This is a genomic window from Chitinophaga pinensis (assembly GCF_007896845.1).
In the GTDB taxonomy this organism is placed as follows: domain Bacteria; phylum Bacteroidota; class Bacteroidia; order Chitinophagales; family Chitinophagaceae; genus Chitinophaga; species Chitinophaga pinensis_C.
The window spans coordinates 1-115,343 of the sequence record NZ_VOHS01000016.1 but is presented as its reverse complement, the minus strand read 5'-3'; the positions used below and the strand labels follow the sequence as shown (position 1 = coordinate 115,343).

The window sequence follows — 115,343 nt, the reverse complement described above, 5'->3', positions numbered from 1 at the left end:
ACTTTTGACGACGGGAAAGCAAGACGGGCATTTAACTGGCAGCCTTCCCGGGTTATTGACAAGTTATCGTCTGTATTATGATGTATCTGGCAGTTGCTATATTATTCTTTGTGTTATTACCGGTGTATTTCAAGATAGCGGACAGGTATAACATTATTGACAAGCCCAATGAGCGGAGTTCACACAGAAACGTGACGATCAGGGGCGGAGGTATTGTATTCATTATGGCGGCACTGGTGGTATTGTGTACGCATTTTACAGCGTTCTGGCTGCCGGTAACGGGTATTCTGGTCATTGGATTGATAAGTTTCCTTGATGATATTTATACGCTGCCTAATAAGGTGCGGCTGTTATTTCATATGGTAGCGGTCACCTTGTTATTTCTTTATCTGCAGGTGATGGCTTTACCAATACTGGTGATCGTTCCCTTGTATATACTGGTGATTGGTATTATCAATGCTTACAATTTTATGGATGGCATCAATGGTATTACGGGCTTGTATAGTCTGGTGATACTGGCGGGCCTGCAGTATGTGAATGTATATCAGATACCGTTTATAGCAGAGGATATGATATGGATACCAATGATCGCGTGTGTGGTCTTTCTGTTTTTAACTTCCGGGTGAAGGCTGTTTGCTTTGCAGGAGATGTGGGCAGTGTAACGATTGCTTTTTGGATTGTAGCATTGTTGCTGGATCTGATCCTCACAACAGGCAATTGGATGTATATATTATTCCTTGGCGTCTATGGTGTTGACTCTATTCTTACTATCATACACAGACTTATTTTGCAACAAAATATTTTTAAGGCACACCGGCTGCATTTCTATCAGATACTGGTGAATGAGCAAAAGGTACCCCATTTGTTGGTAGCTACTGTTTATGCGCTGGTACAAATTTTGATAATTGTGTTGCTGCTGAACACTCACTGGACCATTCATCAGGACTGGTTGAGAGGCACACTGATCTTACTGCCGCTGGTGCTCATTTATATCGGCTTTAAAGGAAAGCTGATGCAGCCACGTTTAAATGAAAACAATGAGCCCATGTCTTATTTATGGCAAAGGAGGTCATGCGTTGACAATAGAAGAACTGGCCCTCAAAATAATTATACAGTTGCGGCGTTCTTTGATGATAATGCGACATTAAACGAGCAATTCAGAGAGAAGACGGTATTGAAATATGATAGTGTATTTATGCGTGACTGTCCGCTTGTGATCGCTATCGGTAATAACCTTATCAGAAAGAAAATTGTATCCTTTGTAGAACATAATTTTTGTACACTTATCGACAACGCGGCTTTTATCACCCGTTATGTGCGTGTCGGAGAGGGTACTGTAGTAATGCCCGGCGCAATTGTACAGGCAGGCGTAGATATAGGACGGCATGTTATCCTCAACATTGGTTGTGCCGTAGATCATGAAGTTTCCATAGGCGATTTCGCACATATAGGTCCCAGAAGTTATATCGGTGGTGGAGCGATCATCGGAGAAGGTGCTACTATCGGCGCCGGCGCTGTTATTATGAGAAATGTCAGAATCGAAGACTGGACGAATATACCTCCGCTTAGTATTGTTACCTGATATAGCTATTTTTTCCCGTAACCAATATTATCAAATAACCATGCAACCATTATCCATTTTTAACAGAATTACTTCTAATGGGAAGTTTGTTCCAGAAGTAGACGGCTTGCGTTTATAGCCATATTTGCTGTTGTGATTGCACACATTGACGGCTTTTTGTTGACAAGGTAGAAGAGATTTTACACCAGCAGGATAAGTGGTTGTCACTTTGCGGTTATATGCTGCATGGCGGAGGTATTGGTGTGTCCTTGTTTTTTGTCATTAGTGGGTATATCCTTGGGTTGCCATTTGCCAACAGTATCTGGGGGATGGAAAGAAGGTAGTATTGCGGTCTTATTTTGTCAGAAGGCTGACACGTCTGGAGCCGCCATATATGTTATGCATGATTATACTTTCTTTGTAATGGTATATGTACTGCACAAATATACTTTCAGTGAATTGCTGCCGAGCCTCATGGCATCGTTAACATATACACACAATCTTATCTGGGACAGGTACACTTTACCATTAGTCAATGGTGTCGCGTGGAGTCTTGAAGTGGAGGTACAATTTTATATTATGGCACCACTGCTGGCGAGATTGTTTTTGCTGTCTGCTACAAAACGGAGAACCATATAGTGCTGATATGTGTGCTGATGATTTTTACAAGAAGTATTTATCAGTTGCCATACCGTACGATCATAGATTCCATTCAGTACTTCCTGACAGGGTTTCTACTCGCGGATCTGAAGGTGACCAATACCAGCCTGCCGCTTAAAAAGTCGTGGGTATGGGCGATAGGGATACCTGCCTTAATGCTCGTGTTTATATTAAAGATGATTCTACCCAATAATGATCCTGATCTGATATTGAATATGGGTCTGTTTGTGGTAATTGCTATTTTTAATTACCTGTGTTTGTTTCATGGGTTTATAAATGGGTTTTTGACGAACAGGGTTATTTTCACGATCGGGGGTATGTGTTATTCAATTTATCTGTGGCATACGGTCATTATTTCTGCGTTCGGAAATAAGTTTATCAGCGGCTTCTTTTTGACTCTATTTATCTTAATCTGGCTTTATTTAACGTGCTGCAGATCTTTCTGATTCTGACTATATCAGCTGTATATTTTGTGTTAATAGAACGTCCTTGTATGGACAAGTACTGGCCGCAGAAATTACTGGCATTTTTCAGAGGACGCTCTACAGTGTCATGGAAAGCTATCCCTTATTTACTCAAGCTGAGAAAATAAATTTACAAGCGGGGCAATTATAATTATAAAAAAATCGATTATAATGTGAAAAATAAATTATAATTAAAAAAAGCAATTATAATTAAAAAAATCGCTGTAATGAGTAAAGTAAAGGAAGTTCTGAGAATGTTAAAACGTGAATGGCAGATGCGTTCAGGTAAAGCACCGAAAACGCGCGTACAGATTAAAGTGCCACAGGAAAGGCATGGATCTGATTACGGAGGGTGGATGATAAAATCTGGCACTATCAATGCAGCGAGTATTGTGTATTCTGTAGGTATTGGTAACGATATTACGTTTGATCTTTCCATGATCAAAAAGTATGGCGTGAAGATACATGCATTTGATCCGACACCTGAAGTGAAGACCTGGCTGGACGCACAACCTTTACCAGCGGAGTTTTTGTACAAGGGTGTAGCACTGTCTGATAGTGATGGATCGATGAAGTTTTACAAACCAGAGAATCCCAACCATATTTCTCACTCCACTATGGAGATCAACAACAGGAATGCTTTTGTGGAAGTACCTGCAAAGCGTCTAACGACCCTGATGAAGGAGTTGGGACACGATCACATAGATATCCTGAAGATAGATATCGAGGGTGCTGAATACGCCGTATTAAAAGACATTTTAGAATCAGGGATTAAAATTGGTCAGATCCTTGTGGAGTATCATCACTTCTTTGACAACGTTTCCGTTGCTGATACTGAGGCTTCTGTAGCACTCCTGAACAACATCATTACCGTATTTTCCACATCTCAGCAGTTGGATACGAATATTCTTTATTGCGTACTGAACAATAAAACCATATTCTTATATGACAAGCTAACCGAGACACCAGTAGCCTTATCTTGTTGATTGTCATTGAAATAGTGCAGTCTTTCAGACTGCTATAGCGAAATATGCCGCTACAGATTAAATATTATTATAAATAATAATTATTTACATATCTTTATTCTGACCGGGTCTGGGTAAACGCTTGGATGGACCCGCGTATGATACTATTTGAATAACCTGACTATTTCGATCCTATGAACAAGCCGGAGTGTTTATGTCTGCGGGCTACCGCAGGCGTTATGCATGCCTGTGGCCTATTGCTGTGTTTAATCTTATTGTTTTCTGGCCTTAATCAGGTACATGCCCAGGATATCGAGCTGGGAAACCCGTCAATGGAGTCTCCTTTACTTGCATTACTGCCGCCAGCGCCGTGGAAGCGTTATGAACAATCCCCTGATGTACAACCGGGTGTGGTAGGCGTCAATACGCCACCGATGGACGGTAATACATATATCGGGATGATCGCTTCTGCGACCTGGTCTGAACGGGTGATGCAGGAACTGGTAACACCTTTGCGCGCCAACAGATCGTATACCATTTCGTTCGGATTAGCCTTTCCGGAACGGTATTTTTCAGCGCCCATGTGTTATGGAGGCATGGTTATTTATGGTGCAAATGCGCCGGGTGAAAAAGGAGATATTTTATGGAAATCAGGCACTTTTACGCACAAAGAATGGCGTATGTACAAGGCGACATTCACGCCGGAAAAAGATTATAAATATTTTGTATTCGGGCCCTACCGGGACAGTACCTGTAAACAATTATATTCAGCGGTGCTGGTCGATAATTTCTCCCCTTATATAGCCGAAGTACCGAAGATTTCAGTAACGGCGCATAACACCTGTAAAGGTCAGCAGACGGGTAGCGTAGCTGTGGAAGTGACTGCCGGGAAAGGGCCATATCAGTATAAATGGGAGCCCGGCGGATACAGTGATCCGGTGGTATCTCATCTTGATAAAGGGCTTTATCGCGTGACGGTTACGAGTGCGACCGGTGCGACAGCATCAGACGAAGTGCAGGTTGGTGAGTATGAAATGACAGCGGATATTCAGTCGGAAGAACTGCGTTGCTATGGGGATAAGGGGAAGATCACTATTGTAGCATCAGGAGGTGAAAACCCTTATGTGTTCAGTATGAACGGAGGGGCTACTTATCAGAAAAGCGCGGTGTTTGAAAATCTGCAACCGGGTGATTATAATCTGGCGGTGAAAGATGTATTCAGCTGTGTATGGCAGGTGAAGCAGTTCAACATACCGGCAGTAGAGCGGTTGGAAGTACAATCAATAAAAACCGGCGCGGCCAGTTGTAGTAATGTAAAAGACGGGAAACTGGAATTTGCGGTAACAGGTGGGACGCGGCCATATATGTATGAAGTCTCTGGTGTGCCGGCGGGACCGGATAGTATCATTGTGCCGCTGGAATCAGGAGAATATACTTACCGCATTACTGACAAGCATCAGTGTGAGGTAAGAGGTAGTACGAATGTGTCGAAGGAGAGTCGGGAATGTGCGGTGCTGATACCAAATGCGTTCAGTCCGAATGGAGATGGTATGAACGATATTTTCCGTGCGAAAGTGCATGATGCTGTGAGTGATTTCAGGATGGCGGTGTATGGCAGATGGGGGCAGCTGATTTTTGAAAGCCGCAATCCTGATATGGGCTGGGATGGTACGCAGAAAGGAGCTGGTATGCCGGCGGGCGGTTATCTGTGGGTAGTGACCTATACGGATAGCAGGCAACAGGCGATGCAACAGCAGGGCACATTGATGCTGGTAAGATAAAAAAAGATTGCCGCTTGACGGCGGCAATCTGAGAATATCACTTTGCTGAGTAAGGTAACGAGGTTAACTTATTTAACGTGCTGATTCATTTCTTTGGCCAGTTCGAACATAGAGATCTGGTCTTTGCCATTGAATACTTTCTTCAGTTTTTCATCTGCGTTAATCAGGCGTTTATTCTGAGCGTCCTGCAGATTGTGCTCTTTAATGTAATCCCAGATCTTTTTAGTGATCTCTGTTCTTGGCAGCGGATCACTACCGATTACTGCTGCCAGGTCTGCACTTGGAGTCAGTGGGGCTTTCAATCCTTTTCCACCGCCTTCTTTTGCAGGTGCTGCTTTTGTAGTGGTTTTTGCTGCTGGTTTTGCTGTCGTTTGTTTTGAAGTAGGCATTGTAAACCTTTTTTATGATTGTAATACCCACGCAACACCAAATACTATGCCCCGATTGACTTTTGTAAGGTTTTGAGAAAGAAAGTGATAGAATAATTGTGCTACTTTTGCTGCATTAATAAAAAGAAACATATATCCCTGTACAATGAGTTATATCTCCAATCGTCAGTTGATATTGAATGATGATACGCCAGTTTACCAGTTGGTAGCGATTATTTTGTTAGTAGGAACTCCAATCCTCATATTTGTGGGGATAGACTTGCCATGGAGTTTGTTTGCCATATTAGCCTGGGCTTTGCTGTCATTCGCCTATATAAAATTTACTCGCAGGTCTTATTCGGTGTACTTTGAGAATGGACAAGTGATCGTCTATAACCTATTCGATATGAAGGGAATACGTTTTCCCGTACAGGACTTTGATAACGTGACTTTCAGTCAGCAACGTTTACAGATACCGGGTATATATCGTTTTTTGATCAATTTTAAAGATGGCAGAAAATTTAATTTCGCTGTAGGCGACGGGACAATCAAATTGAATGGCCCTATGGGCACTTTTAATAGTGAGGCGGAGATCCTGACTCATGTCAATGGCCTGATCCGGGCCTTTATAGCTGGTAATCAGGATATTCCTGCGAGGCCATTCGCCGGCAGATACTGGCGTTAGCATTATTAAGATGGAAGTATTATTTTAGGGAGAATATATCTTTCATCACTATGAACCTGCGTTCTTTTCTCTCCATTCCCGTTATTGTAATCCTTTGTTCCTTATTGGCATTACAACCTGCTAAACCCCGTTTCCGCGTATTGGCTTTGGCGGAAAATGGTGGTCATCATCTGGCATATTCCAAAGCGGCGAAAGTCTGGTTGGATAAACTGGCGGCTGACAGCAACTTTACGATCGATTACATTGAAAACACAGACAGGATAGATAGCGCATATCTGTCTAAGTATCAGTTGTTCATTCAACTGGATTATCCCCCGTATGCCTGGAAGGAACCGGCGGTAAAGGCATTTGAGCAGTATGTGAATGAGGGCAGGGGAGGATGGATTGGATTTCATCATGCGACTTTGCTGGGTGAATTTGATGGTTATGGGTTGTGGAACTGGTTTTATCAGTTTATGGGGCAGATCCGTTTTAAAGATTATATCGCAAAGTTTGCGGCAGGCGATGTACATGTGGAAGATGCTGCCCATCCTGTATTTAAGGGCGTTCCCGGTGTTTTTAATATAAAAACAGAAGAGTGGTATATCTACGACCGGAATCCGCGTCCGAATGTGCATGTATTGGCAAATGTGGATGAGCAGTCGTATGTGCCGGCATCTTCGAAGACAATGGGAGATCATCCGGTTATCTGGACGAATCCGGTTTATAAGGCGAGGAATATTTACATTTTTATGGGTCATTCACCCGATCTTTTTGAAAATACTGCCTACAAGACCCTCTTTAAAAATGCGATTTTTTGGGCTGCGGAGAAGAAATAGGGCCATGTTTTCGTCATGGGACTGTCAGAATTTTATGTTTTAAGATAAATATATACGGAATAGCGACTTTTTTTCTGAGGGGAAAAATCATACTAAGAATGTATTGACTCTAGTTGTCACCAAACGGTTGCATATGTCGAAAAGTAGAAAATTCCCTGTAAATCTGGTAAAAAAATACAATGCATATTCGCGCAGACAAAATACCGTATGTTTATACATCCAACAAACGTGTCACCCTGTAACGCAAATATGAATCAACAATAAATTTTCGTTAACCAAGGATTAACAACTTTCTAATTAGCAAAGTCTTAATATTGCATTAACAATCCGTGTGAGGGTAGCCCCAGTTGCCAAATAGGATTCGACAACTGGGGTTAACAAACAATGGATGAAAGACCGGCTTTCCATTCATGGTTGGCCGTTTTTTTTTGTACAAATCTCCTCTGCATAAAAAAAGAGCGTTCTATATGAACGCTCTTTTCATTTCAGGTATGTTTCATTCACACCGCTACAGATAAGTGCTGGTGCAGTTTGCGGGATCTTGCATCGCGGCAGTCTGCTTCGCCGTAGGAGATCTGCCACGTTTTGAATCCGGGATATAACTCCGGACTAAACGCTTTACATGCAAACAAAACTTCCGGTCTTCCCGCAAGTCCTTCGAGTTGCATATACTGCATCCCCAAAGTTCTTCCCAACATCACGGCTTCGTGTAGCAGGACCCGTAAGGGAGCGTCAAAAAGGAAGTTTTCGTGGGTAGCTGCGAGGTGGAACTGCATCAGGTCATTACAGAAGGTGAGCAGTGCGCCGGCAGCAGTTTGAGTGCCTTGTCCGGCGAGCAGCAGACTGGTATCAAAACCAGCGGGGCGTAACATCTGTCTGAACCATGCTTTATCATAGTGATCCGCAGCGTTTTTATTGAGGGGAGACATATTTCTGCGGAAGATTTCCCCGAAGGAGTCTACATCCTGAATGGCCACTGCCTGACGAACAGTGTATCCTTTTCGTTTCAGGAGGGTCACTTCGTTTGAGAAATTGTCTCCATAATGCTCCTGACGCATGTCAGGGCCATCACTCACATTGATCAGCATACTTTCCGGATTTTTCCGGAGTACGCCGAGTCCGAGCGGTTTAAAATTTTTATGGATTAAAGGATGTAACTGTACAGATACACTTATGATCGTATGCTGTTCAAGAAAAACCTTCAACACACTTTCGAAGCGTTCCTGCATGCCGCTGTTAAGCAATGCAAAGTTGGTACTGCAGATGGGACCTGCATAACTGTAAAGGGCATACTGACGTTTACCGTCAGCTTCACCTTCATGTTTTCGGATAACGGGCAACGCAATGAATTCGGATTCTTCTTCATAGACAAGCAGCAGCGGCTCGCCATCGGCAGCCGTACTGTGATAGTGCCAGGTATGATTGAAGTCGGACATATTGGCGTTCTTGACAAAACGATCCCAACGTCGGTTATCATAAATGGTCACAACATTAAAGGACATCATCTAGCTAAAAATTGATTTTTCAATAAAGGATCTAAAAACGTACCGGCAAAATGTCCAGATGGTTTTTAAAATGGTATTCGGATGGTTAATCAGGTTTCTTCTTCTATTTATAATATGGTTTTTAATGATATAGTTAACCGGGGTTACCAAGGACTCCTAACTTTACATGAATATGGTATCCTTTTTGTTAGCTGCCCGTAGGTATTCATGACAATCTGTAAATGCTATGAAAAGCCAACAATAACGGAGTAATCTCCCTTTTTCCTGTCCCCCCCATAGTTAGCCTTTAAAGACTCAACCACTATGCCAGTAGGGTAATTATTTGTAAACCAACCATATGGAGCATTTTTCAAGGGAAATCATGCTCCAATATATTGGAGAACTCTAACCGCATACACAAAATACTGGAGTTGTTGCCCCGGAGACAGTGATGTCACCGGGAAATCTATTCATGTAATAGTTATGGAACTATGGATTTGTTAGCGTTGATAGAACTGTTATTACCGGAAGGGACATTACCGGAAATACAGTCTGAGAATGGGCGGATAGACTGGAGAGGAGCAATCGGATCGATCAGGAATGAAGATGATCTTTTTGCGTTTATTCATACGGTATTGCAGCCTTACCTGCATACGATCTCTGTATTGATCGGCATTGCTGACGGAAATGGGGCAATCAGTCGCTGGTGCCACAGGACAGAGGACTTAACATTGTTACCACTACCACAGAAGGTCAGTGAGCATTTTATGCAGGACAATATTTCAGGCGTGTTGGAGATGTATGCACCTGACAGAAGGTCAGCCCTGCAAACGACTCTGTTCAATAGTGGGGTACGGGAGATGCTGATACTGCCTTTGCGTAATCATACCAGTAGCTTTGGGTTTCTTTGTCTGCTGGCTAAACATCATAATACCTTCCCTAAATCTTTGCAGATTTCTGTGAAGCGTTATGCCGGATTGCTTTCTGCGGCCACCCTGAAGCTCATGTTACTCGATGCATTGCCGCAATGGTTGCAGGAGGAGGACATGGGAACTGATAGTGCCGAATTACGATTATACAATGACTTGTTGCCGGCGAAGCTGGTCAGCGGTATCGCGTTACGCCCCGTCATACAGCAGGTCAGGCAGGTGGCCCCTACGGATGCAACCGTTTTGCTGACCGGGGAAACCGGTACCGGGAAAGAGTTGTTTGCAGAAGCTATCCACCTTGCGTCCATGCGCAGGCACAAAGCCTTTGTCAAGATCAATTGTGCCGCCTTACCTCCACAGCTCATAGAGTCGGAATTGTTCGGTCATGAGAAAGGCGCATTTACAGGCGCTATTCACCGCCGTATTGGTAAGTTTGAAATGGCGGAAGGCGGTACCCTTTTCCTCGACGAAATCGGCGAATTACCCCTTGATATGCAGGCCAAACTGTTACGCGTCATTCAGGAGAAGGAGATTGAGCGCATAGGAGGTACTGATACCATTCCTGTCAATGTGCGCATCATTGCGGCCACCAACAGGACGTTGGAAGAGGAAGTGAAACAGGGACGTTTCCGTCAGGATCTGTATTATCGTTTATACGTGTTTCCGATACATCTGCCGGCCTTGCGGGAACGCAGGGAGGATATCCCATTATTGCTCCAGCATTTTGCCCGTAATGCAGCTATGAAGTATGGAAAACCCATACGACATATCGCATCCGGATCGGTGCTGGCACTGATGGATTATAGCTGGCCGGGAAATATCCGGGAAATGGAACACATGGTAGAACGGGCGGTTATCTCCAGTGATGAACCACAGATCACCATCGCTGTTCCCGGAAACGGTAAGGCACTGGAAACAGATGGTAATAGTCTGTCGCCATTGCTTACGCTGGCAGAAACAGAACGTCAGACCATCATCAGGGCACTCCGTTATTCCAATGGCAGGATAAGAGGTCCGCAGGGCGCTGCCGACCTGCTGGATATCAAACCTACCACGCTGGAGGCGCGGATGAAGAAGCTGGGTATCGTAAAGGAGCACATCGTGCGTTAAACATTGTTCATACAGCAAACCTTTAGTAATAAGCCGGCATCAGCTATACCCGGGACACAGATAAAACACACAGGATCTCAAAAAGAATACATCATGCGTTAACGAGCGTCTACGCAACGAACTTCTATTCCCATTTATACATCGGCCATACCGGAGACACAGATACAACAGCCGGGGCATGTAAAGGTATTGTGCTGACTATTGTCTGCTTAACACGCCTCCATAACCGATCGCAAATTTTACCAGTGCATTGGGTCCGGAAAGCTGGAGCTTTTTAGTGATGTTATGCCGGTGATTATCGACTGTACGTACACTAATGCATTTGTAAGATGCAATGTCCCTGCTGCTCATTCCTCTGGCAATCATATCCAGAATCTTGGCTTCCGTTTTACTCAGGCGCTCGTTAATAGGATTTTTACCTTCTACGTGTAGCTGACGGATCAGCGTTTCACGTGGCTGCACGGTCTCACGGATATGCTGGTATCTGTTGAGCCGTGATTGTATGCTCTTGATCAGCTCTTCGCCGGTGAAGGGAAAAACGAGGAAATCATCCGCACCAAGGTTCATACCTTTCCTGATATTAGACGCGACGTGCAGTCGGTTAAACAGAATAAAGGGCAGGTGTTTCATGGATGGATCGTCCCGCAAGGAGATCAGGAACTGGTAGCCGGAAGTATCGGCTACTAATACGTCACACAGGATCAGGTCAGGTAGCTGCCGGTTGGCAATGTCAATCGCTTCAGCCACTGTATTAGTCGCTACGACATCATACGTCGGCAAGAGTAACTGACGGAACTTCCGTAGAATAGCAGCGTCTCCTGTTACCAGCAGGATTTTTGAATGGGGGGCCTCCTGTAGGGCGGAGGCAGCCGGATAAGGTGTATTCATGGTACATGGTTTATCCCCTAAAATCAGCTGCACATAGCTGTTTTTCAGGAATCTTGGTTATTAGGTTAATACTTCGCCTTTTAATGGTTAATAAATTGGCGGGCTTTTAGGCCGAACATGACAAGGTTACAATAGAACAATAACAAGTAGTGAGGCTTTGGAAGAAAGATATGGGATTTTTTTCTCTGTATTGCAAAAGCAGCGTGTTGAAGTAAAGGTAAGAAAAATATTACAACTAATTGATTTTGTATATAAAAAAGAGGGTATCGTTTTGAGAGAAGGAGAGTTAATGGTTAGGAGTGCTGGTGGTCGGTTTTGACAGGATACATTTTTGAGTTAATTGCTGTTCTTTTTTTATGTCTGGGTGTTACGCTTCGGTTTCAGATGGGCCCTCTGGCAGACGCTCTTTGAAGTGCTATGGATGGAGCTTTGGTTGGTCGTGTCGGGCTTTGGAATATCTTTCAGATTTTATCAGGCGGATGGGCAAACTTCAAAGACCTAAGGCCAGGGGCTCCATCTGAAATCCTTCGCTGTGACCGGGCTGTCAACTATCAATAGCTTTTGGCGTTTAGCGGCTTTGCTGATTGGAGTTATTCCGTTTGTTATTGTAGCTGTTTGGCGTTTAAAATCCGATTTCTTGAGGGGCAATTGTGGCCTTTATTTTTCATGTCTGGGCGTTACGCTTCGGTTTCAGATGGGCCCTCTGGCTGACGCTCTTTGAAGTGACATGAATGGAGCTTTGGTAGGTCGTGTCGGGCTTTGGAATATCTATTGGATTTTATCAGGCGGATGGGCGTACTTCAAAGACCTAAGGCCAGGGGCTCCATCCGAAATCCTTCGCTGTGACTGGGCTGTCAACTATCAATATCTTTTAGTGTTTAGTGGCTTTGAGGATTGTAGTTATTCTGGTGAATGATGTTTGTTATTGTAGCTGTTTGTCGTTTAAAACCCGGTTTCATTGGGGGAAATTGTGGTCTTCTTTTTATGTCTGGGTGTTACGCTTCGGTTTCAGATGGGCCCTCTGGCTGACGCTCTTTGAAGTGACATGAATGGAGCTTTGGTAGGTCGTGTCGGGCTTTGGAATATCTATCAGATTTTGTCAGGCGGATGGGCGTACTTCAAAGACCTAAGGCCAGGGGCTCCATCTGAAATCCTTCGCTGTGACGAGGCTGTCAACTATCAATATCTTTTAGTGTTTAGTGGCTTTGAGGATTGTAGTTATTCTGGTGAATGATGTTTGTTATTGTAGCTGTTTGTCGTTTAAAACCCGGTTTCATTGGGGGAAATTGTGGTCTTCTTTTTATGTCTGGGTGTTACGCTTTGGTTTCAGATGGGCCCTCTGGCTGACGCTCTTTGAAGTGCTATGAATGGAGCTTTGGTTGGTCGTATTGGGCATTGGAATATCTATCAGATTTTGTCAGGCGGATGGACATACTTCAAAGACCTAAGGCCAGGGGCTCCATCTGAAATCCTTCGCTGTGGCCGGGCTGTCAACATGTAATAACGTTTCGGGAGATAATGCTTTTCATGTGCCGTAATCATTCGTGTTATAGATATGAATTAGCACAATGCTTACCAGCACAAAGACGATTACACAACAGCTTATTAGTATTCAAAGACTATTGCCGAAACGACAGACTGTATCAGCGGAGGGGTTGAGGTGGAGACAAAGGGCCTTAGCCCTTTGAGAGCCTGCCCCGCTTGATAGGGGTTCAATCAATCATCCCAACGCCCCACACGACCCACCCCCGCCCAATAGCACGCCTCTCAAAGGGCGTCAGCCCGGCGTCCCACCTCAACCCGCAGCAGACCGCCTGACATAAGACATAACATAGTCCGCTAATGCCTGCCCCGCTTGACAGTGATCCCAACGCCCAACACGACCCACCCCGCGTAATTTGAACGCCTCTCAAAGAGAATCAACCAGCGTCTGACCACAACCCGCAGTAGCCCCGCAAGTCCTTAAAACAAAAAAGCGCCTGCCATTGGACAAACGCTTTCTATATAATTTTTAACCGACTTACAGTCTTCCATCCACCAAGTCCCTGTCAATACAAGCCTTGGTGTCAAAAATAACCGCACTACTACTACCAAACTTCTTGAAATCGAAGGTCAGGAACTCCCGATGAGCAACAGCAATCACCATGGCGTCAAAGACTTCTGTTCCTTCCAGTTTGGTGACAGTAGGTACACCATATTCTTTTTTGACTTCTTCCGGATCCGCCCACGGATCATACACAGTAACATCCAGACCATACTGCTTCAATTCATGGTAAATGTCTACAACACGCGTATTACGTACGTCCGGACAATTTTCCTTGAAGGTGATACCCATAATCAAAGCATGGGCACCTTTGATCTTATGATCTTTTTCGATCATGAGTTTGACAACCTTGCTGGCCACGAAATAACCCATTTGGTCGTTCACACGCCGACCGGAGAGGATGACCTGCGGATGGTACCCTAATGACTCAGCTTTATGAGCCAGATAGTAAGGATCTACGCCGATACAGTGACCACCGACGAGACCGGGTTTATATTTTAAAAAGTTCCATTTAGTGGCGGCTGCTTCGATAACGTCGTTGGTGTCAATGCCTATACGGTCGAATATCAGGGCCAGTTCATTCACAAAGGAAATATTGACATCGCGTTGTGCGTTTTCGATGGCTTTGGAAGCTTCCGCTACTTTGATGCTGGGCGCTTTATGCGTGCCGGCAGTGATGATGGAAGCATAAAGGTCATCGATGCGGGTCGCTATTTCCGGAGTGGAGCCGCTGGTTACTTTTTTGATCTTTGTGAGGGTGTTGACTTTATCGCCGGGGTTAATCCTTTCGGGGGAGTAACCGACAAAAAAGTCCTGATTGTAACGTAAGCCGGAATGTTGTTCAAGAACAGGTACGCAATCATCTTCTGTACATCCCGGGTAGACGGTGGATTCATAAATTACGATATCACCTTTTTTCAGCACGGAGCCCAACATAGCGGAAGCGCCGAGCAGATAGGTGAGATCGGGTGATTTGAACTGGTCTATGGGCGTGGGAACGGTAACGATATATATCTGATAATTTTTCAGGTCGTTTTTATCGGAAGAGAGGTGTAATCCGGTGGGGGCGTCGGTGGCAGCTCCCAATTGCAATACTTCGCGGAGAGCTGCAATGTCGGCTTCACGGGTTTTATCCTGTTCGTTGCACAGTTCATGCACACGTGCTGCGTTGATATCAAAACCCAGCACTTTATACTTTCTGGCAAACTCAATTGCAAGGGGGAGGCCCACATAGCCTAAGCCGATAACTGCTATCATGTCGTATTGGTTACTTTATCACCTGTGTGGCGGTCGTCAGCGTCTTATTTTTAAAAGGATAGTTTTCGAGCAGTTTTACCAGCTTTTTGTCTTTCGCAATAGCTTTAATGGCCTGCAGATGTTTATCGTGATGCAGGTCGGTACCGATAAAATCGACCAGTTCCTCTTCGATCAGCCATTCGGCGGCTTTTTGTATATGCCTGCCGTAATAGCCTGCAAGGGAGAGGAGGTTGACCTGCAGATAACAACCACGTTGTTTAAAGGTCCTGTATTCTTCGGTTTCCTGATGATAGTAGTTGTAACGCTCGGGATGTGCCAGAATAGGGCGGTAGCCCTGAGCGGACAGTTCGAACAGCCACTGATGCAACTGTGGGGGCGCACACATGAAGGAGATCTCTACCAGTAACAGCTCTCCGTTGAGGGTGAGCAGACGGGAGGATTTCATCAGTTCTTCAAAGTATTCGTCCATGTAATATTCTGCAGCATGATGGAAGCTAACGGCAGACCCTTTCGCCAGCAATGCCTCTTTTACGGCCTGGAATGGTGCGCTGAGCGTTTCAGCGGAATTCGGATAGCGGTCAATGATAATGTGCGGACTGGTAATCACTTTCTGAATGCCTAGTTCGTGCAGTGTTTCAATGAAGCGGACAGAGGTTTCAACATCCTGTACACCATCGTCTACTCCCGGCACCAGATGAGAATGGATGTCGGTTTCTATTCCGGCGAGGAACGGAATGTTCGCATTAGTTGTATCGGACTTCTTGCGGAAAAAAAACATAATTGGTTTATGGGTCTGGTATAATGAAGTTATGCTCCAAAATCGAGGGACGCTACTATCTCTTCGAGGAACTGTTGGTCTGTTTCGTCGAAATGATTGAGTAGTTCGCTGTCAACATCTAATACACCAATAACCACGCCATTACGGATAACAGGGACTACTATTTCTGATTTTGACAGACTGCTGCAGGCGATATGCCCCGGGAAAGCTTCTACATCAGGGACAATGAGCGTTTTTGCTTCTGCCCAGCTGGTGCCGCAGACGCCACGTCCCTTTTTAATACGTGTGCAGGCTACAGGGCCCTGAAAAGGGGCCAGTACCAGTTCATCTCCTTTTACAAGATAAAATCCAACCCAGAACCAGTTGAACTGCTCTTTCAGTGCTCCTACGGTGTTGGCCAGGTTGGCTATCAGGTCAGGTTCACCAGTCACCAGTGCCTTTATCTGCGGAATAATAGATTGATATTCTGCTGTCTTATCTCCTTTAACAATACTCAGATCTTCTGCCATAACTGCAAATATATGAAACTTGGAGGGAGCTATGCAAAACCGCCGCAGGGAGAGATAAAATGAACAAACTGAAAAGATAAAATGAACAAATAATTGCGTAATTTGACGCTGTAAGTTTTAACCCACCGCTGCCGTCAGCAATATCCCTATTGAAAATCCATCAACCAGAATTTTTAAACGTTACATTAAAAGACACCTGTTATGATGACTAATCACTCTCCTCCGGGCGACGGTTCGTTGCTGCTATAAGGGTGCTTATACCTGCCGGAATTCGTTTACATAAATTATGAACCATATATTTGTCATTGTATGAAAGCACAGGTAATATTGGTGAATGAACGCGACGAGGAGACAGGATTGATGGAAAAAATGGAAGCACACGAGAAAGGCTTACTCCACAGGGCTTTTTCCGTGTTTATTATGAATGATCAGGGCGAAATGCTGCTACAGCAGCGGGCGCTCGATAAATATCATTCCGGCGGCTTATGGACGAATGCCTGCTGTAGTCACCCATTACCGGGTGAAACAGTGGAAGCAGCCACCCATCGCCGTCTTTCGGAAGAAATGGGATTTGACTGTCCCTTGCGTGAACTATTCCAGTTTACTTACCGCACAGAATTCGACAATGGTCTGATTGAGCATGAGTACGACCATGTATGGGTGGGTGTCTATAACGGAGCAATCAACCCGGACCCAGGGGAGGTGCATGCGTTTCATTATTTACCGGTAGAAGAAATTGACCGGCAGCTAACAGCAAACCCTCAGCAGTTCACCAGCTGGTTCAGGCTGGCCTTTTCCAGAGTTATAGACAAACTAAGGGAATAATCCCCCTTTAACCCAAACCCTCTTAACCCACTTTACTATGCCAACGATCACCTTGCCTCGGATAATTTATCCGTTCCCCTCTCTTATTAACCAATTTGTAACAGCAGCACATGAGCAAAACCGTCAATGGGTAGCCGATTTCGGATTTATCACTACTCCTGAAGCCATGGCCCGTTTTGACAGATCCCGTTTTGCCTGGCTGGCCGCAAGAGCATTTCCACATGCCGGTTTTCATGAACTGTGCACCATCGCCAACTTCAACACCTGGCTGTTTATGCTGGATGATCAGTGCGATGAAGCACAACTGGGAAAGAAATCCGTATACCTGGAACATGTTACGGACGGCTTCATGAACATACTGAAACATAATACACCTGTTGATACCGTGCTGGGTAGAAGTTTCACAGACATCTGGGAACGTATGCAGGCCCTCGGCGATACCGCATGGCAGGCCCGTTTCATCAGAAGTATGGAGGAATATTTTACTTCCTGCCACTGGGAAGCCGGCAACAGAGCGGCGGATATCGTCCCAACCGTCGCAGAATACGTTACCATGCGTCCTTACACCGGTGCATTGTTCGCCGATGTGGAAGCCATCGAAATCATAGAAAAAGTGTATCTGCCTGCACACATCCTGCAACACTTCATCGTACAACGGCTGGTACTCGCCTGCAATAACATCGTATGCTGGGCCAACGACATCTTCTCCTGCGCCAAAGAAGCCAGACAAGGAGATGTACATAATCTGGTGCTGGTGTTAAAACATGAACGCAATATCACCCTGCAGGAAGCCGTCAACGAAACCGCCAGAATGCACAATGAAGAAGTGAAACTGTTTACCGCCCTCGAAAAACTGTTGCCGTCCTTTGGCGCAGAAACTGATAAAGAACTCGAGCGGTTTATGGCTGTGCTCCGCTCCTGGATTACCGCCAACTACGACTGGAGCTTTCACGATACCGGCAGGTATCAGGTGAAAGAAGTAGAAGTGGTGATCAATTCTTAATCAGGCATTGGAAATTAAGGGTTGGAATGCAGCGATGCGCAGGGAAAGTCATGACCGGCTATCAACGATCATGATTAACAGGATATACGGAAAATAAGCAATAATCAGCACAGCAAACAATGACTGGATCCGTCACAATACTATCGGATATCCGGGGTTGAATAATGCAGACAAACAGAAATGGAATACTGTAAAGATCAGGATGAACGATGATTGGACTCTTGTAAATACCAGATATCGGGTTGGGAGATTGCTGATCATGATCCATCAGCCGTGATCGTAAAGAATACAGTACTGTATCAGCCATCCCTGCGGTTGCAGACCTATCAAAAATAGTAAGGGCGTCCACCATCAGAGGACGCCCTTACTCATTATACTTCACAGCTTTTTTTAATTCTTCACGGACTTTCCCTTCAATCTCTTCTCCAGCAATTTCCCCAGCCACCAGAATGACAAGGCCAGTACGGTAAAAAACACTCCCTTATGCGTGCGGTCCCACAGATACTCAAAATATCTCGTATACAGGTTCAGCAACAGAAATAAAACTGCCATATCCCTGACCATCGTATCATGACTTTTGATACCCCAGATGAGTACCAGCACACATAAAACGGTAAATGCCGCCACCCACCAGAGCAGACTGACCTGCCTCACCTGCTGCCACTCATCCCAGGAGGCGCTGTTGCCAAAAATAGAGATCATCCAGCCGGATAAAAGTAACAACAACCAACTACCTACCCACGTGATGTGTTTTACCTGTTTGTATAAACGATTATTGCGGAAGAGCCAGTGAATGCCCACCATAATGCCCGCCAGCAATATCATACGGCAGGGAAGGTTCATCCCCAGAAAGAATGCCTTTCCGCCTGATATATAATAGGTGAGCTTGACGTAAGCAGGTATCAGACATAACAGCGTGGCCGTCCACATCAGCCGGGAAGACAACAACAGCCCCAATATCCCGTAGGCAGCTGTAGCCAGTAGCCAGAAAACACCGTAATTGCTATTCAGGTATTGAAGCGTTTTGCCAAGATACACTACGCTGACGCCGACACTCAAAATAGGGAGCAACCAGAATAGTTCCCGGTTCAGAGAGTAGTCCGGATTTCTTTGCTGCCGGCGATAACCATTGAAACAAAGAAATACCGTCAGTGCAGCAAAAAGGGTAGCAATAATACCATCTGTCAGCGAGAATTTCAGTCGTAATACCTCGATCCATTTTTCGTCCAGTACCAAAGAACCGAACGCCATCAGCGCACAGGAAATGGCCGCAATGAAGATATACAGGGTTACCACCTGCCAGTCACCCTCACGTATACGCCAGGTTTCTTTCAGAAGGGTGGCCTGTTCAGGGCTAATAAGGTTTTCGGATTCCCATTGCCGTACCGCCTTCTGCAGGAGGTGGGCTTCCTTTTTATCGACTTCTAACATACAGGGTAAATATAACGTAAAAACAATGTGGACTATTGAAATAATGTTTTATTAAGTATCTTGACCCGCTTTTTCAATTATCAAACTTAGTGCTAAGGTCTGAAAACAGCTTGTGAACGGGCCTTTAAATCCCTGATATGAATCAATCAGCTGATACACACCACTTAGGTAGTCTGGATTACCTCGTGTTTTTTATCTATTTTATTATTGTTGCCGGCTTCGGCTACTATATTTTCCAGCGTAAGAGGTCCAAAACGGCAAGTACGAAGGACTTCTTCCTCGCAGAAGGCTCCCTGACATGGTGGGCAATCGGGGCTTCCCTGATTGCGTCCAATATCTCGGCAGAACACTTTATCGGACAGTCCGGTTCCGGTTTTGCCCTTGGTCTGGCTATCTCTTCCTATGAGTGGATCGCCGCCGCTACCCTGATCATCGTGGCCATCTTCTTCATCCCGATCTATCTGAAAAATAAGATCTACACCATGCCCCAGTTCCTGCGGGAACGGTACAATGAGACAGTGAGTACAATTATGGCCATTTTCTGGCTGGTCGTATATGTACTCGTTAACCTGACCTCTATCGTGTATCTGGGCGCGCTGGCGATTACAGCTATTTCGGGTATACCGTTCTTCTGGTGTATCATCGGATTGGCCATCTTTGCCCTGCTGGTGACTCTGGGAGGGATGAAGGTGATCGGTTATACTGATGTGATTCAGGTATTCGTACTGATCGTGGGTGGTCTGGCAACTACTTATCTTGCCCTGCAAATGGTATCTAACCATTTTGGTTATGGCGATAATATCCTCAAAGGACTGGCTATCGTGCATGAGAAGGCAGATACGCATTTCCATATGATCTTCTCTCCTGATCATAAGTATTATAAAGACCTGCCGGGTCTGTCTGTAATCATTGGGGGTATGTGGATCAACAACCTCAACTATTGGGGTTGTAACCAGTATATCATCCAGCGTGCCCTCGGTGCAGATCTGAAAACAGCTCGTAATGGTATCCTGTTTGCCGCTTTCCTGAAACTGCTGATCCCACTGATCGCGGTGATTCCGGGTATTACGGCATACGTACTGTTCAATGAAGGTGTGTTTAACGACGAACTCAGAAACGCTGCCGGCGTTGTAAAGCCCGACCTCGCATATCCAACCCTGATGAATCTCTTGCCGGTTGGTCTGAAAGGATTGGCCTTTGCCGCACTGACAGCAGCGATAGTGGCATCTCTGGCGGGTAAATTAAATAGTATCTCTACTATCTTCTCTCTGGATATTTACCACCGCTACTTCAACAAGAAGGCGAGTGAAAAACATCTCGTGAGAGTAGGGCGTGTGGCGGTGATCGTGTCTATGGTGATCGCTTGTATCGTAGCACCGGCACTGACAACACTGGATCAGGCGTACCAATTTATTCAGGATTGCGTGGGTTATATCTCTCCGGGTATTCTGGCCATATTCCTGCTGGGTTTCTTCTGGAGACGTACCACCTCATTGGCAGCATTACTGGCAGCAATACTGACTATCCCATTGTCAGCTATTCTGAACTTCCTGCCATCATGGACCAACGGCGCCTTCCCGGAATATCCGTTCCTCGACCGTATGTCCATCGTGTTCGGATTCCTCGTGGCACTGATGATCATCGTTACACTACTGGATAAGCGTAGTAAAGATCAGAAACGTATTATCGTGATTGATCCGTCATTGTTCCGCACTACTCCGGTGTTTATTGCGGGCAGCGTGATCATTACGGCCATACTGGTTGTACTGTACACCGTGTTCTGGTAAGCATAATATTGACCGTATAAAAAGGAAGCGGGTCACTGCCATTGGCAGTGACCCGCTTCCTTTTTATACGCACTTTTCCGGGGTAATATCGCCGGAATTACGATATTGCTAACTGCTTGTTATGTAGTGGTTTATGCGGATGTGAGGTGGACTTGATGTGGACTTGATCCGGAGGTCTATTTCACCAGATTCACCGCCTTGCCGGCATTGATCTGGCCATAGCCAAAATAAGGATCTTTACCGGATGTACCATAATCATCCGCCGATTTACGGAGTACTGCATCTACCAGTACGGCATTCATCCATGGATGGTTTTCGTATAATAATGCGATGCTACCGGCAGCATGTGCCGCCGCCAGTGCAGAACCTACCGCCCACGATGGATAATAACCGCCTTCATCCGGAACCCAGAAGCCGATATTATACACCCAGTTAAAGAGATATTCCCAGTTGCCAAAACCAGCTACTTCTCCGACCAGCAAAGCGTCAAAAGGTTCAGCACTGTTGCCGCCGGGCGCTCCGAAGCGGATATACGACCTGCCATAATTCATATAGGTCGCAGGTTTGTATAACGTGGTATCCTGATTGATGCCCCAGCCTACCGGACCATTGGATCCGATACACAAAACACCCAATGCGGCCGCAGGATATACGGCAAAGTTCTTCTCCACGTCAAAATTATACTTATTATCTCCCGAAGGGGCCACCAGCGTTGCGCCCAGCAGATTCGCATACACCGTCGCCCGGTTCAATGCTATGACCAGATCTTTGATATCGCGGGTATATTCTACTTCGTAATCATCATTGGGATAGTTGGGGGTACCATTGTTATCGACGTAGGTCTTGCGGGGAAGTTTACCAGCAACGTTCATTTCAATCACCTTTGCGCCATGATTCACCGCATAAAAGATCCCATCAATCAGACGGCTCCACGGCGCCTCATGTGTAAAATCAGAGATTACTTTCACCAGTATCAGTTGCGCACCGGGTGCAATACCTACCACGCCGCGTCCATCATGTGAAGCGGCAATAATTCCCGCGGCACAGGTACCCTGACTAAAGTATTCCCTTTGTCCGATGGGTTCGAAAGCTTCCACCGGTTCATCAGGAATAAAGGATTGTGTGTTGATGATCTTGCCGATAATTTCCGGATCACGTGTTTTGAAACCAGCGTCCAGTATCGCCACTTTTACACCGTTCCCCTTAAAACCTTTTGCCCATGCTGCGGGTGCTTTAATGGACTGCATATCCCATTGTAAAACGCCGTAAGGGTCGCCGGAGTAAACAGGAACGGCTCTGGCGGAAGGCTGCGTGTTGTCAAAGACAGGCTGCTTACTGGCGCGGACCGCCTTGACAGGGACTTCCCAATTAGTTGATACGTCGATTACGACAGCCTGTACACCGGCAATCTGTCTGGCTTTTTCAGGAAAACCGGGATCCGGCGTCTGTACCTGCATGAGCCCCAGCTCCGGTATAGTTTTTTTCAGATGGTACTTTGCGGCATGCAGTCCTGCCAGACTTTCCACAATAGGATCCAGCTTTTTTCCTTCTTCGGCAATGACAATAAATGTCCTGTCCTGTTGCGGGACAGCAGACTGATCTTCCCGGACGATTTCTTTTTCATCTTTCCGGCAGGAACTGATAAACAGCAGGGGCAGCAGGAGGGGAAGCCACAGCAATAGTTGCATTTTCTTCATGATGATGACAATTAGAGGAATCAGGAGTTAAGAGTCGGTTTATCGTGATTAAAGACAGCGTTTATGGAGGTCAGATTTATATCAGTATATAAAAGAAAGGTAAAATCGCAGGCGGACGAATACCTATAATAAGTATAAATTACAGCATTGGCAGGCAAGATAAGTATAGATACTGCGACGAGTTATCCATATTTCGTTGACCGATAAAAATGGAATTTGTGGAAATCGATTGAAATTTGTAAATTAGAATAGCAGACGATCTTTATTTCTCCATTTCAATTTCCACGAATTATGAGCGCAAACACCTTTTCCAACGAAGAATTAAAACCTTTGCAAAGTATAGAGCAATGGGAAGACGATGTACTACTGCGCTATCCTGAGCCAGCAGTTCCGGAAACGGAAAAATCCAAAGAAGAATATAGAAACTACGAGAATCCCGGCCGGGATACCGTAAGGGAATTCTATCGCCTGAACCATCATTATCAGACGTATGACTTCGTTCAGCAAAAGAAAAAGGAGTTCCTGAGCTTTAGCCGTAAGGAAACACCTGTGTGGGGTGCAATGGAGTTTTTAAATACTCTGGTGGATGACTCGGATCCGGATATTGAACTGGACCAGTTGCAGCACCTTTTACAGACCGCAGAAGCGATCAGGGCGGATGGTCATCCGGACTGGTTTGTGCTGACAGGCTTTATCCATGATATGGGAAAAGTGCTTTGTCTGTTTGGGGAACCGCAATGGGCTGTAGTAGGGGATACCTTCCCTGTGGGCTGTCAGTTCTCCGATAAAATTGTTTATCCTGAATTCTTTGCTGACAATCCGGATGCAAAGGACGAAAGATATAATACCAAATATGGTATATACAGTCCGAATTGCGGACTCAATCAGGTAGATCTTTCATGGGGACATGATGAATATCTGTACCAGATGATGAAAGACTATCTGCCAGAACCGGCGCTTTACATGATCCGCTATCACTCTTTCTATGCACAACATAGAGAAGAGGCGTATGATCACCTGATGAATGATCATGATCGCGAGATGTTTGAATGGGTAAGGAAATTCAATCCTTATGATCTCTATTCAAAAAGCCCGAAACCACCAGTAATCAGCGAATTAAAGCCATACTATGAAAGTCTGATAGCAAAATACCTTCCTGATACAATCAGGCTGTAATTGCTTTTGGCTGTGTTTAAAAATTAAAAGGCTATCCGCCGTATGGTGGATAGCCTTTTTTTATTGTTGTATTGCATTAGTCTAAACCAGTGCCTCGTAGAGGATTTCTACCGGATGCTGTGATTTGCGGCCGGTACCATCTTTTACCTGATGCCTGCAGCTTGTACCCGGCGCCGCGATAATGGTTTCATCTGCTGCATTTCTTACAGCGGGGAACAGTACCATTTCGCCGATCTCCATAGACAGCTCGTAGTGCTCTTTCTCATATCCGAAAGAGCCCGCCATACCACAACATCCTGAAGGGATGATTTCAACGGTATAGTTAGCCGGCAGTGACAGGATATTTTTACTATGCAGCGGTGTTGACAAAGCTTTCTGCTGACAATGACCATGCAGTTTGATCTGTCTTTTCTCCGTCGTGAAGAGCGTAGCCGGAACATTACCAGCAGCAGCCTCACGGCTCAGGAATTCATCGATCAGCAATACATTTGGTGCCAGTTGCTTCGCCTTTGCTCTCAGTTCTTCTCTTACCAGATCCGGATATTCATCCCGGAAACTCAGAATAGCAGAAGGTTCCACTCCTAATAAAGGCACCTGATCATTGATCACATCACTGAAGATCCGTACGTTCTCTTCTGCAAAGTTACGCGCTTTACGCAGCAGGCCCTTAGACATCCACGCACGCGCACTTTCAGGGTGTTCGATCATCTTCACATCATATCCGAGACGGTGTAACAGTTTTACGGCTTTGATACCGATATGCGTATCGTTAAAGTTGGTGAACTCATCGCAGAACAGATACACCTGTTTCTTTGTGGCAGGCGTCGTGCTTTTCTCTTTTGGCCATTGCTTTTTGAACCAGCTTCTCAGAGTGGTGGATTGCAGTTCCGGTAAAGAGCGTTTAAGCGCAAAACCGGAAGTCTTTTTGATCAGGTTACTGGTCAGTGGTGTATTCACCATCCAGTTATAGATACCCGGTGCGATCGTTGCAAGACCATTCAGACGGGTAAAATTACTGATCAGTTTTGCCCTGAAAGGAACGCCGTTGGCATCATGGTAATGCTGCAGGAATTCCATTTTCAGTTTTGCCATATCTACGTTGGATGGACATTCTGACTTACAGCCCTTGCAAGCCAGACAGAGATCCAGTACTTCATAAATTTCTTTATGGTCGAAACGGTTCTCTTTATTGGAATTGGTCAGGAACTCACGCAGGATGTTTGCCCTTGCACGGGTGGTATCCTTTTCATTGCGGGTTGCCATGTAGCTCGGGCACATGGTTCCACCGCTTTTTTCTGTTTTACGGCAGTCCCCCGAACCATTACATTGCTCCGCATGCTGGAGGATCGTCTGGTCAGGGAAATGGAAGATCGTTTTCAGCTCCGGTGCTTTTTGTCCGGGAGTATAACGCAGCATACTGTTCATGCTTGGCGTATCTACGATCTTATTCGGGTTGAAGATATTCTCCGGATCCCAGGTATATTTCAGGTCGCGCAGCAGGGTGTAGTTCTTGTCGCCGATCATCTGGCGGATGAATTCTCCGCGCAGACGGCCATCGCCGTGCTCACCACTCAGGGAACCGTTATATTTCTTTACGAGTGTTGCAATCTCTTCGGCGATCTTTCTGAAGAGCAGATTACCTTCTTCCGTTTTCAGGTTGATGATAGGACGTAGGTGGATCTCACCGCTACCAGCATGTGCATAGTGTACGGCATGGAGATCATATTGCTTAAGAATATCGTTGAAGTCGCGGATGTAAGCCGGCAGATCGTCAATATCGATCGCTGTATCTTCAATAACAGGTACTGCCTTTTCATCGCCGGGGAGGTTACTGAGCAAACCAAGACCTGCTTTACGCAGTGTCCAGATCTTTTTAGTATCCTCTCCGAACAACAGGGGGAAATGGTAACCCAGTCCGGCAGCCTGCAGTTCAGCAATCAGCTGATTGGATATTTCGGTGATCCCCTCACGTGTATCACGGCAGAATTCTACCACGAGGATAGCGCCGGGATCTCCCTGTACAAAGAAGCGGTTTTTGCTTTGTTCAATATTATCCTTGGTACATTCCAGAATGAAGTGGTCAATGAGTTCACTGGCGCTGGGCTTATACTTCATTGCGATAATATTGGCGCGCAGCGATTCATCAACGTTATTGAAGTGAATACATACCAGCCCGGTCTCTTTGGGTGGCAGTGGAGATACATTCAGTTTAATCTCTGTCAGGAAAGCAAGGGTACCTTCAGAACCTGCAATCAGTTTACAGAAGTTGAAGTCATCCTTACCAGCAGTGAAGGGGGCTGTTTCCAGCAGCAGATCGATGGCGTAACCGGTATTACGACGGGTGATACTTGGTTTTGGAAATTCACGGCGGATCTCTTCCTGATTGCTATGATTACCCAGCAGAGTACGTACCTGCCGATAAACAGTTGTCTCCAGACTGTTATCATTTCTTTCGCAACGGGCATGAAACTCGTCAGCGGAAATAGTATTGAAGACAACGTCGGAGCCATCACTAAGAATCGCTTTTACTTCCAGCAGGTGTTCACGGGTACTGCCGTACACAACAGAGTTGGATCCGCAGGAGTTATTACCGACCATACCACCGATCATGGCACGGTTGGCAGTGGAGGTTTCTGGTCCGAAGTAGAAGCCATAAGGTTTCAGGAACATATTCAATTCGTCCCTGATCACACCTGGCTGTACTCTTACCCAGTGCTCTTCAGTATTGATTTCCAGTATTTTCGTGAAAGTTCTCGAAACATCTACTATAATCCCGTTACCAACTACCTGTCCGGCGAGAGAAGTGCCGGCGGTGCGTGGGATAAGTGAGGTTTTATTGGCGCGCGCAAAGGCGATCAATGTCTTGATGTCCTGTTCATTTGCCGGGATGGCTACTGCCAGTGGCATTTCCCTGTAAGCAGATGCATCGGTCGCGTACAGCGTACGCATAGTATCATCATCGTATAGAGTACCCGTCAGGTCACGGGCCAAACCCCTGAGCTTATCTCGCATAATTATTTAAACTTCCCTTTTCAGACAGTAAAAGTAACATTTAGATAACCTAAATACAAGCAGGGGCCGGGAAATTAGAAATTGACGAAAGAGGATGGTAATTAAGAATTAAAAATTAAGCATTAACAATTAGGCGGAAGAGCGTCGTCGTCACAGCAAGGTCTTTTTATCAACCGGACACTGTAGCGGCAATTGTTGCCTGCATCGCACTATTTACTAATATGGTTAATATGTGGAGCGCAATCTGGCATCGGGAAGCGTACATGTATGTGAGCGCCGCGGGCATGTATATCAGCTCCCAATGCTTAACGCAGTAAGGTTAATGGCTGATCGTTTAACTGAACAGTCCCTTTGGCTGTTCGACAAAGACAGGCTTTTGCAATTCGATATCACAGACTTCTTTGAATTTGTCCACCATATAAACAGTCAGTTCGGGAGAGTACTTTTCATCGTGCATATGCATGAAGAAATACAATTCCTGCAGGCCGCGTTGTAACCATTCATGAATACGGCTGACCCAGTCATCTATGCGGACGTAGTCGGTAGGATGGAGACTATTGCCTACATAACGGATAAAAGCCTTACGGATGGGCATGTACATATGTGCGCAATCCCTCCGCCCGGCGGTATCTGTAATGACAGCCCCTACGTTGAGCTGCTTTAAAGTGCTGAACAGTTCTTCCCGGATCTTATCATCACTGAACCATTCCGGGTGACGAACCTCAAGAAAGAATTGCAGGTCCGTCGGCAGGCTCTCCAGATATTTAAAGAGATTATCTTTCCGTTTGGGGGAGTATTTATCACTTACCTGAAGGAAGATAGGACCGAGGTGCTCGCCGAAAGCCAGTACGCCTTCAAGGAAGGAAGTTGTCTGCGGACCAGCATCCACGAGGTTGCTGAAGTGGCTGATGGACTGCGGGACTTTCGGACAGAACTTAAAATGTTTGCCTGTAGCCCTTGCATCCCATTTTGCAATGGCCTCGGGGCCATAGATCTTATAATGGGTGGCATTCAGCTCTATACTGTTATAGTGATGGACGTACTCGTCAAGGAAGTTGGCTTCTTTCGTGCCTTTCGGATAGATCTTGCCAATCCATTCCTTACGGCCCCATTTGGCGCAACCAAGATAGATCTTAGGCTTCTTAAGGGCTTTACCTTTGAGGACCGTTTTATTAAACGTCGGTTCAGCAGGCAGTTTGAAATCTATTTCGTCCAGCAGCGCCGGATCAACACGACCAAAATCCATGTGAATTGAAGCTTTCTCCGAAGGTAATGTATTATGCAGTTATATTGCGTTTTCCGCGTTCCGGGGTTTCCCTGCCCCAGTTGGGGGTATTATGGGACAAGGAGGTGAAAACCTAACAGTAACGGGCAAATAAAAAAAGGAATAGGATTATTTGTTGATATATAAGGGGATTGGTTTAAATTACGCTGGACTTAGGGACGAGAATGAGTAGCTTGTTATATGATTGGTGCCTCAAATAAAGTTTGGACAATCCTTTGTAATATGCTTTTTCCAAGGTAATTTAAAAGAAACAGTTTTTAATTCTTTAGCATGGAGATTTTACACGTTAGCGCGGAATGTTACCCTATAGCAAAAGTAGGAGGTCTGGCAGATGTGGTAGGGGCATTGCCCAAGTACCAGTTCCAGGCGGGGCATATAGCCAAGGTAGTGATGCCCGCTTACAATACCCGTTTTTTTCATTCACAGGAATTTGAACTGGTACACCAGGGAGGATGCTGGTTAGGACATAGCTGGCATCATTTCAACGTATGGAGAGAGGTTACAAACCTGCTGGGTTTTGATCTTTATCTGGTTGATATTCCAGGTCTGCTGGATACGGAGAGAGTATACGGTTACTACAATGATACAGACCGTTTCCTCACCTTCCAGATTGCAGTACTGGACTGGTTAAATGAATGGCAGGATCATCCTGATGTGGTACATGTACATGATCATCACACCGCACTCATTCCATTCATGATGACGCATTCATATAAGTACGAGCGTCTGAGAAATATAGCTACCGTTTTAACGATTCATAACGCACAATACCAGGGTCAGTTTGGCTGGGACAGGCTGTATCAGTTACCCGGTTTTGATCTCTGGAAAGCAGGTCTGCTGGGCTGGGAAGGCGCCATTAATCCATTGGCAGCCGGTATCAAATGTGCGTGGAGATTTACGACTGTATCGCCGAGTTACCTCGAAGAAATGTATACCGGAGCCGCCGGACTGGAAGCCCTGATGAATTATGAGAAAGGCAAGGCGATCGGTATATTGAATGGCATAGATACAAAGGTATGGGACCCTGCAACGGATCCGATGTTACCTGTCAACTACGATCAAAAGACGTTTGTAAACGCAAAACGTGAAATAAAGCAACAACTTTGTGAGCGATATAACCTCGATCCTTCACTCCCGTTGATATCTTTCATCGGCCGCCTCGTGGGGGAGAAAGGAGCGGATCTGCTGCCTGAAATCATTGGCAGGTCTATCTTTGAACAAAAACAGCAGCTGAATTTTCTATTGCTGGGAAGTGGCGATCCACATGTGGAATGGTCATTGCAACAAACCAGATTACTGACGGCAGCAAACTTTAATGTGCAATTTGGATATGATGAGGCGCTGTCACACAGAATTTATGCAGGTAGTGATTTTCTGCTGATGCCAAGCCGGGTAGAGCCTTGCGGATTGAACCAGATGTACGCTTTACGCTATGGTACCATACCAATTGTACGTAGTGTGGGTGGCTTAAAAGATACAGTTACAGACTTCGGTGACCCCGGTGGTTTTGGCATCAATTTTATCCATGCAGCAGCATGGGATGCCTGTAACGCGGTCGGCCGTGCTGTTGAACTATATAGTGACACTGCAAAATTGCAGGATATCATCAAAACCATCATGCAGCTTGATCATTCATGGGACAGTGCAGCTGCTGAATATCTGCAATTATACAGCTCAATCGTAGTCCGCTGACTGTAACCCGAAAACTGAAACAAAGAATCGTAATATATGTCTAACGCAGTTATCTCCCTTATCTTAGGTGGCGGATCAGGTACACGCCTGTACCCCCTTACGCGTAAGCGTTCTAAGCCAGCCGTACCCGTTGCCGGTAAATACCGCCTCGTGGATATTCCCATTTCGAACTGCCTGAATGCTGATATGAACCGCATTTTTGTGCTGACACAGTTTAACTCCGCATCGTTGAACAAGCACATTAAAAATACCTATCATTTCAGCCATTTCAGTAAAGCGTTCGTAGATATTCTGGCTGCTGAACAGACACCAGACAATCCAACCTGGTATCAGGGTACCGCGGATGCTGTACGCCAGTGTCTGCACCATATTGACAATTATGAATTTGAATATATACTGATCCTTTCCGGTGACCAGCTGTATCAGATGGACTTCCGCGAAATGCTGCAGCATCATATAGAAAGTCAGGCAGAAGTCTCTATTGCAACCATTCCGGTGAATGCAAAAGACGCCTCCGACTTTGGTATCCTCAAGACAGACAATACTGGTCTGATCACCTCATTCACCGAAAAACCCAAACAGGACGTATTGGCTCCATGGGCTTCTCCGGTAAGTGACGAAATGCAATCAGAAGGGAGAGTCTATCTGGCCAGCATGGGTATCTATATCTTCAGCAGACAAACCCTGTATGACCTGCTGAACGGTCAGGAATCATCCACCGACTTTGGTAAGGAACTGATCCCTTATGCGATCAATGCCGATATGAAAGTTGTCAGCTACCAATACACCGGTTATTGGACAGACATCGGAAACATCAGCTCTTTCTGGGAAGCCAATCTGGGACTGACGGACGAGATTCCTAAATTCAACCTCTTCGACGAGTCACATATTATATACTCCCGCGCACGTATGCTGCCACCAGCTAAAATCTCGGGTACCATGAAGAATACCATCATCTCTGATGGTAGTATCATCCTCGATAGTCAGCTGGAGCGTTGTGTGGTAGGTATCAGAACCCGTATCGGCAGAAATTCTGTTATTACCAACAGTTATGTCATGGGAGCTGATTATTACCAGACCCTCGAAGATCTGGAAAAAGCAAAAGGCAAAGGACATCCGCCAATGGGTATCGGCGACAACTGCGTCATTAATAACGCCATTATTGATAAAAACTGTAGCATCGGCAACAATGTACGAATCAATGTGGGCGATCCGCTGCCGGATGGTGATCATGAAAAATATGCGGTAAAAGATGGAATAGTGGTGATTAAGAATGGAATGGTGTTACCGGATGGTTTTGTGATCTAAGGAGACCAATGAAAGGTCGGTCAGGAATCAGGAATTGCAATGCAGCGAAGATTAGTGGAGACGGATAAGCATCATATATACTGATTATTACTTTCTGAATAATGAGAGGCGCTTCATACATTGGAGCGCCTCTTTATTTTTAAATTCCTAATTCTTAATTCCTAATTATAACGGATTATCGCCATTCGTAATTACTAATTGACGATTCTCGATTCATTCCCTACCTTCGTGCATCTAAAAGAATCCGAGCGTAGCGTATGGAGCAACCTGTAAGTCAAATCCCGTATTGTAAGACGGGGTATTTCAATCAATTGGTAACAGATTTTCTGGCCGGGCATCCTAATCTTCGTCCCTTTTACAAATACTCGTCTGTAGCGCCTGATTTCGAGGCCGCCATACAAGCTAAGAAAGCTTTCCCACAACAAAGGGATGTACTGGTAGCAGCCCTTCAGGAACAATATAAAGACCTGGAAATCACCGATAAGGTCCGTCATAATATAGAAAGCCTGCTGGATCAGCAGACCTTCACCATCACCACCGCACACCAGCCCAATATCTTCACCGGTTATTTATACTTCGCTTATAAAATATTGCAAACCATAAAGTTAGCTGATCAGCTCAGGTCGCAGTATCCGAAGTACAACTTTGTGCCTGTCTACTATATGGGTAGTGAGGACGCCGATCTGGATGAACTGGGCCATGTATATATTGATGGTAAGACGATCAACTGGCCGACCGCTCAACAGGGCGCCGTGGGTCGTATGCAACCGGAAGGGTTTGAGGATCTGATCGCAGCTGTGAAAAACGCACTGGGATACGGGCCTTATGCAGATGAACTGATCGCTCTTCTGGAAAAGGCGTATCTGGGCCATAAGAATATTCAGGAAGCAACCCTCTATCTGGTAAACGAACTGTTTGGCAGATATGGACTGGTGATATTAGTACCTGATTCTCCGAAATTGAAGAAACTGTATGTACCGGTTATGCGGGACGAACTGTTTCATCAGCGTTCCTTTGACATCGTCAATGAAACCATTGCAAAGCTCTCTAAACACCATAAAGTACAGGCGAATCCGCGTGAGATCAACCTGTTTTATCTGACAGAAACCTCCCGTGAACGTATCGTGAAAGTGGGAGATATCTGGAAAGTATTACACCTGCCGGTAGAGTTTACCGAAGCACAACTGGAAAAAGAACTGGAAGAACATCCGGAGCGTTTCAGCCCGAATGTGATCCTGCGTGGTATGCTGCAGGAAACGATCCTGCCTAATATTGCCTTTATTGGTGGTGGGGGAGAGATCGCCTATTGGCTGGAATTACAGCAATTGTTTGAACACTATAAGGTGCCTTATCCGGTACTGTTACTACGTAACTCTTTCCTGCTGACGGACGCAAATTCTCAGCAACGTTTGCAGAAACTGGGATTGTCTATAACTGATCTCTTTGAAGATCCTGAGGAGTTGATCACCCGCTTCGTACAGGAACATACCAATGCAGCACTGGTGCTGAAAGATGAGTACGCGGCTATCGAGAAGCTGTTTGATGATCTGGTCCTGAAGGCAAGAAGTATTGATGTAACGCTCGAAGCAAGTGTAGGCTCAGAACGTACAAGAGCGGTGAAGTCAATTGGTAAACTCGAACATAAGTTCCTGCGCGCAGAAAAGAAGAAGTTTACATGGCAGTCGGAGCAGATCCGTACACTGAAGTCCCGGCTTTTCCCGGCGAATTCACTTCAGGAAAGAAAAGAGAATTTTATGCCATGGTATGTAGCGATGGGCCCTGCGTTCTTTGATCTTATATTGAAAAATATGGATCCATTGTCAGACCAGTTTGGGATTATTTATCAGGACTAGCGGCAATCAGGCTTAAGAATTAATAGAAAAAGCGCTTCGATAGTTTATCGAAGCGCTTTTTCTATTAGCTATATCTTCTTTATCTTATGTTAGTCCTACGTTAAAAGACGTAGAGCTTTAACGTAAGATCAGAAAGATCTGAACATTTAATAAGACAGGATGAAACAAGGGCCATTAATTAAGAAAAAACAGTTACGCTTAATGCTGAATTGTCTTGTCAATGGTCTTCTTCATATCTTTTAGCAGAGAGAACATGGCATTTAACTGGTCACGGACCATCTTTGTTTCCAGCATTTCTTCCCTGACAGGGGTTTCACCTTTACCATTATTGATCTCTTCCTGTCTGAGCTGATAAAGCTTTTCCAGATCAATATCCAGTGTTTCCAGCGCTTCCATGTTGGTCGGTGGCAGCGTAGGTTTTGCTGCCGGATCGTCAATCAGATCAATGATGCAACTGAAATGTTGTTGTAGATAATTATTCAGCAGTTTATACTCAGGCTTGGGATAATGCACCCCGTGCAGCATTCCATAGTTGGCCATAGCAGCAATATGAGACATCAGGGAGTGATTGAGTACCACAAAATGGTACACTTCAGAGCCGTGTATCTGTTTGCTTTTGGGTTCTGAGAGCATACGTTGAAACGCGGACATGAGGTTGGCCGCACTGACATTGGTGTCTTTTCTGGCCAGTTTATAATCATTCATTACAAACTCTCTGTCGGTATAGAGGCGCATTACATGATCCAGATAGCGGGCGTTGTCTTTTACCATCTTGCTCATGTGACTGGGCAGGTAGTTATGCTCCCAGCTGGGCCATAATAACAGGCTGGCGAAGAAGGCAATGCTTACGCCGATGAAAGTATCCAGTACACGCAGTTCGGCATTCTGCAGGTGTGCAGGATGGAGGAAATGCAGGAGGAATATTACAAAGGGGGTCACAAAGAAGACACTGAGTGTATACTGCTGGGTCATAAAACTATAGGCCCCGAGTATGCAGATCAGCATCAGAATGAAGATGACGGTATTATTGGTGGTCAGATATAATACGGCGGCGGCAAACAATGCCCCGGTGATGGTACCTATAATACGCTGGTAACTACGGGCTTTACTGATACCGAAACCCGGTTTCAGGATAACGACGATGGTCAGCAGAATCCAGTAGACCCTGTCCAGATGGAATACCTGTCCCAGCAAATAGCCGGTAACGGCAGCGATGCTGACACGCAGGGCATGACGGAAGATATGAGATTCAAAGGTGAGGTTGTTCACCAATGGTTCCAGATCATAGCGGTTGCGTGTGGTAAAACTGGCCAGTTGTAAACGGGGATCGATCACCTCGTCTTTTACCCTTTCGAGTCTGGTGAGCCGGTGGAGGTTGTATATACGCTGTGTCATGTCCTGCAGGTTATGCAGAATATTAGTCAGCGTGAGCAGTTTGGTCCGCTCTTTCAGGGTAGGCATCGTTTTACGGATATCGGCTACCGCGTGCTGTACCTTATCTATTTCATGACGGAGATTGGCGCGGGGCAAGGATCTTTGTCCGGCGGCGACCGCTGTGGCGATCAGTTCCAGTTCACCCGTGAACTCCTGTATCAACGTATGGAATTTCTCCAGAATCTCCATTCCCCCGAAATCATTATGGAGTGCCAGATAGTCGGTCTGGGAGGCCATGATCTGTTCCTGCAGGTCCACAATGTCCATAAAGATCAGTACCATACTTTTATTGATGCTGGTAGAACCTTGCTGGGCGGAGCGGCGTTTGAGCAGTAATTCGCGGACAGCCTCCTGTTTTTCACTGACGATTACCTGCTGAGCCAGTACTGATTTATAGATCTCGTCGAAGTTTTTGTCCGCGTCTTTGGCATAAAACCCTGCTCTTTCTTCCAGATAGTGGGCCGTTTCCATAATACACTCTGCAAGTGTCTGCTGTACACTCAGGTAAGGGCGTATCTGCCAGAGCAGGAGGGCGAGGAAGCCATACCAGATGCTACCACCCAGAATAATGAGACAGTGAATGAAGGCTTCTGCTGGTCCCACAGGGTTTTCACCGAGAATAGAGACCATCACGAGCATACAGGCGATGCCGATGTTACCGCCCCGGTTCCCGTACACCAGCAGCATGCCATTGGCAAAACAGCAGGCCAGGATCCAGCCGGTCATCAGTAAGGGATAGGGCGAGATCAGGGAGGTACCCAGCGCGGTAAAGAAGATAAATGCGATGGCAGTCAGGATGCCATTGCGTTTATGCAATGCGGTACCGGGTACGTCTGAGAGGGCAGTGGCCAGAGCGCCCAATGAGGCGACGATACCCATTGGGAGGTCGCCCATCATGGAAAATACAACAGAGGGCACTACCACACTGATGGTTGTACGTAAACCGGTACTGAAATGATAACTATAGATGAAATTCCTGACTTCCTGAATCCAATGCCGCATCTGGAAATTTTGATATATGCAAAGTTATTTAAATCGCTGATATGCAAAAAGAATGCTGTTTCTCTCCACGGCACTATGCTGTTTACGCTATTCCGGTAAAATATACGCCTATAACGACGCTGGTGGCCGGTTGTAAAATAGGACGCCCGGCTTTTGGCCTGTAATTTATGCACAACTGTGTATAATTAAATCTTTACCGGGACATGGTTGTCTGATAAATTACTGTTTTCTTTGGAAAATTAAAGATAACCTTACCAGAATAAAATCCTGATAATCAGAAAAAGGAGGTAAATAATCTGGTAAAAATGCATTATTATAGTATGATCAGGTAAATCCTGACTAGAATTAAGAGAAATCATAGTTATCTTTGACGGCTTAAAAAAACAAAGCGGAGCAATTGTGCGTTTAAAAACATTAGAAATCAAAGGCTTCAAAAGTTTTGCTGACAAAACCGTATTACACTTCGACGAAGGGGTAACAGGGGTTATAGGCCCCAACGGCTGCGGCAAAAGTAATATTATCGACTCCATCCGCTGGGTGATCGGGGAGCATAAGATCAGTAATCTCCGTTCGGAGAACCAGTCTGGTCTTGTGTTTAATGGCTCCAAAACACGCTCGGCAAGTGGTATGGCTGAAGTGAGTCTGACGTTTGAGAACACCCGCAATGTACTGCCAACCGAGTTTACCACTGTTACCATTACCCGTAAGTTTTACAAGAATGGCGATAGCGAATACCGCCTGAACGATGTGGCCTGCCGCCTCAAGGATATCCATAACCTGTTTATGGATACGGGGGTGAGTACAGATTCCTATGCCATCATCGAGCTGGGTATGGTGGATGATATCATTAAAGATAAAGAGAACAGCCGCCGGCGAATGCTGGAACAGGCTGCAGGTATCTCTATTTATAAGACCCGTAAAAAAGAAGCGAAATCCAAACTTGAGGCAACTGAGGGGGATCTGAACCGTATTGAGGACCTGCTCTTTGAGATTAATAATAACCTGAAAACTCTGGAAGCGCAGGCCCGTAAGGCAGAACGCTTTTATGAGGTGAAGAAAGAATACCGCGAAGTCAGCATTGAGCTGGCTAAAGCCGCTCTGGAAGGATTCAATGTCACTTTTAAAGAACTGACAGACGAACAGCAGGCGGAAAGCGATAAGAAACTTGCGCTGGAAACGGAGATCACAGCTGCCGAAGCCAGCGTAGAGGAAGATAAGCTGCATTTTGTAGCGAAAGAAAGAGAACTGCAGGTATTGCAGAAATCTTTCAACGAACTCGTTTCTACCATCCGTACCAAGGAGAATGATAAAAATCTGGCCAGTCAGCAGCTCACTTATCTCAAAGAAAGGGAGCGCAATATCAGCCAGTTCCTGTCTAATGCCGAAGGGCAGTTACAGGGTCTCACCGATTCCATCGCCTTTACCGCTACACAGGTGGAGGAAGAACAGGAAGCTTTTGAGACCTTGCAGGACCAGCTGGAAGGCTTGCAGGATATGGTGGATGAAAAGAAGGAAGCCTTCAACCAGAAGAAACTGTCTCTGGAAAACCAGCGCCGCGATCAGCAGCAATGGCAACGCCAACAGTTTGAGGCAGAAAAGAAAGTGGCAGTAGCAGATACCTCCGTACAGAACCTCCAACGTAGCATTCAGCAGTTGCAGGAAGAGAAAACGGGGCGTCTGCAGCAGATCACGCAACTGGAAGAAGAGAAGGTGATCCTGCAGGAAACCTTGCAGGACCAGAAAGCAGATCTGGAAGATATGATTGCTTTCCAGGAAGAGACGAAAGGAAAAATACTGGCCACTCAGGGTGAGATTGAAGGGCTGCGCGACAGACTCGTGGACGAGAACCGTACACTGGACCAGAAGAAGAACGAATATGACCTCTTAAAATCTCTCGTGGACAGCCTTGAAGGTTATCCGGAGAGTATCAAATTCCTGAAAAAGAATACAGAGTGGAATAATGCTGCTCCCATCCTCAGTGATATCTTTTTCTGTAAGGAAGAATATCGTACCTGCGTAGAAAACCTGCTTGAACCTTATCTCAACTACTATGTTGTAAATAATGCAGCAGAAGCTATTCAGGCCATCCGCCTGCTGGATGCCAACAAAAAGGGTAAAGCCAACTTCTTTATTCTCGATCAGTTCCATCAGCAAAATGGTCATCCTGCTACACCTCCGGGATCTATTCCGGCGCTTGAAGTAGTAGAACTGGAAGAACGCTATAAAGGACTGGGGAATTATCTGCTTGGCAAAGTATTCATTACAGATGATATCAGCAGCTTACAATTCGACCAGCTGGCAGATCAGGACGTGCTGGTAATTGAGAAGAGTGGCAGAATGAATCGTGGTCGGTACAGTTTTAGTGGTGGATCTGTCGGATTATTCGAAGGAAAGAAACTGGGCCGTGCCAAAAATCTCGAGAAACTGGATGAAGAGATCAAAGCACTGGAAGAAGTAGTGGCTTCTCTGCGTCAACAGATTCAGGAGAAACACAATCAGGTACTCGGATATAACACGCAGTTAAATGAGAATAAAATCAATACTGCCCGCGATAAGATCAACCAGTTGAATAATCAGGTGTTCGGATTGCAAAACCGTATTGAAAACTTCCGTCAGCTCGTAGAATCCGGAGATAAGCGCCTGCTGGAAATGCAGGACTCCCTCGAGGCCAATCAGGATAGTATTAAAGGTGTACGTGAAGAACTGGAAGAGCTGAACGAAAAGGTATACGCTTTGCAGGATAGCATTGCGGCAGCTGAAAAAGCAGCCGCAGACGCAGAGCAGCAATTTAATCAGGCGAATGTGCAGTTCAATAACCAGAACCTGCAGCATACACGTCAGCAGAGTAAAGTGCAGTCCTTGAGACAGGAACTGGACTTCAAACGCAAACAATTGTCTGATCTGCATACACAGATCACCAGTAATAAGTCCCAGCTGGAAGACGCCGTAGCCAATATCGCTGCCGCAGAAGAAAAGCTGGGTACAGCAGAAGACGGCCTGATCGATCTGTTCCGCAAAAAAGAAGAGGAGGAGAAAGAACTGAACGAGAAAGATCAGGAATACTACAACTTCCGTAACCAGTTGCAGGAAAAGGAAACGACACTCCGTGCACGCCAACGTGCAAAAGAACAACTGGAGCAGTCGCTGACGGTGATCAAGGATAAGGTGAATGAACTTAAATTGCAACTGGCTTCCATGAAGGAAAGGCTGAGTGTAGAGTTCAAAATCAATCTGGATGAGATCATTGATGAACAGCGTAGTTCTGCCTTACCGGTAGACGAACTGCAGGGTAGTGCGGAACGACTCAAGAAGCGACTCGAGAACATGGGTGAGATCAACCCGACAGCAATCGAGGCCTATCAGGAAATGAAGAAACGGTACGAGTTCATTCTGGAACAAAAGACGGATCTGGTAACGGCGAAAGAATCCCTGATGGCAACTATTCAGGAAGTGGAAGCAACAGCTAACCAAAAATTCCTCGATACATTCAACCAGGTGAAGGAAAACTTCGTACGTGTATTCAAGGCATTGTTCACAGAAGAAGACCAGTGTGATATGATATTGAATGATCCTGAGAACCTGGCAGATACAGGTATAGAGATCATTGCCAAACCAAAGGGTAAACGTCCGGCTGCCATTACACAGCTGAGTGGAGGAGAGAAGACACTGACAGCTACAGCACTGCTGTTTGCTATTTACCTGATCAAACCGGCGCCATTCTGTATCCTCGATGAGGTGGATGCACCGCTGGACGATGCCAACGTAGGTAAATTCACAAACATGATCCGTAAGTTCTCCGACAATTCCCAGTTCATCATTGTGACGCACAATAAGCAAACAATGGCGGCTGTGGATGTGATCTACGGGGTAACCATGCAGGAACCGGGTGTAAGTAAACTGGTACCTGTGGATTTCAGAAGTCTTAACTAAGTTAATCAATAAAGCAAACCAAAAAATTACATATCATGGGCACATGGGGTACCAGAAACTTCGAAAATGATGGCTCTCAAGATTGGGTATTTGAAATGATGGACAACAAAGATGGCGGCATGGTTGCCGACACTTTGCAGTTCTCTCTCTCCAAAGATGGTGTACTGGATACATCAGAGTGTGAAGACGCACTGGCTGCTGCTGAAGTTGTAGCAGCACTGTCCGGTAGAGCGAGTGATGATTTCCCTGAAGATCCGCTGGATCATCTGGATTCATTGAACCTGCTGGCAACTCCGGCACTCCGTAAACTGGCAATTTCTGTAGTAGAAAAGATCAGGACTACATCTGAAATGAAAGAAGTAAGAACTGAAGAAGGACAGTACGAGAGCTGGGATGCTGTGATGGCTGACCTGCTCAAGAGACTGAATTTCTAAGTGTAACTTACGCGTACTATAAAAGAGCTCCGCCTTATCGTCTTACCGGGTTTCGGTAGAAGATAAGGCGGATTTTTGTGTTAATTAAGAATCAGATGCTCTTAAAACAAAAGAGCGTCCGTTACTGACAGGACGCTCTTTCGTATAATAATGTTAATTGATAATGCTTAATTAAATAAGGATGCCTGCAATAGTAGCCGACAGATAAGATGCCAGCGTTCCACAGAAAAGCGCTTTCAATCCGAGTGAGGCAAGGTCGGCACGTCTTTCCGGTGCCAGTACACCAATACCACCGATCTGCATACCTACACTGCTGAAGTTGGCAAAACCACAAACGGCAATACTCACGATCAGCAATCCTCTTTCCGATACAACAGGGATTGTTTTATCTGTCAGATTCTTAAATGCAATGAATTCGTTGATAGTCAGTTTCTGTCCCAGCAGAGTAGCCACACTGTTTACGTCCTGATTAGGAACACCCATTGCCCACGCTACCGGATAGAATATCTTTCCAAAGATCCAGTTCAGACTCAGATCAAAAGGCAGGTGAAACAGCTGACCCACTTTCAGCAATCCCCAGTCAAGGAAGGCAATCAGCGCAATGAAACCAATGATCATTGCGATCACGTTCATGGCTATTTTAAAGCCATCGCCTGCACCGTGAGTGATTGCATCAATCACATTCACATACTGGCTTTTTACTTCCAGTTTTACTTTACCCATTGTCTGGGATTCTTCTGTTTCCGGGAAAACGATCTTAGAAATTACCAGTGCACCCGGTGCCGCCATCAGACTGGCCGTGATCAGCATCGGAGCAAGATCCAGACCAGCGGCCGCTCCCATGTTGGAGTATACCACAAGGATCCCACCGGCAATACAAGCCAGACTACCACTCATAGACGCCAGCAGCTCACTACGGGTCATGTAGGGAAGGTATGGTCTGATCATTACCTGTGCCTCGATCTGTCCCACGAAAGCACTGGCCACATTACTCAAAGCTTCTGCACCACTCACACGCATAATCACATTCATCGCCCTTGCGATGACCGCCACAATACGCTGCATAATGCCAAAGTGATAGAGGATAGCCACCAGACAACATACTAATATAATAGCCGCCGTGATATTAAAGGCAAATACGAAACCTCCGTTCAGGTAGTTGACGATAGTACCGGGTTTGGATTCTACCGCAATGCCACCATATACGAAAGCGGCACCCTGACGTGCAAAATCCTCCAGTTTACCCATGGCCTTACCCACGCCCTGAAAGAAACGAAAAACGAATCCTACCTTAAAAATGAGCAGGGCTATCAATACCTGTAAACCGATTCCGCTGAGTACCAGCCGGAAATTGATCTTCTTTTTATTGTTTGAAACTAAGTAAGCCAGTCCGAGGATAAGGATTATCCCGATAAGTCCTTGGAAACGTCCCATAAGCGCGATAAAAGTGGTTGTAAAGAGCGAAAATAGCGATTAATTACCAATTAGGAATTACGAATTAGAATTGAAATGCTGCGGAGACCGGTGGAAATCTGACTTAAAAAGATAATCACCACATATAGGCGTTTCTCTTATCTGTTATAGAGAAAAAGCCGTTGTTGCTAAAATTGTACCGCTTGTCCTCACAATTCGTAATTCCTGATTCGTAATTCGTAATTTACTTTCTTATTTTGCTTTTTACAATCGATTACAATAATGCGTTACAGGTTTTATCTTATTGGACTAAGTCTATGGTTAGCAGCGTGTAATAGTGGCGGAGACAAAAAGACCGGCAGTTCCTCCGACTCACTGGCTATCCGGGAAAAATATGCATCATCTCCCGTATTGGATGCAAAAACAGCGATCTCACATATGGCAATCGAAAAAGGACTGGATATACAACTGGTGGCAGCAGAACCGCTGGTAACCGTGCCCGTTGCCATGACATTTGATGAAAAAGGGCGTATGTGGGTAGTGGAGATGACAGGCTATATGCCGGATACAGTTGGTACGGGTGAAGATATCCCTAACGGTAAAGTAGTCATATTGGAAGATACTGATCATGATGGAGTAGCTGATAAACGAACCGTGTTTATAGATTCGCTCGTATTACCAAGGGCGATCTGTCTGGTAGAGAACGGGATACTGATTGCGGAACCGCCTAAATTGTCGTTTATCGAAATCAATAATGACAAACCGGGGAAACGGACCCTTGTAGATGATAAATATACAGAAGGAGGGAATGTAGAGCATCAGCCTAACGGACTATTACGCGCTATGGACAACTGGATCTATAACGCGAAATCAGATAAGCGCTATCGTAAAGTGGGTAATAAGTGGGTAAAGGAACTGACTCATTTCCGTGGTCAATGGGGTATTTCGCAGGATAATTATGGTCGTCTGTTTATAATAATAACTCTGAGAACGTATTGGGTGACTATTTCCCGGCGGGCCTTGGTGCACATAACCCACAACAGAAGAATGTATCAGGTTATGATGAGAAGATTGTGGCAGACAACCGCGTGTATCCGGCAAGAGCTACTACCGGTGTAAACCGTGGCTATATGAAAGGCACGCTGGATGACAGTCTGCGGCTGGTAAATATGACCGCCGCCTGTAGTCCGCTTGTCTATCGAGGCGCGCTGCTTGGTAAGGGATACGATAATAATATATTCGTGGCCGAACCATCCGGAAACCTGATCAAACGAAATATTATCAAAGACAGCGGTTACATCGTTAAAGGACAACAAGCCTACGCACATAAGGAATTTCTGACCAGCACCGATGAACGTTTCAGACCGGTAAGTCTGTATGATGCGCCAGACGGAGCCCTCTATGTATTGGATATGTACAGAGGGATCATCCAGCACAAAACCTATCTCACACCTTACCTGAAAAATGAGATCAAAAGCCGTAATCTGACAAATCCGCTAAACTGTGGACGTATCTACCGGATCGTTCCGGCGGGCACTCAGCCAAAGGCTGTCATCATAGAAAATGATCCTGTCCGTCTGCTGGCATTATTGAGCAGCCCAAATGGCTGGTTAAGAGATAAGGCGCAACAGATGATCATCGACCATCATTATACGACTCTGGTCCCTGCTTTACGCGCATTGTTACAGCAGAAGGACAGTCTGTATACGCAGGTACATGCCCTTTGGACACTGGAAGGTTTAGGTGCTTTACAATTGACTGATGTGATGGTTTTACTGCATCAGGCTAATCCCTATGCACAGGTACAGGGACTGGCAGCATTACCTGCAGTGATCAATGCAGCTAATGGCAAAGCCGTACTGAGCGAACTGGCGATGATGCAAAAGAATGTATTCCTTGCCCCTTATGTAGCATTGTTGCTGCCGGCACTGCCGACGCAGTTAAACACAGAGGTAGCACAACTGAGAATGCAGTTGGTAGAAGCATATGCAAACGATCAGTATGTGGCAGATGCGGTGATCAGCTGCATGGTGGGAAAGGAATCAGAGTTACAACAACAGCTGAAGAACTGGAACCCGGATACAACACTGGTGCTTGCCAAACGTCTGAAAAGAGTGATAAAAGATATTGAGAATCACCGGAAAGCGAGTATGGATGAAAGTCTGCAGAAAACCTACCCGAGAGGCGCCATACTGTTTAAAACTGTTTGTCAGACCTGTCATGGGGCAGATGGTGATGGTATTCAATCGCTTGCACCGCCATTGAACCAGTCGGAGATCGTAACTGGCGACAAACACAAACTGGCGGCGATTGTATTGTTTGGTCTTACCGGACCCGTAACGGTAGCGGGTAAACAGTATAAGGCACCGGAGATCAGTGGTGACATGCCGGGTATTGGCAGCAATGATGAATTCTCAGATAAGGATATCGCGGAAGTGTTGAGTTATATCCGGGGGGCCTGGAGTAACCGTGCAGCGAAAGTAACGGAGAAAGATATTCAGGAAGTGAGGAAACAGTATAAGGGCAGACAGAAGTCATTTACTATCAGCGAACTGAAATAAGCCTTCTGGTAAAGCAGATATTGTAAAAAGAGCGCCGGTCCGGCGCTCTTTTTTATTTATTCACAGGACAATATTCAGCGTATGTAATTTATTATAAAGTGTTTTCCGGTCGATATTCATCAGGCGGGCGGCTTCTGATTTATTGAAACGTACCTGTTGAAGCACATCCAGTATCTTTTTATATTCGGCTTGCCGGGATACATTTTTGAGATTCTCATCACTACCCGGGGGCAGACCGGGTTCATACCGGGGGAGTAACTCCTCGGGCAGATGAGCGTTGGTAATCGGAGCATGATCCTCCGCCAGCAGACAGATCCTTCTCATCACATTCTTCAGTTCACGGATATTGCCTGGCCATAAATAGTTATAAAAGGCGTTATAGACTTCCTCAGTGATCTCTCCGCACTCCCTGCCCAGTTCGGCCTCGATGGTTTGCTTGAAGGTGGCGATAAATAGTGGTAAATCATCTTTACGGGCCCTTAGAGGGGGCACATTTACAGTAAATTCATTCAGGCGGTAATACAGGTCATCCCGGAAACGCCCGTGCAAAACAGCCTGTTGGAGGTCTTCATTTGAGGCGACAATCAGGCGGATGTCTACCCGGGTTTCGCGGGTGCTGCCTACCGGTCTGACCACCCTTTCCTGTATGACACGCAGCAGGGCTGTCTGTACTTCGTAAGACAGGTTGCCTATTTCATCAAGGAACAAAGTCCCACCGTGGGCTTCCTGAAAGGCGCCCGTTTTGGCCTGTATTGCCCCGGTGAAAGCCCCTTTTTCATGTCCGAATAATTCGCTGCAGGCCAGTTCGGGTGACAGGCTCCCACAATCAATCGCAACAAATGGCTGATCATTGCGCTTACTCTGGCTATGGATCAGGTGGGCGACCGACTCTTTTCCTGTGCCTGTTTCTCCGAGTATAACCACACTATAGTTAGTGGGGCAATCAGTTTGATCTGTACATGTAGTTCCTTGGAACTGTTACCGTTTCCATACACAAACTGACTAAGCCTTCCTTTAGGTGAAACCAGAGTGGAGACGGGTATTTCCGAAGCAATAGCTGCTGTGGGGAATTGTTCTTTGGAATGTAATGATTGATGTAGCAGTACCTTCTGCACCAGCAGGATTGCCTGATCGGCATGCAATGGTTTGACTACATAATCATAAATGCCGCTTTTGATCAGCTGAATGGCCACCCGCACATCCGGGTAACCGGTCATGACGATGATGCCGGTAGCAGGACTAAGCTCCCTGATTTTAAGGGAAAGTACACTGCCGTCTATTTCTTTATCTTTTAAACGGTAATCACAGAAGATGACATCGTAATGTTTCTCTTTCACCATTTTCAATGCGGAAGAGCCGGATACGCTGTGGGAAACGTCATATCCTTCTTTAGTGAGGATCTTAGTCAGCAAGGTGCAGATCTGGATCTCATCGTCAACGATCAGGATAGTTTTCACATGTTAGAATTAAGAGGTGAATAATATAACGTTTCACTAGAGAAACACGAACATTATTACTTGACTTAATAACGGTTGTTGGCCAGGAGATAAATAGAAGATGGTATTGATTGCAGAGGTTTCAAATGTTATGGCTGGTATAAAGGTATCGAAATATTGTATTCAACCAAAAATAAAGATAGGATGGCTATGCCATGCAGACACGACTGCCGGTGATATCATACAGATATCCGGTGCATGTTTTATAGCGGCAAATCTTAACATAGCAATAAAGCCGTACAGGATGCTACGGCACGATCTTAGTAATGTAAAGATGAAGGCACATATCTCCAAAGTGCTGAAAATCAGGATATAGTTCTGAACATATATTTGGCAATGAAAATTGCAGCTTTTATGTCTCATTATAGTGTGAAATCAGTTAAGGTGATATTATAAACAACCGAGTGTAATTATCTGATAATGAGATTTATGTATAATATCATTCAAATCTTGATAGAAACAAAAAAAGCCGTCCACCTCAGGTGAACGGCTTCTTTATTCTGAAAGTAAAAAGTGCTTATCTGATCTCTTTGTATGCGATTCTGTCACCGTATGCGATGTGATATTTATCGCAAAATCCGGCATTCACTTCGAGCACATATTGTGCTTTTTTAAAGGACGGAAGACTCTCTTCTGAGAGTGGTGTTGTATACTTTTGAACCGATACGATCTCTTTCTTCTCATCCAGATAGAGGATGTCAAGGGAGATGTAAGTGTCTTTCATCCAGAACGACTGTTCTTCCGCATGAGGGAAAATAAACAACATTCCTTGTGTATCAGACATTGACTTACGATACATCAATCCCTGTGCTCTTTCCTGATCACTGGTCGCTAATTCGATATCGATCTGACGGAGCGTATCATTATTGACCTTACTGAGAAAATAAAGAACACCTTCTTTTTTGAATGGCGGTCCGCTGTCTGTCTTCGTACTGATGGCGGCATCCTGTGAGGAGCCATTATTGTTAAAAGCCTGATTGCCATTTCTGTTCTGACAGGAGGCTATATAAAGAAGAAGTCCTGCATTGAATAGCAGCCATCGGGAAGCTGACATAAAGCGTTGTATTTTAACGTGCCATCAATTCCTCATCTGAGAACACCACATCGGTGTAGTCCTTGATCTCGTTATAAACCGTATCTCTTTCTACCGGTCTTCTGCCTGCCTGTTTGATCAGTGTAGCCAGTTGAGCAGTGTTCATAGATGGATTTTGCTCTTCAGCACCTGCCATGGAATAGATCTTGGTGGTATCGTCGATAGTACCATCGAGGTCATTCACGCCAAAGGACAGGGTCAGTTGAGCGGTATTTCTACCCAGCATCGGCCAGTAGGCTTTCAGGTGGGGGAAGTTGTCCATATAGAGACGGGCGATCGCGTACAGTCTCAGATCTTCCACTACAGATGTTTCTGCAACATGGGCCATTTCATTGTCCTTGTTACGGAATTTCAATGGAATGAAGGTGTTGAAGCCTTTGGTCTGATCCTGCAGTTTGCGCAGACGTTCCATGTGATCTACACGGTGCCAGAATTCCTCCACATGACCATACAGCATCGTTGCATTGGTATGCATACCCAGCAGATGGGCCGTTTTATGGATGTGTAACCAGCCATCAGCGTCTACTTTATCATGGCAGATCTGCGCACGGATATCAGGATGGAATATTTCAGCACCACCACCCGGCATGGACTGAAGACCAGCATCATGCAGGATGCGCATACCTTCCTCTACACTCACTTTTGCCTTGCGGAACATGTAATCCAGTTCTACAGCGGTAAAGCCTTTAAGGTGCAGGTCAGGACGGTGTGCTCTTATTTTCTGCAGCAGTTCAACGAAGAAGTCCAGGTTCATCTTTGGATGTACGCCACCCACGATGTGTACTTCTGTAACAGGCTGACCGTCATATTTTTTCACAATATCCAGCATCTGATCGATACTCAGTTCCCATCCTTCCTCACGGTTTTTATACAGCTTGGAGTAGGAGCAGAATCTGCAGGTAAAGATGCAGACGTTGGTCGGTTCGATATGAAAGTTGCGATTGAAATAGGTTTTGTCACCGTGCAGACGCACTCTGACAGCATTGGCAAGGGCACCCAGATAAGCCAGTTCTCCTTTCTCAAATAAAAGCAGACCGTCTTCCGGCGTCAGCCTTTCCGCTGACATTACCTTTTCTCCGATGGTTTTCAACCCTTTGTCCAATCTTGTATCCTGCAGTAACAGTTCTACTGCCGGATGGTCATTTCTGGTCGTCATCTCGCTTAATTCACTTTAGTTATCTTAATAGTCTTGACGTTATTCCTGTATATTAATTTTACAAAATAAATACCATTTGGCTCATTTACCAAATCAAAGATAAAACGGTTGCTATTGTTGATTGACGAGCCAGGCTGCTTTGCCACCAGCTGTCCTAAAGTATTGTAGATGCCAATCCACTCCAGATCGTTCGGTATTTCAAGGAAGGTGATATACAATTGATTGGACGTTGGAACAGGTCCTATCACCAGCCCTTTTTCCTTCAGATAAGGCAGGGTATTCTTCGTGACGATATTGATATTGTCCAGATAGATGTTGTTCTCTGCATTACTGATGTTCCTGAATACCACCCTGAATGGTCCCTTTTTAATGATCGGGGTCAGGTTGATAGAATCCCTGCGCCATTCTGAAGCCGTCGGTACGAATTCAGTAGTTACAGGTACCCTGCGGGTGAGTAGAGAGGAACCTCCCTTCTTATACAGACTGTCGAAAGTGTTTCCACAATCGGAAGTTGTCAGTATCTGCAGACTGTCCCAGGTTGTATTCGTGCCATTCAGACTTGAATAAGCCGCCGCTGCCACATCAAAGAACAGGAATACGGAATCTTTGCCTGTCGGATCAAATACCGGACTGAGCATGTCATCTACAGCTTCGTTGGTATTATATGCCAGATTATGAATAACGATTGATTTAGTGCCTGATTTGGCCGCGTCCGAACTCAATTCCCAGCTATAGCTGTTGTCATAGTTCTTGATTTCCCAACCAGCCGGCGGGAAAGTGTTGCCTTCAAAGCCTTCTAACAATGGGAAGGTAGCATCTGCATAATATTGGAATGGTGACCACGCGGTATCATTAGATGGCTCACCATCGATCGGATTATTATTTGGTGAACCTGTATACACTTTGAGCAGGTGCAGGCCTTCTCCCGGAACGCTGCTGGCCAGATCCACCGTGTCACTCTTCAGCGCTGCGAGGTTACCGGTCCAGTCGTAACTGAGTGTCGTGCCTTCGTCTACTACATAATAGATCTTCACTGACGTCAATGGGTTTTTACCCTGATTCTTCAACACCACGCGTGGCAGGATGTTGTTCTCACAGATCTGATTGTAAGGAGTGAGGATGTTCATGATAGAAGCATCATTCTCCTGAAGGTTTAATGGCAGACAAGCCTCCGAGAACATCAAAGAAGACCTGTCATTTTCCAGCGTCAGACGCATCCTGTCTACCTGATCAGAAGTAAACAACAGCATACACGCATCATCGGAATAGTCCATAAAGTTGTTGAACATGATACCCGGAGAGTCTACCGTACATCTGTCGGTCAGTGGGAAAGGCGGACAATTATAAGTATAGTTACCCTGTAAAGGCGTATCATCAATACCATCATCCGCAGCACAACCTGATTCATCCCCCCAGATATGACGAAGGGAGAAGAAGTGGCCTACTTCATGTACCGTAGTGCGGCCCACGTTATAAGGAGAGACAGCACTACCAGTGGTGCCGAAAGCGGTGTAGGTGATCACCACGCCCTGTTCATCTGCAGGATAACCCTGTGGGAAAGTGGCAATACCCAGATAGTTTTCAGCGAGGTTACATACCCATATATTCAGATAGTTATCGCTATTCCACACGTCAGCACCACCAGTAGCAGCATGTTTCACTGCTGCTGCGGAATTGGCCGAAGAGAAGGAAGTACGGGTGGTTGTCACCCGGTTAATACCATTTGTAGGATTGTCATCAGGGGTACGCTGTGCCAGACAGAACTGTATATTGGACTGACCGAGCAGGGGTTGCCATGCTGCCGGTATATTGCTGATATCGGGTGCTGCTGCTGCGTAGTCACGGTTAAGTGCATCGATCTGGGATTGTACTTGCTCGTCAGTTACCTGAGAAGGATTTCTCATAACGATGTGTACAACAACGGGAATAGTCACGGTCGGATAGATGGTTCGCATCTGTGCCCGGGACTGTTTTACAGAACGGGTCATCTCCTGCAGACGCGCTTCTTTTCGTTCACGTACTTTTTGTAAGGCCGGGTTGGAAGCAATGAGTTGCTGCATTGCTTCTTCGGTACCACATTTACGCTGTGCAAGCGCTGGTATGACATAGAGGACGGCGAGGATGAGAAGGGTAAAATTGCGCAAGGTTCTAGTTTGAGTAGTTAAAATACAGCTTGTCAGCCTATTTTTATTAAAAAGTTACGACGTTATCGTTATTTACATGTTATCAATCTTTCAAACACGAAGTTCGCCATTAAATTAGATTCTTTTATATGGATAGCTTTTAGTATCTTCCTTAGACCATTTTGTCAACTTTTCTATCAGTTAACGCAGTTTAAAGAAATTTCTTATTAACCGTTAGACCCAAACCCCTTTATCAGGTTTATTTTCTTTTACAGGTTTTCCCAACTTTCTATGCGACCAACTTTACAGCAGGTCTGTGTATTGTATACCCTATTATCCGGTTTACCTGCACTGGCACAACAAGCGAGTTTTGCAGTCCCTGATACCGTTTGTGTTAATGAACCCGTTAACCTCACGAATACTTCAGCAGGAGGTACTGCCTATTATTGGAATTTTTGCTCCGGAGAGGTCTATCAGCCTCCAACGGCCGACGACCTTGGCGATCTGGGAGGTAACCTTTACATACCCGTATTTATGGAAACAGTATGGGATGGACAGCAATACTATGGGTTTGTCGTCAATAACAGCCATACGCTCATCCGGCTTTATTTCGGAAATAGCCTCCTGAATACACCTGTGGCGGACAACCTCGGTAATCTCGGCGGACAACTACCTCCCACACCAGAAGGGTTACAGATCGTTAAGGATGCCAGTGGCTGGCATATTCTCGTTACGGGTGGCAACAGTACTTTCTGGAATGCTAATATCGCCAGAGTTGATTTTGGCAATAGTCTGGCAAATCCGCCTACCTGTACCAACTGGGGCAATATCGGTAACCTCGCATATCCCACAGATCTCTATGCTTTTCAGGAAGGGGGTAACTGGTATGCCTATACAGTGAACTCGGAAAATGGTACAATTACCCGGTTCAATTTTGGTACATCCTTTATGAACACGCCTACGGCGGTGAACCTTGGAAATATCGGCGGACTGGCTTATCCAACAGGTCTGCACGTTACAAATGCCGGTGGCAACTGGTATATGTTTGTTACCAACACCGACGCTCACACTATTTCAAGGCTGGACTTTGGTAATTCGCTGCTGAACACACCCACAGGTGTCAACCTCGGAAATGTCAGTAATCAGTTAAACAGGCCGAGGGACATCTCTATTCTGAGTGATTGTAATGGTGTCTTTGGACTGATCGCCAATGGTGATGGCGATGATCTTATCCGGTTAAATTTTGCCGGTGGGAATATTACCGGTGCAGTGACTGCCACTTCCTATGGAAATGTGGGCGGCAATTTACGCTATCCGCATTGTATTTCACCCTTTTTCAGGGTGCAGGATGGTCTGTATACCTTTGTCTTAAATGCCTTCAACAATACTCTGAAACGGGTCAGATTAGGTGCCTGCACCAACACCATTCCTTCTTCCGCGCTGAACACACCTCCTGCATATACGTATAGTCAACCGGGTACCTATACCATCGATATGATCATGAATGAAGGCACGCCGTTTCAGCGCGCCGCATGTCAGACAATCGTCGTGGTTCCTCCACCAACGGTTGATCTGGGAACAGGACCTGTCAATAGTTGTAACGGCGTACCTGTTGTATTGAACGCCGGTACCGGCTTCAGTACTTATCACTGGTCAGATAACAGTGGCGGCAGCACGTTGACCGCCGATACCAGTGGGACCTATAGTGTAACGGTGACCAGTGGTGGTACCTGCTCCGCCACTGACGATATCAAAGTGAATATCAGTCCCGTAATGGAAGCGATTGTTGCCGTAACGCCGATCGACTGTCACCACCCCGGTGGTAGTATAACAGTTACGCCCGGAGGTGGGATACTTCCATTCACCTATACCCTGAACGGAACAGATCAGGATCTGGCAAATACATTTCCGCAACTGGCTGCAGGCAATTATACAATAGACATCAAAGACTCCATTGGGTGTACGATTACCAAACAGGCTGGCGTCATTGTTGATCCGGCTGCCTTGCTGAATTTTGATGCCGCTTTTGAGTCGCCTACCTGTAACGGACTCTCAGATGGTGTTATTAATATTACCCTGCATAACGGACAGGCACCTGTGGAATTTGCTATCGGCAATGCGACTTATGAGGCTAATACCACTTTCCCGAATCTCAGCGCGGGAACTTACCAGATTTATGGCCGTGCGGGTACCTGTACGGATACCGTCGAACTGACCGTAACTTCACCTGCGGTGATTGAATTAGCCGTGACAGGAACAGATGAAACCTGTGGCGCGCAGAATGGGGCCTTAGTGATCAGCGGCACCGGTGGGACCTCACCATATATATGAAGTCAATGGTACACCCATTACATCAGCCGGTTTACCCAATCTGAGTGCCGGAAATTACCTGACCACGATTGTTGATGCCAATAGCTGCCGGGTTGATGGCACCGTCACTCTTAACAATATCGTGATCCCGCCGCTGAGGATCACGAATAACGATACGACTATTGTTTTGGGTGAGAAAATCAACTTATATGCCGTCAATGCCATTAATTACACGTGGATACCCGACGATGGATTGAGTTGTGCGAGCTGTCCCTTGCTGACGGTACAGCCTTCAGAAACGACGACTTATATAGTATTCACCTCCGGCCCGAATTGTGTGAAATCGGATACAGTGACGGTATTTGTAGACAAACGACATTCCCTGTTTGTCCCGACTGCCTTTTCTCCCAATAAAGATGGCCAGAATGATGTTTTCCGGGTAAAAGGACAGGGAATCGCCTCTTTTAATATGCATGTCTATAACCGCTGGGGGGAATTGATCTTCCGTTCAGATGATTACCGCAGGGGATGGGATGGTACTTATATAGAGAAGTTGCAGCCGGCAGGTAGCTACGTTTACAGGATCGAGTACACTTTCTTTGGGGAAACGGAAAAGGTATACCAGCAGAAGGGAGCTATTACGTTGGTAAGGTAGAAAACCTCCCCGCAATCCACCTATCAAATTAGTTATCATTATATTAGCTTCATTCGGTAATTTAGCGCCCGAAACCGGGACAATCAGCGGTGTGTATATCCCTTACCCAAGATATCTATGAGATTATTCATTCTGTCAACCTGTTTAGCCATATTATTTACAGGCTATCAGGCCCTGGCACAGCAAGCTAGTTTTACGGCTCCGGACACGGTATGTGTCAATGAGCCGATCACCCTCACCAATACATCTACAGGAGGTGCGTCATTCTATTGGAATTTCTGTGCGGGTAACCTCTATCAGACACCAACTGCTGTCAATTTTGGTAATATAAACGGGGCCTTTGCCACACCTGTATTTCTGGAAATGGCGCAGGAGGGAGGGAACTATTTTGCCTTTGTGACAAATAACGCCGAAAGCCTGGTACGACTTTCTTTTGGGAACAGTCTCTTAAATACACCGACTGCGGAGAACCTCGGCAATTTCGGAGGTCGGGTGCCTCGTCAGACAGAAGGACTGAGAATTGTGCAGGATGCAAACGGCTGGCATGTGCTGATCGTAGGTGGAGGAAACGCAACTACCCCCAGTATTGCTATTGTTGATTTCGGGTCGAGTTTGTCAAACACACCCACTTGCACCAATTGGGGGAATATCGGCAACCTCGCTTATCCTACCGATCTTTTTACATTTCAGGAGGGGGGCAACTGGTATGGATTTACCATGAACTCCGATAATAACAGTCTTACCCGCTTCAATTTCGGAACATCTTTCGCATCAGCACCTACAGGTGTCAACTTAGGGAATCTGGGTAATCTGAATTATCCGACAGGTATGTTTATCATCAATGTCAATGGTAACTGGTTTATGTTTGTGACGAATGCAGAAGGGCATACCGTTACGCGACTGGATTTTGGTAATTCTATGCTGAATACGCCTACAGCTGTAAATCTCGGTAACCCGGGCGGTATTCTGAATCATCCCCGTGATATCTATGTCTTTAATGATTGCGGTGGTGTATTCGCGCTTGTAGCAAATGGTGATGGAGATGATCTGGTACGGTTAGATTTTGATGGCGGTGTTATCACGGGTAATATTACGGCTTCTTCTTATGGCAATATCGGCGGTTTCCGCTATCCTCACTCGCTTTCAGCAGTTTTCAGGGTACAGGATGATCTGTATACTTTTGTTGCCAATGCATTGAACAATACATTATCCCGTGTACAGTTCAGCGCCTGTACCAGCAGTTCTGTTCCTTCTTCGACACAGGCTGCTCCGCCGTCTTTTACCTATTCACAACCCGGTACTTATACTGTCAATATGATCATGGATGAAGGCTTACCAACGCAACAATCCACTTGCCGGAATATAGTCGTGGTACCACCTGCTGCTGTGGATCTTGGTACAGATCAGATCACAACCTGTAATGGTATGCCTGTCATGTTGAACGCCGGTACCGGCAATACACATTATCTATGGTCAGATAATAGTACTGCTTCCTCGCTTGTTGTCCGTTCAAGTGGAACTTACAGTGTAGAAGTAAGTAACGGCGGTGCATGCACGGCGACTGATCAGGTAGAGGTAATGATCAGTCCTGCAATAGATGCGACCATAGATGTGACGGATATTGATTGTGCCAATCCGATGGGTGCAATTACAGTAACGCCTTCCGGCGGATTAACACCATTTTCCTATCGTCTGAATAATACAGATATGGGGACGCAGCATATTTATACAAATTTGGTCGCAGGGACCTATAATATCGAGATCACAGATGCAATTGGTTGTGCTGCTACCAGAAGAGCAGATGTAACGGTACAGCCAAATGCCTCCTTTTCTATAACCGCCACACCGGTTGCGCCAACCTGTAATGGCCTGACAGATGGTGAGATCAATATAACGGTTAACAGCGGACAACCACCTTTTGAATTTGCGTTGGACGATCAGGCTTATCAGAATCTTACCACTTTCAGCAATATTGGTGTTGGTAGTTACAAAGTGTATGGTCGTGCCGGTGCCTGTCTGGATAGTGCGATTGTGTCAGTCATAGCACCTCCGGTGATAGACCTTGCAGTAACACCAAGAGATGAAACCTGTAGCAGGGGAGATGGTGGACTGGAAATTAACGGGAGTGGAGGTACTACACCTTATATATATGAGCTGAACGGTGTTGCTATTACGACCGCTGATGTCGAAAATATGCAGGCGGGTGATTATAATGTAAAGATCATTGATGCAAATGGTTGCGAGGCAAGCGCTGATGTTACATTGAACAATCTGGATGTTGCTCCTGTGACAATTACGAATAGTGACACGGCTATTTCCATTGGCGATAAAGTAGAATTGCATGCGATCAATGCTATAGATTATAGCTGGACGCCGATATCGGGTATGAGTTGTGCCGATTGTGCCACGACAGTAGTACAACCACTACAAACGACTACTTATGTTGTCACCACGCCTTCCGGTCAGAACTGCATCACTATCGATTCGGTAACCATCTACGTCGATACAAGACATTCACTTTTTATACCGACAGCTTTCACGCCTAATAAAGATGGGGTAAATGATGTATTCAGAGTGAAGGCAAGAGCAGTGGCATTCTTTAGTATGGCGATTTACAATCGTTGGGGAGAAGTGATATTCAGATCAGCTGACGTCAATAAGGGATGGGATGGGACTTATCAGGAAATATTACAGGCATATGGCGCCTATGTGTACATGATTGAATATGCTTTTTATGACGACATCAAGAAAGTGTATCTGCAGAAGGGAACGGTAACACTGATAAGATAAATAATCAGCGATAATATAAAAAGCCGGTCGATGTATATCATCGACCGGCTTTTTTTCACATTACTGAGATGTTTGGTGCTTGCAATAGCTGTCAATGATACACACGCGTGCGTATATAACTAATTCGCTTATTATCTGCAACAAACCCGGCTCTTATTTGATGACCGGTATAAATGATAAAGCCGGTCCACCTGAGGCGGACCGGCTTATTTATGCATTGCATGCAGCTACTAGAGGTTGCTCTGAATTTTCTTTTCCAGAATAGCCCTTGGAGCAGCACCTACTTGTTTGTCTACTACCTGACCACCTTTGATGAAAAGGATAGCAGGGATGCTTGTGATACCGTAGTTGATAGACAACTGAGGATTCTGGTCTACGTTTACTTTACCCACGTTTACCTTACCCGCATAGTCTTTAGACAATTCTTCGATAACCGGACCGATAGCGCGACAAGGACCACACCATTCTGCCCAGAAATCTATCACACTCAATTTATCGGAGTCCAACACTTCTGTCTGGAAGTTTGAATCTGTGAATTCTAATGCCATGATATTAAAATTTATGAATTATAGTAAATCAAAGTTCTGTAATAAATTTATAAATGCAAATATATTCATTCAATTTTCGAACCGGATGCAAATTACTGCTTTTTTGACAGCCGGTATTTGTTTGTTAAAAGGCGCCGTTTGACCATGCAAATTAGAGCATTTTAAGACCCTTACTTATTGATTGTATCTATATAGGTATCGATGTCTGGTTGCTTCGAAAGGAAGTGTGCCAATTCATCGTTCATCTCAATATGCTTATTGAATGTATGCAATTTTACCTGCATGGAGTCATCACGATCAATGAGTTGTAAAAACAGCTCACTGGTACCCGGATATTTGTTGATGTTGTCAACAAGGAAGTCTACCAGTTCACGCGTGATAAACTTAGGCATGGTTACCAGTGTTACCTTCTTTGTATGTGTCTTCTTCACTTCCTGTAACAACTGGATACCGTTCACCTTGAACTCATATTCTGCATCATTAAAACGCTTTGCCTTAAAACCTCCGTTGATATAAAGACAGAGCCCTGTTTTCAGGTAAGGTGCAAAGCGGATGAAGTCCTCACTCCACAAAGCGAACTCAAACTTACCGGAATAGTCCTCTATCGTCATTATGCCAAACTGGCGGTTATTTCTGGAAATACGCTCCTGTGCACCCGTCACATAGACAGCAAGTCTGAAATTACGTTCCCGGCCGGCTTTTGCATTACCGGGTGCCTGCAGGTCTGCCTGATATTCAACCAGCTCCTGTACCGTATTCATGTTGTAATAGCGTGCTTCGAAACGGTAGTCATCCAGCGGGTGACCGGAAATATAGATACCCGTCACCTCACGCTCGTTATTAAGCTTCAGGATCAGTGGCCATGGGTCACAAGGTGGAATCTTTGGTGGTTCTACTTCCGGCATATCTTCTGCACCGAACAGGCTGCTCATGGTAGTGGCAGCTCCTGCTGATACCTGCTGACCAAACTTCACGATCTTATCAAGACCGGTGGTATTGTCATTATCAGGCTTATGGAAGTATTGTGCACGATGTAATTCAGGGAAACAATCAAAGGCGCCCGACATAGATAATGCTTCCAGTGATTTTTTGTTCACTGCACGCTGGTTCACACGTTTGATCATCTCGAAGATGTTCTTATAATTACCACCCTTCTGCCTTTCTTCCAGAATATTTTCTACCGCTGCTTCACCCACACCTTTCAGACCGGCCAGACCGAAACGGATCTGACCTTGTTTATTCACAGCAAAACCTTTGAAAGATTCGTTCACATCAGGCGGCAATACGTCGATACCCATGCGTTTCGCTTCTTCCATGAAGAAGGTGATCTTTTCAATGTTACTGGCGTTGTTCAGTACAGCCGCCATATATTCAGCCGGATAGTGAGCCTTCAGGTAGGCAGTCTGATAAGCCACGAAGGCGTAACAGGTTGAGTGGGATTTGTTGAACGCATAGGATGCGAATGCTTCCCAGTCCGTCCATACTTTATCACAGACTTTCAGGTCATGCCCGTTAGCGGCGCAACCCTCCATGAATTGTTTCTTCATTTTGTCCAGTACAGCCTTCTGCTTCTTACCCATTGCTTTACGGAGTACGTCCGCATCACCTTTGGAGAAGTTAGCCAGTTTCTGGCTCAGCAACATTACCTGCTCCTGATATACTGTAATACCATAGGTATCATTCAGGTATTCCTCCATTTCCGCGAGGTCATACACCGTTTCTTCCAATCCGTGTTTACGACGGATGAACAACGGAATATACTCCAGTGGTCCCGGACGATACAAGGCGTTCATCGCAATAAGGTCGTCGAATCGGTCAGGTTTCAGTTCGCGGAGGTATTTCTGCATACCCGCAGACTCGAACTGGAACGTGGCGTTCGTTTCCCCTTTCTGATAAAGCTCATATGTTTTGGCATCATCGAGTGGAATATCGTCGATGCTGATATCTATACCGTGGTTAGTTTTGATCAGTTCAAGTGCGCCCTTGATAATGGTGAGGGTCTTCAGACCCAAAAAGTCCATTTTGATTACACCAGCGCTCTCGATGATACTACCTTCAAACTGTGTCACCAACAGGTCAGAGTCCTTGGCGGTAGATACAGGGATCAGGTCGTAGAGATCTTTTGGGGCAATGATGATACCTGCCGCATGGATACCGGTGTTACGTACGGAGCCTTCCAATACGCAGGCCTCTCTTAATACTTCACCCTGCAGGTCCTGACCTTTGATCAGTTCACGCAGACGTTTCACATTTTCCAGATCTTCAGGGCCCAGACCTTCTTTCTCGGCAAGGCTCTTCTCACCCTCATCGATAGGAGCGTTGAAGATACGGTCCAGCTGGATACCCGGTTTGTCAGGTACCATTTTGGCCAGCATATTCGATTCGACCAGTGGGAGGTCCATTACACGGGCCACGTCCTTGATACTCATCTTGGCGGCCATGGTACCGTAGGTAATGATCTGTGCTACCTGATTTTTACCATATTTGTTTACTACGTAGTCAATTACCTTCTGACGGCCTTCATCGTCGAAGTCCGTATCAATATCGGGCATGCTCTTACGCTCCGGATTCAGGAAACGCTCAAACAGCAGATTATACTTGATCGGGTCAATATTAGTGATACCAATACAGTACGCTACTGCAGAACCAGCCGCAGAACCACGACCCGGACCGATAAATACCCCCAGATCACGTCCTGCCTTGATAAAGTCAGATACGATCAGGAAGTATCCCGCAAATCCCATGTTTTCAATTACATTGAGCTCGAAGTTGATACGCTCCTCGACCTCAGCTGTCACTTCTGCATATTTCTTATGTGCCCCCTCCATCGTGATATGGCGCAGGTATTGATCCTGTGTCAGGAAAGGCGCCGGAATCGGGAAGTTAGGCAACAGGATATCCCGCTTCAGATCCAGCAGTTCCACCTTGTCCACAATCTCATTGGTATTGTCAATGGCCTGTGGCAGATCATGGAAGAGTTCCGTCATTTCTTCCGTTGTCTTGAAATAGAACTGATCGTTATAGAAAGCAAAACGTTTGTTCTTCATCGACACGTCATCATCCGAGAAATCCTTCATGGTGGGAGTGCTCTTTTTCTCGCCGGTGTTGATACAAAGCAGAATGTCATGTGCGTTCGCATCTGCCTGATCTACATAGTGAGAGTCATTGGACGCGATGATCTTTACGTTGTGTTTATTCGCAAATTTGATCAGGGACTCGTTTACTTTCTCCTGTTCAGGGATACCATGTCTTTGTAACTCCACATAGTAGTCTTCTCCAAAGATGTCCAGCCACCATTTGAATTCCTCTTCGCCGGCCTCTTCTCCTTTTTTGAGAATAGCCCTTGGTACAGAGGCGCCAAGACAACAGGTCGTGGCTATCAGGCCTTTATGATACTGAAGGATGAGCTCCTTGTCAATACGCGGGTATTTACCGTACAGGCCCTCAATATAACCAAGAGAGCACAGTTTGATCAGGTTACGGTAACCTTCATCGTTTTTCGCCAGTAATACCTGGTGATTACGGATATCTTTCTCTTCACGGGTAAAAGCGCGTTTGAAGCGGTTTTCTACTACATAGAATTCGCAACCAACAATAGGTTTTACCTTCAGCCTTTTATCCTTCGGATCTTCGGGATTCAGTCTGTTGTTATAAGCTTCTGCCACAAACTGGAAAGCGCCGAACATATTACCATGGTCCGTGATGGCCAGTGCCGGCTGATTGCTGGCCATGGCTTTCTTGTACAATGACTTGATGTCTGCCGCACCATCCAGCAGAGAATATTGTGTATGAACGTGTAAGTGGGAAAAGATCATTCTACAAAAATCCGACTCTTCGCCCAATTTTAGCACATGTAAGGGTTAAATTTATCCACAAGGGCTGTGTTTAAGACATATATCAGACAAAAGCGGAAAGCAGGACTAACGGTGGACTATACGGGAATTTTCAGATAAGTCCCTGCTCATGCGGCTTCCGTCAATAAAAGTGAAAACACTTTAAAAACAATTATTATTAGTAACTTAGCTAAAAATTATTTAATCTGAGAGGCTTATGAAAGTAAGAAAGGAGGTCCTTTGGGTAATTGTTGTCATGTGCGCTTTGGGGGCAGTATCCTGTAATTCTACTAAGAAATCTGCCACTAAGAAAAGCAGCAGCAGCGATTCAAGGTTTATTGAAGGGATGGTTATCTCAAGAGCTGCGCTGTCAAGTAATGTCGCCAATACCGGATCTATGAAGATTAAGAATTTTACGCCCGCCAGCTCCAACGTGGAAAATGCTGCACTCTGGCAGTTTAAATATGCGCAATTACTCGATGTACGTGTAGAAACCGTCCTGAATACTGACCTCTTCCGCTTTATCGAAGATTGGTGGGGTACTCCTTATGTATATGGCGGTAAAAACAAGAATGGTGTAGATTGCTCCGGTTTTGCCAACAGTCTGTTGAATACGGTATTTAAAGTCTCTTCAGGTGGCAGTTCCGCTCAGTTATACGATAAATCCAAAAAGGTAAACAATACACAGATGCGTGAAGGTGATCTCGTGTTCTTTAAGACGAATGGTACTTCCGTATCGCATGTAGGTGTCTATCTGGTGAATGATAAATTTGTACATGCCTCCACCAGTTCCGGGGTGATGATCAGCGACCTCAATGAAAGTTACTGGAAAAAGTATTACGTAGGCAGCGGTAGGGTAGAATAAATAACTATATCTTCGCCCGGAATTATTTTTGCGATTGAAAAATCCGGTGATTATCCATGAAGATAGGTATTGTATCCATTATTAAAGAGCCATGGGGCGGGAGTGAGGAACTCTGGGCCGATATGGCAGCAGAAGCATTGAAGGAAGGGCATGAGGTGTTTGTTTCCGCACTGAAATGCGGACCTCCGCATCCTAAAACCGTCAATCTGCTGAAAAATGGAGCAAAACTTTTCTATCGCCGTGGTTTTGTCAAACCGGGAATCCCATTCCTGCAACGCATCTTCCGCAAAGGCCTGATCATTCTCGCCAATAAATTACAAAATCCTTTTCATCGTCTCTTTAAAGAACGACCTGACGTAATCTTTTACGTAGGCACTTCCTATTCTATCGGAGACGATGTGCTCCTGCTGAAAGCATTGGACAAAACGCCCGCAGCACTTTATATCAACTGTAACCTGAACCACGATGTACGTGGTTTTGGCGGCGTGCGCTATGACCTGATCGATGCCGCTTATCAGCGTGCAAAGAAAGTAATGTTCGTATCAGAAGGTAATCTCGAAATAGCCCGCAGACACCTCTGCTCCGGCATTGACAATGCCATGATAGTCAGAAATCCGGTAAACCTTTCCAATATCGGTATACTGCCTTTCCCACAGGAAGAAACCGTACATTTTGCCATGGTAGGCCTGCTGGTGACCGATCATAAAGGACAGGATCTCGTGCTGGGCGCCCTGCATCAGGAACAATGGCGCTCCCGTAAATGGCACCTGAATATCTATGGCGCCGGTCTGGATGAGGCTTATCTAAGACGATTGACGGCCTTCTATGGTCTGAATGACCGCGTTACTTTCCATGGTAAGGTGAACGATATCAATGCAGTGTGGAAAAAAAATAGTCTTTTATTGATGCCATCCAGACAGGAAGGCATGCCGCTTGCTGTAGTGGAGGCCATGGTGTGTGGACGCCCTTCTGTATTGACAGATGTTGGCGGACACCGGGAATGGGTAACAGAAGGACAGCAGGGCTTTATCAGTCCCGGCGCTACCGTCCGCTCCATGGCAGATGCGATGGAACGGGCATGGGAGAAACGCGCAGACTGGGAGAAGATGGGTATTGCTGCCAACACTGCCGCCATGGAACGGTATAATCCCACACCCGGTAAAACGATATTGAACCTATTATTAAACGCATAAAGAGCGACGCTTGAAGAAGATATTTTTCCTCTTTGGTACCAGACCTGAAGCCATTAAAATGATACCGCTGATCAAAGCATGTGAACAGCAACCCGATAAATGGCAGCCATACATATGTGTGACCGGTCAGCATAGACAAATGCTGGCACAGGTGCTGGACTTTTTTGGTGTCACTCCACATGAGGACCTGGCCCTGATGAAACCCGGACAAACACTTTTTGATATCACTGCGGATGGTCTCAAAAGACTGGATGAAGTGCTGGAAAGAGAAAAACCGGACGTACTCGTGGTACAAGGCGATACAACCTCCGCTTTTACCGGCGCATTGGCTGCCTACTATAAAAAAATCAAAATTGCACATATCGAAGCCGGATTACGCAGCGGTAATAAATATTCTCCCTTCCCGGAAGAAATGAACCGTAAAATGACCGGCAATCTGGCTGATTTTCATTTTGCACCTACCGTTAATTCGCAGCAAAACCTGCATGCAGAAAATATCCATGATCATGTGTACGTGACCGGTAACACCGTCATCGACGCCCTGCTCATGACCGCCGATATCATCAAAGACGCAGCTGCCTACAAAGAATATTTCAGCTTCCTCGATCCTGCCAAAAGAACAATTTTGGTAACTGGTCACCGTCGCGAGAGCTTCGGACAACCATTCGAAGAGATCTGTATGGCTATCCGCGATATCGCTACCCGTTACGAAGGAAAAGTGCAGATCGTTTACCCCGTACACCTGAACCCACAAGTACAGGAACCTGTACAGCGTTTGCTGACCGGCGTTCCGGGTGTCCACCTGATAGAACCACTGGACTATCCTTATCTCGTATGGCTCATGAAACAGAGTTATCTCGTCCTGACCGATTCTGGTGGTATACAGGAAGAAGCACCTGCACTGGGTAAACCAGTACTCGTGATGCGTGATGTAACAGAAAGGACAGAAGGTATTGATGCGGGTACTGCACGATTAGTAGGCACCAGTCGTAAAGCAATTGTTGAAAATTGCTTTGCACTGATGGATGATGAGCAACTGTACCAGCAGATGGCACAGGCCGTAAACCCTTATGGAGACGGTACCAGCTCAACACAGATCATTGATATTTTACACAAAGTACTATAATATGAACGGACCACTGGTCACGATTGTTTTACCTACTTACAACGGGTCACGTTACCTGAGACAGTCTCTGGATAGCTGTCTCATACAGACTTATACCAACTTTGAACTGCTCATTGTTAATGACTGTTCAACCGACAATGCCGCTGAAATTGCCGCTGAATATGTAGCGAAAGATGCGCGTGTACGACTGATTAACAATACTGTCAATAAACGCCTGCCTGCTTCACTGAACACAGGTTTTGATGAAGCAAAAGGTACTTACTTCACCTGGACTTCAGATGATAACTACTACGCGCCCGATGCACTGGAACGCATGGTAAAAATATTAGCAGAGAAACCGGAAATTGATCTGGTGTACTGCGACTACATCCAGATCGATGATGATAATAAAGAAGTTGGTATCATGAAATTCAATGATATCAACCAGAGCATCATCACGTGGGAAGGTTGCGGGGCCTGCTTCTTATATAAAAAGGAGGTACACCTGCGAAATAAAGGCTACAACGTCTCCGCCTTTATGATTGAAGATTATGATTTCTTCCTGCGTGCATATATGCATAGCAAGTTCTATTATCTGCCGGAACATAATGTTTACTATTACCGTGTGCATGCAGCTTCGCTGACTGGTACAATGTCTACAGCAGTACAGGACCTGCAGAAAATCGTCGTAGAAAAGCAATTACCTGCACTTGTGCAGCATATCAGTAAGCGGGATGAAATGTTGTACTATAGAAAGTTTGCAGTGTTTTATGCGGTCTTCAAGGAGAACCAGCCGAAGATGAAATTCTATCTGCAGCAATTGTATAAGATGTCGCCTAAACAGGCATTCATCGCATTAGCCTATATCACTTTCAGGAAAGTAAAAGGGGCGATTGTTATTCCTTTCTCTTTTGCATTTTCATTACTGAAGATCGCGTTCTCCGGTAACAAAGCGTAAGACGTTATTATCATATTATCTGGCACCCACCTCGTGTAGCAACATACAAGCTGCAACAGGTGGGTGTCAATGTTTTTACTCGGGTTTACCGATGCCTAATCGCTTTTTTACTGTACGGAATACACCTGTTGCATCTTCAGAGATTTCTAACAGGAGCGTAGCTGCAATAAATCCAATGATGAAGATGATACTGCGGATAAAGATATTTACCAGCGGTGTAGAGAAATTGATAACGGTGGTCGTGAGTAGTATCAGTGCAACCGGCAGCAGAATACCATAGACCGTTTTTATCGTGAATGGCTGTAATTTGTAGTAATGCCAGAGATAAACATACCGGATGCCATTGAACACAATGACCAACAGCAGATTTGCGATGCCTGCTCCAAGAATATTAAATCGTTGGATCATCAGATAGCTGACAGGAACCGCGCATGCCAGTAATAAAATATTACAGTAGAACTCGAATTTCCATTTGCGTGAGGAGATGAGGATCTGTCCGCTGGCGCCTGTACCCAGTTCCACGATCTTGGCCAATGCCAGTAAAAGCAGAGCAGGCTTACCGGTTTTATAGATATCCGGAAGTTGCAGGAAAGTCATCGCATCATCAAAATTGATCCATACTAATCCAAAAAGAAAAGAAGACATCAGCAGTAGGGTAATGGATGTCTTCGAATAGACGTCTGTCAGTTTCTGCATGTTCTTTTCTTTCCATGCTCTCGCAATTACCGGAAATGCAATACTCACCACACTACGTTGCGGCACCCCGATAGAGGTAACCATATAATTGACCAGAGAGAATACGGCCGCAAATCCCAGACCGTGCATACTGGAGATGGCGAGTCCGTCGAAACTATCTTTGAACACCAATACAACATTCCCCACCACCATGAAAACCACATAGGGTAGCATTTTCGACCACAGTCGTCTGGTGAGCGTACTGATTTTGAAAGTAATATTCAACTCGCCTATAGAGATCAGATAGATCAGCAGTCCGAAGAATGATACACCATATAACAGACTGAATCCGATGAAGAACGTTTTTAACTCAATCCATCCTGCGATATAGAAGATCATCAATATCAGATTCGCCACACGGAATGCCACTTCTTTGAAAAAGTTAGAAACAACTGTTTTGAAGAGGTTCCATGCCTGTACTTCCAGTACCGTAAAGTAGGTCATAAAGAATGTAACAGGTATCGCCAGATAATAATAGTCCACCAGCAGGGGAGATTTGCCGGAGAACTTTTTACTGATAAGCGGCTTTAAAAAATACATACCTGCGACCAGCAAAAGGAATCCTGCGGTAGTAACGACCAGACCCAGTGTCAACAGGTCGGAACTTTTGCGGTCCATGCGTTCCTTATAATAAGGGTAGAATTTTGTGAACAGGGTGGGTACACCAAATGTGGCAATCGCAGAAAAAAGTACGCCCATTTCCAGCAGTACCCGGGTTAAACCATTATAATCCGGCAGGAGATATCTTGCAGATAAGAATACGTTTATAGCACCGAAAATAAAACCAACATATGTCCATACGATAGAAACTATACTCTTTTTCCGCAGTTCGCTCATATTGCTTTAAAAATAACAGTTGTTGTAAAGCTAAAGGTATTTATTAATTTGCGATTTCAGATGGTACTTTACCATTTTTTCATCATCTGCCCCGGCAGACTTATTGCATAAAATCAGGCATGGATTTATCGATCATCATTGTAAATTATAAGAGCAGCCGCCTCATTCTGGATTGTATCAGCACCATTGTGGCGGAAACAACAAACATCAGTTACGAGGTGATCGTGGTGGACAACGCATCCGGGGATGACAGTGAACAACAGCTCAAAACGGCTTATCCTTTTATTCAGTTCCTGCAGATGGGATATAATGCGGGCTTTTCCCGCGCCAATAATGCCGGTCTCCGTGTTGCCAAAGGAGAACAGCTACTGCTCCTGAATCCTGATACACTCATACTTGATAAGGCACTGGACCGCTGTGTACAACGTTTTTCTCAGAGTAACCTGATCGCCTGTGGTGTACAGCAGCTCAATGCCGACCGTACCCTGCAAATATCGGGCAACTATTTTATGAAGGGCGGTCTGAACCATCTTTTGCCTTTACCCTATTGGGGAAAAGTGATCCGCTGGGTGGGCTATCAACTCAAAACAAAAGTTCCCAATGTACAGGAAGCCAGTACAGAACACCATGTAGACTGGATAAGCGGCGCTTATCTCATGGTAAAACGCAGTTCCATTGAGAAAGCAGGCTATATGGATGAGGACTTCTTCCTCTATGCAGAAGAAGTTGAGTGGTGCAGCCGGTTGCGCAGACAGGGAGAATTAGCCATCTACGGCGATATCAATATCATTCATTTACAGGGAGAAACAACCGGGGATGCCTTTGATTCTGATGAAAAAGGCTACTACGGACTCTACGATCGTAAAGGATTGCAACTCATGTTGTCTAATCATGTGAGAGTACGGAAACAGTTTGGTGTACTGTGGTATTTTATCCTGTTGCTCAATTATAGCTTCGCAGTACCTGTATTCTTTATTGGCAGCATCTTCGAAAATATCTTTAAGGGCCGTAACCCCTTCCGGTATATGCCACAGGTATGGGGACTGACCAAAAATGTCTTCCGTCTATGGTGTCTGACGCCAACGATCCTGCGGAATAAACCACATTTTTACAAGGTGCTCTAAACTCCGGCAGCCCATTCTTTGAATTATACAAGCAATTATTTGTTGCTCCCAAATCCGCGGAGCGCAGCCATGGTACTTTTGAATCGTCAAAACAATGACAGTATTCAAAAGTTAAAGCCATGAAAAAAACAGTTTTTATTACCGGTGCTTCACAAGGATTAGGGAAGACCGCTGCTAAGAGATTTGCCGCTGCCGGCTGGAATGTGATTGCGACAATGCGCTCTCCGGAAAAGGAAAATGAACTGACGCTGCTGGATAATGTGCTGGTTCTCAAAGTAGATGTACAGGACAAAGCAAGTATAGAAGCCGGTATCGCCACTACTATCGCAAAATATGGTAAGATAGATACCTTTATCAATAACGCGGGTTATGGCCTCTTCGGCCCATTTGAGCTGTCCACCGAAGAGCAGATCCGTACGCAGTTTGATGTGAATGTCTTCGGACTGATGGCAGCCACAAAAGCCATTCTCCCACACTTCCGGGCCAATAAAGCTGGTACCATTATCAATATCTCCTCTATGGGCGGAAGGGTCTCTTTTCCCATTATCAGCCTGTATAACGCTACCAAGTTTGCTGTAGAAGGATTTACAGAATCCCTGCGCTATGAGCTGGCAGACTTCAATATCCACGTAAAACTGATAGAACCGGGTGTCACTGCCACTAACTTTGATAATGCGGCTAATTTCACTTCCAGCAACGACATCACCGACTACAATGCATATGTCAATGCTTTCCTCGGACACTGGATGGCCCTCAATGCCAATCCTGCTACGAGTGAAGATGTAGTGGATGTGATCTACACCGCCGCCACTGACGGAAAAGACCAGTTACGCTACATCGCTACACCTGATGCGGAGCTGCTGATCAATGCACGTAATACCAAAACCGAGGAGGAATATCTGCAGGTCATGAAGGACAGACACGTGCCACAGCACTAGACTAAAACCGGCAGCATACCGGGACCGCCTGATACCGCCGGCCCCGGTATGGCATGCCGGATACATGGAAATCAATACCTTTATAGCATGGAAAAGATGGAATCACTGGAAGGGTTTTACGAGGATAAGTTCAATCGTGCTCCCGACGGATTGAAGCATGACAACATGCACTTCAATCTATTCAGTTTTGACGACTGTGCGGGAACCGCCACCATCAAGTATCGCCGGCGTGATTTCTACAAAGTGACCTTCTCATGGGGCCGGAATATCCTGCACTACGGAGATACCAGTCTGGAAGTAAATGGTCCGGCACTTGCCTTTTTCAGTCCCGATGTGCCATATACGATAGATCTGCCTGATGGTATGATGATGGGAGACTATTTCATCTTTACGGAAGCTTATTTCAATGCACAATACCGTAACAGCATCCGCGAACTGCCGGTATTTGCACCCGGCGCCCGCCCGGTATTCCTGCTGAATAAAACACAGGAGAAAACTGCCAGAGGCATTTTTAAGAAGATGAAACAGGAACTGGCAACAGACTATGAGTTTAAGCACGATCTTATCCGGAACTACATCGTTGAACTGATCCATTTCGCCCTGAAGCTGAAACCCGTTGATACGGTTTTCCAGCAGATGGATGCCAATACCCGTATCACAGCGGTATTCAATGAACTACTGGACCGGCAGTTTCCGATTGAGTCTCTGGCACAACGTTTTGAACTGCGCTCAGCGCGTGACTTTGCCGATCGGCTGGCAGTCCATGTCAATCACCTGAACTATGCATTAAAACATACCACCGGTAAAACGACAACAGAACACATCCTGAACCGGCTGGCCAGTGAGGCCATGGTATTACTCAGGCATACCGACTGGAGCATCTCTGAGATCAGCTACACGCTTGGATTTGAAGATGCGGCACATTTCACGCACTTCTTTAAAAAACATACGAATCAGACGCCGACCGCTTTCAGAAGTTAACTGCACATTTATTACGCAATACATTTTAATAGTCATCTGAGCCTGCCCGCTATCATACAGATGACCGGGTAGCCACATACTGCGAAATAACATTCAATACTCGCCTGATCCCGATAAGGGACGCTGGCAACTGCCAATAAAACTAATACCATATGCTCCGGATTTGTTTGGTAAATCAGTACTATATACTGTTGTATGTGCCTGTGCGTGGTGGTGCGGAATGCGTCTTTACATTCCGGAATGATTTTTTACCAGCAAAGATGTTCCGTTATAGTGAGCTCTTCCCATCCGCCATCAGTGAACAGCGTTCCTTTATCCTCAATGCGCGTGAGGATGCTACTGCCGGTGATATTTTTAAAAAGCTGGATGAAGAGGGGCATTCTGATTATCCATATGCGAAAGAATTGCAACGTACATATCTTATTGAGTTAATGCATCTGTTGCTTAAAAATAAAGCGCTGTATAGGGGGTGAAAATGTAATGAGAATAATAGGTGGGGGGATACGCTGCGGCTTCAGATGGTAAAGCGGACTGACGCCCGTTAAGTACATGATTGGGCTTTGGGTGATGGGCTAAAGGTTGGTGCTTTTATGAGCGTTAGCTTTATGCAGGGGACGGGCTAAGGTCCGCTTTGCTATCTGAAAGCCTTCGCTTATTCCGGCGTTTTTACTACTTCGGCACATCTAAGAAAAATAAAGCGCTGTATGGAGGGAAGTGTAATGGAAATAATAGGCAGGGGGGATATGCTGCGGCTTCAGACGGCGTCGCGGACTGACGCCCGTTAAGTACATGATTGGGCTTGGGTGATGGGCTGTGGGTTGTCGCATTGGTGAGCGTTAGCTTTATGCAGGGGACGGGCTAAGGTCCGCTTTGCTATCTGAAAGCCTTCGCTTATTCCCGTGTTTTTACTACTTCGGCACATCTAAGAATAACAAAGCTCTGTATGGGGGGGAAGTGTAATGGAAATAATAGGCAGGGGGATACGCTGCGGCTTCAGATGGCGTCGCGGACTGACGCCCGTTAAGTACATGATTTGGCTTTGGGTGATGGGCTGTGGGTTGTCGCATTGGTGAGCGTTAGCTTTATGCAGGGGACGGGCTAAGGTCCGCTTTGCCATCTGAAAGCCTTCGCTTTGTTCCCGTGTTTCGTAGTTATACTGAACTCCATGCGAATAAGTGCATTCCCCAAGGCCCTCACTATCTTAAGTGGTTGCCGTCAAGACAGGCAATGGCAGATGGAGCTGGCTGGCCTTAGTTCTTTGACGTCTGCTGAGCCCTTGCACCCAGGGGTTTAATCTACCCCCACCGCCAAAATCTCCATCCCACCGCCCCATAGCACGCAACTTCAAAGAACTACAGCCTGCCAGCCCATACTGCCTTTGCCGGCTGCTGTCCAACTCACTTAAATAGCACCCTGTTACTAACGATAACGAAGCCATAGCCAATAAAAAAAGTCTGGATGGTATCAAAACCATCCAGACCCTCAGATATTTGTTTCCTAAGGAACGCCGTGAAGCCAGCATTACTAACTCTTAGTTCTTAACTCCTGATTTCTAATTGTCTCTATGTACCGGCTCCCAATATCCTTTCAGCACATCAATCCGGAACTGTATCACCGGCCATGTTTTAGCCGGCTTTCCCTGTAATAAGTAGTAGCCACCTATTACAAAGGAAGCGCCCAGTTTAAACAGGTATTCGAGGCTTTTCTTATGCACCGCAGCGCTGCCTTTGGTTGTCATCCGTACCTTCTCACCACGGCCGATGCCGGAAGCCACACGGTACATGTATTCGGACGTCAGTTTCTTTACTTCCACCACGTGATGTACGATCACCGCAGGATCATAGTAAATGATACCACCTCTTTCAATCAGTTTATAGAAGAATTCTTTGCCTTCACCACCTACGCGGAGTGTGCCTTTTACGCCGGGCAGACTGGTATTAAAACCACCTACTGCGAAGAAGTCATCACGACGTACAATCATATTGGATTCCAGAGGATAACGGCCGTTTTCAAAGGGTTTTGCCTCCGGACTATAATCAAAGTTCCCTACAAGAGAGGACACATAATGGGACATCCATTTTGGCTCTGAAGGGATGTAGCGTGGGATGATACGTCCACCGAGACCGGTCGCATCCGGATGCTGGTCAAAGAAAGTAATGATGTTCTGCAGATATCCCGGCATGGCGACTGCATCGTCGTCCATACAACAGATCAGTTGACCACTTGATTTTTCAGCACCGGTATTACGTGCATAAGAAGCGCCCTGCCGTGTTTCCAGATAATAAGCGATCTGCATGTCAGGATGTGACCGGATATATTCCGCGACTTTGGCAGCGGTATTATCCTTGCTGTTATTATCCACCACAATCACTTCATAGCGTTGTTTATCAATATCCTGTTTATACAGACTATCAATGGCCTCGATGATATAGGCTTCTCTGTTATATGAACAAATGACAACTGATACCGCTATTTCCATGAGTTATACAATCCTTTTGTTTAAAATTCTGACCAGGGAAAGCAAAATAACTGTAATTTATCCGAAAATTCAATAATGGGGCGCTTTCGATTCTTTTTAAAGCTGGCATTTATCTGTAACATTTGCTTTCTGGCGGCGGAAGCATCTTATTATATTGACTTCAAAGGCCAGGCGCCGGAGTTATTGAAATTCATCCTGCCAATGGGTATCATGTTTGCGTTCCCGTTGAATCTGCTGGTATTATTGTTCTCTTCTATAGCCCTGTGGCGCCGCAAGATAGCGTGGGCAGAACTTCCTCCATATGTTTTTATAATGAATATCATAATTTTACTGGTGCAATTTTATTTCCTCTTCAGATGATAAACAACATTCTAAAAGACAGACCAACTAAACTTTTCATCTTCTTCTGTTCCTTTTTCGTGGCCAATGCTTTGATCGCGGAGTGTATCGGAGGTAAGATCTTTTCGCTGGAGAAGCTGTTCGGGATTCCCGTTCATACCTTCACGCTGTTTGGTCAGGACAACCTCTCTTTCAATCTTACCTGTGGCGTAATACTCTGGCCACTGGAATTTGTGATGACAGATATTGTCAATGAATACTACGGTCCGAAGGCCGTAAGACGTATTTCCTACATTGCGGTATCGCTGATCGCATATGCATTCGTGATGTTCTATGTAGCCATGGGCGTACCGCCGGCTGATTTCTGGATCGGTTCTGGTGTTAACGATGGTATTCCTGATATGACGAAAGCCTTCAATGGCATCTTCGGTCAGGGTATGTGGATCATTCTGGGTAGTATTGCGGCGTTTCTGGTCAGCCAGATCGTAGATGTAACTGTATTCCACCGTATTAAAAGGGCGACAGGGGATAAACACATGTGGTTAAGAGCCACGGGTTCTACGCTGATATCGCAGCTGGTAGACAGCTTTATAGTACTGTTTATCGCATTTAAGCTGGGTAAGGACTGGAGCTGGCAGCTGGTATTAGCCGTATGCGTGGTAAACTATATTTACAAGTTTACAGTGGCCATCCTGCTGACGCCGGTGATCTATTATGCAGAAAAATTAATTGAGCGCTATCTGGGGCATAAGACAGCCGCAAGTATGAAGGCTGTTGCAATGGGTAAAGAAGAACCTGTGCTGGTAAATGAATAATCAGTAACGGACTTTCACCAGATCGGCTACTACTTTATCAATGGGAAGGGTGACTGCTTCGGCGGAGAACTCTTCCCAATTGATCCATCTGGCGCCTTCTACTTCTAATGCGCCTTCTGGTACTTCAAATCCGAAAGGTTTTTCCAGCAGGGGAAAATTGAATGGAGCCAATGGTTTCACCAGATAATAGATAGAGATGATCTGCGAACCGTCGCCAAAAGCGGAGATCTGAAAGAAATCAGTTGTATAGATATGCTCAACTACCTCCACTTCCAGTCCCAGTTCTTCCTGAAACTCTCTTACTACGCACTGTAAAGTACCTTCCCCGAATTCCAGTCCGCCGCCGGGAAACTTCGTAAAGTATCCTCCTTTGATGAATTCATCAGTCACGAGCACCTGTTTCTGCTCGTTGAACATTACACCATATACGCGTACATTGAAACCTTGCATCGGGAAAACAGATTTAATAGTATCAGAACCATTTCTTCTTCATAAAGTACCAGCTCATGATCACGGAGATCACAATAGAGAGTATGACGGGGATATAGAACGCATGCGTTGAATGCGCAAAAGGAATCTCCACGTTCATACCATAGATACTGGCTACAAGTACCGGGAAGGTGAGTACGATTGTAATGGACGTGAGGCGTTTCATTACCAGGTTCAGGTTATTGGAAATGATGCTGGCAAAGGCATCCATTGAACTGCTAAGGATGTTGGTGTAGACGTTCGCCATTTCAAGCGCTTGTGAGGTGTCTACAATGAGGTCATGCAGAAATTCTTTCTCGTCTTCGTTCAGACCGAGGAAGTTGGTACGTTCCAGTTTCATCAACAGCAGTTCATTGCTGCGCAATGCAGTCAGGAAGTATACCAGACTTTTCTGGATACGCATGATATACAACAGTTCCTCGTTACGATTGCTGTCATATAGTTTTTGTTCCAGTATATTTCTGCGCTGGTTGATCTCTTTCAGGTAATCGAGGAAGTTCATGGTTACCTTTTCGAAGATCTTCAGCACCATCATGTTTCTTTTCTCGGGATGACGGTTATGGAAGGTATTCAGAAAGCGGTTAATAGCCGCGTTGTCGAATGAGTTAACCGTCAGGATCTGATTGTGCGTCAGGATGATTACAATCGGGATGGTAATGTAATACGCATCACTCTCATTGATGGAATTGTTTTCCGTCGGAGTTTTGATGACGATCAGCTTCACATTATCCTCCAGCTCATAGCGGGACTTCTCGTCTATATCGAGCGAGTCGGTCAGGAAGTCGAGAGGTATGTCCAGTTCTTCGGAGAGCTGGGCAAATTCTGCCTGTTTCAGAGGAGGGGTAATATTTACCCAGGCCCCGTTTTCAGGTCCCGAAATTTCTACCGTGCGCGAGTCTATATTTTTGAAATATTGAATCATCCGGCCGCAAAGGTAGAACAATTAAAGTTATGGCAATGTGATATTTCCCTCGAATACAAGGGTGGCGGGTCCGCAAAGCCAGATATTATCGTAAGCTTTTTCACCAATACGGTTAAAGCGTACTTCCAGTTTGCCACCCAGCGTTTGTACGGGTACGACGTATTCTTTTGTTGCCGGACCGGCAGTCATCAGTGCTGCAGCAGTCACGCCGGTACCACAGGAATAGGTTTCGTCTTCTACACCGCGTTCGTAGGTGCGAACGAAAATGCCTTTATCGAGCGACTGTACAAAGTTCACGTTAGTGCCTTCTTTGGCAAAGCGGTCATTATAGCGGATCCGTTTACCTTCGCTATGTACATCTACTGCTTTTACATCTTCCACGAACATTACATAATGCGGAGAACCGGTATTCAGATAGGAATGGAGTGCATTGATCTCAATACCACTCACATCCTGCATTTTCAGATTTACCCAATCATCTCCATGTAAGGTAGCTTCATGTGGACCATCAACTGCCAGAAAGCTTAGTTTTTCGCCTGTCAGCCCCATTTTACGGGCAAAAGCAACCAGACAACGACCTCCATTACCACACATACTGCTTTCACGGCCATCGGCATTGTAATACTTCATACCAAAGTCATATCCTTCCTCCTTATTCAGCAACATCAGACCGTCTGCTCCGATTCCGAAACGTCTGTCACAAAGAAAGTGCACCTGTTTTTCTGTAAGGAAATTGTATTCGCCGTTGCGGTTATCCATGATAACGAAATCATTGCCGGTACCCTGGTATTTGTAGAAATGTATTGCTGACATAAGGAGCGAATTTAAGAAATTTCAATCAGGATTTTGCCAATCAGGAATTGCGGATCAGGAATTAGGAATTTTGTATCAAAACGCGGCTGGCAGAAACTATCAGCTATCGGTAATAAACATGAAATGCTGCGTAAAACAGATTAAATCAATGGTATAGATACCACTGTATCAATACGCCGGACATAACCTGATAAGTTCATCTATAAAAGAATAGAGGCGATTCAGATACTGAACCGCCTCTATATCAGATATTGCTGATGCTTTAATGCCTAATTTCCCGCAATGATCTCAACTGATTGCTTAATCAGATTGGCAACCGCTGCAGCGCCATCTTTTGTAAACTGCTGGCCGATTCTGTTTGCTACGATCGCACTGATAGACAGACAGTCATGTCCCAGTACACGGCCCAGTCCGTAGATACCCGCTGTCTCCATCTCGAAGTTAGAGATATAGTGATCTCCATGTCTGAAAGCAGTTAAATGCTCTAATAGCTGTGGATGGGAGAGTGGTCCTCTCAGTGCACGGCCTTGTGGCGCATAAAAACCCGGACATGTCACCGTAATGCCACTGATATATCCTGTTGTGAATCTTGCTGCCAGTGAAGGTGCTGCACTGATCAGATAAGGATTGGCACTACCGGGACGCAGTGCTACCTGCTGATGAAATGCATCCAGCAGGGATGTCTCTTCCGGTGTATTTTCAAAGGAATACCAGGGCAGGAGGTTATCCAGTCCGACGCCATGAGAAGACACAACAAAGCTGTCAACAGGCACATTGCCCTGTAACGCACCAGAGGTACCCAGACGGACAATCTGTAAACGGGTAAGAGCCGGTTTTATCGTACGGCTTGCAAAATCGATATTAACCAGTGCATCCAGTTCATTTAACACGATATCAATGTTGTCAGTACCAATACCAGTCGATACAACCGTCAGTCGTTTTTGTCCGATATAACCGGTGTGACTCACAAATTCCCTGTGCTGACGTTTTACTTCCACTTTATCAAAATGTTTGCTGACTTCCGGCACACGATCAGGATCCCCCACAGTGATAATCGTATTGGAGAGCTCATCCGGTGTGAGATCCAGATGGTATACGGCCCCCCGGCTATTCAATATCAGTTCTGATTCTGCAATGCGTGTATTCATCTTTTTTGATATTTTTTTAAAATATATTTGGCAAATATCTAAAATTTCCTACTTTTGCAATCCCATCAAACAATGGGACGAACAAAAAGGTTTCGTGGCCGAGTGGCTAGGCTGAGCTCTGCAAAAGCTCCTACAGCGGTTCGAATCCGCTCGAAACCTCGAAAAGGATTACAGCAATGTAATCCTTTTTTGTTTTACAGCTGGTCACTAAACATACTTTTGTCGTATTACTTTTTACCGGCACTTGCAGATATCAGTGCCGCTGATCTCCGGTTTACTAACGTTTATCTATATACGTATATCATTCAGCAGACTGTTTTAATTTTTATTTTATTTCTCTTTTTGTGAATATCTAAAATTTACTACATTTGCGATCTCATCAGACAGATGAGAATAGATAGGGTTTCGTGGCCGAGTGGCTAGGCTGAGCTCTGCAAAAGCTCCTACAGCGGTTCGAATCCGCTCGAAACCTCAGAACGGATTACAGCAATGTAATCCGTTTTTTGTTTTAACTACCCATTGTTGATTTCCTTTATTCCCTCTTATAAATAGCATTGTCCCTGACAGATCGGTATTGTGGTAATCTGCAATGCTGCGGATAAATTGTATACGTCTGATTGTTTCTGTAACAGCAGTGCATAGCTAACAACATGCATAAACTGCTATCAGCAGGCATCTCAGGTATCAATACTGCGTCGAAAGGATTTACACCTTCAACAGCCTTATCAATAAACAGGGTATGAGTGCCCATAACGGACATTCTTCGGATCAGGCATGCGCATCAAAGCAACAAATCCTGCCTGTACAACGACTACAGACTAAACAGCAGTATAAACGAACGAAAGCTACAGTCACTAACAACTGTAGCATTTTTATTGTTGTTAATCCGCTGCCGGAATCATCGGAAGACATGCCGAAATCCACGTTTGACTGCTGATACCGCCTCCGGCAAACTGAATTTTACCTAAATTGCTGTAATGGCAACAGTCCCCCTTTCCAGTGCCGCAGGCAGATGGATCATGATCTCCGCAATTATGGCTTCCGCAATGGCCTTTATTGATGGCACCGCGCTCAATGTCGTCTTACCCTCCATTCAGAAAAGTATGCACGCTTCAGGTACAGATCTCTTCTGGATCCTGAATGCTTATCTACTGATGCTGGCAGCACTGATGCTGATCGGGGGTTCATTGGGCGACAGGCTGGGCCGGAAAAGGGTCTTTGTAGCCGGTATACTGATCTTTATCGCTGGTTCCGCAGCCTGTGGTATTGCAGGTGATGTCACCTTACTGATACTGTTCAGAATGTTACAGGGTATTGGTGGTGCGCTCATGATACCGGGCAGTCTGTCCCTGATATCGTCTTCCATACATGAAAAGGAAAGAGGAAAGGCGATCGGTACATGGTCAGCTTTTACGACGGTAGTGACTATCGGCGGACCAGTACTCGGTGGCGCACTCGCAGATGCAGGTTACTGGCGCTATATCTTTTTTATCAATGTGCCGATCGGTATTGTCGCCGTACTGATCTTGTGGCGAAAAGTCAATGAGAGTATTGATGATACGCAGGATAAGACGCTCGACTTTGCCGGCGCTTTTTCTATTGCCGCCGGACTGGCAGCAGTGACCTTCGGTTTTCTGCGGATTCCTGATACCGGTTTCAATAACTGGCAGGTCTATCTGTCATTGAGTCTCGGGATATTGTTGTTGATTATCTTCATCATCATTGAGCGCAGGAGTCCGCATCCGATGATGCCCTTATCCCTCTTTAAAAATATGACCTTCTCGGGTGCCAACCTGCTGACCTTCTTCCTGTATGCAGGACTAAGCGCAGGCATGTTGTTCCTGTCATTGAATCTGGTGCAGGTGCAGGGCTATGATCAGTTGCAATCCGGACTCACCTTTCTGCCCTTTACCATTCTGATGGTATTGGTCGCCCGTTTCGCAGGTACTCTGGCAGATAAGTATGGTCCGCGTTTGTTATTGACCATCGGACCCGCTATTGCCGGAACAGGTCTGTTACTCTTATCCTTCATTAAACAAACACCCGGACCGTCTGCCTATTTCACCACCTTCTTCCCCGGAATTGTCGTCTTTGGTTTGGGAATGTCTTTTACTGTTGCGCCATTGACGGCGACCGTTATGGGCGCTGTCAGTGATCATTATTCAGGAACGGCATCAGGTATTAATAATGCATTGTCGCGTATAGCAGGTGTCTTTGCCAATGCTATTTTTGGGGCGATGGCGGTATTGTTCTTTGCTGGTTTTCTACAAAAGGAATTGCCTGCTTTATCCTTGAAAGAACAGGACCGTAAGGAGGTCGTACAACAGACAGCTGAATTGGGTAATGCCCGGCCGCCTGCTGTATTAAATGAAGAAGAAAGTAAAAAAGTAAGGCAATTATATCACGATAGTTTTATTGATGCCTATGGAAAGATTATGCGGATCTCCGGTATACTGGGCTTTCTGGGCGCACTGATGGCAGTGTTGTTTGTCAGAAACAGTGCGGTGGCTACGTCAAAGCCGGACTAACATATTCAAAAACAGTCATTGCATCATCAATACGGCCTTTCCCTATCACATCATAACTAACACGGTTCAGGGTAATGCTGAGTCAAAATCATATTGTCCGCCATTGGTCTTTTTAAGATCCTTAAAAATGACTGGCAACTATTCTCCTGCTCTTTCACCAGTACATTTCCGTTAAAGACACCAGACCGGTACGCCCTTTGTATCAGAGAATCAATGACTGCCTGTTTGCTTGCTGAGCAAATACAGCCGGCGTCATAAAAAGCATAGTGCGGGTGAAAACAATGTTTCTCCTGTTCATGTTTTGCATAAGAGAATGACGTTGGGTGTTAAAATGGCTAACTATCCGTTTTTTTTCGTTTCTTCCGTGCAAAATAAGGAAGTACAGCAAAAATTATTACAAAACAACTGCATGAGCCTATATAGACTTTTTACCACGCTGGCTGTTCTGGCAATTTCCACGGTGCAGGCACAAAGCCCTGCGGGCGACAGTATCACAGTCGCTATTTCCCCTGCCTATGACAGTGTGAGTGGCTTACACCGGACTTTGTTTGGTGAAAGCTATCGTAAATTATGGGCAGCGCCGGTAAAGATGAAGGTCTTTTACCTTGAGAAAGAGAAGGGAGGTCTGATTATCGAACAAAGAGGTGGCGGTTTGCAGACCAAATCGCTGCGTTTAAAGGATAAGGAAGGCCACGAATGGGTGCTACGTACTATTCAGAAATATCCTGAAAGAGGGCTGCCGCCCAATCTGAGGGCTACGATCACCAAAGACATCCTGCAGGATCAGGTAGTCACCGCACATCCCTACTCCTCAGTAACAGTGCCGCCCTTAGCATCTGCACTGGGCATCCCGCACGCCAATCCGCAGATAGTATACGTGCCCGACGATCCGGCATTGGGTGAATACCGGAAGGATTTCGCCAATGCAGTCTTTCTCTTCGAAGAAAGAGAGCCCGAGGATGCCGCACGTACTGATAATACTGATAAAACACAGCGTAAGCTGGAAGAGGATAATGACGTACACGTCTATCAGAAGGTGGTGTTAAGAGCCCGTCTGCTGGATATGTTACTGGGCGACTGGGACCGCCATGAAGACCAGTGGCGATGGGAAAGAGTGAAGGAAGACAAACGTGTGGATTATACACCCGTGCCCCGCGACAGAGATCAGGTATACTACAATACGACGGGTCTTTTTCCATGGATCATCTCTCATCAATGGCTGAAATCCAAGTTTCAGGGCTATCATGATCATATCAGAGATATCAAGGGTTTTAACTTCAATGCCCGTTATTTTGACCGTTACTTCCTGAATGGTCTCAGCGAAGCTGACTGGCAGGAACAGATCCATTATATACAGACGACACTGACAGACAGCTTAATAAGGCAGTCGGTTCTCCTGATGCCGGATACGATCTTTGCACTCTCCGGCGAAAAGATCATCAGCGCCTTTATCGCCCGTCGTAACGCACTGGAAAAGGAAGCCCTCAGTTACTATAAGTTCCTGTCTATCTATACAGATGTACCGGCGTCGGATAAACATGAGTTTTTCGATATCCAAAGACAGGAAAACGGACATGTGTTGGTGACCATCAGCAAAATGAAGAAAGAAGGCACACTGGATGGGGTGATCTATAAACGTGATTTCGATCCCACTGTGACTAAGGAGATCAGGTTATACGGGATGGATGGGCATGACGTGTTTGCTGTCAGCGGACAGGCATCTTCTCCGATCCGTATCCGTATGATCGGTGGGGATGGGGTAGATAGTTTTGCTGTCGCAGATAATGTGCCCCGTAAAGGCAGACTGTATGTCTATGACCGTTCTGACGAAGTCAATCATCTGCCCGCCAGAGGAGATGCAAAGATCCGTACAGATAAAGATACATTGGTCAACAGCTACAACAGACGCAGCTTTCTGTTCGACCGTTTTGGTCCCTTGCCCTCCATACAATATAACCCTGATCAGGGCTTTATGTTGCGTGTAAATACCATGTATGAAAAGCAGGGATTCCGTAAGGTGCCTTATGCGCAGCAGCACCAGCTGATAGTCAGTTATGTGACAGGGCGTCAGGCTTTTCTGTTGCAATACCTCGCAGACTATAAACAACTGATCGGTAAGAATGACCTCCGGATCAATATCCTGTCCCGCGGTCCGCATAACCTGAGTAATTTCTTCGGATTGGGTAATCAGTCAGTCTTCGTCAATGACGACGAAAAAGATATTACGTACTATCGTAACCGATATGATCTGATAAATGGTGATGTAAGACTATATCGTAACATTGCCCCTCATCTGACGGTAAGTGCGGGTATTGCCGGGCAATACTATACCAGCAGGGAAGCAAATAACAGCCGTAAGTTTCTCGGTGTCTATAATAGCGCATTCCCGGATGCGCGTGTATTTGACGACAGACTGTATGCAGGGCTGGTAACGGCGATAGAAGCAGATACCCGTAATGGTGTGATGATGCCCCGTAAAGGAATCAACTGGCACGCGGAATTAACAGGTATGCAGCAGACAAACCGCGAGCATAAGAGATATGGTAAACTGACAACAGACTTTAGTTTTTATATACCTCTGATCGGAGATTCTACATTGGTGATGGCGAATCGTGTTGCGGCAGGTACCACCTTTGGAGATCCTGAATATTTTCAGATGATGGCGATTGGAGGTACACAGGTATTAAGAGGTTTTCATACCAACCGTTTTATTGGAAAAACGGCTGTGTATCACAATTTGAATTGCGCCTGAAACTGTTTGACTTTACGTCTTATCTGTTGCCCGGCACTGTGGGATTGATTGGCTTCAACGACCTTGGAAGGGTGTGGATGCCGGGAGAGCAATCGCACAGGTGGCATGACGGTTATGGCGGTGGCTTATATGTGATGCCGGTGGATCTGTTTTTGATACAGGCCGCAGTGGGCTTTTCGGAGGAGGGAGCGCTGCCTTATATTACGGCAGGATTCAGGTTTTAAATGAATTGAAGTTACAGCTGATAGGAAAGGGGGTGTTTACTGTTAGTAAACACCCCCTTTTTTATTGCAAACAAGTGAATGTATCAGCCGGTCATCAGGATTTTAGCGCATCCGAGGCGTTTGGCGGGCACTATTTCGCCACCCATACCGGGAACGCCGATTTCTATGCCGACAGAGACTATCAGGGTGGTGGATGGCGGTAGCTTTTCAGCCCTGCTTGCCCGTGTTGTTAAAGTAAAATTTTCCTGTGGCTGCGTGTTTATCAGCCACGGTGAGTAGGCCGCCGGGGCGTAGATCGGATCTTTTCCCATGTTAGTGGATACACCCGTATATCCTATACCATCCGCCACTGCTCCAAAGCCAACGACAATTCTGTAAAGAGAAAAGTTCCATGGCAGGAAAAGATTGAACCCCGGAGAAAGGGGCGGGATGTTAACAGTAACGCTATTGTCCTCACGATCGATGTTACATGCCAGCGGATGGCGGATTACGCTGTCAAATAGCGTAGTCTTATTCAAAGAGAATCCATCCAGCAAATGTCTGTGCGTTGATAACATCACCATCCTGTATCCAAGCGGATTGGAGTCGTCCAGGCTCATGATTTTTCTGCACATGCCGCTTAGCCGGGGTGAAAAATTATAGTCACTCAGGTGTCTGACGTGTAGTAACGCGAGACGTATTACGGAAGCAGCGGACGAAGCACCTCCGAATTCCCGGTTGTTCATACGGGTAAGCGCAAAATTGGGCGATTTATTAATCTTTTCGCGTGAAGCGCCACCTCTTGTGCGTACGATGGGCCTTTCTATGCCCCGCATTTTGTAGACTGAGATCTTTCCGAAGGTTCCGGTGATCTCAAAGGTTTTGTTGTCGAATTTGGCCATTAAAACGGAATTAACAAATGATAAAATAGGTTAACAGGAATACTAAAAAAGGTTAACAGGTTGTGGTTATCCTGACGGAATCTACTATCATGAATATACTAAAAAAAGCAACATAAACCATTGGGAGTTTGTAGATATCCGTAGATAAGCCGTATATAATCCGTATCTATAAGAAGGGCTTATCTACGGGTTATATACGGCTTATCTACGGCTCATCTATGAATAATCAGAAAGATGCAAACGAGATGAAGCCGTAATAAAAATGAGGACGCATAATAACTCCACAGTACCGTTTATGATTGTAAAATTTTCGTTGAAAATCAATCTTTTATATTTCCGGCGCAATAGTTTGCGTGCATAGCAGGGAAAGAAGCAGTTGGCGGGAATGCTGAGATCAACGCAGATTGATAGCAGAGGGCAATGATTTTTACGGTGGGCATAGCGCTATTGCCCGGGAAGAAGGTTTCATGTATAGGGAAGGCAAATCTCCTGACGATGACAGACCATCGCAGTGCAACGGATCATTTATGCGGATCGGAACGCAGCAGGGAAAACATCAGCATATCATAATGCCTGTTATTCCAGTACATCCAGTCACGTAAGGTGCCTTCATGTTTAAAGCCAATTTTATGCATCAGATGAATGGAAGATGCATTTCCCTCCATGACCTCTGATTCGATGCGGTTGATATTAAGCGCATGGAAGCCAAAGCTGATGATGGCGTGCAGGGCTTCTGTGCAGATGCCTCTGTTCCAATAAGCGTATTGCAGGTCATAGCCGATATTAGCGCGGTGTTTTGGCGTAAAGTTATTAAAGCCAACGGTACCGATGATATCCTTGCGGTCATTCAGCCGGATGCCCCAGCGGATGGCAGCTTTGGATTCGAAACGTTTCCGGAAATGATCAATCAGGCGATGAGAGTCAACGGGACTTTCCAGTGGTGCAAGGTTATAAAAGCGGGTGACATTACTATCCCCGAATAGTTTGTATAGATCTTCCGCATGCGCCTCCGTGATCTGAACGAGTTCCAGATGCGGTGTTCGTATCGTAGGAAATTTGTCAAACACAAGGTCTCTGTTTTCAATAACGCGGGACATGATGATAAACTGTTTGATGTAAGGTGACTTGCCGGTAATGAATATAAAGAAAATCGCGGACAAAAACCAGCAGCTTCTACCAATGTCAGTCGCTTATCCTGCGTGGATCATACAGAAATATAGCAGTGCCGCCACTAATGCCGCAAAGAGTGTGTTCAGAAAATTCACGGTGTTGTTACCGATCAGGTGTTTGCGCTCGAACGCTGCACCGAGTAGAGAGTCGGCAAGATTACCCAGTACACCGGCTATCAGTACGATCAGACTCAGCTGACTAAAACCACCATAGATAAGAGAGATTATAGCGGCACCGGCCGCGCCTATAACCGTACCCTCCAGACTGATAACGCCATCGAGTCCTTTGGGTTCTTTTTTAAAGCTGAGAATATTGAAGAAGTTCCGGCCATATACCATGCCCAGTTCGGAGGACAGAGTATCGGCAAGGGCAGACGCGAGACTTGCTGCCAGCATCAATTGATATAAGTTGTCCGGGCCGGGAGCAAACAGGCTCAGTAATGCCATGATAGCTGCAACACCACCGTTGGCGAATACTTGTCCGGCGGTTCTTCCCTGTGGATGACTGCCTTCGGCAGCTATTTTCGCTTTCAGATCTTTCCTGTGAGACGTTGCCCATACACCGAGTGCAAAGAAGGTAAAGAGTATACAGACTCCTTTAAGGCCATCGCCAACTGCTACCGATACCCCAATCAGCAAGGCTGCAACAGCCGCCGGAAAGGTCAGTTTACCTATACGCACGCAATAAATGATTACGCCGGCGATAATGAAATAAAAAAGCAGGGTTGCGAAGAAAAGGCCAAAGTGGGGAGTCAGTAGTTCCATAGGGCGGCAAATCTATTGAAATAATTTCCAAAGAAAAATTTGGCTACCTACATGCAAGTAGGTATGTTTGCATTATCAAACTGAGATGATACCACCATGAGCACAGTGCTGAATACAAAAGAACGGATCGTGGAACTGGGGCGGGGGCATATGCAAAGGATTGGCTACCATTCCTTTAATTACAAGCAGATCGCGCTGGAACTGAATATTAAGAACGCCTCCATTCATCACTATTATCCATCCAAAGAAGACCTTGGAATGGCGGTGATAGAGAAGGACCGGCAGGACTTTATGCAGTTTATCCAACGGATGAAGAAAGCCCCGCCGATGGACAAACTGGATGCCCTCATCTGTGCTTATGAGGAGTATTTTAAAAACGGTATAAAGCTCTGTGTGATCAGTACGTTCAGCGCCTCTTTTAATGAAATCACGGAGCGTATGCAGCTGGCTATTCAGCAATATTCGGAGATAGTCGCTTCATGGCTGGCCGGTGCGCTGAAAGAAGGACTGGAATCAGGGGATTTTCACTTCACAATATCTATTGAAGAAATGACGAATCACTGGATGGCAACATTGCCTGGCGCCCTTTTGGTGGGGCGAAGCCGGGGAAAGAAATACTTCGATATGGCACTCCATTCACTTAAAAAATCAGTACAATCCTCGTAAGAGGATTTTTTTAAGACTATACTACCTACCTGTATGTAGGTAGGCTTATAATAAAAAGGACACTCACCTTAAATAGCAAACAAACAATGAAGCAGATTATTCTGACAGGAAGCAGCAGCGGTTTCGGCCTGACTGCCGTGAAGACACTTGCCCTGAAGGGCCATACTGTATACGCTACCATGCGTAATGTCAACGGCGTCAATGCTGCTGTTGCAAAGGAATTAACAGACTGGGCAAAGACACAACAGGCTAAGGTAGTAGTGGTAGAACTGGATGTAGCCAGCACCACTTCCGTTAACAACGCCATCGCGGAGATTGTGCAGCAATCGGGTGGCAGGATAGATGTACTGATCAATAATGCGGGTATTTCCTTCATGGGATTAGGAGAATCCCTGTCCATCGAACAGACAGAGATGCTGTATCAGGTAAATACCATCGGACCGGAACGTACGATGAAAGCAGTATTGCCATACATGCACAAGCAAAAAGAAGGCCTGATCATTAACGTAACCAGTGTACAGAGCCGTCAGTACATTCCCATCCTGAGTACCTATAATGGCACTAAGGCAGCATTGGACGCTGTTACCATGGGCTATCACTTCGAGCTGAAATCATCCGGTATTGACGTGGTAAGTATTCAGCCGGGTGCGTATCAGTCCACGGATATCGTTACCAAAGGTATTGCCGCTAAAAATGCAGGTGTAAGTGGTCAATATGGTAAAGACGTACTTGATTTCCAGCGCGCACTATTCAGATTCTTTGAACCAACACCTGAAAGTCCGGATCCGAAAGAAGTGGCGGATGTGATGTTGAAACTGGTAGAATTACCAAAGGGTCAACGGCCTGTAACAAGTGTTGTAGGTGGTGGTGCAAATACCGGAAAGATCGAAGAGATGAATGAAACAATGAGACAGATCGTAGAAGGAATGTTCGGATTTTTACCGACAGTGTTCCCTGCATAATTTGCAGGAGGAATCAGGAATTACAGTAGTGAATCTGTTACCGGAAATAGAAAAGCGTCCGCTATTGGCAGGACGCTTTTCTTATAATCTTTAATTCCTGATTTTAATTGTCAATGCCTAATTCATTTAACTGCATCAACTGCACAAATTCTTGTCTGAATGTAGCGATCTTTCCGCTCTTCAGGGCTCTCACAGCTTCTATCTGTCTTTGCAGTTCATCCTGAAATAGGGCGTGTGATTCGATTTCTTCTTCTTCGGCGATATAGTCATTTCCCTTCTCTTCGTTTAATTGAGTGCTGATCAGGATATCAAGGGTATTACGGATGATATCCAATACTTCGAAAGAGGTGTCAAAAGGATCTTCTGCAAGTCCGGTGACAGCCATCCATACAGCGGTGGCAGCATTTTGTGCGGAAGAGGCCAGTGTAGACGCCACGCTGATTCGAAGATCTCCATGTGGTTGTCGAGATTCGGAATCTGATCCTGTGCCATTGTCTCCAGTTGCTCAGCAGTAGTATCTTTCAGCTGACCGGCCACCAGTAACCATGCCTTGTCAAAGATAATGTCAGTCTGTGCGATATCGCCACTAAATTCTTTTTCGTAGATCTTTTTAAAGGTCAGCCATAATGTCTCTGCAGCCGCAAGGCTGAAGCGTGAAATATCGTTGGGAGAAAGTGATTCGAGTTGCTCCTCCAGTTGTTCTGTCATGTGTCGTTGCTACTATTTTAGGCCTTTTACGGGGTAAAAGCGCCCGATAGCAGCTGCAAGATAGTATTTTGAATTGTGATGCGTGAGCTTTTAGGTGTGGTTTGTCAGAAAAGGGCAGAAAAAAGGAATAAAAACGCTTATTTAGCGATTTATTCGTTTTTTTTGTAGAAATTCAACAAAATAACTGTTTATGCTTTTACAGTTTAAGATTCGTAATTACAGATCGTATAAAGAAGAGGTTACCTTTAGCATGGAGGCGGAGTCTTCAAAGCTAAAGGGTAATATTTTTGATTTCGAGCTAGGTAATACACAGAACGTCAGATATCTGAAAACATCAGCTATATATGGGGCGAATGCCTCAGGTAAAACAAATCTGGTTCGGGCGCTATCAACAATGATTTATTTTATTATCGCTAAACCTAAAGTTGACGAGCCTATTGAACTTTATGATCCATTTCGTTTTGATGAAAAGGTTGCCCATGAACCGGCTTATTTTGAGCTGACTTTTATTGGTCCTCATAACTATAAGTATATATATAGCTTTGAAGTGAAAGGAAAGGAAGTGTTAACCGAGGACTTATACTTTTACCCGAATTCCAGAAGAACACTGCTTTTCAAGCGTCAGCGTAGAGAAGGTGATAACATGATACACACCGGAATACTGGGTGACAGTATGAACAAAAAAGAGATTTCGGTTTTTGCTAATCAGTTGGTATTATCGAAATTTGGAGATGACGAACCCGATGAGTTACTTTCATCGGTATTTCTCTATTTTGTAAAATACATCATTATCAATGCAGTTAATGCTAACCAACAGGCATTACTTCGTCAGAGCGTCAGCCATGAGATTTTTGGTAATGAGGTCATCAGAAATAAAGTTGCTGCTATACTTCAGGCCGCAGATACCAAAATTAGTGGATTAGATCTGATCAAATATGAACCTGAAAAGGTCTTTGATGAGGAGAAGAGAAGAGACGTAAGAAGATTGATTCATACAGAATTTATTTTTTGCATAATATTTATGACGCGGAGAACAAGTTAGCAGGTAATGTTCCCTTACCTTTCAATGATGAATCCAGAGGCTCACAATTGCTCTATATTCTTAGCGGGCGTATTATACAGGCTATTGATCAAGGTGGAGTTCTTATTGTTGATGAATTAGACACAGCTTACATCCCTTTATTACGAAACTGATTGTTATGATATTTCAATCGGATAAAATCAATAGAAAGGTGCGCAACTTATTTTCACAACACATGATGTCTCTTTGCTGGATAAAGATCTGTTAAGAAAAGATCAGATCTGGTTTGCAGAGAAATCAGATACTGGTGTGACTGATTTTATTCGTTGCAAGACTTTGAGGGATTGCGGGAGGATACACCATTTGAAAAATGGTATCTCGCAGGTAAGTTCGGCGCATTACCCAATATTAAATCGATAGAAAACATATTTGAGGATGTCTCAGCCGATTAGAAAAACTTTATTAATTGTTTGTGAGGGTACGGAAACTGAGCCCGGCTATTTTGATGGTTTGAGAAATTTGATAATCGATTCAAAGTTACCTTACTGGATTAAAATAAGCCCGAAACCAACTGAAGAGATAAAAAGAGAAGAAAAGGCACAACAGGAAGAAGCCGGTACAGCACAAACGTGAGGCCGGGTGGTCGATTGCGTAAGATGAAACCGGCAAGTATTCCGTTGGATGATGCGCCGGTCATACCTAAGGAATACGTTGCGCAGCCCACCCGTTACGTATGGGAGGCACAACAGGGATTGAAGGATGGGACTTATGATGAGGCCTGGGCAGTATTTGATAAAGATCAGCATCCTGAACATGCAGAGGCTTTTGATCTGGCGGGCCAATCTGTTAATGGTAATCTGGTACAGATCGCCTTTTCGTCCGTATCTTTTGAGACGTGGATTTTATTACACCATGAGTTCTGCACAACTGCCTTTAGAAAATCGCAGTGCAGGACTCAGAAAGAATCGCATGAATGTGGTCAGGGAGTTCATGAGCAGGATTGCAATGGCATACATTGTATCACCGGATATCTGAAAATAAAAGGTTATATCGGAAAAGACGTTGATGTCAAGCATATAGGATATGCATCATTGCAAAGCCTCACACATACCGCCTTGGGAAATGCATTACAGCTTCGTCATCAGGCAGTTTCTAATAGTGGCGGTAACTTAGTTCATTTGCTTAATCCTTATACCTGTGTTGACAGGCTGGTATTTAAGTTACTACAGCTAAAATGGGATTATAAATGGAGACAGCACTCAGACGCTGTCATACACGGACTGTCGCTCCATATTGAACGACAGGGAAACGTATTAAGGTTGACAATAAATAATCATAAAAAGCAGACTTTTATTTTATTGCCTGCATATATTCATTTGTCAATTACAGGGGGACCGAATAGCAATTGTTCCAAGGACAAGACTTGAAGGTGAAACGACACACTTAATTGAGGCTGATTTGTCTCAATATGAATATCCTTCCTACTTAAGTTTTGCGATTGACAGTTCCACAGAAGGTATTACAGAAATCCCATTAATTGATGGACCTACACCCGCATTTCCGCCTCAAACGGTGTCGCTGGATTAAGTATAAACAGTTGTCCCGGATTGATCCCTTTCAGGATACGATCAAAAGTCATCTTTACCATCACCCTGTCATCAGGAATATTTACCATACCACTTCTCGCAATCATTTCAGCATTGGCGAAAAGCGGAATGAATTCGCCGTGCTCCCGCACATAAGTCGCGAGCATCAGATCTTTGCTATTTTCCATTTTATGCGCCAGCGTAAATACTTCACAATCTTTCAGTGTTTCGATCAACTCCTGACGGAACTGCTTTTCATCAAACCATTGTTTCATGACTTTCTGTTGCAGGCGTGCAGTATGTTTTTATGATAGAAGGGAAGGTTATGCTGTCGGATATAATCAGTCAGTTCCGGATTCGTTACACTGGATGTGTAAAAGATCTCGGTGTCCTGCATGAACTGGGACTTGATCATCCAGGTGATCTCCTGTATGGCATCCTCATCGCCCTGATGGTCTATGGCCAGTACAAGTATATGTGCTTTTGATGTGTTGTTGTAGGCAAAGCCGAAATAGGCGGCAGTTACAGCTGTTTCGGAACTAAAGTAGCTGACAAGATCATCTACAAAATTCCTGTCTGCTGATAATGGTGTCGGCGTGGTCGCGCTGGTTGCTGGTACAGTTGTTTCGTCTACAGTAGGTTTTTTCCTGAAGCGGTCAAATAATTTCATACGGATAGGGATTTAGAATAGTCGCCGGCATTTGCCAATGCCAATAGTCACAGGCACGAACATATCGTATACAAATATAATATTATATATACATTATCCGAAGAAAAGCGGTCTTTATTTATTCCGGTAAGTGGAAGGATTGATCTGGTGGTAGCTTCTGAAGAATTTATTGAAATGACTCAGATCGGTAAAACCCAGTTCCTGACTGATCTCCTTGAGTGATAAAGAGCTGTATTTCAGTCTGTTTTCAATGATGTGGAGTTTGTAACGGTTAATATAATCCCGTAGGGCTACACCGGTATGTTCCCGAAAGAAAGCACCAAGGTGTCTTTTGGAGAGGCCGAATAAGGCGGAGAGATGTTCCTGACGCACCAGTTCCGTTTCGTAGATATGCTGGTGAATGTAGTGCAGCATAGCGGTTAATTTCTCATCTTGTTTTACTACGTTTTCCAATGGCTCGTGTACATTCCTGCGCAGGATAGACATGACCGTCTGCAAGAGAAAGAAGATGGTTTCACTGGTTTCATTCTTTGTTTCCTGCCATTCCGCCACAAGTAGTCTGATCAATGCATCTGTTTTATCTGCATCTGTGGCCGATTTTAATACCGGAAATTGCTGCCGGCGGCTACAGATCAGGAGTTCGTCGATATGTCTGTTCCAGCGATGTTCCTCCGGCAGATGTCCTACCTGTGTGATATAAACATTGGTGAACTTGATAAAGGTGAAAGTGGTGGGTGTAGTAATTTCAAAGCTGTGATAGTCGGCCGGCGCCAGCAGGAAAATAGATTTTCCGTATAGGGGTGACGGATACCGGACAGACAATGAAAACCGTTCCCTTCGTGTATGAAGATCAGTTCGAAATGGTTGTGGTTATGCAATGGATGCTGCCATTCCGTAGTTGTAAAATGAGAGACTTTGAGAAATTCGTGTTGAACATACCGCTGCATACGACACAAAATACAAATAATCCCTGCCAATATACAAATGCCGGACCTGTTGCAGCGGGTAATTTTGAGGCATCAATCAACACATATGAACGGACAACGTAAAGTAGCTCTGATAGCGGGTGCACAGGGTGTAATAGGCAGGAATCTGGCAGATCATCTGGATGCAGATGGCAGTTGGGATATTATCGGACTTTCCCGCAGAGGAGGCGAAGCCGGCGGAAATATAAGACATATAGCGGTAGATCTGCAGGATAGGGAAGATACAGCTCTGAAGCTGGGTGGTCTGACAGATGTTACCCATATTTTTATGCCGCTTATGCAGACGCCCCTACATGGGCAGCATTGGTGCCACCCAATATGGCGATGTTAGAGAACCTCGTCAATGTGGTAGAGCCCATTGCGGAGGGCTTACAACACATTAATCTGATGCAGGGATACAAAGTATATGGCGCACATCTTGGTCCCTTTAAAACACCGGCCCGGGAGTCAGATGCAGGTCACATGCCTCCGGAATTTAATGTAGACCAGCAGGTATTTCTGCAGCAAAAGCAGCAGGGGAAGGCATGGAGCTGGTCAGCCATACGACCGTCAGTAGTAGGTGGATTTGCTTTGGGCAATCCCATGAATCTCGCACTGGCAATTGCGGTATATGCAGCTGTTCGAAGGAGCTGGGGCTGCCATTACGATTTCCCGGAAAGCCCGGCGCTTATGACAAGCTGATAGAAATGACGGATGCCGGTCTGCTGGCAAAAGCAACTACGTGGGCAGCAGAGGCGCCAAAGGCGGCTAATGAAGCCTTTAATATCAATAATGGAGACCTATTCCGCTGGAATGAACTGTGGCCGGAAATAGCCCGTTATTTTGAGCTGGAAGTGGCACCTCCGCTGCCGATGTCTCTTGATGTGATCATGTCAGATAAGGCCGCATTATGGCAAAAGATGCAGGAGAAATATCAGCTGACCGCTATCCCATATGAGCAGTTATCATCATGGCGTTTTGCTGACTTTGTTTTCTCCTGGGATTATGATATGTTTGCTGATGGTAGTAAAGCCCGCAGGGCAGGCTTCCATGAATATATTGACACGAAAGAGATGTTTTTCAGCATCTTTGACGATTTCAGACAGCGCCGCATCATTCCCTGATCCTTTTTTGTGATCTTTGCAGGAATGAATGTCATCAATCTTCCTCAGGATCTCAATCCTGCACAATATCGTGCGGAAGACCGGGTACTGATCCGGCCGTATACTTCTCCCTGCAATACAAAAAAGAACCGCGTGATCCTTCACAGGAACATGATTAATTTACTGATAGAGGGACGTAAGACGGTTATTTACGGCGGACAAACAACCACCGTCAATGATAATGCGATCTTGTTTCTGGCAGCCGGTAGTTGTCTGACGACAAACGTCAAATCAGACAATGGAAATTTTCAGTCTGTGCTCCTGTATTTCAGTGATGAAGCCCTGCTGGATTTCTATATGAAATATGATCGCCTGATACAGGCGCAACAGTCCGGCAAACAATTACCGGCTGCCTCGTTTATCACTTTTGAAAAAGACGTTTTTCTCAGGAATTATATAGAGTCGGTCAGGCATTTATTGCAATTGGGGCAACCATTGCCACAGGAGATCTGTATCCTGAAATTTGAAGAACTGCTGTTATATCTGTTGCAGACGGCGCCGGATACCTTATTGCAACTAAGAGCGAATGCTACGGGTAGTATGCAGGACTTTGAGATCAGGAAAGCGGTGGAAGGAAATATCACCAGACCTGTAACGGTAGAGGAACTGGCTTTTCTGTGCAGTATGTCCCTGTCCACCTTCAAGCGAAGGTTTACAAAGATCTATAGTACCTCTCCACAGCGCTGGTTACTGGAACAGAAAATGCAGGTAGCTGCCCGTTTGCTGCTGGATCAGCAGACTAAACCCGGTGACGTATATGATCAGGTGGGATATGAGAGTCATTCCAGTTTTACGAAAGCATTCCGGCAGGTATTTGGTGTGACGCCATCGGCTTATCAGGAACAAAATCTGAACGTTCAGGCATAAACTATGGACCGGAAGGACTAACAGGCGGGGCGTCCGCTGTTCTAATTTTGCTGTATAAAATCATCGTATATGACAGCAAGAACAGAACAAAACAAAGCCGTGGTAAGACGTTTTAACAAGGAGATCATTGAAGAGAATAACATGGAGAGCTTCAAAGAGATCATGGATCCTGCGTTTATCAATCATACGGCCATGGCAGGTATGGATAAAGGCGCCGCGGGCATTTTACATACCTTTAATAATATACTGCGCCCTGCATTTCCTGACCTTAAAGTAACCATCTACGAGCAGGTGGCAGAAGGAGATAAGGTGACTACTTTCAAGATAATATCCGGCACACATCAGGGTGTTTTTCTGGGGATACCGGCTACGCATCAGTCTGTAAGTATCAGAGTCATGGATATGGTAACGGTACGTGACGGGAAGTATTACGAACATTGGGGCGTAAACACAATGGCAGCGCTGGTCGCGGAATTAAAGGCAATAAATAGCAATGAAAAATAGGACCTCAAGTATTTCTTTCAGCCCTGTTTTTTTTAACTAAATTTTGTTATATTTGTTACCCCCCTAACTGAAGAGGGTGGTGAGCAGAAGGCTGACCTTGTGATGTTGTGAATGCTGACAATGAGTTAATTTATTAATTATATCGTTTACAGTAGGGGTTCTCATGAACCCGGAATTAAAAGCCTTCTGATGCTCAGGAGGCTTTTGTGTTTTCTATAAACAAAAATAAACGAGGTATGTTGGAAATTGTAGAAGTAAAAAAAGACGATCTTAAAACGCTGGAGCAGGTGAAATCCCTTTTCCGCGAGTATGCCAACTGGTTGAGTGTAGATCTTAGTTTTCAGGGATTCGAGGAAGAACTCAGCAGTTTACCTGAACCCAACTATGTGGCGCCTGCGGGAGCGTTGTTTATTGCCCTTGTAGATGGACACCCTGCGGGTTGTGTCGGTGTAAGACTCTTTGAAAACGCTACCTGCGAAATGAAGCGGCTCTTTGTACGTGATGCTTTCAAAGGACATGGCGTAGGCAGAGCATTGGCCATCAAAGCTATCGAAGCCGGAAAGAAACTGGGCTACAAACGTATGCTGCTGGATACGCTGGCACATATGCGCCCCGCTATTGAATTGTATACCAGTCTGGGTTTCCAGCCTATTGCTGCGTATTACGACAACCCTATCAGCGATGCCGTATACCTTTCAATGATGTTTGAAAAGGAAAATGAAAGTGCCGGTACGGCTATTTAAGCACTGACTTTAACAATTATTTGGCAGTGCAGCTGGTAATAACCAGCCATAAATATTAATAAATTGTAATGAAGGATGGCTAATCATCCTGTGTACAATTTATGGCAAGAATACGCGGTTTGTTACTCTATTACCGTTCATTTTTCCTGGTTCCCGGAATACTGCTGATCCTTTGTGCCTGCTGGGTCTATCATAGTACTGCTACACAGCATCTTGGTATACTTCCTGCGATCTTAAGTCTGAAAGCAATTGCTTTTGGAATGACTGCTTATGTTGCCCATCAGAGGAAAGAAAGATATTATTTCTTTAATCTTGGTCTCGGCCCTTACCTGCTGACAGGGACTGCCTTTGTGGTTGATTTCCTGTTGCTTTTTACTGCACTCACGCTCACTTCATTTTATAGCTGATGGATATACTCGAAACGGATAGCGTCACGCTTTCCTATGGAACAAAGACAGTTATCAGTGGCGGCTATATGAAAATGATCAGTGGCCGTATTCACATATTGGTAGGCCGTAACGGCTCGGGTAAATCCAGTCTGATGCGGGTGCTGTTTGGTGCGCAGCCGGCGGAATTCAGTTTTGTACAATACAATGGTAAAAAACTGAGCAGACCTGCTTACAAAGTACGGGGACTGGTCAGGTATCTGCCACAGTTTCCTTTTGTACCTGCACCGCTCAATGCCGGTACATTTGCACGGTCTTATGATGTAGCGTGGGAGCGGGTAACTGCCTGTTTTCCGGAGTTTGAAGGGAAAGAAAAAGTAGCGGTGAAGTCGCTTTCCGGCGGACAGATACGCATGCTGACCACCATTGTACTGATCTGTTCACCGGTGAAATTTGTTATGCTGGATGAGCCTTTCACGCATATTATGCCATTGCATATTGATACGATCAAAGACCTGATACGTGAAGAAGTTGCGAAAGGAAAAGGTTTTCTGATCACAGACCATATGTATGATCATGTGCTGGATCTGGCGGATGCTTATTATTATATGGAATGGGGTGTGACAATTACGATGAACCGCGAAGAGCTGCTGGAAAAAGATTATTTTCTGCGGATGAAGTGGGAGTGATGAAGAACATATTGTTAAATCTGTTGAACGGGAAGGAAATACGCCCGGAATATATAAAATTCGCGCTTCGTCCTTCAGGACTTTAAAGCGTGTTTTATGCAAAGAAGATCATTGTTCAAACGGTTTGGCGGATTACTACTGGCCCCGGCTGTATCACTACCGGCTTTCGCTGCTGATGCGGAGAAGAAGCCTGTATTACGTGTAGCACATATTACAGATGTACATCTGTATGATAAAGCGGGCGCGCCTGATTTTTTCAGGAAATGTCTGCATCATATCCAGTCACAACAACCGAAGGTTGATATGATCCTGAATGGTGGTGATATCGTGTTTGATATGAATAAGGAGAACCTTTCTACTATCGATGCACAGTGGAAATTGCTGCATACGATTATGAAGGAGGAGTGTAGTTTGCCAGTATATTATACGTTGGGTAATCATGACATCTGGTGGAGTGAAAATAACAAAGGACAGGCGGTTTATGGTAAACAATATTCATTGGATCAGTTGCAGCTGAAATTGCCTTATTACAGTTTTACAAAAGGTGGTTGGAAGTTCATTGTGCTGGACAGTGTACATCTGGATGTTGACGATACCTGGTATATTGGCAAGCTGGGCGAGGCGCAGATGAAATGGCTGGCAGATGAGCTGAAGGCAACAGATGCGCAGACGCCGGTATGTGTGTTATCGCATATTCCTATTCTGACAGCGACCTTGATGGTGCAGGATAATATTGTGAACAGATGGGAAATGCTGGGTGGCGATATGCATACAGATACTGCGGATATCATCCGTTTATTCTATCAGCATCCGAATGTAAAGTTATGTCTGAGCGGGCATATACACCTGAAAGATAAAGTCGTGTATAACAACGTGACGTATCTGTGTGATGGTGCGGTAAGCGGTGCGTGGTGGAAAGGGAATAACAGGGAGACGGCGCCCGGTTATGGATTACTGGAGTTATTTGCCGACGGTAGTTTTACCGAGAAGTATGTGCATTATCAATCATAGTTATACGAAGAAGAGGGGTAGATATGTCTGAATGAGACTAATAAAAGGCGTCCACTTTCAGCGGACGCCTTTTATTTTATTATTTCATCGTTGACTTAGGCAGTTTATAGCCGTTATGATATTCCGGTATGAGATATTTGTTCGCTTCTTTTTCAGTGAATCCACCTGAAGGGCCATTCCAATGTAGTTTTTGGCCTGTTTTGTAGGCAATATTTCCTAACTGGGCAATAGTTGCTACATGAGCGCCTGCTGACAGTGGTGTGTTCAGGTCTTCGAGTTTACGTGATTTGATCACTTCTAAGAAGTTGGTAGCGTGTTTGTCCAGACCATTGTCAACCGATTTCTGACGCGGTACGGCTTCCATCTTATCCTTTTCAGGGATGACTTCCCATCCGCCACGATCCAGTACCAGTGTACCGTTATTGCCGATGAAGGCAATACCATGATCACGACCGTAAGGACCGCCGTCTATACCGATAGCGTGTTCCCATTGTATATTGAAACCATCGAACTGATAAACAGTAGTCAGTGTGTCAGGTGTTTCGGCAGCATCATCAGGATAGGCGAATTTACCACCAGCTGCCATTACGGCCTGTGGGTGTGCTGCTTTCATCCCCAGCAGTGCATAATCCAGCAGGTGTACACCCCAGTCGGTCATCAATCCACCCGCATAATCCCAATACCAGCGGAAGTTGAAATGGAAGCGGTTAGGATTGAAGGGGCGTTTTTGTGCGGGACCAAGCCAGGCCGCATAGTCTACACCGGCTGGTGGATTTCCATCCGGTTGTTTCGGAATGGAGTGCATCCAGCCCATATAGGCCCATGCTTTAACGAGGCGTACCTGACCGAGCTTACCCGAATGCACAAAGGCGATCGCGTCTTTAAAGTGCTGTTGACTGCGTTGCCACTGACCTACCTGTACGACACGTTTGGTGTTTTCCTGCGCATACAGCATGGCATTAATTTCGGCGATGGAATTACCGATAGGTTTTTCTACATAGACGTCTTTTCCGGCCGATACGGCATCCGTCATCTGCAGGCAGTGCCAGTGATCCGGAGTACCGATGATAACGGCATCGATAGATTTGTCTTCCAGTAATTTACGATAGTCTCCGTAGGTTTTAACCTGCTGTCCTTTCTTTTCCAGTTCTGCGGCCCGTTTATCGAGTACGTTTTTGTCAACATCACAGAGGGCGACGCATTGCGCGTATGGATTTTTGAGAATAGCGGTGAGGTCTGACCAGCCCATTCCGTTGATACCGATAGCGGCAACGTTAATCTTATCGCTGGGGGCAACTGCGCGGAGAGCGGAGGGCAACGCACCGACCAATCCGGCTCCTGCCATAAGGGTAGAGGCAGAGCGGATAAAGTGTCTTCTTGAGTTGTTCATAACTGTAGTTGATAGTTGTTTTCAATAAACGCGGCGCATGAAATGCAAAACGCGGAATACTGAAAGATAGATACTTCGGCTGTAAGATGCAACAGCAATCTGAGTATATATCGTCCAATATTCCGCGTTTTTGCTAACGGAGGAAGTATGGTTTAGAATTCGTCGTTTTCTTCTTCTGTACCGGTACCGAAGTTCATCATGGTACCCAGCAGATCGCTGAAACGGGTCTCGTTTTCTACTACCTTTTTACTGATGAGGGAGTAGGATGCGAGGCCGTGTAAAACGAATTCCATGAGCAGTAACTGTTCTTTGTTATTGGCATGCGGGAATTTGCCCTTAATAAGCTCTTTCAGGCCTTCTACCTTCAGGAGGGAGGTCTCATATTGCTTATCATTCACATCCTGCAATAACTGTACGGCATTGCCTTTATCAAACCACTGGATAACCGCTCTATAAGGATTCTCGGCAGCAGCGCTTTGTTTACGCTTTTTGAAGGAATCCGGGTTCGGGAAGTATTGGGAGAATACACTGCGGATGGCTTTGTCGAGGAGGTTTACGGCCACCTGTAACGGACCTTCCTGTTCGCCTTCATATACCAGTTCTATTTTACCGGTGATGGCGGGAATAATACCCTGCAGGTCCGCTATGCGTACGTAAGTTTCTTTTTCCTTGTTGATAATGGCTCTGCGTTCGCCGGCGCTCACTGCGTTTTCGTAAGCGGCGATGGTGAGACGGGCAGATACACCACTCTTTTTATCAACGTATTCACTGTTACGCGCTTCGAAAGCAACCTGTTCGATAAGGCGTTTGATCATATCGCTGATATGTACATGACGCTGTTGTTCATGCACATTGGCTTCCTGTTCGGTAATGAGCAGGGAGTTTTCGATGTTTTTCGGGTAGTGCGTGATGATCTGGCTTTCTATACGATCTTTGAGTGGTGTCACGATGGAACCACGATTGGTATAGTCTTCCGGATTCGCAGTGAACACGAAGAGTATATCCAGAGGCATACGTACTTTAAAGCCACGGATCTGAATATCACCTTCCTGAAGGATGTTGAACAGGGATACCTGTATACGGGCCTGCAGGTCGGGTAATTCGTTGATCACGAAGATACCTCTGTTAGAACGTGGGATGATACCGAAATGGATCACACGTTCGTCAGCGTAGTTCAGTTTCATGTTAGCCGCTTTGATCGGATCGATATCACCGACAAGGTCAGCTACGGATACATCGGGCGTAGCGAGTTTTTCGCTATAGCGTTGATCGCGGTGTACCCATGAGATAGGCGTGGCATCACCCAGTTCGGCAACGATATCACGTGCGTGGCGGGAGAGTGGTTCGAAGGGGCTGTCATTCACTTCAGAACCTTCCACGATTGGAATGTATTCGTCCAGCAGTGAAACCATCTGCCGGGCCATACGTGTTTTTGCCTGTCCACGGAGACCGAGGAACAGGATATTATGACGGGAGAGCAGGGCTCTTTCCGTATCAGGAATAACGGTGTCTTCGTAGCCGATGATACCGGGGAATGCGTTTTCTTTTTGCTGGAGTTTGCGGATCAGGTTTTGTCTGATCTCTTCTTTAACGGACTTAGGTTTATATCCACTCTTCTTTAATTCACCTAACGTACTTATGTTGATATTCATGTTTGTATTAATGGATTATCTATCAATGATATGATTACGATGCCTGTTAAAGCATTTTTCTTTTTCCGTTCTCGAAGTCGAAGAAAAGGAATTGTCCCAGTTTGTCCAGACCAGAGAAGAAGGCTTTCCCGTTGTTGGTTTCGGTAAACTCAGTTACGAATTTTTGCAACCACGGGTCGGTAGCTACCATAAAGGTGGTGATCGGAATTTTAAGTTTCTTGCATTGAGCAGCAAGATTGAGCGTACGGTTCAGGATTTTGCGGTCCAGTCCGAAGCTATTTTTATAGTACTCTTTTCCGTTCTTGAGGCAGGTTGGCTTTCCGTCAGTGATCATAAAGATCTGTTTGTTCGGATTACGTCTGCGTCTGAGGATGTCCATGGCCAGTTCCAGACCGGCTACGGTATTGGTATGGAAAGGACCTACCTGCAGATATGGAAGATCTTTGATCTCGATCTGCCAGGCGTCGTTACCAAATACAATAATGTCGAGCGTGTCTTTCGGGTAGCGGGTGGTGATGAGTTCACTGAGGGCCATCGCTACTTTTTTGGCCGGTGTGATACGGTCTTCACCGTAGAGGATCATGGAGTGGGAGATATCGATCATCAGGGCGGTAGACGTCTGGGTTTTGAAGTCTGTCTCCTGAATTTCCAGGTCATCCTGATGGATGGAGAAACTGTCTATACCGTGATTGATCTGTGCGTTGCGGATGGAAGCAGTCATATCGATCTGTTCCAGTGCGTCACCAAACTGATAAGGACGGCTGTCAGCATTCAGTTCGTCTCCCTGACCGGATTTGCGGGTATTGTGATTACCGACGTTATTGGATTTCTTCAGTTTACCGAAGATCTCCTCCAGTGCTCTTTTACGAATACTTTGTTCTGTTTTGCCGGTTATCTGGATGTTTCCGTTTTCTTCGTTTTCACGGATATATCCTTTTTCTCTCAGCTCCTGTATAAAATCTCCGATGCCGTAATCTTCATTGGTAAGTTGGTACTCTTTGTCCAGTTCGGTCAGCCATTGCAATGCTTCACTGACATCTCCGCTGGTGTAAGTCAGCAGTTGAGTGAATACATCCAGTAACTTCTCAAAGGGCGATTTTCCCTGCTGCTCATCGGGTTCAAATTTGGAAAAATGTATGCCTCTCATAATATTTAAAATTAGGCAATTTAGTGGTATGATGTATATGCATACTCCATAGCCGGTAATTTCATAAAAATGTAACGAAGAATATCGATATGATATAGTCGGTTATGTATGTGGCATATTTTAATATAAGAAAGAGTGATTATTTTTTAACAGTGTTATGATATCTTACTGCTGTTATCAGGGTGTCCCGGGAACGTGAGAATTGGTCGTAAGGATGCTCTGGTTAATGAAATGTGCGGGCGTCGGATGCTTTGATATATGATCCGTTAACGGTCAGATGTGACCGGTCAACCCGGATTGTTTGCATTGTTCATAGAAACGGGGTATTTTTCACACAGGTCTTTACTGATTACCAAATTAAAACTATTGCAGATGATTAAAAAAATGAGCAGCGTGCTGTTCCTGGCCGGTGTACTGGCTGGAGCGACGATGACATCCACGTTAAGTTTTGCGCAGGGAAAAGCCGCCGATAGACTGGGCTGGAAATTAGGTGCACAGGCGTATACCTTCAACCATTTTACACTTGGGCAGGCTTTGGAAAAGATGGATAGTGCAGGTATTGAGTATTTGGAGTGTTATAACGGTCAGACGATCGGGAATGGCATCGATGGTAAATTCGACTGGAGAATGGATGCCGCAAAACAGGCCGAAGTAAAAGCCATGTTTAAGGCAAAAAAGAAGAAACTGGTAGCTTATGGTGTTGTATCACCGGCCAGCGAACTGGAATGGGAGCAGGTATTCAAATTCGCGAAATCTATGGGCATTCAGGTGATCACTGCAGAGCCTAAACGCGAGCATTGGGATGCCGTATCTTCCCTGTGTGACAAGTACAAGATCAAGGTGGCTATCCACGATCATCCGAAACCGAGTCATTACTGGCATCCTGACAGCGTGCTGGTAGCAATTCAGGGCCGCAGTAAGTATATGGGAGCCTGTGCAGATATCGGTCACTGGGTACGTTCAGGTATGGAGCCGGTAGATTGTATCAAACAGCTGAAGGGGCATGTACTGCATCTGCATTTCAAAGATCTGAATGAGAAATCCCGTGATGCACATGATGTGATCTGGGGTAACGGTGTGTGTAATATGCCTGCTGTACTGGCTGAACTGAAGTCACAGGGCTTTAAGGGCATGTTTTCCGTAGAATATGAGTATAACTGGGATAACAGCGTACCTGAGGTAAAAGAGAGCGTAAAGTTCTGGTGGGATCAGGTAGGTAAATTATAATAGTGTTCTAATGTTTGATGTAAAACTCCTGCAAACGCAGGAGTTTTTTTATTTATCGGCAGGGCGGTTTATCTATGTCATTCATAACCAGTATGGAAGGATTGGAAAGAGACACTTTTTTTAGTGAAAGTATTTAGGTATATTTAATATATCCTATTATGAATACTATATCCTATGTTCATCTATCAGATCCTGTTTGAGAGGGCCGTATGGCCTCAGGCGGAAAAGGAGGCATTGCTCCGTGACGCCGATTTCTTTATCCGTTCCCTTCGTTCCAATGGTCAGTTAGTATCCCGAAATGACGTATTCCTTTTCCTTGACAATGCGGTGTCTTTACATGTGCAGTGCCTCAAAAAGGACTCGCTGGAAGAGCGTTATAACAGCGATTATGTCAATCAGTGGATCACTGTGTTGATGGAACGATATGGAGTGACAGTATCCTATCATTATCTGGGCGAGCACCTTGTATCGGTACCGACTGCGGAGGTGGATGCGTCCAGTTCATTTATTCTTTATTGGGGAGGATCGTCTCCTGTGAGATCGGGAGATACGTTTGATCAGATCCCCTTGTATCATCTGCCGTATACGAGTGTATGGCAGAGGAATTATGAGGATATCAATTCATGGTCTACCAATTATGCTGAGATTGACGGATTATGGTTTCGTGGGTCGCTGGGAGAGCGTCAGTTTCACAACTTTTTATCGGATATTAATAGTCCGCTGACGACGCAGGGTCGTGGCATCTGTAACCGGCTGGAGCAGTTGACCGGTAAACCGAGTTATTACTATCTGTTTAATGCAGATAATAGTAAGGAGTCGGCGCATCATTGTCCGTCTTGTGGAGGGGAATGGCGGCTGGAGAGTAAGTTATTGGCGAAGTTTGATCTGAAATGTGATCATTGCAGGTTGGTGTCCAATCAATTAGGGATTAAGCATCAGGAATAGTTGTTTTGCTTAATTCATTCATCCTGAACCTACGTTAAAGCGCTACGTCTTTTAACGCAGGACTAATGTAGGATGAAGAAAATACCAGACCTGCTGTTTCCGGGCGATAAAAAAGGCGACCACTGAATAGTGGTCGCCTTTTTTATTTATACCAGATTATTGGTTATTTGTCTTGAGCACCATCAATTTCCTGCTCCTGGCTATCAACCCGAATAGTTGTTGGTTGTTCCAGTTGCTGGCGACGTTCAGGATGAGTGAAATCTTCCTTCATGCGTTGCAGCAGGGTGATGAACTGTTCTGCCATCTGCATATCACGCTGTAAACCATTCATTTTAGAAGGTGGCAGGCTGCGATAGTATTGTAACTGTTGTGTACAATCTTTGATGATCAGCTGAGATATCTCGTCTGCTTTTTTCGGATCGCCAGCCAGGTAGTAAGCGTATACAGTCTGCATAGAGCTGTAGTTGTGCATCTGTCCCGGTGTGGTCATCGCGTAAGGGAAGTTACCCTGCAGGAGGTTCTTATCGCTCTTATTCAGTACTGCGAGTGCGGAATCTTTATCACCGGCCAGTGCCATAGCGGTACCGAGTTTGGTGTAAGCGTTACGCAGGTATTGCAGCAGTTTACGGTTTGGTTCGTCAAAGTAAGTACCTTGAACGTTAGCACCACCGAAAGCAAATTTCTCCATCAGGTTTTTGTACATCACAGGGATGTTAACGTTGTTGTCAGCACCCATCGGATCGTTGCTTTCTGTCTTAGCCAGCGGTACGAGGCGGTAGGTCAGACCATCCGGACGGAGGTAGTCATTCAGACCGAGGTCGGTAGGGCTGGTGAAGTAGATTGGACGTTTCCAGTCGTTAGCAGCGATGATGTCGTATACAGCGAGGTCATTCTTCAGCAGGTAAGATTTGCTGATCTGGAATGGCAGCTGTGGCATTACGCGTGCGCTGTCATGGATATCAACAGTACCGTTTTTCAGCACTTCTGCTACGTTTACTGGTACGAAGAGTTTTTTAGCAGGCAGGTAGTTGATCTGTGAACCGTCGGTAGTGGACAGTTTTGCACGAGGATCATCAGAACCCATGAATGCCATTACTTCTTTCAGGTTATAGAATTTATCCTGTGGGAAGCTACCACCGTCATAGTATTGGATGTAGTTACGGTTTTCACCCTGGTATTTGTCAGGAGTCCAGGACATCGGAACGCCTGCGCTCTTGTTAACCATATGACGTTGCTGATCGATATACCAGTCAACACCGAGGAGGCTGAGGTTGATTACACGAACATCAGGACGTATACCTTCTACTTCCTGTGCGTACCACAGCGGGTAAGTATCGTTGTCACCGACGGTGAACAGGATCGCATTTTCGGCGCAGGAGTTCAGGTAGTCAGCGGCAACATCACGGGCGATAGTTTTGGTAGAACGGTCGTGGTCATCCCATTCCTGGAAGCCCATCAGCACAGGTACAGCCACCAGACAAACGATAGCTGCAGCCGGCGCGGAGATAGCTGATTTTGTCTTTTTCTTCAGGAATTCAGCGACAGACAGTACACCTAAACCGATCCAGATAGCGAATGCGTAGAAGGAGCCTACGTATGCATAGTCACGTTCACGTGGCTGGTTACCCGCCTGGTTCAGGTAGAGCACGATAGCAAAACCGGTGAAGAAGAACAGGAGGGAGGCTACCAGTGTGTCTTTACGGTGATTATTATACTGATAGAAGAAACCAATCACACCCAATACGAATGGCAGGAGGAACAGGGTATTGTGCCCTTTGTTGTTCTTCAGGCTGTCCGGCATCATGGATTGGTCGCCGTACATGATATTATCTATGAAGGAGATACCAGTGATCCAGTTACCGTCACGTTTGTTACCGTAACCTTGAGTATCGTTTTGTTTACCGGAGAAGTTCCACATGAAGTAGCGGAAGTACATGAAGTAAACCTGGTATGTCACGAAGAAGTTAACGTTATCCTTAAAGCTAGGTCGTGCATTTGCATCGAGGCCCAGCCAGTCGCGGTAGTAGTCTGCATGTCCCTGATCGTTGCTGGCGTCCCATACACGAGGGAACAGCATTTTATCTTCAGCAGCATAAACAGGCACCTGTTTTTTACCAGCGATCTCATATTTGTCTTTACCACGTGCGTAGATGTTTCCTGCGTCTTCATAAGAAGAAGGGCGGGCAGTGAATACCTGACCATAGATCAGCGGGAAGTCACCATACTGTTCACGACCCAGGTAACCTACGAGGGAGATCGGGTTGTCCACGTTGTACATATCTACAGAAGGATTCGCGGTAGAGCGGATCATTGTAGTAATATAAGTGGAGTAACCGAGCAGGAGGAATATGATAGAGTAGATGGTTACTTTGATAGCGTGTGTAAAGCCGGAGGAGTCGATTTTTACATCGAACAGCTTAATTAAATAAGGTACAAATACGATTGCTGCGGAGATGATCAGCTTTAATATTTTGATACCAGCACCTGAAGCGTCGTTAAAGGCAGGGATGACGATAACGGAAGCGATCAGGATGAGTGGTGCATAGAGACCGAATTTAGGATTTTTCAATCCGTATAACAGTACTGCAGCCAGTGCGATGAAGTAGAAGGCGAAGCCACTGTAGAAAGGCAGGCCGAGGTTATTCACGAAGAATACGTCCATCAGACCGGAAGCCTTGACGGTATCCTGAATAACGAACTTCTGCACGAGACCGGTGATAGCGCAGCCAACGATAAACGCCCAGAAAGTACCGGCAGGGGTTACTTTAGGAGAGCGTTTGAAATAGTACACCATTACGATAGCCGGGATGGTGAGGAGGTTCAGCAGATGGACACCGATAGAGAGACCCATTGTGAAAGCGATGAAAACGATCCAGCGGTCAGCGTAGGCTTCATCTGATTCGTGTTCCCATTTCAGGATCGCCCAGAATACGATAGCGGTAAAGAGGGACGACATGGCGTACACCTCACCTTCTACAGCGGAGAACCAGAAAGAGTCGGAGAAGGTGTAAGCTAATGCACCTACTACACCAGCGCCCATGATAGCGATCATTTTTTCGCTGGAAATAATTTCTCCGGCTTTCACCATCAGACGACGTGCGAAGTGTGTGATGGTCCAGAAGAGGAACAGGATAGTGAATCCGCTTGACAGTGCAGACATCAGGTTTACGCCGATAGCTGCCTGAGAGGGCGGAAACGGAATAGTAAACAATCTACCCAACAGCACAAATAAAGGAGCTCCCGGAGGGTGCGGAACCTGTACCTTGTAGGCACTAGAAATAAACTCGCCGCAGTCCCAAAGACTGCCGGTGGCCTCCATAGTCATAATGTAGACAGTGCAGGCAATGATACAGACAACCCAACCTACAATATTGTTGGTCCTTTTAAAATTCATAAGGATGTTTTAGGTCCGACAAAAATAGAAAAAGTGGCAAATTATGATAATTAGCGATAACAGTTTTAACTTTTTCTTTAATAAGAGAAAATTTTTGAAGATGCCAGGGTGAAAAGTCGCTATAGGAAAGGAATTGATTAACAAACAAATATGTTGGAGTCAGGCATGGGGGACCTGGTTCCGGCTGAATTAGCCGAAGATGATACGTATCGTCTGATAGAACGCCAGTTTCTGGAAGCCGGATACGAGTTGATCGCGGCTAAAGCCCTGAAGACCAAAGAGGCCGGCGGCGTTGCCTTTATTAATAGCTATTTCGAGATAGCCGGCTGCGTTAAAGAGGGCCAGTTTATGGCCTTCCGGTACATCGGCGTAGGTTTCACAAAGTTGTGTAATCACTTCATCCCGGCGGAAGAAAATAGAGAAGGGTCTGCCTTGTCTATTTTCTTCAAACTGTTGGCGGGTGATATTTACGACTACGTTCTCGAAGTTATCGATATGAATGATCTGACCATCAATATAATCCTGTCCGGTCATTGGCTGCAGGTTATTTTTGATGACGAAGTCACGGGCTGGTTCACCGATTTCTTCGAGTGTTTTACCACTTTGAAGATCTTTATAAGCTTCGGCGAATCTTCTCAGGATAGTAAAGGTATCCTGTGGCTGATCTTTATATAGTTGTAATCTAACGACTTTATCGGGAGTACCGTTGGCTATCATCGTCACGAGTCCGTTATCAGCACAGGCGATATATTGTCCGTTATGTTCTGCCAGCAGTACATGATTCGCTTTTCTGTCAAAAAGGTTGATCAGTACAATATGGAATGTACGTGGCGGGTAGTAAGAGAAAGCGCTCTTACATATATATGTAGCCTGTGGGAGGTTGAAGGGGGAGATCTGATGAGTGATATCCATGACGGGGGCACCAGGACAGTGTTGCCACAGTTGCCCTTTGATGGCGCCTACCAGGTAATCCTGCAAGCCGATGTCGGATGTCAGTGTAATTATGGACATGTTATCAATGAATACCACTTTCCCAAAAAGAATGCCATTGAGTGATAGACGGCATTTTGTCTGCAAAGAAATATAAAATATATATGTTGCTGTATTGAATTTGTCAATAACTTGTTCAGATGTGCATAACTATAAATAGGCTGGGGTAGGGGCTTTGGGGCGTATAACATCGGTAAGAAAGGTGACAAAACCTGAAAGATAAACGTTAAGCCGTTCATGCTAATGCCTTTGTAATCAATCATTGACGATGAACGGCTTAATGTTAATTATTTAAGTGGTGAACCTGGTTCTTTCTTAAAATGGTTATACACCAGTCCATCTAGCAATCCGGGGAAAAGTTTACTGAGGAAAACTGTCAGTTTGCCCTGCCCTGTAAGTACCAATGTGCGTTTCCGTTTTATGACAGCTTTGAGTATTTCTTCTGCCACAGTTTCAGCGCTCATTAGTTTTCCTTCATCCAGTGGTGTTTCTGCCTGTGCGCGCCCTTGTTCGTTGAGGGCTGTGTTTCGGATATTCGATGAGGTGAACCCTGGACTTACCCACATTACGTTAATGCCTGTATGCAGATTTTCGGTGCGTAGAGCTTCGAGGAAACCCTGCATGGCAAATTTGGAGGCGGAATAGCCGGTACGACCGGGTAAGCCTCTGTAACCTGCTATAGAAGATACACCTACAACGGTTCCTTTGTTCGCCAGCAGTGACGGTAAAGCATATTTTGTGCAATAGACAGTTCCCCAGAAGTTGATATCCATCAATTGCTTAAGTACTGTCAGATCAGCGTCTTTGAACAATGCGCGCATGGAAATGCCGGCGTTATTGATCAGCACATCTATTTTACCGAGTCTGGCAATTACCTGGTCGATGAAGTGTTTGCAATCATCTTCCTTGCTGACGTCAGCGGTATAGGTGTACAGGTTATCAGTAGCGAGTTCTTTTTCAAGTGCCTCGAGGGTATCTGCCTTTCTGCCACATACGGCTACTTTGGCGCCCGCCCTGAGGGAAGCTACTGCCAGTGCCTTACCAATACCGGAAGTCCCCCCGGTGATGACTACGACCTTATTTTGCATTAGAAATTTTTTTCAGATGCAAAAATAGGGGTAAATGATATATGTTGTTTCTTTTTGTCTGTAGCGGGTTTTGTAAAAATGTTTGAAAAAAAGTTGTCAAAAAGTTGGAAGGAATGATTTTTTGTATACCTTTGCAATCCCAATCACGAAAAAAGGGAATGATTCCGTAGCTCAGTTGGTAGAGCAATACACTTTTAATGTATGGGTCCTGGGTTCGAGTCCCAGCGGGATCACCAAACCCGACTTCTTGAGAATAGTCTCAAAAGGTCGGGTTTCTTCTTTGTATGAAGTGCCCGTCAGGTCTGCAACGAGCGAGAATAAAGGATTTATTTTTGTGGTTCGAGGTTGGTCATTTTCCTTGTTATAATATATCCCTTCAGGAAATATCGTTTTCTGCATTCTTTGTTTTTCTCGGTAATTGCTGTGATTCCATGTCAGCGCGGGTTCTGTGACACGCTGAGTAGCAAATTCAATGAATTTTTCGAGGTTCGAGGCGTTTACTGGACACTGTTGTAGTTCCTCCAGCAGTTTTTTTCGTTCTAGTCCGTATTTGCCAGCGAACTTTTTATAAAGCTCTTCTGTGATCTTCTCCTCAACATACCGTTCTTCAAGCTTTTCGATCTTTTCTTCCAGTTCCGTAAGCCTAGCTTTAAGATGCTTAGTGGTTTCCTCTCTTTCTGCATTTACGGTAGTAAATAGCTTTCTCAATTGAAGCTGAAATACAGGAATATACTTTTCAGGAAGGGTTATCTCACTTAGTATAATCATAAACCGTTCGTGGAGTTTGGCAGCGCTTATATGGCAAGAACATTTGCTACCATTGTCACATTTATAATAGTATAGGTTCTTTCGTTTGACCAAATAGCCCCTTAAATACATATCGCAGGCCTCACATTTCATGAATAGCTTTAACGGCAGTGCTTCGTTTAAGGGATTTTGTACAAAGCCGTGAGTGACCTTGTTCTTTTCTTCATTGGCTGTTAAAAAAATATCCCTGCTCACTAGCTTTTCATGTTTTCCTTCTACTACTTCTCCATTTAATAACGAATGAGACAGGATTCCACAATAGAATGGGTTTACTAATGCTTTGCCGATAGCCTGCTTGGTAAGTTTCAGGCCATGGCTATGCAACCTTTTCAGGATTTCGACAGTACTGATACCCTCATTGGCTTTCCATAGGAAGGCTTTCCTTAACAGCTTGCCTGTCTCGTTTATAACAATAGTCTTTTGCCCATTTACAGTTACATGATCATAGCCTAAAGGAGCATGGCAAGGCCATTCGCCTCTTAGCAGCCTTTCCTTCATACCTTCGATGGTTTTCAGCCGTCTTAGATCATTGTCATACTGGCTAAACAGGAAGAGAATGTTCTGTTGTAGTATACCTGATGGATTCTTGGTATCTATAGGTTGAGTGACCGAAATAATCTGAATGCCCAAATCTCGCAATTGTCGAGTTAGCCAAATGGCATTGTCACCCGTACGACTGAACCGATCAAGACTGTAGACGATGATTTTAACGTTGCTTTTTTGTTTCTTACAAAACTCAATCATTCGCTTGAACTCCTTTCTTTCATCACTAGCAGCTGATTCGTAAGTACCGCCGAAATAAGCTAGAATATCATAGTCCTGCTTATCCGCAAGTTGATTACAGGCCTTTTTCTGTGTTTCCAGACTCAAATTCCCCTCTGCTTGTTCCTTAGTTGACACTCTGGTGTATATGACACATAGACGATTGTCTTTGACTATGGACTTCGCTCCCTTAGCATATTTGGAAAAATATTTTGATCTTGCATAGGTCTTTAATGTTTAATTTTATTAGGTTAACAGAATCGCAGAATCAGGCAGCGGAGGACATTTTATTATTTTTCACTCCATTACAATACAGGTCGTAAGTAGTTAAAGCAAGACAGTGAAGTGTGGTAATGATGTTTTGTATTTCTTCAGTAGTTGCATGCTCAAATTGCTTGAACGACCGTATTTCATCTTCCGTGAGGTAAAGCCGCTGGTCTGTTTCTTTATTCGTGGGTTGAATGTTTAGCCAGTCATTTAAAGTAATCACCTGAGACATAGGAACATTATTTGAAGGCAATTTATGACTGTGTCATAAACTGGTTCTCTGCTTTTGTTCAGATGGTAAAAAAGAGGTTCCAATTTCACCGAAAAAATGAATTTACACATCAAAGCCCCTCATGTACAGATGGGGCTTTTGTTGGAAATGATTCAACTCTATATGAAATCCATTTGAAAACTATTTGACCGCGATTTAATAATATTTGCTTTTATTTAAATTCTTTAAAAATTCGGTTAAATGTGTGCTTGATAATATAGCTATCTTGACAATACAGGTTGGAAATGTCTATCGTATACGATAATAACTACCAAAAAGAAAAGCCAGTATACTCATTAGCTCCGTTTTTCATCAATGTAAGCCGTTTAAAGCTCTGCGGATATTTATTTCTAGTAAAACAAAGTAAATTGTCAATCAGTTTCTCAGTCACATTGAAACCAGATATACGAGGAAGCATTTTCATCAATAATACCTCATCTAAATATTTATAAACTGACTCTTTATCATTGCCAGATCCGGGTAGGTTAATGTTATAACTGCAATATATAAGTGCCGCATCACGAAGCCGATACCCGAACCTAAAGGGTGATTCTGCGATTATTTTATCTAACGCTCGAAGTTCTGATATAATTAAATCCCCATTTTTAGGATAAAGCTCATAAGCTTCGCTTCCATACAGCATTATACCCATTATTTGCTCCATTGGCATTGGAATATCTGGAAACTTCAAGTCCGCATCGTTCGATTTGATACCATTATAAAAGTCAATGTCAGGCATTTCGATAATTGAAGCTCTGTCTAACACCTTCATACTAAATTTCTTCCCTGACTCATCCATGTTTGCGGTTCCAATTACTATCAGATTTGGAGGTAGTGTTAATCCTGTTCTTAGAAGCCTCTGCTGCGTTCCTTCATCAATCTTTACCCCAATTTTGGCCCATAAATCAGAATCTACATTCAGACAAGATCTAAATTGACTTGCTGCAATAAATGCATCTGATGTAAGCTCTCCTTTAACCCAAAGGCGGCTTTCAATTATAGACAGAAAATCAGCAAAATACATCTCTACCTTAGCTAGATTCATTTCATCAAGGCATAGTATAAATGGTACGTCTGGATATTTCCACGCTTTGATCAGAAAATGGATAAAAGGCGTAAACTGATAAATACCATGAAGGTTCGTCCAGCCTATTATTCCATATGAATCGTGCCAGTCTGATTGAACTGCTATCATCTGAAAATTACCTGGCTGTCCACCTTCTTGCAGATGTTTAGGACATGTTTGATACGCAAGGGTTCGCGCAAAACGAGATTTACCAGTACCACATACTCCAGTCATGATCAAGAATGGCTTCGTCTTGATAGCCATCAGAATCTGACGATATGGGTGCTTAAAGTCAAGTAGGGTTGGAAACGTCGAATTTAAGAACGCTTTAGATGTTGGCTTTTTCCTCATCTTTTTCTTTTGGGGATCAGTCAAATCATTGGCTGTTTTACTATTATTGTCGGATTGCGTATCGCCCTTTACTCCCATTGTATCATTTTCCATCTTCCAAATTCTAAAGTGACGCTCTCTTACCCTTGACAAGACATATTCATTGGCTGTTATTTCTTCCATTGTCTGTTTGATTTATTATGTGACAGGATTCGATTAAACGAATGATATCTTCGCAAAAAATTATATTGAATGCTGCGTTACAATCAGGATCACTGCATGCCATAAGGAGTAGTGCTTTTATATATTCCCTGACTTCAGGCAGGGGATAAGAATGAAGAAAATCTGATAGAACACTTGCAGGATCAGATATTTCATCGTTGGTAAGTGAGAGCGGCTTTTCATGCCAATTGGGCAAATTTTTCATAATATAGATTGTGGTATAGTTATTATAGTTAGAAATGGATTCCGGCGTAGGAAGAATCCATTACCGGATGACCTATGCCACTTTAGTCTCTTATTTCACAAGGAATACTTACCGTAAAAGTAGTGACGCCCTTATTACTTGTTATTTTGATCTTCCGAAAAGATGCTCTGCATATAATTCACACAAATACAATCCTATGCCATATCCTGCGTTACTTTGGCTTGCTTTGTAATACATCTTTAAAAGTTGTTTAAGCTCTTTTGTAGGGATTGTGTGTCCGTGGCTAACGATTGAAAAAGAAACCCAGCGATCCGCGCCACTTGCGACTAACAGAATGTCCTTTGCTATGTTTGTAAGCGTTGCTTAAAAGATTTTGAATAATTTGACCGAGCTTAATTTGATCTGTGAGTAACGTTTTACCCTGTAATTCATTTAATTCTACTACAAGATTTTTGTTGAAATTTTCGTTATATAGTTGATAGGGAATTGTACATTCGTCTATAAAATCATCTACTTTAAATGCTTTGGGATCAGTTCTGAGCGTGAAGAAATTCTCACTAAATCGTACTGTAGTAATCATATTGTGAGAATTTGACTACTGTTGAAAAGAATACTTTTGAGCGTAATCAAATAGAAAGCTAAATCTGGTCGAGACGAAAAGAATGATCCCGTTTTTTCTATTATGGCTTCTACGGCCAATGAAGCACCCGATATTTGTGTGTTGATCTCGTGAGCGAATAAACCAAGAAATCGTTCCACGGATACCTCATCATTGGCTTGAATGCCTGTAAAGAGAAATGCAGCTTCGATTAACCGCCGGTAGTCCGTGTCAACGAGATCATAGCAAAGTCGAATGTTCTCAGAATCAGTTTAGATACTATTTCTAGCAATCGATCCAGCTTGTTAATTTCCGCACGTATATTGGATCTATCACAGAAGGAAAAGAAGACATCTTCCGGATTTAGTATTCGTCATCAGATAAGGCAGAATGTAAAAGATTTTTCTTTTGAATTGCCTTTTTTTTGTTAGTATTCATATACGTTGATTAATATAACTGGAAATAATTGCCATAACGTCCACTTTAAGACGTAAATGTTAAAATGAAGGAGATTTTTTATCGGACTTGATGTTACCTACAAGGAAGCTAATATTTCGGTTGATGAGTTCTTTTGTTGCAAATACGCCTGATTTCTAATTCAGGCCAGTTGCTCCAGCATATTCGACCGACAATGGTTCAACGGTTGGGCCGATCTCACGAATAGTGTTGCCACTAATTTCATTAAAATCTGTTATTATGAGCATGGGAGTATTATACAACTTACTGTGTTTATACTTCTCTAATATTTGTCATCCATGCTCAAAGACATTGACCATCTAGTTATGATATATCAGGAAGGTAAATACTGTAAAATTTATCGAAGTCTTTAAGTGTAGATTCAAACGTAGAATAATAGATGAACTTTTTAATATTGAGTACTTTTAGATTTCCAACTAATCGTTTCCTTTGATCAATACATTTTCGACAACACATACTAATAGCTTTCGGAAAAAATTCTCTTGTTCTCATAAGGGTTTATTTTTCGTATAAAACAGTACGGATTAATTCATGTGCTTTGGATACAAGTTCCAGCAGCATATAGATCACTATTGGCTCATGCATCGCAGTTCATATGTCTGCGTTAGAATTAGCGAATGGAGTGGCCGAGAAGGATAGATCTTCTGTTCTCACATATCCTGTCCGAAGGAATCTATATAGCTTTCCGAGATTTCAACAGACCTTGGTTCACACCATCCATAGATATCAACTTAAATGTTAAGCAATAAGGGGAGTTGCAGGGATGGAAATCCCGCATTTCTCATAACCTATGCCAATTAAGAATGTACTTAACTTTAGCAGTATAGTGTTTGTTGATGTAGTCGATGAACATTTGTAGTGTTCACGAGTTTTATGATAATTATTGCTTGTGCTTCATTCGATAAAGGTTCCAGCATTTGTCCTTTATAGTGACAGTCATTGTCTACAACCGCATCATCCGATAAAAGGTGACAAGATCCCAGTTAGGATCAACCGTTTCAATTAGAATCTTTCGTAAGAATACTGGGAATTGTAATCCGCTTGTATAGATCACCAAATGGGTTGGGTGATATGGTTGCAGGGAAAAGTTCCTCCTTAGAATCTTTTCATAATGGAGAAACACGGGGTACGATCGTCATAGATAAACGAAGGATTCCTTTCACTCATATATTGGGATTTATGGGTTACTTTCTGAAAGGAAGGAGTCAAAAAAATGCGTGGGACTCCTTGCCGCCGCCAGGGAACCCGTTCGAAGTGGGCGCGTTAGCAAAGCGAACAAGAAGCCCACGCAATAAGTTTGCGCGGGCATACTCCTGTTCAGTGCTGACGCGTGAAATCTTCGAACTTTTCCTAGCGCAACTGAACAGAAATGCCTTATGTCCATCTATAATGATGCGAAGGTATGATTTATAACTCTCACATTATTATAAGTGGGTATGTCATTCTAAAAGCAAACATAAGGTAAAAAAAATCGAAAAGCGGTAAAGTTATACGCTTGTGTGCCAAAAAAAGTTTTTGTATTTGTTAGATGGATATGCAAATTGAAATAAAGAGTTTCGGTGCAAACCTGTATAAGATACGAAAAGCGAAAAAGATGACCTTAGCCGAGGTTGGGCATAGGGCTGAAATGGATAGCCGATGTCTCAAAGATTGAAAAAGGGCTTTTAGATATTCAGTTGTCAACTGTTATAAGGTTGCTGAGGGCCGTAGATGCTGAGGCCAATGATTTTTCCCTAATAATAAGCTGTCCATAGTCTTCTGAGAATTATGTGATAATTAGATAATGTAAGCAGAGAGAAAATCCTCGATTAAAAATGTTATTGTGTAACACACATAGATAACGTAATAAATACAAGCTGAAGTTTGTATTGTTGTTAAAACCACACGGTGAGAATCTGCAAGGTAAAGCGGCGGATAATCCAGGTGTTGCTTATGCCGCATATAGGGCATTTTCCTGAAGTTCTTGTTTGTAGGCAGTGGCACAGACCAACAGGAAAGATATTACTGCTATGCGACACGTTTATTACAAGCAATACCTATCCCTCATCCCTGGCGCGCGGTAAGGCAAACAAGGTCATGACAACCAAGCTGAAACAAAACAAGCACAGGCATACATCCCGGCCAACTGGCCAATTTGAAATACTATAGCGTTAATCTAAGTTAACACCCCTTAAAATTAATCAATTACAATTTTAAAACTACAATGCTCAGCGCAATAGCTGTCTGGCAAAGAATTTTTTTCGTTAACGTCGCATTAACTCTTTTAAAAAAATCCTGCATTACCTTACATCCAGTAAGACTGCCCATTTTACGATTTTCTAGAAAGAGTCATCATAAATTTCATTAAGCCAAAACC

94 protein-coding genes, 3 tRNA genes and 1 pseudogene (1 of these 98 running past the window's edge) are annotated in these 115,343 nt (G+C 45.0%); 56 read left to right on the top strand and 42 right to left on the bottom strand.

Annotated features, from left to right (window positions below; all coding sequences use genetic code 11):
- The 6 genes from FEF09_RS16820 to FEF09_RS16800 all read left to right on the top strand — a co-directional run.
- Positions 1-81, top strand: partial view of an NAD-dependent epimerase/dehydratase family protein gene (locus FEF09_RS16820; RefSeq protein ID WP_409994862.1) — the 3' end only. 477 nt of this gene lie to the left of the window's left edge; only the last 81 of its 558 coding nucleotides appear in the window; the start codon falls outside the window, past its left edge; it ends in the stop codon at positions 79-81.
- The gene (locus FEF09_RS31515) at positions 78-626 is read left to right on the top strand and encodes a hypothetical protein (protein WP_222597005.1); all 549 of its coding nucleotides are present in this window, start codon (positions 78-80) and stop codon (positions 624-626) included. The genes FEF09_RS16820 and FEF09_RS31515 overlap by 4 nt, the downstream gene beginning before the upstream one ends.
- Positions 575-1,582 carry a hypothetical protein gene (locus FEF09_RS31510; protein WP_222597004.1) on the top strand — a complete coding sequence of 336 codons (1,008 nt, stop codon included), beginning with the start codon at positions 575-577 and terminating at the stop codon, positions 1,580-1,582. Before FEF09_RS31515 ends, FEF09_RS31510 begins: the two co-directional genes overlap by 52 nt.
- 617 nt (positions 1,583-2,199) lie before the next feature.
- The gene (locus FEF09_RS34790) at positions 2,200-2,667 is read left to right on the top strand and encodes a hypothetical protein (protein ID WP_409994861.1); all 468 of its coding nucleotides are present in this window, start codon (positions 2,200-2,202) and stop codon (positions 2,665-2,667) included.
- Between the two features lie 245 nt (positions 2,668-2,912).
- Positions 2,913-3,671 (top strand): FkbM family methyltransferase, encoded by a 759-nt coding sequence (locus FEF09_RS16805; RefSeq protein WP_146306196.1) that lies wholly within the window; start codon positions 2,913-2,915, stop codon positions 3,669-3,671.
- A 311-nt stretch (positions 3,672-3,982) separates the two neighbouring features.
- The gene (locus FEF09_RS16800; RefSeq protein WP_186774380.1) at positions 3,983-5,431 is read left to right on the top strand and encodes a gliding motility-associated C-terminal domain-containing protein; all 1,449 of its coding nucleotides are present in this window, start codon (positions 3,983-3,985) and stop codon (positions 5,429-5,431) included.
- A 68-nt stretch (positions 5,432-5,499) separates the two neighbouring features.
- Here the strand turns inward: FEF09_RS16800 and FEF09_RS16795 are convergent, their stop codons facing one another.
- The gene (locus FEF09_RS16795) at positions 5,500-5,820 is read right to left on the bottom strand and encodes an SWIB/MDM2 domain-containing protein (RefSeq protein ID WP_012792346.1); all 321 of its coding nucleotides are present in this window, start codon (positions 5,818-5,820) and stop codon (positions 5,500-5,502) included.
- A 385-nt stretch (positions 5,821-6,205) separates the two neighbouring features.
- On the opposite strand from FEF09_RS16795, the gene FEF09_RS16790 reads away from it, so the two are divergent.
- Both FEF09_RS16790 and FEF09_RS16785 read left to right on the top strand, forming a co-directional pair.
- Positions 6,206-6,484, top strand: coding sequence for a hypothetical protein (locus FEF09_RS16790; RefSeq protein WP_146306194.1), 279 nt, complete (start codon positions 6,206-6,208; stop codon positions 6,482-6,484).
- 50 nt (positions 6,485-6,534) lie between these two features.
- A complete protein-coding gene (locus FEF09_RS16785; protein ID WP_146306193.1) occupies positions 6,535-7,302 on the top strand; it encodes a ThuA domain-containing protein in 768 nt (255 codons plus the stop codon).
- 500 nt (positions 7,303-7,802) lie between these two features.
- Here FEF09_RS16785 and FEF09_RS16780 read toward each other — a convergent pair whose 3' ends face one another.
- The gene (locus FEF09_RS16780) at positions 7,803-8,807 is read right to left on the bottom strand and encodes a hypothetical protein (protein WP_146306192.1); all 1,005 of its coding nucleotides are present in this window, start codon (positions 8,805-8,807) and stop codon (positions 7,803-7,805) included.
- Between the two features lie 470 nt (positions 8,808-9,277).
- On the opposite strand from FEF09_RS16780, the gene FEF09_RS16775 reads away from it, so the two are divergent.
- A complete protein-coding gene (locus FEF09_RS16775) occupies positions 9,278-10,825 on the top strand; it encodes a sigma-54 interaction domain-containing protein (protein WP_146306191.1) in 1,548 nt (515 codons plus the stop codon).
- A gap of 198 nt (positions 10,826-11,023) precedes the next feature.
- Here the strand turns inward: FEF09_RS16775 and FEF09_RS16770 are convergent, their stop codons facing one another.
- The 4 genes from FEF09_RS16770 to FEF09_RS16755 form a co-directional block, all read right to left on the bottom strand.
- Complete coding sequence (locus FEF09_RS16770) at positions 11,024-11,713, bottom strand: response regulator transcription factor (protein WP_146306190.1); 690 nt, start codon at positions 11,711-11,713, stop codon at positions 11,024-11,026.
- Positions 11,714-13,733: 2,020 nt separating this feature from the next.
- On the bottom strand, positions 13,734-15,014 hold the full coding sequence (locus FEF09_RS16765; protein WP_146306189.1) for a nucleotide sugar dehydrogenase: 1,281 nt from the start codon (positions 15,012-15,014) through the stop codon (positions 13,734-13,736).
- A 10-nt stretch (positions 15,015-15,024) separates the two neighbouring features.
- Positions 15,025-15,792, bottom strand: coding sequence for a tyrosine-protein phosphatase (locus FEF09_RS16760; protein WP_146306188.1), 768 nt, complete (start codon positions 15,790-15,792; stop codon positions 15,025-15,027).
- 29 nt (positions 15,793-15,821) lie between these two features.
- Positions 15,822-16,301: a GAF domain-containing protein gene (locus FEF09_RS16755; protein ID WP_012792336.1), complete on the bottom strand. Its 480-nt coding sequence runs from the start codon at positions 16,299-16,301 to the stop codon at positions 15,822-15,824.
- 309 nt (positions 16,302-16,610) lie between these two features.
- Between FEF09_RS16755 and idi the strand changes: the two genes are divergently transcribed.
- Both idi and FEF09_RS16745 read left to right on the top strand, forming a co-directional pair.
- Positions 16,611-17,126, top strand: a complete 516-nt coding sequence (idi, locus tag FEF09_RS16750) for an isopentenyl-diphosphate Delta-isomerase (protein WP_012792335.1) — start codon at positions 16,611-16,613, stop codon at positions 17,124-17,126.
- Between the two features lie 37 nt (positions 17,127-17,163).
- Positions 17,164-18,129 carry a (-)-gamma-cadinene synthase gene (locus FEF09_RS16745; protein ID WP_146306187.1) on the top strand — a complete coding sequence of 322 codons (966 nt, stop codon included), beginning with the start codon at positions 17,164-17,166 and terminating at the stop codon, positions 18,127-18,129.
- Positions 18,130-18,519: 390 nt separating this feature from the next.
- On the opposite strand, the gene FEF09_RS16740 is transcribed toward FEF09_RS16745, so the two are convergent.
- Positions 18,520-19,560: a hypothetical protein gene (locus FEF09_RS16740; RefSeq protein ID WP_146306186.1), complete on the bottom strand. Its 1,041-nt coding sequence runs from the start codon at positions 19,558-19,560 to the stop codon at positions 18,520-18,522.
- A gap of 137 nt (positions 19,561-19,697) precedes the next feature.
- Here FEF09_RS16740 and FEF09_RS16735 point away from each other — a divergent pair, with 137 nt between their 5' ends.
- Entirely contained in the window at positions 19,698-21,347 is a 1,650-nt protein-coding gene (locus FEF09_RS16735) for a sodium/sugar symporter (RefSeq protein WP_146306185.1), read from the top strand.
- 176 nt (positions 21,348-21,523) lie between these two features.
- On the opposite strand, the gene FEF09_RS16730 is transcribed toward FEF09_RS16735, so the two are convergent.
- Complete coding sequence (locus FEF09_RS16730) at positions 21,524-23,044, bottom strand: S8 family peptidase (protein WP_146306184.1); 1,521 nt, start codon at positions 23,042-23,044, stop codon at positions 21,524-21,526.
- Positions 23,045-23,335: 291 nt separating this feature from the next.
- On the opposite strand from FEF09_RS16730, the gene FEF09_RS16725 reads away from it, so the two are divergent.
- Positions 23,336-24,220 (top strand): inositol oxygenase family protein, encoded by an 885-nt coding sequence (locus FEF09_RS16725; protein ID WP_146306183.1) that lies wholly within the window; start codon positions 23,336-23,338, stop codon positions 24,218-24,220.
- Positions 24,221-24,301: 81 nt separating this feature from the next.
- On the opposite strand, the gene FEF09_RS16720 is transcribed toward FEF09_RS16725, so the two are convergent.
- Positions 24,302-27,232, bottom strand: a complete 2,931-nt coding sequence (locus FEF09_RS16720) for an FAD-binding and (Fe-S)-binding domain-containing protein (RefSeq protein ID WP_146306182.1) — start codon at positions 27,230-27,232, stop codon at positions 24,302-24,304.
- 334 nt (positions 27,233-27,566) lie between these two features.
- Positions 27,567-28,478, bottom strand: a complete 912-nt coding sequence (locus FEF09_RS16715) for a DUF72 domain-containing protein (RefSeq protein WP_146306181.1) — start codon at positions 28,476-28,478, stop codon at positions 27,567-27,569.
- A 309-nt stretch (positions 28,479-28,787) separates the two neighbouring features.
- On the opposite strand from FEF09_RS16715, the gene FEF09_RS16710 reads away from it, so the two are divergent.
- From FEF09_RS16710 to bshC, 3 genes are all read left to right on the top strand, one after another.
- Complete coding sequence (locus tag FEF09_RS16710) at positions 28,788-30,209, top strand: glycogen synthase (protein ID WP_146306180.1); 1,422 nt, start codon at positions 28,788-28,790, stop codon at positions 30,207-30,209.
- Positions 30,210-30,245: 36 nt separating this feature from the next.
- Positions 30,246-31,517: a glucose-1-phosphate adenylyltransferase gene (locus FEF09_RS16705; protein ID WP_012792327.1), complete on the top strand. Its 1,272-nt coding sequence runs from the start codon at positions 30,246-30,248 to the stop codon at positions 31,515-31,517.
- A gap of 257 nt (positions 31,518-31,774) precedes the next feature.
- The gene (bshC, locus tag FEF09_RS16700) at positions 31,775-33,370 is read left to right on the top strand and encodes a bacillithiol biosynthesis cysteine-adding enzyme BshC (RefSeq protein WP_146306179.1); all 1,596 of its coding nucleotides are present in this window, start codon (positions 31,775-31,777) and stop codon (positions 33,368-33,370) included.
- A 198-nt stretch (positions 33,371-33,568) separates the two neighbouring features.
- On the opposite strand, the gene FEF09_RS16695 is transcribed toward bshC, so the two are convergent.
- Positions 33,569-35,806 carry an FUSC family protein gene (locus FEF09_RS16695; RefSeq protein WP_146306178.1) on the bottom strand — a complete coding sequence of 746 codons (2,238 nt, stop codon included), beginning with the start codon at positions 35,804-35,806 and terminating at the stop codon, positions 33,569-33,571.
- A 41-nt stretch (positions 35,807-35,847) separates the two neighbouring features.
- Between FEF09_RS16695 and FEF09_RS33145 the strand changes: the two genes are divergently transcribed.
- The 3 genes from FEF09_RS33145 to FEF09_RS16685 all read left to right on the top strand — a co-directional run bounded on the left by FEF09_RS33145 (position 35,848) and on the right by FEF09_RS16685 (position 40,170).
- Entirely contained in the window at positions 35,848-35,970 is a 123-nt protein-coding gene (locus FEF09_RS33145; protein ID WP_261387542.1) for a hypothetical protein, read from the top strand.
- A gap of 235 nt (positions 35,971-36,205) precedes the next feature.
- Entirely contained in the window at positions 36,206-39,736 is a 3,531-nt protein-coding gene (gene smc, locus FEF09_RS16690) for a chromosome segregation protein SMC (RefSeq protein ID WP_146306177.1), read from the top strand.
- A 35-nt stretch (positions 39,737-39,771) separates the two neighbouring features.
- Positions 39,772-40,170: a DUF4259 domain-containing protein gene (locus tag FEF09_RS16685; protein WP_146306176.1), complete on the top strand. Its 399-nt coding sequence runs from the start codon at positions 39,772-39,774 to the stop codon at positions 40,168-40,170.
- A 171-nt stretch (positions 40,171-40,341) separates the two neighbouring features.
- Here FEF09_RS16685 and FEF09_RS16680 read toward each other — a convergent pair whose 3' ends face one another.
- Entirely contained in the window at positions 40,342-41,604 is a 1,263-nt protein-coding gene (locus FEF09_RS16680) for a NupC/NupG family nucleoside CNT transporter (protein WP_146306175.1), read from the bottom strand.
- A 261-nt stretch (positions 41,605-41,865) separates the two neighbouring features.
- Here FEF09_RS16680 and FEF09_RS33140 point away from each other — a divergent pair, with 261 nt between their 5' ends.
- Positions 41,866-42,702, top strand: coding sequence for a hypothetical protein (locus FEF09_RS33140; RefSeq protein ID WP_261387541.1), 837 nt, complete (start codon positions 41,866-41,868; stop codon positions 42,700-42,702).
- An 11-nt stretch (positions 42,703-42,713) separates the two neighbouring features.
- Positions 42,714-44,144 carry a c-type cytochrome gene (locus FEF09_RS34525; protein WP_315898165.1) on the top strand — a complete coding sequence of 477 codons (1,431 nt, stop codon included), beginning with the start codon at positions 42,714-42,716 and terminating at the stop codon, positions 44,142-44,144.
- Between the two features lie 60 nt (positions 44,145-44,204).
- Here FEF09_RS34525 and FEF09_RS33130 read toward each other — a convergent pair whose 3' ends face one another.
- The 5 genes from FEF09_RS33130 to FEF09_RS16655 form a co-directional block, all read right to left on the bottom strand.
- Positions 44,205-45,068: a sigma-54 interaction domain-containing protein gene (locus tag FEF09_RS33130; RefSeq protein ID WP_261387540.1), complete on the bottom strand. Its 864-nt coding sequence runs from the start codon at positions 45,066-45,068 to the stop codon at positions 44,205-44,207.
- A complete protein-coding gene (locus FEF09_RS33125) occupies positions 45,017-45,601 on the bottom strand; it encodes a response regulator (RefSeq protein ID WP_261387539.1) in 585 nt (194 codons plus the stop codon). The genes FEF09_RS33130 and FEF09_RS33125 overlap by 52 nt, the downstream gene beginning before the upstream one ends.
- Before the next feature lie 556 nt (positions 45,602-46,157).
- Positions 46,158-46,694, bottom strand: coding sequence for a DUF192 domain-containing protein (locus FEF09_RS16665; RefSeq protein WP_146306174.1), 537 nt, complete (start codon positions 46,692-46,694; stop codon positions 46,158-46,160).
- Between the two features lie 13 nt (positions 46,695-46,707).
- Positions 46,708-47,889: an aminofutalosine synthase MqnE gene (gene mqnE / locus FEF09_RS16660; RefSeq protein ID WP_146306173.1), complete on the bottom strand. Its 1,182-nt coding sequence runs from the start codon at positions 47,887-47,889 to the stop codon at positions 46,708-46,710.
- Between the two features lie 5 nt (positions 47,890-47,894).
- Complete coding sequence (locus FEF09_RS16655; RefSeq protein WP_146306172.1) at positions 47,895-50,033, bottom strand: M43 family zinc metalloprotease; 2,139 nt, start codon at positions 50,031-50,033, stop codon at positions 47,895-47,897.
- 270 nt (positions 50,034-50,303) lie between these two features.
- Here FEF09_RS16655 and FEF09_RS16650 point away from each other — a divergent pair, with 270 nt between their 5' ends.
- The 3 genes from FEF09_RS16650 to FEF09_RS16640 all read left to right on the top strand — a co-directional run bounded on the left by FEF09_RS16650 (position 50,304) and on the right by FEF09_RS16640 (position 55,767).
- Positions 50,304-52,343, top strand: a complete 2,040-nt coding sequence (locus tag FEF09_RS16650) for a hypothetical protein (RefSeq protein ID WP_146306171.1) — start codon at positions 50,304-50,306, stop codon at positions 52,341-52,343.
- A complete protein-coding gene (locus tag FEF09_RS16645) occupies positions 52,321-52,977 on the top strand; it encodes a gliding motility-associated C-terminal domain-containing protein (protein WP_146306170.1) in 657 nt (218 codons plus the stop codon). The genes FEF09_RS16650 and FEF09_RS16645 overlap by 23 nt, the downstream gene beginning before the upstream one ends.
- A 117-nt stretch (positions 52,978-53,094) precedes the next feature.
- Positions 53,095-55,767: a gliding motility-associated C-terminal domain-containing protein gene (locus FEF09_RS16640; protein ID WP_146306169.1), complete on the top strand. Its 2,673-nt coding sequence runs from the start codon at positions 53,095-53,097 to the stop codon at positions 55,765-55,767.
- Between the two features lie 230 nt (positions 55,768-55,997).
- On the opposite strand, the gene trxA is transcribed toward FEF09_RS16640, so the two are convergent.
- Positions 55,998-56,315 (bottom strand): thioredoxin, encoded by a 318-nt coding sequence (trxA, locus tag FEF09_RS16635; protein ID WP_146306168.1) that lies wholly within the window; start codon positions 56,313-56,315, stop codon positions 55,998-56,000.
- A gap of 170 nt (positions 56,316-56,485) precedes the next feature.
- Positions 56,486-60,130, bottom strand: coding sequence for a DNA polymerase III subunit alpha (dnaE, locus tag FEF09_RS16630; protein WP_146306167.1), 3,645 nt, complete (start codon positions 60,128-60,130; stop codon positions 56,486-56,488).
- Positions 60,131-60,365: 235 nt separating this feature from the next.
- On the opposite strand from dnaE, the gene FEF09_RS16625 reads away from it, so the two are divergent.
- From FEF09_RS16625 to FEF09_RS16610, 4 genes are read left to right on the top strand one after another with little or no spacing between them, the layout of a single operon-like run.
- On the top strand, positions 60,366-61,013 hold the full coding sequence (locus FEF09_RS16625; RefSeq protein ID WP_146306166.1) for a C40 family peptidase: 648 nt from the start codon (positions 60,366-60,368) through the stop codon (positions 61,011-61,013).
- A gap of 56 nt (positions 61,014-61,069) precedes the next feature.
- On the top strand, positions 61,070-62,206 hold the full coding sequence (locus tag FEF09_RS16620) for a glycosyltransferase family 4 protein (RefSeq protein WP_146306165.1): 1,137 nt from the start codon (positions 61,070-61,072) through the stop codon (positions 62,204-62,206).
- A 10-nt stretch (positions 62,207-62,216) separates the two neighbouring features.
- Complete coding sequence (gene wecB, locus FEF09_RS16615; RefSeq protein ID WP_146306164.1) at positions 62,217-63,332, top strand: non-hydrolyzing UDP-N-acetylglucosamine 2-epimerase; 1,116 nt, start codon at positions 62,217-62,219, stop codon at positions 63,330-63,332.
- A gap of 1 nt (position 63,333) precedes the next feature.
- Positions 63,334-64,269 (top strand): glycosyltransferase family 2 protein, encoded by a 936-nt coding sequence (locus tag FEF09_RS16610; RefSeq protein ID WP_186774379.1) that lies wholly within the window; start codon positions 63,334-63,336, stop codon positions 64,267-64,269.
- Positions 64,270-64,344: 75 nt separating this feature from the next.
- On the opposite strand, the gene FEF09_RS16605 is transcribed toward FEF09_RS16610, so the two are convergent.
- Complete coding sequence (locus tag FEF09_RS16605; RefSeq protein WP_146306162.1) at positions 64,345-65,841, bottom strand: lipopolysaccharide biosynthesis protein; 1,497 nt, start codon at positions 65,839-65,841, stop codon at positions 64,345-64,347.
- A 119-nt stretch (positions 65,842-65,960) separates the two neighbouring features.
- On the opposite strand from FEF09_RS16605, the gene FEF09_RS16600 reads away from it, so the two are divergent.
- From FEF09_RS16600 to FEF09_RS16585, 4 genes are all read left to right on the top strand, one after another.
- A complete protein-coding gene (locus FEF09_RS16600; protein ID WP_146306161.1) occupies positions 65,961-66,965 on the top strand; it encodes a glycosyltransferase family 2 protein in 1,005 nt (334 codons plus the stop codon).
- Between the two features lie 119 nt (positions 66,966-67,084).
- Positions 67,085-67,903: an SDR family oxidoreductase gene (locus FEF09_RS16595; RefSeq protein ID WP_146306160.1), complete on the top strand. Its 819-nt coding sequence runs from the start codon at positions 67,085-67,087 to the stop codon at positions 67,901-67,903.
- An 87-nt stretch (positions 67,904-67,990) separates the two neighbouring features.
- Positions 67,991-68,884, top strand: coding sequence for a helix-turn-helix domain-containing protein (locus FEF09_RS16590; protein ID WP_146306159.1), 894 nt, complete (start codon positions 67,991-67,993; stop codon positions 68,882-68,884).
- A 152-nt stretch (positions 68,885-69,036) separates the two neighbouring features.
- Positions 69,037-69,357 carry a hypothetical protein gene (locus tag FEF09_RS16585; RefSeq protein ID WP_146306158.1) on the top strand — a complete coding sequence of 107 codons (321 nt, stop codon included), beginning with the start codon at positions 69,037-69,039 and terminating at the stop codon, positions 69,355-69,357.
- A gap of 1,079 nt (positions 69,358-70,436) precedes the next feature.
- Here the strand turns inward: FEF09_RS16585 and FEF09_RS16580 are convergent.
- On the bottom strand, positions 70,437-71,363 hold the full coding sequence (locus FEF09_RS16580) for a glycosyltransferase family 2 protein (RefSeq protein WP_146306157.1): 927 nt from the start codon (positions 71,361-71,363) through the stop codon (positions 70,437-70,439).
- A 356-nt stretch (positions 71,364-71,719) separates the two neighbouring features.
- Here FEF09_RS16580 and FEF09_RS16575 point away from each other — a divergent pair, with 356 nt between their 5' ends.
- Positions 71,720-72,517, top strand: a complete 798-nt coding sequence (locus FEF09_RS16575; RefSeq protein WP_146306156.1) for a queuosine precursor transporter — start codon at positions 71,720-71,722, stop codon at positions 72,515-72,517.
- Here FEF09_RS16575 and FEF09_RS16570 read toward each other — a convergent pair whose 3' ends face one another.
- The 4 genes from FEF09_RS16570 to FEF09_RS16555 all read right to left on the bottom strand — a co-directional run bounded on the left by FEF09_RS16570 (position 72,518) and on the right by FEF09_RS16555 (position 75,889).
- A complete protein-coding gene (locus tag FEF09_RS16570) occupies positions 72,518-72,967 on the bottom strand; it encodes an NUDIX domain-containing protein (protein ID WP_146306155.1) in 450 nt (149 codons plus the stop codon).
- Positions 72,968-72,989: 22 nt separating this feature from the next.
- Positions 72,990-73,928: a magnesium transporter CorA family protein gene (locus tag FEF09_RS16565; protein ID WP_012792300.1), complete on the bottom strand. Its 939-nt coding sequence runs from the start codon at positions 73,926-73,928 to the stop codon at positions 72,990-72,992.
- Between the two features lie 27 nt (positions 73,929-73,955).
- Complete coding sequence (dapF, locus tag FEF09_RS16560; protein WP_146306154.1) at positions 73,956-74,741, bottom strand: diaminopimelate epimerase; 786 nt, start codon at positions 74,739-74,741, stop codon at positions 73,956-73,958.
- 269 nt (positions 74,742-75,010) lie between these two features.
- Positions 75,011-75,889: a nucleoside phosphorylase gene (locus FEF09_RS16555; protein WP_146306153.1), complete on the bottom strand. Its 879-nt coding sequence runs from the start codon at positions 75,887-75,889 to the stop codon at positions 75,011-75,013.
- Between the two features lie 88 nt (positions 75,890-75,977).
- Here FEF09_RS16555 and FEF09_RS16550 point away from each other — a divergent pair.
- The 5 genes from FEF09_RS16550 (at position 75,978) to FEF09_RS31505 (ending at position 81,393) form a co-directional block, all read left to right on the top strand.
- A tRNA-Cys gene (locus FEF09_RS16550) sits at positions 75,978-76,048 on the top strand.
- A 242-nt stretch (positions 76,049-76,290) separates the two neighbouring features.
- Positions 76,291-76,361, top strand: a tRNA-Cys gene (locus FEF09_RS16545).
- A 505-nt stretch (positions 76,362-76,866) separates the two neighbouring features.
- Complete coding sequence (locus FEF09_RS16540) at positions 76,867-78,417, top strand: MFS transporter (RefSeq protein ID WP_146306152.1); 1,551 nt, start codon at positions 76,867-76,869, stop codon at positions 78,415-78,417.
- 409 nt (positions 78,418-78,826) lie between these two features.
- Positions 78,827-81,169 carry a BamA/TamA family outer membrane protein gene (locus tag FEF09_RS16535; protein WP_222597003.1) on the top strand — a complete coding sequence of 781 codons (2,343 nt, stop codon included), beginning with the start codon at positions 78,827-78,829 and terminating at the stop codon, positions 81,167-81,169.
- Positions 81,160-81,393, top strand: coding sequence for a hypothetical protein (locus FEF09_RS31505; protein ID WP_222597002.1), 234 nt, complete (start codon positions 81,160-81,162; stop codon positions 81,391-81,393). Before FEF09_RS16535 ends, FEF09_RS31505 begins: the two co-directional genes overlap by 10 nt.
- A gap of 83 nt (positions 81,394-81,476) precedes the next feature.
- On the opposite strand, the gene FEF09_RS16530 is transcribed toward FEF09_RS31505, so the two are convergent.
- The 3 genes from FEF09_RS16530 to FEF09_RS16520 all read right to left on the bottom strand — a co-directional run bounded on the left by FEF09_RS16530 (position 81,477) and on the right by FEF09_RS16520 (position 84,208).
- Positions 81,477-82,274: a hypothetical protein gene (locus FEF09_RS16530; protein WP_146306151.1), complete on the bottom strand. Its 798-nt coding sequence runs from the start codon at positions 82,272-82,274 to the stop codon at positions 81,477-81,479.
- 521 nt (positions 82,275-82,795) lie between these two features.
- Positions 82,796-83,371 (bottom strand): GNAT family N-acetyltransferase, encoded by a 576-nt coding sequence (locus FEF09_RS16525; RefSeq protein WP_261387538.1) that lies wholly within the window; start codon positions 83,369-83,371, stop codon positions 82,796-82,798.
- Between the two features lie 93 nt (positions 83,372-83,464).
- Positions 83,465-84,208 (bottom strand): DUF92 domain-containing protein, encoded by a 744-nt coding sequence (locus FEF09_RS16520; RefSeq protein WP_146306150.1) that lies wholly within the window; start codon positions 84,206-84,208, stop codon positions 83,465-83,467.
- 96 nt (positions 84,209-84,304) lie between these two features.
- Between FEF09_RS16520 and FEF09_RS16515 the strand changes: the two genes are divergently transcribed.
- Both FEF09_RS16515 and FEF09_RS16510 read left to right on the top strand, forming a co-directional pair.
- On the top strand, positions 84,305-84,874 hold the full coding sequence (locus FEF09_RS16515) for a TetR/AcrR family transcriptional regulator (RefSeq protein WP_146306149.1): 570 nt from the start codon (positions 84,305-84,307) through the stop codon (positions 84,872-84,874).
- Positions 84,875-84,960: 86 nt separating this feature from the next.
- Positions 84,961-85,836: an SDR family NAD(P)-dependent oxidoreductase gene (locus FEF09_RS16510; RefSeq protein ID WP_146306148.1), complete on the top strand. Its 876-nt coding sequence runs from the start codon at positions 84,961-84,963 to the stop codon at positions 85,834-85,836.
- A gap of 103 nt (positions 85,837-85,939) precedes the next feature.
- On the opposite strand, the gene FEF09_RS16505 is transcribed toward FEF09_RS16510, so the two are convergent.
- Together FEF09_RS16505 and FEF09_RS16500 are read right to left on the bottom strand one after the other, a co-directional pair.
- A complete protein-coding gene (locus FEF09_RS16505; protein WP_409994860.1) occupies positions 85,940-86,170 on the bottom strand; it encodes a hypothetical protein in 231 nt (76 codons plus the stop codon).
- The gene (locus FEF09_RS16500; RefSeq protein WP_146306146.1) at positions 86,137-86,544 is read right to left on the bottom strand and encodes a DUF416 family protein; all 408 of its coding nucleotides are present in this window, start codon (positions 86,542-86,544) and stop codon (positions 86,137-86,139) included. Before FEF09_RS16500 ends, FEF09_RS16505 begins: the two co-directional genes overlap by 34 nt.
- A 190-nt stretch (positions 86,545-86,734) precedes the next feature.
- Between FEF09_RS16500 and FEF09_RS16495 the strand changes: the two genes are divergently transcribed.
- The 3 genes from FEF09_RS16495 to FEF09_RS16485 all read left to right on the top strand — a co-directional run bounded on the left by FEF09_RS16495 (position 86,735) and on the right by FEF09_RS16485 (position 88,992).
- The gene (locus FEF09_RS16495; RefSeq protein WP_146306145.1) at positions 86,735-87,586 is read left to right on the top strand and encodes an AAA family ATPase; all 852 of its coding nucleotides are present in this window, start codon (positions 86,735-86,737) and stop codon (positions 87,584-87,586) included.
- Positions 87,587-88,000: 414 nt separating this feature from the next.
- The gene (locus FEF09_RS16490) at positions 88,001-88,198 is read left to right on the top strand and encodes an RloB domain-containing protein (protein ID WP_146306144.1); all 198 of its coding nucleotides are present in this window, start codon (positions 88,001-88,003) and stop codon (positions 88,196-88,198) included.
- A gap of 44 nt (positions 88,199-88,242) precedes the next feature.
- Complete coding sequence (locus FEF09_RS16485; protein ID WP_222597001.1) at positions 88,243-88,992, top strand: RloB family protein; 750 nt, start codon at positions 88,243-88,245, stop codon at positions 88,990-88,992.
- 119 nt (positions 88,993-89,111) lie between these two features.
- Here FEF09_RS16485 and FEF09_RS16480 read toward each other — a convergent pair whose 3' ends face one another.
- The 3 genes from FEF09_RS16480 to FEF09_RS16470 form a co-directional block, all read right to left on the bottom strand.
- The gene (locus tag FEF09_RS16480) at positions 89,112-89,426 is read right to left on the bottom strand and encodes an SseB family protein (protein ID WP_146306142.1); all 315 of its coding nucleotides are present in this window, start codon (positions 89,424-89,426) and stop codon (positions 89,112-89,114) included.
- Positions 89,423-89,821 carry an enhanced serine sensitivity protein SseB C-terminal domain-containing protein gene (locus FEF09_RS16475; RefSeq protein WP_146306141.1) on the bottom strand — a complete coding sequence of 133 codons (399 nt, stop codon included), beginning with the start codon at positions 89,819-89,821 and terminating at the stop codon, positions 89,423-89,425. The genes FEF09_RS16480 and FEF09_RS16475 overlap by 4 nt, the downstream gene beginning before the upstream one ends.
- A gap of 114 nt (positions 89,822-89,935) precedes the next feature.
- A complete protein-coding gene (locus FEF09_RS16470; RefSeq protein ID WP_222597000.1) occupies positions 89,936-90,643 on the bottom strand; it encodes an AraC family transcriptional regulator in 708 nt (235 codons plus the stop codon).
- Between FEF09_RS16470 and FEF09_RS31500 the strand changes: the two genes are divergently transcribed.
- The 10 genes from FEF09_RS31500 to FEF09_RS16435 all read left to right on the top strand — a co-directional run bounded on the left by FEF09_RS31500 (position 90,643) and on the right by FEF09_RS16435 (position 96,149).
- Entirely contained in the window at positions 90,643-90,870 is a 228-nt protein-coding gene (locus FEF09_RS31500) for a hypothetical protein (RefSeq protein ID WP_222596999.1), read from the top strand. The two genes, FEF09_RS16470 and FEF09_RS31500, sit on opposite strands and share 1 nt — an antisense overlap.
- The gene (locus tag FEF09_RS31495) at positions 90,854-91,138 is read left to right on the top strand and encodes an NAD-dependent epimerase/dehydratase family protein (protein ID WP_222596998.1); all 285 of its coding nucleotides are present in this window, start codon (positions 90,854-90,856) and stop codon (positions 91,136-91,138) included. The genes FEF09_RS31500 and FEF09_RS31495 overlap by 17 nt, the downstream gene beginning before the upstream one ends.
- Positions 91,126-91,488: a hypothetical protein gene (locus FEF09_RS31490; protein ID WP_409994864.1), complete on the top strand. Its 363-nt coding sequence runs from the start codon at positions 91,126-91,128 to the stop codon at positions 91,486-91,488. The genes FEF09_RS31495 and FEF09_RS31490 overlap by 13 nt, the downstream gene beginning before the upstream one ends.
- A 5-nt stretch (positions 91,489-91,493) precedes the next feature.
- A complete protein-coding gene (locus FEF09_RS31485; RefSeq protein WP_222596996.1) occupies positions 91,494-91,910 on the top strand; it encodes a hypothetical protein in 417 nt (138 codons plus the stop codon).
- Between the two features lie 24 nt (positions 91,911-91,934).
- On the top strand, positions 91,935-92,816 hold the full coding sequence (locus tag FEF09_RS16460; protein WP_146306140.1) for a helix-turn-helix domain-containing protein: 882 nt from the start codon (positions 91,935-91,937) through the stop codon (positions 92,814-92,816).
- A gap of 69 nt (positions 92,817-92,885) precedes the next feature.
- The gene (locus tag FEF09_RS16455) at positions 92,886-93,320 is read left to right on the top strand and encodes an ester cyclase (protein ID WP_146306139.1); all 435 of its coding nucleotides are present in this window, start codon (positions 92,886-92,888) and stop codon (positions 93,318-93,320) included.
- 236 nt (positions 93,321-93,556) lie between these two features.
- Positions 93,557-94,063 carry a GNAT family N-acetyltransferase gene (locus FEF09_RS16450; protein ID WP_146306138.1) on the top strand — a complete coding sequence of 169 codons (507 nt, stop codon included), beginning with the start codon at positions 93,557-93,559 and terminating at the stop codon, positions 94,061-94,063.
- 101 nt (positions 94,064-94,164) lie between these two features.
- The gene (locus FEF09_RS16445) at positions 94,165-94,470 is read left to right on the top strand and encodes a hypothetical protein (RefSeq protein ID WP_146306137.1); all 306 of its coding nucleotides are present in this window, start codon (positions 94,165-94,167) and stop codon (positions 94,468-94,470) included.
- Complete coding sequence (locus FEF09_RS16440) at positions 94,470-95,138, top strand: ATP-binding cassette domain-containing protein (RefSeq protein ID WP_146306136.1); 669 nt, start codon at positions 94,470-94,472, stop codon at positions 95,136-95,138. Before FEF09_RS16445 ends, FEF09_RS16440 begins: the two co-directional genes overlap by 1 nt.
- Positions 95,139-95,234: 96 nt before the next feature.
- The gene (locus FEF09_RS16435; protein ID WP_146306135.1) at positions 95,235-96,149 is read left to right on the top strand and encodes a metallophosphoesterase family protein; all 915 of its coding nucleotides are present in this window, start codon (positions 95,235-95,237) and stop codon (positions 96,147-96,149) included.
- A 79-nt stretch (positions 96,150-96,228) separates the two neighbouring features.
- Here FEF09_RS16435 and FEF09_RS16430 read toward each other — a convergent pair whose 3' ends face one another.
- The 3 genes from FEF09_RS16430 to FEF09_RS16420 form a co-directional block, all read right to left on the bottom strand.
- Positions 96,229-97,539 (bottom strand): Gfo/Idh/MocA family protein, encoded by a 1,311-nt coding sequence (locus FEF09_RS16430; RefSeq protein WP_146306134.1) that lies wholly within the window; start codon positions 97,537-97,539, stop codon positions 96,229-96,231.
- 152 nt (positions 97,540-97,691) lie between these two features.
- Positions 97,692-99,191: a sigma 54-interacting transcriptional regulator gene (locus FEF09_RS16425; RefSeq protein WP_146306133.1), complete on the bottom strand. Its 1,500-nt coding sequence runs from the start codon at positions 99,189-99,191 to the stop codon at positions 97,692-97,694.
- A 46-nt stretch (positions 99,192-99,237) separates the two neighbouring features.
- Positions 99,238-100,338: a vWA domain-containing protein gene (locus FEF09_RS16420; RefSeq protein ID WP_012792275.1), complete on the bottom strand. Its 1,101-nt coding sequence runs from the start codon at positions 100,336-100,338 to the stop codon at positions 99,238-99,240.
- Between the two features lie 372 nt (positions 100,339-100,710).
- Between FEF09_RS16420 and FEF09_RS16415 the strand changes: the two genes are divergently transcribed.
- Both FEF09_RS16415 and FEF09_RS16410 read left to right on the top strand, forming a co-directional pair.
- The gene (locus FEF09_RS16415) at positions 100,711-101,565 is read left to right on the top strand and encodes a sugar phosphate isomerase/epimerase family protein (RefSeq protein ID WP_146306132.1); all 855 of its coding nucleotides are present in this window, start codon (positions 100,711-100,713) and stop codon (positions 101,563-101,565) included.
- Between the two features lie 174 nt (positions 101,566-101,739).
- A complete protein-coding gene (locus FEF09_RS16410; protein ID WP_146306131.1) occupies positions 101,740-102,510 on the top strand; it encodes a Zn-ribbon-containing protein in 771 nt (256 codons plus the stop codon).
- Between the two features lie 163 nt (positions 102,511-102,673).
- On the opposite strand, the gene FEF09_RS16405 is transcribed toward FEF09_RS16410, so the two are convergent.
- The 3 genes from FEF09_RS16405 to FEF09_RS16395 form a co-directional block, all read right to left on the bottom strand.
- The gene (locus tag FEF09_RS16405; RefSeq protein ID WP_146306130.1) at positions 102,674-105,904 is read right to left on the bottom strand and encodes a DUF2723 domain-containing protein; all 3,231 of its coding nucleotides are present in this window, start codon (positions 105,902-105,904) and stop codon (positions 102,674-102,676) included.
- Between the two features lie 189 nt (positions 105,905-106,093).
- Positions 106,094-106,915: an S-adenosyl-l-methionine hydroxide adenosyltransferase family protein gene (locus FEF09_RS16400; protein ID WP_146306129.1), complete on the bottom strand. Its 822-nt coding sequence runs from the start codon at positions 106,913-106,915 to the stop codon at positions 106,094-106,096.
- Between the two features lie 266 nt (positions 106,916-107,181).
- Complete coding sequence (locus FEF09_RS16395) at positions 107,182-107,982, bottom strand: SDR family oxidoreductase (RefSeq protein WP_146306128.1); 801 nt, start codon at positions 107,980-107,982, stop codon at positions 107,182-107,184.
- 160 nt (positions 107,983-108,142) lie between these two features.
- On the opposite strand from FEF09_RS16395, the gene FEF09_RS16390 reads away from it, so the two are divergent.
- Positions 108,143-108,218: transfer RNA gene (locus FEF09_RS16390), tRNA-Lys, on the top strand.
- Positions 108,219-108,954: 736 nt separating this feature from the next.
- On the opposite strand, the pseudogene FEF09_RS34785 reads toward FEF09_RS16390, so the two are convergent.
- The 3 genes and pseudogenes from FEF09_RS34785 to FEF09_RS16375 all read right to left on the bottom strand — a co-directional run.
- Positions 108,955-109,701: pseudogene (locus tag FEF09_RS34785) on the bottom strand (recombinase family protein); the annotation flags it as partial.
- A gap of 656 nt (positions 109,702-110,357) precedes the next feature.
- On the bottom strand, positions 110,358-111,668 hold the full coding sequence (locus FEF09_RS16380) for an McrB family protein (RefSeq protein WP_146306127.1): 1,311 nt from the start codon (positions 111,666-111,668) through the stop codon (positions 110,358-110,360).
- 527 nt (positions 111,669-112,195) lie between these two features.
- On the bottom strand, positions 112,196-112,492 hold the full coding sequence (locus tag FEF09_RS16375) for a HAMP domain-containing histidine kinase (protein WP_146306126.1): 297 nt from the start codon (positions 112,490-112,492) through the stop codon (positions 112,196-112,198).
- Positions 112,493-115,343: the final 2,851 nt, after the last annotated feature.

Bases quoted from the DNA above. Each gene is read 5' to 3' on its own strand.
- FEF09_RS31515 (WP_222597005.1), top strand. From the start codon at position 78: ATGATGTATCTGGCAGTTGCTATATTATTCTTTGTGTTATTACCGGTG.
- FEF09_RS31510 (WP_222597004.1), top strand. From the start codon at position 575: ATGGATACCAATGATCGCGTGTGTGGTCTTTCTGTTTTTAACTTCCGG.
- FEF09_RS16805 (WP_146306196.1), top strand. From the start codon at position 2,913: ATGAGTAAAGTAAAGGAAGTTCTGAGAATGTTAAAACGTGAATGGCAG.
- FEF09_RS16800 (WP_186774380.1), top strand. From the start codon at position 3,983: ATGGAGTCTCCTTTACTTGCATTACTGCCGCCAGCGCCGTGGAAGCGT.
- FEF09_RS16795 (WP_012792346.1), bottom strand. From the start codon at position 5,820: ATGCCTACTTCAAAACAAACGACAGCAAAACCAGCAGCAAAAACCACT.
- FEF09_RS16790 (WP_146306194.1), top strand. From the start codon at position 6,206: ATGAAGGGAATACGTTTTCCCGTACAGGACTTTGATAACGTGACTTTC.
- FEF09_RS16785 (WP_146306193.1), top strand. From the start codon at position 6,535: ATGAACCTGCGTTCTTTTCTCTCCATTCCCGTTATTGTAATCCTTTGT.
- FEF09_RS16780 (WP_146306192.1), bottom strand. From the start codon at position 8,807: ATGATGTCCTTTAATGTTGTGACCATTTATGATAACCGACGTTGGGAT.
- FEF09_RS16775 (WP_146306191.1), top strand. From the start codon at position 9,278: ATGGATTTGTTAGCGTTGATAGAACTGTTATTACCGGAAGGGACATTA.
- FEF09_RS16770 (WP_146306190.1), bottom strand. From the start codon at position 11,713: ATGAATACACCTTATCCGGCTGCCTCCGCCCTACAGGAGGCCCCCCAT.
- FEF09_RS16765 (WP_146306189.1), bottom strand. From the start codon at position 15,014: ATGATAGCAGTTATCGGCTTAGGCTATGTGGGCCTCCCCCTTGCAATT.
- FEF09_RS16760 (WP_146306188.1), bottom strand. From the start codon at position 15,792: ATGTTTTTTTTCCGCAAGAAGTCCGATACAACTAATGCGAACATTCCG.
- FEF09_RS16755 (WP_012792336.1), bottom strand. From the start codon at position 16,301: ATGGCAGAAGATCTGAGTATTGTTAAAGGAGATAAGACAGCAGAATAT.
- idi (WP_012792335.1), top strand. From the start codon at position 16,611: ATGAAAGCACAGGTAATATTGGTGAATGAACGCGACGAGGAGACAGGA.
- FEF09_RS16745 (WP_146306187.1), top strand. From the start codon at position 17,164: ATGCCAACGATCACCTTGCCTCGGATAATTTATCCGTTCCCCTCTCTT.
- FEF09_RS16740 (WP_146306186.1), bottom strand. From the start codon at position 19,560: ATGTTAGAAGTCGATAAAAAGGAAGCCCACCTCCTGCAGAAGGCGGTA.
- FEF09_RS16735 (WP_146306185.1), top strand. From the start codon at position 19,698: ATGAATCAATCAGCTGATACACACCACTTAGGTAGTCTGGATTACCTC.
- FEF09_RS16730 (WP_146306184.1), bottom strand. From the start codon at position 23,044: ATGAAGAAAATGCAACTATTGCTGTGGCTTCCCCTCCTGCTGCCCCTG.
- FEF09_RS16725 (WP_146306183.1), top strand. From the start codon at position 23,336: ATGAGCGCAAACACCTTTTCCAACGAAGAATTAAAACCTTTGCAAAGT.
- FEF09_RS16720 (WP_146306182.1), bottom strand. From the start codon at position 27,232: ATGCGAGATAAGCTCAGGGGTTTGGCCCGTGACCTGACGGGTACTCTA.
- FEF09_RS16715 (WP_146306181.1), bottom strand. From the start codon at position 28,478: ATGGATTTTGGTCGTGTTGATCCGGCGCTGCTGGACGAAATAGATTTC.
- FEF09_RS16710 (WP_146306180.1), top strand. From the start codon at position 28,788: ATGGAGATTTTACACGTTAGCGCGGAATGTTACCCTATAGCAAAAGTA.
- FEF09_RS16705 (WP_012792327.1), top strand. From the start codon at position 30,246: ATGTCTAACGCAGTTATCTCCCTTATCTTAGGTGGCGGATCAGGTACA.
- bshC (WP_146306179.1), top strand. From the start codon at position 31,775: ATGGAGCAACCTGTAAGTCAAATCCCGTATTGTAAGACGGGGTATTTC.
- FEF09_RS16695 (WP_146306178.1), bottom strand. From the start codon at position 35,806: ATGCGGCATTGGATTCAGGAAGTCAGGAATTTCATCTATAGTTATCAT.
- FEF09_RS33145 (WP_261387542.1), top strand. From the start codon at position 35,848: ATGCAAAAAGAATGCTGTTTCTCTCCACGGCACTATGCTGTTTACGCT.
- FEF09_RS16685 (WP_146306176.1), top strand. From the start codon at position 39,772: ATGGGCACATGGGGTACCAGAAACTTCGAAAATGATGGCTCTCAAGAT.
- FEF09_RS16680 (WP_146306175.1), bottom strand. From the start codon at position 41,604: ATGGGACGTTTCCAAGGACTTATCGGGATAATCCTTATCCTCGGACTG.
- FEF09_RS33140 (WP_261387541.1), top strand. From the start codon at position 41,866: ATGCGTTACAGGTTTTATCTTATTGGACTAAGTCTATGGTTAGCAGCG.
- FEF09_RS34525 (WP_315898165.1), top strand. From the start codon at position 42,714: ATGAAAGGCACGCTGGATGACAGTCTGCGGCTGGTAAATATGACCGCC.
- FEF09_RS16665 (WP_146306174.1), bottom strand. From the start codon at position 46,694: ATGTCAGCTTCCCGATGGCTGCTATTCAATGCAGGACTTCTTCTTTAT.
- mqnE (WP_146306173.1), bottom strand. From the start codon at position 47,889: ATGACGACCAGAAATGACCATCCGGCAGTAGAACTGTTACTGCAGGAT.
- FEF09_RS16650 (WP_146306171.1), top strand. From the start codon at position 50,304: ATGCGACCAACTTTACAGCAGGTCTGTGTATTGTATACCCTATTATCC.
- FEF09_RS16640 (WP_146306169.1), top strand. From the start codon at position 53,095: ATGAGATTATTCATTCTGTCAACCTGTTTAGCCATATTATTTACAGGC.
- trxA (WP_146306168.1), bottom strand. From the start codon at position 56,315: ATGGCATTAGAATTCACAGATTCAAACTTCCAGACAGAAGTGTTGGAC.
- dnaE (WP_146306167.1), bottom strand. From the start codon at position 60,130: ATGATCTTTTCCCACTTACACGTTCATACACAATATTCTCTGCTGGAT.
- FEF09_RS16625 (WP_146306166.1), top strand. From the start codon at position 60,366: ATGAAAGTAAGAAAGGAGGTCCTTTGGGTAATTGTTGTCATGTGCGCT.
- FEF09_RS16620 (WP_146306165.1), top strand. From the start codon at position 61,070: ATGAAGATAGGTATTGTATCCATTATTAAAGAGCCATGGGGCGGGAGT.
- FEF09_RS16610 (WP_186774379.1), top strand. From the start codon at position 63,334: ATGAACGGACCACTGGTCACGATTGTTTTACCTACTTACAACGGGTCA.
- FEF09_RS16605 (WP_146306162.1), bottom strand. From the start codon at position 65,841: ATGAGCGAACTGCGGAAAAAGAGTATAGTTTCTATCGTATGGACATAT.
- FEF09_RS16600 (WP_146306161.1), top strand. From the start codon at position 65,961: ATGGATTTATCGATCATCATTGTAAATTATAAGAGCAGCCGCCTCATT.
- FEF09_RS16595 (WP_146306160.1), top strand. From the start codon at position 67,085: ATGAAAAAAACAGTTTTTATTACCGGTGCTTCACAAGGATTAGGGAAG.
- FEF09_RS16590 (WP_146306159.1), top strand. From the start codon at position 67,991: ATGGAAAAGATGGAATCACTGGAAGGGTTTTACGAGGATAAGTTCAAT.
- FEF09_RS16585 (WP_146306158.1), top strand. From the start codon at position 69,037: ATGCTCCGGATTTGTTTGGTAAATCAGTACTATATACTGTTGTATGTG.
- FEF09_RS16580 (WP_146306157.1), bottom strand. From the start codon at position 71,363: ATGGAAATAGCGGTATCAGTTGTCATTTGTTCATATAACAGAGAAGCC.
- FEF09_RS16575 (WP_146306156.1), top strand. From the start codon at position 71,720: ATGATAAACAACATTCTAAAAGACAGACCAACTAAACTTTTCATCTTC.
- FEF09_RS16570 (WP_146306155.1), bottom strand. From the start codon at position 72,967: ATGCAAGGTTTCAATGTACGCGTATATGGTGTAATGTTCAACGAGCAG.
- FEF09_RS16565 (WP_012792300.1), bottom strand. From the start codon at position 73,928: ATGATTCAATATTTCAAAAATATAGACTCGCGCACGGTAGAAATTTCG.
- dapF (WP_146306154.1), bottom strand. From the start codon at position 74,741: ATGTCAGCAATACATTTCTACAAATACCAGGGTACCGGCAATGATTTC.
- FEF09_RS16555 (WP_146306153.1), bottom strand. From the start codon at position 75,889: ATGAATACACGCATTGCAGAATCAGAACTGATATTGAATAGCCGGGGG.
- FEF09_RS16540 (WP_146306152.1), top strand. From the start codon at position 76,867: ATGGCAACAGTCCCCCTTTCCAGTGCCGCAGGCAGATGGATCATGATC.
- FEF09_RS16535 (WP_222597003.1), top strand. From the start codon at position 78,827: ATGAGCCTATATAGACTTTTTACCACGCTGGCTGTTCTGGCAATTTCC.
- FEF09_RS16530 (WP_146306151.1), bottom strand. From the start codon at position 82,274: ATGGCCAAATTCGACAACAAAACCTTTGAGATCACCGGAACCTTCGGA.
- FEF09_RS16525 (WP_261387538.1), bottom strand. From the start codon at position 83,371: ATGTCCCGCGTTATTGAAAACAGAGACCTTGTGTTTGACAAATTTCCT.
- FEF09_RS16520 (WP_146306150.1), bottom strand. From the start codon at position 84,208: ATGGAACTACTGACTCCCCACTTTGGCCTTTTCTTCGCAACCCTGCTT.
- FEF09_RS16515 (WP_146306149.1), top strand. From the start codon at position 84,305: ATGAGCACAGTGCTGAATACAAAAGAACGGATCGTGGAACTGGGGCGG.
- FEF09_RS16510 (WP_146306148.1), top strand. From the start codon at position 84,961: ATGAAGCAGATTATTCTGACAGGAAGCAGCAGCGGTTTCGGCCTGACT.
- FEF09_RS16500 (WP_146306146.1), bottom strand. From the start codon at position 86,544: ATGACAGAACAACTGGAGGAGCAACTCGAATCACTTTCTCCCAACGAT.
- FEF09_RS16495 (WP_146306145.1), top strand. From the start codon at position 86,735: ATGCTTTTACAGTTTAAGATTCGTAATTACAGATCGTATAAAGAAGAG.
- FEF09_RS16490 (WP_146306144.1), top strand. From the start codon at position 88,001: ATGTCTCAGCCGATTAGAAAAACTTTATTAATTGTTTGTGAGGGTACG.
- FEF09_RS16480 (WP_146306142.1), bottom strand. From the start codon at position 89,426: ATGAAACAATGGTTTGATGAAAAGCAGTTCCGTCAGGAGTTGATCGAA.
- FEF09_RS16475 (WP_146306141.1), bottom strand. From the start codon at position 89,821: ATGAAATTATTTGACCGCTTCAGGAAAAAACCTACTGTAGACGAAACA.
- FEF09_RS31500 (WP_222596999.1), top strand. From the start codon at position 90,643: ATGAAAACCGTTCCCTTCGTGTATGAAGATCAGTTCGAAATGGTTGTG.
- FEF09_RS31495 (WP_222596998.1), top strand. From the start codon at position 90,854: ATGAACGGACAACGTAAAGTAGCTCTGATAGCGGGTGCACAGGGTGTA.
- FEF09_RS31490 (WP_409994864.1), top strand. From the start codon at position 91,126: ATGGCGATGTTAGAGAACCTCGTCAATGTGGTAGAGCCCATTGCGGAG.
- FEF09_RS31485 (WP_222596996.1), top strand. From the start codon at position 91,494: ATGACGGATGCCGGTCTGCTGGCAAAAGCAACTACGTGGGCAGCAGAG.
- FEF09_RS16460 (WP_146306140.1), top strand. From the start codon at position 91,935: ATGAATGTCATCAATCTTCCTCAGGATCTCAATCCTGCACAATATCGT.
- FEF09_RS16455 (WP_146306139.1), top strand. From the start codon at position 92,886: ATGACAGCAAGAACAGAACAAAACAAAGCCGTGGTAAGACGTTTTAAC.
- FEF09_RS16450 (WP_146306138.1), top strand. From the start codon at position 93,557: ATGTTGGAAATTGTAGAAGTAAAAAAAGACGATCTTAAAACGCTGGAG.
- FEF09_RS16445 (WP_146306137.1), top strand. From the start codon at position 94,165: ATGGCAAGAATACGCGGTTTGTTACTCTATTACCGTTCATTTTTCCTG.
- FEF09_RS16440 (WP_146306136.1), top strand. From the start codon at position 94,470: ATGGATATACTCGAAACGGATAGCGTCACGCTTTCCTATGGAACAAAG.
- FEF09_RS16435 (WP_146306135.1), top strand. From the start codon at position 95,235: ATGCAAAGAAGATCATTGTTCAAACGGTTTGGCGGATTACTACTGGCC.
- FEF09_RS16430 (WP_146306134.1), bottom strand. From the start codon at position 97,539: ATGAACAACTCAAGAAGACACTTTATCCGCTCTGCCTCTACCCTTATG.
- FEF09_RS16425 (WP_146306133.1), bottom strand. From the start codon at position 99,191: ATGAATATCAACATAAGTACGTTAGGTGAATTAAAGAAGAGTGGATAT.
- FEF09_RS16420 (WP_012792275.1), bottom strand. From the start codon at position 100,338: ATGAGAGGCATACATTTTTCCAAATTTGAACCCGATGAGCAGCAGGGA.
- FEF09_RS16415 (WP_146306132.1), top strand. From the start codon at position 100,711: ATGATTAAAAAAATGAGCAGCGTGCTGTTCCTGGCCGGTGTACTGGCT.
- FEF09_RS16410 (WP_146306131.1), top strand. From the start codon at position 101,740: ATGTTCATCTATCAGATCCTGTTTGAGAGGGCCGTATGGCCTCAGGCG.
- FEF09_RS16405 (WP_146306130.1), bottom strand. From the start codon at position 105,904: ATGAATTTTAAAAGGACCAACAATATTGTAGGTTGGGTTGTCTGTATC.
- FEF09_RS16400 (WP_146306129.1), bottom strand. From the start codon at position 106,915: ATGTCCATAATTACACTGACATCCGACATCGGCTTGCAGGATTACCTG.
- FEF09_RS16395 (WP_146306128.1), bottom strand. From the start codon at position 107,982: ATGCAAAATAAGGTCGTAGTCATCACCGGGGGGACTTCCGGTATTGGT.
- FEF09_RS16380 (WP_146306127.1), bottom strand. From the start codon at position 111,668: ATGGAAGAAATAACAGCCAATGAATATGTCTTGTCAAGGGTAAGAGAG.
- FEF09_RS16375 (WP_146306126.1), bottom strand. From the start codon at position 112,492: ATGATTACTACAGTACGATTTAGTGAGAATTTCTTCACGCTCAGAACT.